103 protein-coding genes, 1 pseudogene and 1 riboswitch (1 of these 105 running past the window's edge) are annotated in these 115,343 nt (G+C 39.0%); of the genes and pseudogenes, 64 read left to right on the top strand and 40 right to left on the bottom strand.

The annotated features are described in order from the left end of the window. Positions 1–749, bottom strand: partial view of an AcfC family putative adhesin gene (locus RFW85_RS04940; RefSeq protein WP_309171216.1) — the 5' portion only. 10 nt of this gene lie to the left of the window's left edge; the window shows 749 of its 759 coding nt (coding positions 1–749); it begins with the start codon at positions 747–749; the stop codon falls past the left edge of the window. 242 nt (positions 750–991) lie between these two features. Between RFW85_RS04940 and RFW85_RS04935 the strand changes: the two genes are divergently transcribed. Then, positions 992–2,188, top strand: coding sequence for an alpha/beta fold hydrolase (locus tag RFW85_RS04935; protein WP_216076499.1), 1,197 nt, complete (start codon positions 992–994; stop codon positions 2,186–2,188). A 69-nt stretch (positions 2,189–2,257) separates the two neighbouring features. Here the strand turns inward: RFW85_RS04935 and phoR are convergent, their stop codons facing one another. The 3 genes from phoR to RFW85_RS04920 all read right to left on the bottom strand — a co-directional run bounded on the left by phoR (position 2,258) and on the right by RFW85_RS04920 (position 5,262). Continuing rightward, entirely contained in the window at positions 2,258–3,616 is a 1,359-nt protein-coding gene (gene phoR, locus RFW85_RS04930) for a phosphate regulon sensor histidine kinase PhoR (RefSeq protein WP_068564604.1), read from the bottom strand. Positions 3,617–3,625: 9 nt separating this feature from the next. Further along, a complete protein-coding gene (phoB, locus tag RFW85_RS04925) occupies positions 3,626–4,336 on the bottom strand; it encodes a phosphate regulon transcriptional regulator PhoB (protein ID WP_000650776.1) in 711 nt (236 codons plus the stop codon). Between the two features lie 254 nt (positions 4,337–4,590). Further along, entirely contained in the window at positions 4,591–5,262 is a 672-nt protein-coding gene (locus RFW85_RS04920; RefSeq protein WP_031949648.1) for a TetR/AcrR family transcriptional regulator, read from the bottom strand. Between the two features lie 212 nt (positions 5,263–5,474). Between RFW85_RS04920 and RFW85_RS04915 the strand changes: the two genes are divergently transcribed. Then, complete coding sequence (locus RFW85_RS04915) at positions 5,475–6,308, top strand: SDR family oxidoreductase (protein ID WP_039766441.1); 834 nt, start codon at positions 5,475–5,477, stop codon at positions 6,306–6,308. Positions 6,309–6,364: 56 nt separating this feature from the next. Here the strand turns inward: RFW85_RS04915 and RFW85_RS04910 are convergent, their stop codons facing one another. The 5 genes from RFW85_RS04910 to RFW85_RS04890 form a co-directional block, all read right to left on the bottom strand. Continuing rightward, positions 6,365–7,732 (bottom strand): MATE family efflux transporter, encoded by a 1,368-nt coding sequence (locus tag RFW85_RS04910; protein ID WP_216076500.1) that lies wholly within the window; start codon positions 7,730–7,732, stop codon positions 6,365–6,367. Between the two features lie 106 nt (positions 7,733–7,838). After that, entirely contained in the window at positions 7,839–8,993 is a 1,155-nt protein-coding gene (locus tag RFW85_RS04905) for a pyridoxal phosphate-dependent aminotransferase (protein WP_170247989.1), read from the bottom strand. Between the two features lie 28 nt (positions 8,994–9,021). Continuing rightward, the gene (locus RFW85_RS04900) at positions 9,022–10,332 is read right to left on the bottom strand and encodes a DUF445 domain-containing protein (protein WP_005078711.1); all 1,311 of its coding nucleotides are present in this window, start codon (positions 10,330–10,332) and stop codon (positions 9,022–9,024) included. A 13-nt stretch (positions 10,333–10,345) separates the two neighbouring features. Beyond that, complete coding sequence (locus RFW85_RS04895; protein ID WP_086265697.1) at positions 10,346–10,909, bottom strand: hypothetical protein; 564 nt, start codon at positions 10,907–10,909, stop codon at positions 10,346–10,348. A 59-nt stretch (positions 10,910–10,968) separates the two neighbouring features. Beyond that, positions 10,969–11,508, bottom strand: a complete 540-nt coding sequence (locus RFW85_RS04890) for a DUF924 family protein (protein ID WP_309171215.1) — start codon at positions 11,506–11,508, stop codon at positions 10,969–10,971. A 168-nt stretch (positions 11,509–11,676) separates the two neighbouring features. On the opposite strand from RFW85_RS04890, the gene gshA reads away from it, so the two are divergent. The 6 genes from gshA (at position 11,677) to RFW85_RS04860 (ending at position 19,351) form a co-directional block, all read left to right on the top strand. After that, positions 11,677–13,254 (top strand): glutamate--cysteine ligase, encoded by a 1,578-nt coding sequence (gene gshA, locus RFW85_RS04885; protein WP_309171214.1) that lies wholly within the window; start codon positions 11,677–11,679, stop codon positions 13,252–13,254. Between the two features lie 16 nt (positions 13,255–13,270). After that, positions 13,271–13,792 (top strand): disulfide bond formation protein B, encoded by a 522-nt coding sequence (locus RFW85_RS04880; protein ID WP_309171213.1) that lies wholly within the window; start codon positions 13,271–13,273, stop codon positions 13,790–13,792. Between the two features lie 156 nt (positions 13,793–13,948). Continuing rightward, complete coding sequence (locus RFW85_RS04875; protein WP_309171212.1) at positions 13,949–16,825, top strand: type VI secretion system Vgr family protein; 2,877 nt, start codon at positions 13,949–13,951, stop codon at positions 16,823–16,825. 3 nt (positions 16,826–16,828) lie between these two features. Beyond that, positions 16,829–18,424: a pesticin C-terminus-like muramidase gene (locus RFW85_RS04870; RefSeq protein WP_309171211.1), complete on the top strand. Its 1,596-nt coding sequence runs from the start codon at positions 16,829–16,831 to the stop codon at positions 18,422–18,424. Continuing rightward, the gene (locus RFW85_RS04865; protein ID WP_309171210.1) at positions 18,417–18,776 is read left to right on the top strand and encodes a lysozyme inhibitor LprI family protein; all 360 of its coding nucleotides are present in this window, start codon (positions 18,417–18,419) and stop codon (positions 18,774–18,776) included. Before RFW85_RS04870 ends, RFW85_RS04865 begins: the two co-directional genes overlap by 8 nt. Before the next feature lie 35 nt (positions 18,777–18,811). Further along, entirely contained in the window at positions 18,812–19,351 is a 540-nt protein-coding gene (locus RFW85_RS04860) for a hypothetical protein (protein ID WP_309171209.1), read from the top strand. A 62-nt stretch (positions 19,352–19,413) separates the two neighbouring features. Here RFW85_RS04860 and RFW85_RS04855 read toward each other — a convergent pair whose 3' ends face one another. Continuing rightward, a complete protein-coding gene (locus tag RFW85_RS04855) occupies positions 19,414–20,757 on the bottom strand; it encodes a hypothetical protein (RefSeq protein WP_309171208.1) in 1,344 nt (447 codons plus the stop codon). Between the two features lie 211 nt (positions 20,758–20,968). On the opposite strand from RFW85_RS04855, the gene RFW85_RS04850 reads away from it, so the two are divergent. Together RFW85_RS04850 and parE are read left to right on the top strand one after the other, a co-directional pair. Beyond that, positions 20,969–21,550, top strand: a complete 582-nt coding sequence (locus tag RFW85_RS04850; RefSeq protein WP_206235666.1) for a YqiA/YcfP family alpha/beta fold hydrolase — start codon at positions 20,969–20,971, stop codon at positions 21,548–21,550. A gap of 14 nt (positions 21,551–21,564) precedes the next feature. Next, positions 21,565–23,448 (top strand): DNA topoisomerase IV subunit B, encoded by a 1,884-nt coding sequence (parE, locus tag RFW85_RS04845; RefSeq protein ID WP_086266283.1) that lies wholly within the window; start codon positions 21,565–21,567, stop codon positions 23,446–23,448. A 129-nt stretch (positions 23,449–23,577) separates the two neighbouring features. Here the strand turns inward: parE and RFW85_RS04840 are convergent, their stop codons facing one another. Together RFW85_RS04840 and alc are read right to left on the bottom strand one after the other, a co-directional pair. Beyond that, complete coding sequence (locus RFW85_RS04840) at positions 23,578–24,081, bottom strand: ureidoglycolate lyase (protein WP_199964082.1); 504 nt, start codon at positions 24,079–24,081, stop codon at positions 23,578–23,580. Further along, positions 24,078–25,088: an allantoicase gene (gene alc, locus RFW85_RS04835; RefSeq protein ID WP_170248000.1), complete on the bottom strand. Its 1,011-nt coding sequence runs from the start codon at positions 25,086–25,088 to the stop codon at positions 24,078–24,080. Before alc ends, RFW85_RS04840 begins: the two co-directional genes overlap by 4 nt. A 199-nt stretch (positions 25,089–25,287) precedes the next feature. Between alc and hpxO the strand changes: the two genes are divergently transcribed. Next, positions 25,288–26,445 carry an FAD-dependent urate hydroxylase HpxO gene (gene hpxO / locus RFW85_RS04830; RefSeq protein WP_002121900.1) on the top strand — a complete coding sequence of 386 codons (1,158 nt, stop codon included), beginning with the start codon at positions 25,288–25,290 and terminating at the stop codon, positions 26,443–26,445. A gap of 53 nt (positions 26,446–26,498) precedes the next feature. Here hpxO and RFW85_RS04825 read toward each other — a convergent pair whose 3' ends face one another. The 5 genes from RFW85_RS04825 to puuE form a co-directional block, all read right to left on the bottom strand. Further along, a complete protein-coding gene (locus RFW85_RS04825; RefSeq protein ID WP_032005006.1) occupies positions 26,499–27,224 on the bottom strand; it encodes an outer membrane protein OmpK in 726 nt (241 codons plus the stop codon). Positions 27,225–27,345: 121 nt separating this feature from the next. After that, a complete protein-coding gene (locus RFW85_RS04820; RefSeq protein WP_309171207.1) occupies positions 27,346–28,713 on the bottom strand; it encodes a nucleobase:cation symporter-2 family protein in 1,368 nt (455 codons plus the stop codon). Between the two features lie 24 nt (positions 28,714–28,737). Next, positions 28,738–29,061 carry a hydroxyisourate hydrolase gene (gene uraH / locus RFW85_RS04815; protein WP_005066767.1) on the bottom strand — a complete coding sequence of 108 codons (324 nt, stop codon included), beginning with the start codon at positions 29,059–29,061 and terminating at the stop codon, positions 28,738–28,740. Continuing rightward, a complete protein-coding gene (gene uraD / locus RFW85_RS04810) occupies positions 29,058–29,561 on the bottom strand; it encodes a 2-oxo-4-hydroxy-4-carboxy-5-ureidoimidazoline decarboxylase (RefSeq protein ID WP_002121920.1) in 504 nt (167 codons plus the stop codon). The genes uraH and uraD overlap by 4 nt, the downstream gene beginning before the upstream one ends. Before the next feature lie 99 nt (positions 29,562–29,660). Further along, the gene (puuE, locus tag RFW85_RS04805) at positions 29,661–30,626 is read right to left on the bottom strand and encodes an allantoinase PuuE (protein WP_199964051.1); all 966 of its coding nucleotides are present in this window, start codon (positions 30,624–30,626) and stop codon (positions 29,661–29,663) included. A gap of 252 nt (positions 30,627–30,878) precedes the next feature. Here puuE and RFW85_RS04800 point away from each other — a divergent pair, with 252 nt between their 5' ends. The 4 genes from RFW85_RS04800 to dsbD all read left to right on the top strand — a co-directional run bounded on the left by RFW85_RS04800 (position 30,879) and on the right by dsbD (position 34,555). Next, positions 30,879–31,229 (top strand): HPF/RaiA family ribosome-associated protein, encoded by a 351-nt coding sequence (locus RFW85_RS04800; protein ID WP_002053923.1) that lies wholly within the window; start codon positions 30,879–30,881, stop codon positions 31,227–31,229. Between the two features lie 155 nt (positions 31,230–31,384). Next, positions 31,385–31,930, top strand: coding sequence for an ankyrin repeat domain-containing protein (locus tag RFW85_RS04795; RefSeq protein ID WP_032062527.1), 546 nt, complete (start codon positions 31,385–31,387; stop codon positions 31,928–31,930). A gap of 12 nt (positions 31,931–31,942) precedes the next feature. Beyond that, positions 31,943–32,710 carry a transporter gene (locus tag RFW85_RS04790; protein WP_086266276.1) on the top strand — a complete coding sequence of 256 codons (768 nt, stop codon included), beginning with the start codon at positions 31,943–31,945 and terminating at the stop codon, positions 32,708–32,710. Positions 32,711–32,728: 18 nt separating this feature from the next. Further along, positions 32,729–34,555, top strand: a complete 1,827-nt coding sequence (dsbD, locus tag RFW85_RS04785) for a protein-disulfide reductase DsbD (protein ID WP_309171206.1) — start codon at positions 32,729–32,731, stop codon at positions 34,553–34,555. Here dsbD and RFW85_RS04780 read toward each other — a convergent pair. Both RFW85_RS04780 and RFW85_RS04775 read right to left on the bottom strand, forming a co-directional pair. Further along, positions 34,550–35,743 carry a GGDEF domain-containing protein gene (locus tag RFW85_RS04780; protein ID WP_216076501.1) on the bottom strand — a complete coding sequence of 398 codons (1,194 nt, stop codon included), beginning with the start codon at positions 35,741–35,743 and terminating at the stop codon, positions 34,550–34,552. The genes dsbD and RFW85_RS04780 overlap by 6 nt on opposite strands. A 174-nt stretch (positions 35,744–35,917) precedes the next feature. Further along, positions 35,918–36,829 (bottom strand): alpha/beta hydrolase, encoded by a 912-nt coding sequence (locus RFW85_RS04775; protein WP_004790086.1) that lies wholly within the window; start codon positions 36,827–36,829, stop codon positions 35,918–35,920. Between the two features lie 152 nt (positions 36,830–36,981). On the opposite strand from RFW85_RS04775, the gene RFW85_RS04770 reads away from it, so the two are divergent. Beyond that, complete coding sequence (locus RFW85_RS04770; RefSeq protein WP_002121971.1) at positions 36,982–37,419, top strand: DUF2147 domain-containing protein; 438 nt, start codon at positions 36,982–36,984, stop codon at positions 37,417–37,419. A 38-nt stretch (positions 37,420–37,457) separates the two neighbouring features. Here RFW85_RS04770 and RFW85_RS04765 read toward each other — a convergent pair whose 3' ends face one another. Both RFW85_RS04765 and RFW85_RS04760 read right to left on the bottom strand, forming a co-directional pair. Next, the gene (locus tag RFW85_RS04765; protein ID WP_309171205.1) at positions 37,458–37,808 is read right to left on the bottom strand and encodes an arsenate reductase; all 351 of its coding nucleotides are present in this window, start codon (positions 37,806–37,808) and stop codon (positions 37,458–37,460) included. 453 nt (positions 37,809–38,261) lie between these two features. Continuing rightward, entirely contained in the window at positions 38,262–39,086 is an 825-nt protein-coding gene (locus tag RFW85_RS04760; RefSeq protein ID WP_309171204.1) for an exodeoxyribonuclease III, read from the bottom strand. Between the two features lie 38 nt (positions 39,087–39,124). Between RFW85_RS04760 and pyrE the strand changes: the two genes are divergently transcribed. The 5 genes from pyrE to RFW85_RS04735 all read left to right on the top strand — a co-directional run bounded on the left by pyrE (position 39,125) and on the right by RFW85_RS04735 (position 41,679). Continuing rightward, the gene (gene pyrE, locus RFW85_RS04755) at positions 39,125–39,775 is read left to right on the top strand and encodes an orotate phosphoribosyltransferase (RefSeq protein WP_057068997.1); all 651 of its coding nucleotides are present in this window, start codon (positions 39,125–39,127) and stop codon (positions 39,773–39,775) included. Positions 39,776–40,105: 330 nt separating this feature from the next. Further along, positions 40,106–40,363, top strand: a complete 258-nt coding sequence (locus RFW85_RS04750; RefSeq protein ID WP_309171203.1) for a hypothetical protein — start codon at positions 40,106–40,108, stop codon at positions 40,361–40,363. A gap of 50 nt (positions 40,364–40,413) precedes the next feature. Further along, positions 40,414–40,668: a hypothetical protein gene (locus tag RFW85_RS04745; protein WP_309171202.1), complete on the top strand. Its 255-nt coding sequence runs from the start codon at positions 40,414–40,416 to the stop codon at positions 40,666–40,668. 4 nt (positions 40,669–40,672) lie between these two features. Continuing rightward, on the top strand, positions 40,673–40,927 hold the full coding sequence (locus RFW85_RS04740) for a hypothetical protein (RefSeq protein WP_309165479.1): 255 nt from the start codon (positions 40,673–40,675) through the stop codon (positions 40,925–40,927). Positions 40,928–40,983: 56 nt separating this feature from the next. Next, the gene (locus RFW85_RS04735; RefSeq protein WP_309171201.1) at positions 40,984–41,679 is read left to right on the top strand and encodes a hypothetical protein; all 696 of its coding nucleotides are present in this window, start codon (positions 40,984–40,986) and stop codon (positions 41,677–41,679) included. Between the two features lie 34 nt (positions 41,680–41,713). On the opposite strand, the gene RFW85_RS04730 is transcribed toward RFW85_RS04735, so the two are convergent. The 4 genes from RFW85_RS04730 to RFW85_RS04715 all read right to left on the bottom strand — a co-directional run bounded on the left by RFW85_RS04730 (position 41,714) and on the right by RFW85_RS04715 (position 45,905). Then, positions 41,714–42,274, bottom strand: a complete 561-nt coding sequence (locus tag RFW85_RS04730; RefSeq protein ID WP_309171200.1) for a hypothetical protein — start codon at positions 42,272–42,274, stop codon at positions 41,714–41,716. A 2-nt stretch (positions 42,275–42,276) separates the two neighbouring features. After that, entirely contained in the window at positions 42,277–42,855 is a 579-nt protein-coding gene (locus RFW85_RS04725; protein WP_309171199.1) for a ComF family protein, read from the bottom strand. A gap of 420 nt (positions 42,856–43,275) precedes the next feature. Beyond that, positions 43,276–45,462, bottom strand: a complete 2,187-nt coding sequence (locus RFW85_RS04720) for a TonB-dependent siderophore receptor (RefSeq protein WP_309171198.1) — start codon at positions 45,460–45,462, stop codon at positions 43,276–43,278. 230 nt (positions 45,463–45,692) lie between these two features. Beyond that, positions 45,693–45,905, bottom strand: a complete 213-nt coding sequence (locus RFW85_RS04715; RefSeq protein ID WP_002122004.1) for a DUF1737 domain-containing protein — start codon at positions 45,903–45,905, stop codon at positions 45,693–45,695. 160 nt (positions 45,906–46,065) lie between these two features. Between RFW85_RS04715 and gshB the strand changes: the two genes are divergently transcribed. From gshB to lpxC, 8 genes are all read left to right on the top strand, one after another. After that, positions 46,066–47,010: a glutathione synthase gene (gene gshB / locus RFW85_RS04710; protein ID WP_063097684.1), complete on the top strand. Its 945-nt coding sequence runs from the start codon at positions 46,066–46,068 to the stop codon at positions 47,008–47,010. 237 nt (positions 47,011–47,247) lie between these two features. Beyond that, entirely contained in the window at positions 47,248–48,345 is a 1,098-nt protein-coding gene (murG, locus tag RFW85_RS04705; RefSeq protein WP_309171197.1) for an undecaprenyldiphospho-muramoylpentapeptide beta-N-acetylglucosaminyltransferase, read from the top strand. 11 nt (positions 48,346–48,356) lie between these two features. After that, complete coding sequence (murC, locus tag RFW85_RS04700; RefSeq protein WP_002122011.1) at positions 48,357–49,805, top strand: UDP-N-acetylmuramate--L-alanine ligase; 1,449 nt, start codon at positions 48,357–48,359, stop codon at positions 49,803–49,805. 37 nt (positions 49,806–49,842) lie between these two features. Then, positions 49,843–50,769, top strand: a complete 927-nt coding sequence (locus RFW85_RS04695; protein WP_002121862.1) for a D-alanine--D-alanine ligase — start codon at positions 49,843–49,845, stop codon at positions 50,767–50,769. 2 nt (positions 50,770–50,771) lie between these two features. Next, the gene (locus RFW85_RS04690; protein ID WP_002122049.1) at positions 50,772–51,626 is read left to right on the top strand and encodes a cell division protein FtsQ/DivIB; all 855 of its coding nucleotides are present in this window, start codon (positions 50,772–50,774) and stop codon (positions 51,624–51,626) included. Between the two features lie 60 nt (positions 51,627–51,686). After that, on the top strand, positions 51,687–52,949 hold the full coding sequence (gene ftsA, locus RFW85_RS04685) for a cell division protein FtsA (protein ID WP_002122057.1): 1,263 nt from the start codon (positions 51,687–51,689) through the stop codon (positions 52,947–52,949). A gap of 164 nt (positions 52,950–53,113) precedes the next feature. Beyond that, a complete protein-coding gene (gene ftsZ / locus RFW85_RS04680) occupies positions 53,114–54,289 on the top strand; it encodes a cell division protein FtsZ (RefSeq protein ID WP_002121912.1) in 1,176 nt (391 codons plus the stop codon). A gap of 110 nt (positions 54,290–54,399) precedes the next feature. Beyond that, on the top strand, positions 54,400–55,302 hold the full coding sequence (gene lpxC / locus RFW85_RS04675; protein ID WP_017399846.1) for a UDP-3-O-acyl-N-acetylglucosamine deacetylase: 903 nt from the start codon (positions 54,400–54,402) through the stop codon (positions 55,300–55,302). 97 nt (positions 55,303–55,399) lie between these two features. On the opposite strand, the gene RFW85_RS04670 is transcribed toward lpxC, so the two are convergent. Further along, entirely contained in the window at positions 55,400–55,846 is a 447-nt protein-coding gene (locus tag RFW85_RS04670) for a DUF721 domain-containing protein (RefSeq protein WP_309171196.1), read from the bottom strand. Between the two features lie 100 nt (positions 55,847–55,946). Here RFW85_RS04670 and RFW85_RS04665 point away from each other — a divergent pair, with 100 nt between their 5' ends. The 5 genes from RFW85_RS04665 (at position 55,947) to RFW85_RS04645 (ending at position 62,829) form a co-directional block, all read left to right on the top strand. After that, positions 55,947–56,639: a M23 family metallopeptidase gene (locus RFW85_RS04665; protein WP_046811806.1), complete on the top strand. Its 693-nt coding sequence runs from the start codon at positions 55,947–55,949 to the stop codon at positions 56,637–56,639. Between the two features lie 249 nt (positions 56,640–56,888). After that, a complete protein-coding gene (gene aceE / locus RFW85_RS04660; RefSeq protein WP_014207931.1) occupies positions 56,889–59,606 on the top strand; it encodes a pyruvate dehydrogenase (acetyl-transferring), homodimeric type in 2,718 nt (905 codons plus the stop codon). A gap of 2 nt (positions 59,607–59,608) precedes the next feature. Next, positions 59,609–61,591, top strand: a complete 1,983-nt coding sequence (locus RFW85_RS04655) for a 2-oxo acid dehydrogenase subunit E2 (protein WP_309171195.1) — start codon at positions 59,609–59,611, stop codon at positions 61,589–61,591. Positions 61,592–61,737: 146 nt separating this feature from the next. Next, positions 61,738–62,016, top strand: coding sequence for a hypothetical protein (locus tag RFW85_RS04650; protein ID WP_170248009.1), 279 nt, complete (start codon positions 61,738–61,740; stop codon positions 62,014–62,016). Positions 62,017–62,052: 36 nt separating this feature from the next. Further along, a riboswitch (yybP-ykoY riboswitch) is annotated at positions 62,053–62,238 on the top strand. Positions 62,239–62,253: 15 nt separating this feature from the next. After that, positions 62,254–62,829 carry a TMEM165/GDT1 family protein gene (locus RFW85_RS04645; protein ID WP_005804434.1) on the top strand — a complete coding sequence of 192 codons (576 nt, stop codon included), beginning with the start codon at positions 62,254–62,256 and terminating at the stop codon, positions 62,827–62,829. A 58-nt stretch (positions 62,830–62,887) separates the two neighbouring features. Here RFW85_RS04645 and RFW85_RS04640 read toward each other — a convergent pair whose 3' ends face one another. Next, positions 62,888–65,044, bottom strand: coding sequence for a TonB-dependent siderophore receptor (locus RFW85_RS04640; RefSeq protein WP_309171194.1), 2,157 nt, complete (start codon positions 65,042–65,044; stop codon positions 62,888–62,890). A 226-nt stretch (positions 65,045–65,270) separates the two neighbouring features. Here RFW85_RS04640 and RFW85_RS04635 point away from each other — a divergent pair, with 226 nt between their 5' ends. The 6 genes from RFW85_RS04635 to recJ all read left to right on the top strand — a co-directional run bounded on the left by RFW85_RS04635 (position 65,271) and on the right by recJ (position 71,981). Next, positions 65,271–66,068: an MBL fold metallo-hydrolase gene (locus tag RFW85_RS04635; protein ID WP_170248011.1), complete on the top strand. Its 798-nt coding sequence runs from the start codon at positions 65,271–65,273 to the stop codon at positions 66,066–66,068. Positions 66,069–66,158: 90 nt separating this feature from the next. After that, a complete protein-coding gene (locus RFW85_RS04630) occupies positions 66,159–66,524 on the top strand; it encodes a YkgJ family cysteine cluster protein (protein ID WP_170248012.1) in 366 nt (121 codons plus the stop codon). A gap of 135 nt (positions 66,525–66,659) precedes the next feature. Continuing rightward, positions 66,660–68,126, top strand: coding sequence for an IMP dehydrogenase (gene guaB, locus RFW85_RS04625; RefSeq protein ID WP_002121951.1), 1,467 nt, complete (start codon positions 66,660–66,662; stop codon positions 68,124–68,126). Positions 68,127–68,275: 149 nt separating this feature from the next. Beyond that, a complete protein-coding gene (gene glmM, locus RFW85_RS04620; protein WP_309171193.1) occupies positions 68,276–69,613 on the top strand; it encodes a phosphoglucosamine mutase in 1,338 nt (445 codons plus the stop codon). Between the two features lie 10 nt (positions 69,614–69,623). Continuing rightward, complete coding sequence (gene pdxH / locus RFW85_RS04615) at positions 69,624–70,280, top strand: pyridoxamine 5'-phosphate oxidase (protein WP_171545210.1); 657 nt, start codon at positions 69,624–69,626, stop codon at positions 70,278–70,280. Then, positions 70,281–71,981, top strand: coding sequence for a single-stranded-DNA-specific exonuclease RecJ (recJ, locus tag RFW85_RS04610; protein ID WP_309171192.1), 1,701 nt, complete (start codon positions 70,281–70,283; stop codon positions 71,979–71,981). It abuts the gene before it with no gap. A gap of 45 nt (positions 71,982–72,026) precedes the next feature. Here recJ and RFW85_RS04605 read toward each other — a convergent pair whose 3' ends face one another. Continuing rightward, positions 72,027–72,794, bottom strand: a complete 768-nt coding sequence (locus tag RFW85_RS04605; RefSeq protein WP_005078653.1) for a putative porin — start codon at positions 72,792–72,794, stop codon at positions 72,027–72,029. A 393-nt stretch (positions 72,795–73,187) separates the two neighbouring features. On the opposite strand from RFW85_RS04605, the gene prfB reads away from it, so the two are divergent. From prfB to RFW85_RS04580, 5 genes are all read left to right on the top strand, one after another. Further along, a protein-coding gene (gene prfB / locus RFW85_RS04600; protein ID WP_099475557.1) for a peptide chain release factor 2 occupies positions 73,188–74,283 on the top strand; the annotation gives its coding sequence in 2 pieces (ribosomal slippage) (positions 73,188–73,259 and positions 73,261–74,283; 1,095 coding nt in all). 221 nt (positions 74,284–74,504) lie between these two features. Then, positions 74,505–74,807, top strand: a complete 303-nt coding sequence (locus RFW85_RS04595; protein ID WP_170248016.1) for a helix-turn-helix transcriptional regulator — start codon at positions 74,505–74,507, stop codon at positions 74,805–74,807. Positions 74,808–74,835: 28 nt separating this feature from the next. Then, the gene (locus tag RFW85_RS04590) at positions 74,836–75,894 is read left to right on the top strand and encodes an alkene reductase (protein ID WP_057068976.1); all 1,059 of its coding nucleotides are present in this window, start codon (positions 74,836–74,838) and stop codon (positions 75,892–75,894) included. Between the two features lie 157 nt (positions 75,895–76,051). Continuing rightward, a complete protein-coding gene (locus tag RFW85_RS04585; RefSeq protein WP_309171191.1) occupies positions 76,052–77,344 on the top strand; it encodes a 3-deoxy-D-manno-octulosonic acid transferase in 1,293 nt (430 codons plus the stop codon). Beyond that, the gene (locus RFW85_RS04580; protein WP_309171190.1) at positions 77,341–78,048 is read left to right on the top strand and encodes a 16S rRNA (uracil(1498)-N(3))-methyltransferase; all 708 of its coding nucleotides are present in this window, start codon (positions 77,341–77,343) and stop codon (positions 78,046–78,048) included. The genes RFW85_RS04585 and RFW85_RS04580 overlap by 4 nt, the downstream gene beginning before the upstream one ends. On the opposite strand, the gene RFW85_RS04575 is transcribed toward RFW85_RS04580, so the two are convergent. Beyond that, the gene (locus RFW85_RS04575; protein WP_309171189.1) at positions 78,028–79,008 is read right to left on the bottom strand and encodes a mechanosensitive ion channel family protein; all 981 of its coding nucleotides are present in this window, start codon (positions 79,006–79,008) and stop codon (positions 78,028–78,030) included. The two genes, RFW85_RS04580 and RFW85_RS04575, sit on opposite strands and share 21 nt — an antisense overlap. Before the next feature lie 112 nt (positions 79,009–79,120). After that, on the bottom strand, positions 79,121–79,696 hold the full coding sequence (locus tag RFW85_RS04570; RefSeq protein WP_309171188.1) for a DUF805 domain-containing protein: 576 nt from the start codon (positions 79,694–79,696) through the stop codon (positions 79,121–79,123). Between the two features lie 294 nt (positions 79,697–79,990). Here RFW85_RS04570 and acs point away from each other — a divergent pair, with 294 nt between their 5' ends. Next, on the top strand, positions 79,991–81,940 hold the full coding sequence (gene acs, locus RFW85_RS04565) for an acetate--CoA ligase (protein ID WP_170248022.1): 1,950 nt from the start codon (positions 79,991–79,993) through the stop codon (positions 81,938–81,940). Between the two features lie 43 nt (positions 81,941–81,983). Here acs and RFW85_RS04560 read toward each other — a convergent pair whose 3' ends face one another. Next, positions 81,984–82,526 (bottom strand): cysteine hydrolase family protein, encoded by a 543-nt coding sequence (locus RFW85_RS04560; RefSeq protein WP_262442041.1) that lies wholly within the window; start codon positions 82,524–82,526, stop codon positions 81,984–81,986. 105 nt (positions 82,527–82,631) lie between these two features. Here RFW85_RS04560 and RFW85_RS04555 point away from each other — a divergent pair, with 105 nt between their 5' ends. Next, complete coding sequence (locus RFW85_RS04555) at positions 82,632–83,045, top strand: winged helix-turn-helix transcriptional regulator (protein ID WP_309171187.1); 414 nt, start codon at positions 82,632–82,634, stop codon at positions 83,043–83,045. A gap of 94 nt (positions 83,046–83,139) precedes the next feature. On the opposite strand, the gene sfnG is transcribed toward RFW85_RS04555, so the two are convergent. Next, complete coding sequence (gene sfnG, locus RFW85_RS04550) at positions 83,140–84,252, bottom strand: dimethylsulfone monooxygenase SfnG (RefSeq protein ID WP_046811789.1); 1,113 nt, start codon at positions 84,250–84,252, stop codon at positions 83,140–83,142. A 44-nt stretch (positions 84,253–84,296) separates the two neighbouring features. Continuing rightward, on the bottom strand, positions 84,297–85,034 hold the full coding sequence (gene msuE, locus RFW85_RS04545; protein ID WP_309171186.1) for an FMN reductase: 738 nt from the start codon (positions 85,032–85,034) through the stop codon (positions 84,297–84,299). A gap of 376 nt (positions 85,035–85,410) precedes the next feature. Here msuE and RFW85_RS04540 point away from each other — a divergent pair, with 376 nt between their 5' ends. Further along, the gene (locus RFW85_RS04540) at positions 85,411–86,061 is read left to right on the top strand and encodes a response regulator transcription factor (RefSeq protein WP_002122041.1); all 651 of its coding nucleotides are present in this window, start codon (positions 85,411–85,413) and stop codon (positions 86,059–86,061) included. Between the two features lie 43 nt (positions 86,062–86,104). Here the strand turns inward: RFW85_RS04540 and RFW85_RS04535 are convergent, their stop codons facing one another. Then, positions 86,105–86,872 (bottom strand): hypothetical protein, encoded by a 768-nt coding sequence (locus RFW85_RS04535; protein ID WP_309171185.1) that lies wholly within the window; start codon positions 86,870–86,872, stop codon positions 86,105–86,107. 389 nt (positions 86,873–87,261) lie between these two features. Next, the gene (locus RFW85_RS04530; RefSeq protein WP_309171184.1) at positions 87,262–90,759 is read right to left on the bottom strand and encodes a PAS domain-containing hybrid sensor histidine kinase/response regulator; all 3,498 of its coding nucleotides are present in this window, start codon (positions 90,757–90,759) and stop codon (positions 87,262–87,264) included. A gap of 181 nt (positions 90,760–90,940) precedes the next feature. On the opposite strand from RFW85_RS04530, the gene RFW85_RS04525 reads away from it, so the two are divergent. The 4 genes from RFW85_RS04525 to RFW85_RS04510 all read left to right on the top strand — a co-directional run bounded on the left by RFW85_RS04525 (position 90,941) and on the right by RFW85_RS04510 (position 95,989). Continuing rightward, positions 90,941–91,273, top strand: a complete 333-nt coding sequence (locus RFW85_RS04525; RefSeq protein ID WP_170248029.1) for a DUF485 domain-containing protein — start codon at positions 90,941–90,943, stop codon at positions 91,271–91,273. Between the two features lies 1 nt (position 91,274). Next, on the top strand, positions 91,275–92,990 hold the full coding sequence (locus tag RFW85_RS04520) for a cation acetate symporter (protein WP_086264737.1): 1,716 nt from the start codon (positions 91,275–91,277) through the stop codon (positions 92,988–92,990). Positions 92,991–93,161: 171 nt separating this feature from the next. Further along, positions 93,162–93,854 carry an ion channel gene (locus tag RFW85_RS04515; RefSeq protein ID WP_309171183.1) on the top strand — a complete coding sequence of 231 codons (693 nt, stop codon included), beginning with the start codon at positions 93,162–93,164 and terminating at the stop codon, positions 93,852–93,854. A gap of 167 nt (positions 93,855–94,021) precedes the next feature. Further along, positions 94,022–95,989 carry a choline BCCT transporter BetT gene (locus tag RFW85_RS04510; protein WP_309171182.1) on the top strand — a complete coding sequence of 656 codons (1,968 nt, stop codon included), beginning with the start codon at positions 94,022–94,024 and terminating at the stop codon, positions 95,987–95,989. A 61-nt stretch (positions 95,990–96,050) separates the two neighbouring features. Here the strand turns inward: RFW85_RS04510 and omp33-36 are convergent, their stop codons facing one another. Then, a complete protein-coding gene (gene omp33-36, locus RFW85_RS04505) occupies positions 96,051–96,953 on the bottom strand; it encodes a porin Omp33-36 (protein WP_170248031.1) in 903 nt (300 codons plus the stop codon). A 1,005-nt stretch (positions 96,954–97,958) separates the two neighbouring features. Between omp33-36 and RFW85_RS04500 the strand changes: the two genes are divergently transcribed. Beyond that, a complete protein-coding gene (locus tag RFW85_RS04500; protein ID WP_309171181.1) occupies positions 97,959–99,668 on the top strand; it encodes a GGDEF domain-containing protein in 1,710 nt (569 codons plus the stop codon). Between the two features lie 83 nt (positions 99,669–99,751). Then, a complete protein-coding gene (locus RFW85_RS04495; RefSeq protein ID WP_309171180.1) occupies positions 99,752–101,539 on the top strand; it encodes a P-loop NTPase fold protein in 1,788 nt (595 codons plus the stop codon). Positions 101,540–101,564: 25 nt separating this feature from the next. Here the strand turns inward: RFW85_RS04495 and uvrA are convergent, their stop codons facing one another. Further along, entirely contained in the window at positions 101,565–104,396 is a 2,832-nt protein-coding gene (uvrA, locus tag RFW85_RS04490) for an excinuclease ABC subunit UvrA (RefSeq protein WP_126646221.1), read from the bottom strand. 296 nt (positions 104,397–104,692) lie between these two features. Between uvrA and RFW85_RS04485 the strand changes: the two genes are divergently transcribed. The 4 genes from RFW85_RS04485 to RFW85_RS04470 all read left to right on the top strand — a co-directional run bounded on the left by RFW85_RS04485 (position 104,693) and on the right by RFW85_RS04470 (position 107,089). Further along, on the top strand, positions 104,693–105,295 hold the full coding sequence (locus RFW85_RS04485) for a TetR/AcrR family transcriptional regulator (RefSeq protein WP_309171179.1): 603 nt from the start codon (positions 104,693–104,695) through the stop codon (positions 105,293–105,295). Between the two features lie 3 nt (positions 105,296–105,298). Beyond that, positions 105,299–106,276, top strand: a complete 978-nt coding sequence (locus RFW85_RS04480; protein WP_309171178.1) for a zinc-binding dehydrogenase — start codon at positions 105,299–105,301, stop codon at positions 106,274–106,276. Between the two features lie 65 nt (positions 106,277–106,341). Then, complete coding sequence (locus tag RFW85_RS04475) at positions 106,342–106,695, top strand: DUF1304 domain-containing protein (RefSeq protein WP_000580165.1); 354 nt, start codon at positions 106,342–106,344, stop codon at positions 106,693–106,695. A gap of 52 nt (positions 106,696–106,747) precedes the next feature. Further along, the gene (locus RFW85_RS04470; RefSeq protein ID WP_032006618.1) at positions 106,748–107,089 is read left to right on the top strand and encodes a GlpM family protein; all 342 of its coding nucleotides are present in this window, start codon (positions 106,748–106,750) and stop codon (positions 107,087–107,089) included. Between the two features lie 42 nt (positions 107,090–107,131). On the opposite strand, the gene RFW85_RS04465 is transcribed toward RFW85_RS04470, so the two are convergent. From RFW85_RS04465 to tenA, 3 genes are all read right to left on the bottom strand, one after another. Next, the gene (locus RFW85_RS04465) at positions 107,132–107,938 is read right to left on the bottom strand and encodes an SDR family oxidoreductase (RefSeq protein ID WP_309171177.1); all 807 of its coding nucleotides are present in this window, start codon (positions 107,936–107,938) and stop codon (positions 107,132–107,134) included. A 103-nt stretch (positions 107,939–108,041) separates the two neighbouring features. Then, on the bottom strand, positions 108,042–108,413 hold the full coding sequence (locus RFW85_RS04460) for a MerR family transcriptional regulator (protein ID WP_309171222.1): 372 nt from the start codon (positions 108,411–108,413) through the stop codon (positions 108,042–108,044). Positions 108,414–108,479: 66 nt separating this feature from the next. Continuing rightward, on the bottom strand, positions 108,480–109,154 hold the full coding sequence (gene tenA / locus RFW85_RS04455; RefSeq protein WP_005066884.1) for a thiaminase II: 675 nt from the start codon (positions 109,152–109,154) through the stop codon (positions 108,480–108,482). Positions 109,155–109,416: 262 nt separating this feature from the next. Between tenA and RFW85_RS04450 the strand changes: the two genes are divergently transcribed. The 6 genes and pseudogenes from RFW85_RS04450 to RFW85_RS04430 all read left to right on the top strand — a co-directional run bounded on the left by RFW85_RS04450 (position 109,417) and on the right by RFW85_RS04430 (position 115,326). Further along, a complete protein-coding gene (locus RFW85_RS04450; RefSeq protein ID WP_017399821.1) occupies positions 109,417–110,499 on the top strand; it encodes a DUF475 domain-containing protein in 1,083 nt (360 codons plus the stop codon). Between the two features lie 146 nt (positions 110,500–110,645). Continuing rightward, positions 110,646–112,010 carry an MFS transporter gene (locus RFW85_RS04445; RefSeq protein ID WP_309171176.1) on the top strand — a complete coding sequence of 455 codons (1,365 nt, stop codon included), beginning with the start codon at positions 110,646–110,648 and terminating at the stop codon, positions 112,008–112,010. A 51-nt stretch (positions 112,011–112,061) separates the two neighbouring features. Further along, positions 112,062–112,649, top strand: coding sequence for a single-stranded DNA-binding protein (gene ssb / locus RFW85_RS04440; protein WP_005066890.1), 588 nt, complete (start codon positions 112,062–112,064; stop codon positions 112,647–112,649). A gap of 156 nt (positions 112,650–112,805) precedes the next feature. After that, a pseudogene (locus RFW85_RS20040) lies at positions 112,806–112,985 on the top strand (site-specific integrase); the annotation flags it as partial. 152 nt (positions 112,986–113,137) lie between these two features. Beyond that, positions 113,138–113,830, top strand: a complete 693-nt coding sequence (locus RFW85_RS04435) for a hypothetical protein (RefSeq protein WP_309171175.1) — start codon at positions 113,138–113,140, stop codon at positions 113,828–113,830. Between the two features lie 221 nt (positions 113,831–114,051). Next, positions 114,052–115,326, top strand: a complete 1,275-nt coding sequence (locus tag RFW85_RS04430; RefSeq protein ID WP_309171221.1) for a P-loop NTPase fold protein — start codon at positions 114,052–114,054, stop codon at positions 115,324–115,326. Positions 115,327–115,343: the final 17 nt, after the last annotated feature.

The following is a 115,343-nucleotide window of genomic DNA, read 5'->3' as shown; positions in this document are numbered from 1 at the left end:
CAGCCATATTTTTTGAAAATAGCATTAGCTTGCTGAGACGATAAGAACTCTACAAAACGTTTAGCCTCGGCATCTTTTAAACTATGTTTAGTTAATGCTACACCTGTGTCACGATAGACAACTAGCTCTGGTTCGATAGGGATAATTTGTCCAACATCTGGGTTACTAACTCCCCAAATATTAAAGACTAACCAAGCATCATAGCTGCTATTTTCTTCCCAGTTTTTCTTGGCAATCCCTGTGTTGGCTGCATAGGTGGCAATATTCTTTCGAAAAGCTTTTGTTAATTGAATATTTCCGGTTCTGCCAGCGATATCTTCCCACATACCGACTTGACCTGCACCATGTGTAACTAAAACTTTAATATTGGGTTTAGCTAGGTCTTTAAATCCTTTAATATTTTTAGGATTTCCTTTGCGTACTAAAATGGCTGCGGGGCGTAAATATAAAGGTTCCACCGAGTCTTTTATAATTTGCTCAGAAAAGGTATTTTCGAAATCAGACATCATGGCTTCGGAACCACTATAGATAACATCTGCATTTAGTTTCGCTTTTTCAGACCATTGAGCAGTAGGACCAGAAGTCACATGGACTGCTATGCCAGTTTTATTGGTGAATTGTTTGGCGGCTTCTTTCATGGCGGGTGCGGGCCCACCTGGACCATAGACTTGTACGTCTGCAAAACTATGGATAGATAGAGAACCGAGAATAAGAAAAATCAGGTAGGGTATAAATTTTTGTTTTGACATTTTAATCACTATAGTAATTAAGAAAATATCAGCATATATTTTTTATTATTGAAATTGGATTAATTTTTGCAACGATATTTATAATACATTTCTTTGAAATATATTTAATGAGATTTTAAGAGACTATATATAAATGTAAATTATTTTGAGTTGAATATAAATATAGAAGATTCTATGGTAATTTATATTTTATAAATTAATTATTTAAATAGATGTAATGTAAATAATAGAGGAGTAATCCCTTGATTAGAAAAAGTAATTCTTTTTTAAAAATTTTATTTAGCAGTATTTGTTTGGTGTCTGGCTCTGCTATGGCTGCTCAAATTACTGATTTGGGTAAGCAAATTGTGAGCGAAAAACCAGGCTCCATACTCTCGATAGCACAACAAGATGTGACAGATTTATTTCCTCATGCAGATCAGCGCTTGTTGGTTAATTATCGTAGTCGAGGTATTCAGGGCGAGCCTATTGTTGCATCGGCTTTTATTTTATTACCGAAAGGAACACCACCAAAAAATGGCTGGCCGATACTGGCTTGGGCACATGGGACGACAGGAGTTGCTGATACTTGTGCACCTTCGGGTGACTATGTGGGTGGACCAGTTCACTCATATCAAGAAGTTGCTTCCAAAGCTTTAGATGGTTGGCTTGCACGTGGCTATGCAGTTGTTGCACCTGATTATCAGGGCTTAGGTACATCAGGCGGGCATCCTTATATGAATGCAAAGAGCCAACTACATACGGTTGTCGATGCAGTGCGTGCATTGCATTTGCTTAAGCCCAAGAGCTTTAATAAACAGTGGTTGGTGATGGGGCACAGTCAAGGTGGGGCTGCGGCAATTGCAGTGTCTGCCTATGGTCAAAAAGATGCACCTGAACTAGATTTAAAAGGGGCAATTGCTCTTGCGCCAGGCGGCTATCAATATGAAGGCATTGCAGAATATGTGAAAACTAATCCGAACCCAGAACCTAGTGTGGCAGCATTTTTCCCGATTGTGTTATTGGGAGCACAAGCAGCAGAACCAAGTATTGTTCCTGAAAACTTAGTCAGTGCAGAAATGAATGCGGTGCTAACTCAAGCGCGCAGTCGCTGTTTATCTGAACTTCAATCTGATTTGAAGAAGTCTCCTTCTAGCATATTTCTGCCTAATGCAGACTTAAAACCTCTTCTGGCTTATCTAAAACAACAGTCCATTGAAAATATGGTGCCGACTGTGCCATTAATGATTGTTCAAGGTTCTAAAGATCATTTAGTCGACCCTAGAGGCACATCTGCTTATTATCAGCAGTTATGTAAATTAAAAAAACCAACTATATATCAAACGATTGATGGCGGAGATCATCGTGATGCATTACGCCAGAGCAATACTTTTGCCACTAGTTTTTTAAACGTAATAGAGAAAAATCAGACAAAATCGTATTGCTCCAATTTTAAGTAAATTGGTTTAAATAATACAAAAAAGCCGACTTTTCATGAGTCGGCTTTTTTGTATGTGCAGGGAATAGTTTTAGGTCATGTTATATAGTCTTTCTTTTGGAAAAACTGCGGTAAATGTTGATCCCTCGTTTTCTTTAGACTGCACATCTAAATACGCACCGTGTTGCATAAGCACATGTTTTACAATTGCTAAGCCTAAACCTGTACCACCTGTTTGACGGCTACGGTCGCTGTCCACACGATAGAAGCGTTCAGTCAGGCGTGGTAAATGTTTAGGATTAATTCCGATGCCCGTGTCTTGTACACTAAAGTAAGCATGTTCGCCATCATCATGCCAGCCAATGGTAATGGTTCCACCTTTTGGCGTGTACTTGATGGCATTGGTAATTAAATTACTAAATGCGCTGGCAATTTCCATGTCGGAACCAATCAGGTCGCAGTGGCTATCAATGTGTAAATTGAGCGTATGTCCATAATCGGCATTATAGGCCTGAGCATCATCAAATAATTGATTCATTAAACTCGGCATTTCAATAATCTGATTTTTCGCAATTTTCTTGTTATTTTCTAAATTTGATAACAACAGTAAATCATTGACCAAAGCATTCATACGCTTGGTTTGTGACTGCATTTGATCAAAGGCACGTTTCCAGCGTGGACTAATATCTTCCTGATCGGTAAATGTTTCGATATAACCACTCAGTACGGTTAATGGTGTACGAAGTTCATGTGAAATATTATCGACGAAGTCTTTACGCATTTGCTCAAGGTTATGCATACGAGTCACGTCGTAAGCTACTAATAAACGACTTTCTCCACCAAATCGAGTGAGCTTAACCTGTACATAACGGTCATCATCAAAATTGGAATGGAGTTTAATCCCATCGGGTGCCTGATCAATATTGTTAAAATATTCAATAAAGGTCGGCTGACGTAAAATCGTTAAGAGGTTTCGGCCACGGTCAAGTGGACTAATCCCTAATAAACGCTCTGCGGCTGGGTTCCACCATTCGATTTGATGTTGATCATCAATTAGAACTACGGCCTCAGCAAGGGCAACTAAGGAAGATTGTGCTCGGTCAATTAAACCGACCATTTCGGCCTGAACAATTCGTTCCTGACGCTGAGCACGGTAAACATTAAATAATAATGCACCCCAAATCCCGTTAAGATTTGGAGGCACATCATAAGGTTTATTGGCAATCCAGTCATTGACCAGATATAAAGAACGCAACTGGAGTGTAAAAAACACCACGAAGGCGATAAAAATACAACTCCAGAAATACCCGACACCTAAACCGACTAAACCGGCAATAATTAGAAAAAATAATAAAAGCCGTAAATCTTGTTTGGCAAACGTCCATAAACTACTGTAACGAGAAAGTTTTTGTTCACGTACCTGTTCAGGGACGGGGTAGGGTTCATACATAAATCTTGGTTAACCTGCGGCTAAATCTGCACGTGTTGAGAAACGGTAGCCAGTTCCACGTACAGTCTGAACAAATCGGTCAACACCAAAAGGTTCTAAGACTTTACGCAAACGACGGATATGCACATCGATAGTGCGGTCTTCAATATATACATTACCGCCCCATACCTGATCGAGCAACTGGGCACGCGTATATGCACGCTCTGGATGGGTCATAAAAAATGCAAGTAAGCGATATTCAGTTGGGCCCATATCTAAAATGCTGTTGCCAAAGCTAACACGCTGGCTTACAGGATCAAGAATTAAACCATTGGCATCAATTGTTTTTTCACCACTTAATGCATTTGCACGGCGCAGAACTGCCTTAATACGTGAAACCAGTTCACGTGTTGAGAAAGGCTTCGTCATGTAATCATCTGCACCCGCATCAAGACCTTGTACTTTATGGTCTTCTTCTCCACGAGCGGTGAGCATAATCACTGGAATTTCTGCTAGGTTCTCATCACGTTTTAAGCGGCGACATAAATCGACACCACTTACGCCTCCAGGTAACATCCAATCAAGCAAGATAAGCGCCGGACGTTGGTCGACGATAATTTGATGAGCCTGTTTGGCATCTTCAGCCTGTAAACACTGAAAGCCTGCCATGTCCAAAGAAGTATGGATCATTTCACGAATAGGGAGCTCATCATCGACAATTAAAATATAGTCATCTTTCACAGCGCAATATCCTATAGATTTAACGGTGAACCGTTTTGTAGTTATGACAGGCTTATTACAAAGATTAATTATGACAATTTCATTGCAGAAAAGTCTATAAAATTGAATTTAGCAATAATTTGTGACAAAACCAAGGCAAAGGCATGACCAAATGATGACATATAAACTTTAAACTTCTTAAATTCATTCAATGGGTTATTACCATAATTGCTTAACCGGTTTTTCAGATTATTAGCTGTCAAAAAACTTTAATATTATTTTGAAACTTGGGCTAATAGGGATAAGAAAACAATACGGCATGCGGTTAAAACCTGCTCAAGAGACTGCTCAAATCCTCCCATGACCCATCGAATCGCAATTTGAGTGACATATCCATTCAAGCCAGTTGCGATTAAAGAGAGCTCATTTTCATGGTGTTGAATTTGCGGCATGGTTAGCATAACAAAGGCCTGAATCATGCGATCAAATTGCGCAAGCGTTTCTTGAATGGTGGCTTGATTATGTAATTCTTGTACCAAAACGGCATCGACATAGATGATACGAGCTAATCTTGGATCATCTTTTAAGGTGGTCAGCAGTGCTCTTAAACCCGCATCGACCATTTTTTCTGGGTCGGGTGCAGCTTTAATCACGGCTTGCATCAGATTTTGCTGTAATTCTTCAATCATTTTTAAAAAGATGGTTTGGAATAAATCTTCACTTTTCTTAAATGATTCATAAAAATAACGTTCTGTGAGTTTTGCCTCTTGGCAAACATCTTTTACCGTCACTGAAAAAAAACCGAGCGTTCCGTAGGTCGCAATACCTGCTTCAATCAGTTTTTCACGGCGTGCCTCTTTACGTTCAGATAGAGATAACCCTTTGAACTGACGTTCTTTACTCACACTTTTTGTTTTCTTTTTACTGGTTGAGTCGTTAGTCGCCATAAATAAGTCGTTTCCTAAAGATTGGTTTCCTAATTTATAGGTTTTGGCCAAATATGCTCACTATGATAAAGCCCTCAGAAGAATTGTGCCATTCTATCTGAAATTACAGTGTACTATATTGACAATGGATATTGTCAAAATTATATTGAAGATGTCTGAACTGCACATGCAATGAACCGACTGTGCAAATATCGAAAAACAAAGGATGGACAATGAAAAATTTTAAAAACAAAGTCGCTGCAATTACGGGCGCGGGTTCTGGCATTGGGCAACAGTTAGCAATTCTTTTGGCAAAACAGGGCTGCCATCTTTCGTTGAGTGATATTAATGAAAAAGGATTACAACAAACTGTCGAGCTTTTAAAGCCTTACAGCAATATTACTGTTACCACCAAAAAGCTTGATGTGTCTGACCGTGAAGCGGTAAAACAGTGGGCGCAAGAAACTGTGCAAGATCACGGTTCTGTTAACCTGATTTTTAACAATGCTGGCGTTGCGTTAGGCTCGACTGTCGAAGGCGCAACCTACGAAGATTTAGAGTGGATTGTTGGGATTAACTTCTGGGGTGTCGTATACGGTACTAAAGAATTTTTACCGTTCATTAAGCAAACTCAAGATGGGCACATTATTAACATCTCGAGCTTATTTGGTCTAACTGCTCAACCAACCCAATCTGGCTATAATGCAACTAAATTTGCTGTGCGTGGCTTTACCGAATCGTTACGCCAAGAGTTGGATATTGAAAAAAGTGGCGTAAGTTCTTTGTGCGTACATCCGGGAGGCATTCGCACCAATATTGCTAAAGCTGCAAAAATGAGTGACAGTTTGACTAGTTTAGGTATGGACCCGACAAAATCGATTCAAAACTTTGACAAGCTACTTCGTACTCCTCCAGAAGAAGCTGCCCGTCAAATCTTGGATGCTGTTTTGAAAAATAAACGCCGTTTATTGATTGGTAGTGATGCAAAAATTCTTGATGCATTCCAGCGTTTATTCCCGACCGGATACCAACGTGCTTCAACCATTGTGACTAAGTTAATGAAATAATTTTCAATGCAAAAAAGCCATCAATTGATGGCTTTTTTTATAATATTTAAATAGTTCTAAATAAGAACTTTGATCGTCTTTTTCTTCCAGATAAATTGATAATACAAGCCTTGAATAATACATAGACTGACAAATGCCAAGGCATAGGCAACCCAAATGCCTTTAAGTCCCCACATTGAGCTAAACCAGTAAGCACATGGAATCTCAATAAATAAAATGGCAGAGATGTTAATCAGCATTGGAACAGTCACGGTACCGCTCGCACGCATGATAGATGCAAAAATGGCACCTGCGCCAAAGAATAAAATTGCCCAAAGTACAATAAATAAAAGCTGCTGTCCTAACACCACCACAGTTGGGTCTGTGATGAATAAAGCCATCAAATATTTTGAAAATAGATAACCAAGTGCAATTAAGGTACCTGTAAATAAAAAGTTCATTCCCAGAGCCGTGCGAGTTACTCGTGCTAAGAGATCTGATTTACCCGCACCAATCGCTTGCGCTGCAAAAATTGAGGCTGCGATGGAGATCGAAATCGCTGGAAACTGAATGTAGTTGAGCACCTGATTCACTGCACCATACGCTGCTGTAGCATGTGAACCATAATGGTTAACCAACCCAACAATAACTAAACCCGCCATTGAGGTCGTAATCATTTGAATACCAGTTGGGACGCCTAAACGTAAAATGATTTTACTCAGTTCTGGATTATGACGAATATGTTGCAGAAGTTGACGATTCGGCCGGAGTGGATGATTTTTCTTATTTAGATAAATCGCGAGAAAAATCAAAATAGCCACATAACCCATGATCGTTGCGATTGCTGGAGCAATAATCCCAAGAGCAGGTAAGCCAAAATAACCTTTAAGTAATATTGGGGTAATTACTAAACCAATTACACTTGTTAGAGCAAGGGCCAGTAAAGGGGTTGTACTATCTCCCACACCACGTAAAATTGAGGTATAGATAATATAAACGAACAGAAGTGGGCTACCTGCCAGCATCCATTGCACATACGGCAAAGAAAGATGCATGACCTTGGGATCTGTACCTAAAAGCTCCAAAATATCATGAGCGAAAAACACACCGATAATCGCGGTAATAATTCCGCCAATGATGGTCATAAACAGGGTAGAACCAACCACACTTTGGACCTTTTCTATATTTTGCGCGCCCCATGCTTGTCCTACTAAAACAGTAGTACCCGTTGAAATCCCGATGATAAAAGCGAGGAGCAAAAATAAGATAGGAAAAAAAACCGAGACGGCAGCAATCGCATCAACTCCCATCATTTGACCAACAAAGATGGTGTTAATAGTTCCCGACAAGTTCTGCAAAATATTGGTTGCAATCAAGGGTAGCAAGAAAACAAAAAATGTTTTCCATAGATTTTGCTGTTGAATTAAGGACTGTCTTGGTGGCATGTATTCTCCATCGCCCATCTCTTTGTTGAGCTGGGCGGATATTCAACTTAGCATAGTTGGAGCGAATGACTTGTAGTATTTTTACAGCGCTAAGTGGCTAAATTTATTAACATTGATTCAAAATTTCTCCTGCTTTTTTCAGAGTCTCATCATTTTTAGCAAAGCAGAATCGAATCAAGCGTAAAGACTCAGGCGCTTGCTGATAGAAAACCGAAACTGGAATAGCCACAATCTTATGTTGTTCGGCAAGAAACTGGCACATTTCTACATCGTTTAAGTCGGGACGAATTTGACTGTAATCGAGGTTTTGGAAATAAGTACCTTGAGAAGGTTTAAGTAAAAAACGACTATTATGAATTGCCTGATTAAATCGATCTCTTTTCGTTTGGTAAAACTGCGAAAGCTCTTGAATATGTTCTGGATGTTGCTCCATATATTGTGCTAGAGCAATCTGACAAGGAGTCGTACCACAGAAGTTCGCATATTGATAAATCTGGCGGAATAAACGCATCAGTTCAGGTGAAGCGACGCAGTAACCTGTTTTCCATCCCGTCACATGAAAGGTTTTTCCAAAAGAACCAATTACAAAACTACGCTCTCTGAGCTCTGGAAAATGCAATGCACTAAAGTGTTGTTGACTATCAAAAACTAAGTGTTCATAGACTTCATCGGATAAAACTAAAATATTTTTATCTTGAATCAGTTCAATGAGTTCTAACCAGTCTTGTTTATCCCAGATCGTACCTGTTGGATTATGGGGAGTATTCACCACAATCATGCGTGTTTTGTCATTGATCAAATCTTTAACCTGTTGCCAGTTCACCTTAAAGTCGGGTGCTTGCAGGGCAATATGAACCGCTTTGCCGCCTGCTAATTCGACAGAAGGGCCATAACTATCATAACTTGGGTCAAAAATAATGACTTCATCACCTGCATTGATGCAGGCTTGTATGGCACAAAAAATTGCAATGGTTGCACCGGGAGTAATCGTGATTTGAGTAACAGGATCAAGTTGAATTTGATCACGCTGCTGAAATTGTAAAGCGAGTTGCTCCCGTAAACCGAGAATACCATCGCCAGGCGGGTACTGATTATGTCCAGCTAAAGTCGCTTGAGATAAGGCTTCAAGTAGGGCTTGTGGCGCCGGAAAATCTGGAAAGCCCTGTGACAGGTTGAGTGCACCTAGACGATGTGCCAGTGCCGTCATGGTACTAAAAATAGTCACGCCTTGAGTGGCCAATTTTGACTGTAGCTGAAGCATATTGTTCTCTTATTAAAAATATTTAAAGTTATAAAATTGATTCAATCACTGCCCGAATTACACCGAGTGTCAAACCAATAAATGCACCCACTACCACACCATTTACACGGATCATGTGCAAGTCGCCACCGACTTCATTTTCAATTTTCCCGATCATTTCACGTGAGTCCCATTCATGAATGCGTTCACTCACATAGCGTATGATTTTATGGCTATACTGATCCGTAAAATTCATGGCAAGTCCTGTCATTTCTTTGTTGAGAACTTCACGTACTTTTACATTTTGAACAAGGTTTTCACCGAGCTGCTGAATCGCAGCCCGCAGGTTCATTGCAATGCCAGAGTCTTCTTTCATTAAATCTTCTTTAATGGCATCACACAAAATGGTGACAGCACCACTAATGAAATTTAGAACTTGAGGACTATCAAGGAGCGCATCTTTACCACTGTTAAGACGTTGACTGGCAACACTATCGGGTTTCGCTAGTTCCAGCATGAGTGAATGTGCAATTGTTTCAATTTCTTGCCGCCATGGGTGTTCATGGTCTGCCAGCATCGATTCTACTTTTTCAACCAATGAGTCGATGGTACGTTGTTGAACATCAATTCCAATCCAGCTTGCACCTCTTGCAAGTGACCAGACGCCTAGTGCTTTAAACATTTTTCGGGTTAATTCACGAGTTTTATCTGGATTTTGTACGACCCATTCATGAGCGATATCGAGACCACGCTGTAAAACGTCTTGGTGGAAATCATTTTCCAATACCGCGCGTAGCATCTCACTGGCGAGTTTGTTGACTTGGGTATTACGTACCCATTGCACACTGTTGTTTTGCACGAAATTAGCAATTTGCTCTTGGCTCACAAATTCAAAAATTTTCGGTACAGTTTGCTGAATGAGCTGCACTACTTGAGTATTGTTTTGTGGACTTGCCAACCATTGACCAATTGCGAGACTTAAGTCTGTTTTTTCTAAGCTTCTTTCGACTACTTGAGGCGAAAGAAAATTTTCCTGTACAAAACGGCCCATTGACTCTGCAATGCGTGCCTTATTGCGCGGAATAATCTCGGTATGGTCGCGTAAAAACTTAGGAATCGGTAACTTACCAAAAGGGTTCCGAAACAGAACTGTAATCGCGTACCAATCGGCTAGACCACCAACTACACCTGCTTCGGCCCCTAGCATTAAAATATGAATAAAACCTGTGTACTCTGGCAGAAAACGGTCGGCTACCATCAGTGCAATCCACAGCACAACGACGATGATTAGCGCTAGGGTAGCAAAATATTTACTACGTTTAAGACTGGGCACGTGGTGAACTTCTTCTGCCATGCTCATAAATTTATCCTATTCATTTTTGTTTTACTGGAGGCTCGGGCGGTGGCAACAGCGCTCCTGTCGGACTCAATCCATATTTTTGTCCGATTGATTTCAAGATCAAGGTTGCATCAAAAGCGTCTTGAGGAGCCTGCTTTTGATCCCGATAACATTCAATAGTATACGACACTTGAACAGGGTCGATATTGACCACTTGTGGGAAATCATAGAATGGATCATGCCAGAAACCCGGATAGCGACGACCATAGCCATAAGGATAAAAGCTCGGCGCAGATGGATAAACCACAGCCTGACGTGGTGGTTTCTGACTTTGGTTACTTGGGTCATTCAGTACTTTAAAAAAGCGGAAACCTTTTTGCACGGTCGTTTGTGCTGATTTTACCAAAGTGATTTCTTCAGCTGCACCGTAACTCATATTCGGATCGGCTTGGAAACTAATACGAAACGTTTGCGCATTTAAAGGGTATGCGGAAAACTGGCCAAGTTGATCAAAGGTTTTTGGTTTACTTGGAGTCGTCGCACAAGCAGTTAAAGTTAAGGCAACGCCTAATGCTAAACAAAGAGAGAGATATTTCATGGTGAACTCCCAGCTGAGCATTAAAACAAAGATGACTCAGCATTAAAAATTAATAAGCTTTAAAAACTACTGTTCGGTTCTAATAAAAATTCGGTTTCCTCTGGAGTAGAAACACGCCCAAGAATGGTATTGCGATGAGGATAGCGTCCAAATTGATCAATAATGACTTTATGCTTTTTCTCAAAGCTTAAGTTAATTTCATTGCCAAGACGTTGAAATAGTTTCAAGGCAAATTCATGGATCAATTTTGATTCACTATGCATAAACGGCATATATAAAAAAGAGCGTTGCTCTGGATTAAGCTGTGCGTCTAATTGCAAACTAATTGCTTCTTGTGCCAAAGCTAATGCCAAGCTGTCATAGGCAAAAGATTGGGGCTGATCACGATAGATGTTGCGAGAAAACTGGTCTAGTACAATAATCTCTGCCAAACGACCTTCTGCTGTTTTTCGCCAAGACCAGAGTTCTGCTTGAGTTGCCTGTCGATGAACATCAGAAAAATTTTCACGGATTTTTTTGTCAAAATCATCACTTTTTGCAAACCAAAGTGAACGGTGTTCAGGAGAAAACCAGAAGTTTAAAATGTCTTGTTCGTTCATGATATTGACAACTCTTTAGCAATTATTCTTCAATAAAATCACAATTCTTTCGTGTCTTAAATAACAAGATTGTGATAAAAATTGCCAAACTGGAATGATGTGATTATATAAGTAACCGTATCATCTCACGATTTTGTATATAGTGATCTTTAATAAGCGAGCAAATGCATGAGTCAACCCACTACACCATCTCAATCAGTTATTCCTGCTTGGGTGGATTCGTCGCTACTACAAGGCATGTTACGTGGAATAGAGCGTGAAAGCCTACGTATGCAAAGTAATGGGTTCTTATCACAAGAGTTACATCCGAAAGCATTAGGTTCAGCGTTAACACATCCAAAAATTACGACTGATTATTCAGAAGCGTTGATGGAGTTTATTACTTCACCTAAGGCAACCATTGAAGAAGCTCTGCATGAGCTTACCGATATTCATGCGGTTGTGCATCGTCATTTAGAAAATGGTGAAAAACTCTGGCCGCTGTCTATGCCATGTATGTTAGACGACAATGAAGAACGCATTCGTCTAGCGCAGTACGGCACCTCTAATATTGGTCGTTTTAAAACACTATACCGCCGTGGGTTAGGAATTCGATATGGTCGTCGTATGCAGACCATTTCAGGGGTGCATTACAACTTATCTTTCCCAGATACACTTTTTGCTGAGCTACAAGCTCATGAAACTGACGAACAATTAAAATCATTAAGTTTGCAGGGTTACCGTAGCCATCGTTATTTTGGTCTTATTCGTAATTTTATCCGTTTAACGCCACTGGTTATGTTTTTGGTGGGTGCAAGCCCAACGGTATGTCGCTGTTTCTTGACCGGACACAAACATCAGTTGTTGCCTTTAATCAAAGGTTCATACTATTTACCGTATGCTACAGCACTCCGTATGGGGCGATTGGGCTATCAAAACTCAGCCCAAAAAAGCTTAGGTATTCATTACAACAATTTATGTGGTTATTTGGATGGTTTACAAAAAGCCGTTCATTCTCCTTACCCACCATTTAGCCGTTTAGGGTTAAATGATGCATCTGGTGAGCCGTTGCAAATTAATGATCATGTTTTGCAGATTGAGAATGAATATTACAGTCTAGTACGTCCAAAACAGGTGCCTCAAGCAGGTGAAACACCGTCTCAAGCTTTAAAAAATCGAGGCGTGGGCTATGTTGAGTTACGTGCTGTAGATGTAAATCCATACTCGGCAATTGGCATTGATGAAACGACAGCAGGCTTTCTTGAAGTGTTAGCACTTTATTGTTTGTTAAGTGATAGCCCAGACTTGTTATGTTCTGAGCAAGACTTGGTTGAGAAAAACCAGACAGAGGTGGTCAACCGAGGTCGAGCGCCAAACGCCACCATTACAGATTTAACTGGGTCATATCACATCGAAGATTGGGCACGTTTACATATTGCAAAAATGCAAGATTGTGCACAGCTACTTGATCAGACCTATGCAACGGACTTGTATGGTTCAGCTTTGGCGGTCATGCAAGCACGAATTGATGAAGTTGATGAAACTTTATCTGCCCATGTCATTGACGATACGTTAAAGCATGGTGGAACTTGGAGTTTTGGTAGCCACATGGCTCAGTTACATGCTGAAAGTTATGAACAGCATGAGCTTAGTGTGGAAACTTTGAAACATTTTGAACAGTTGGCTGCGCAATCTTTACAGCAGCAAGAAAAACTTGAGCAAGATACCAAGATCAGTTTTGATCAATATCTTGAACAATATCGATAATAAAACGAGGTTTTACATGCGATTAAGTTACCGTTTGGTGAGTGGACTACTTGTTTTAGCAAGTATAGTCGGCATGTCTTTTGCGTTGTATCTGGAACATGTAAAAGGTTTAGAGCCATGTCCGCTCTGTATTTTTCAACGTGTTGGCTTAATGGCGATGGGCCTTGTAGCACTCATAGCCTTTTTGCATAACCCAGTTTCCAATGCGATTAAACGTTTTTATGCATTTTTAGCAGGCATTGGAATTTTATGGTCAGTGGGTGTGGCAGGACGTCATGTCTGGTTGCAACATTTACCACCAGATCAAGTACCAAGCTGTGGCCCAGGTTTAAATTATTTAATTGATGCCTTACCAATGAAAACGGTTTTACAAGAAGTATTGTCGGGTTCCGGTGAATGTGCAGCAATTGATTGGACCTTTTTAGGTCAATCTTTACCAGTTTGGTCATTGGTCTACTTCCTCTTACTATTACTGGTCTGTTTATGGCAGTTATTCCGTTTTTATCCAGTATTTAAGACAACCAAAAAAAGAGCTTAAAGCTCTTTAAAAAAGCCCAACACTATGTTGGGCTTTTTATTGCTTAGGAATAGGTCAAAATATAAGAAAACAAATTCAAAAAAAGAATAATGATATAGACAGATAGGTCTGTTTTTTATAAAGTGCAGCCGTTTTATATCCTTATGATTATAAAAAATGCTTTTTAATATCTTTAATGTTTTGGAAAAAATAGGGTTAAGTGCGCAGAAACGTGCCGTCCATGTGCAATTTTCTAATGAACGACTCAATAGCCAAGTTTTTTTACAACGTATAGAAGGCCAACATCAGCTAAATGGGGGATTGGAAGCTGAGTTGATCTGCCTTTCAACGAGTGCCCAAATTGCATTGAAGCAGTTTATAGGTGTGCAAGTTGCCGTTGATCAGGTCACTGATTCTGGACAATTATTTCGAACTACTGGAATTGTGACAGAAGCGAGTTATGGCCAGAGTGACGGTGCTTTAACGCTTTATAAACTCACCTTAAAAGACGCGACAAACTTATGGCACAAGCGCCGTAATAGTCGTGTTTTTATGAATAAAAGCATTATTGAAGTCACGGAAGTTTTATTTAAAGAATGGCAAGAAAGAAGTCCACTTTTTGCGAAAAGTTTAAGTCTCGATCTCAGTGGTTTAAGTCAGAGTTATGATATTCGCCCATTTATCATGCAGCACAATGAGTCTGATTATGACTTTCTTACACGCTTGTGGCGAAGTGAAGGTGTTAGTTGGGTAATTGATGAAGCAGAGCTTTTTGTCCCTCATTTTACTGCACCAATACAAGCGCAAAAACTAAGACTCATTGATGACAATAGCCAGTACCAAGCTTTAGAACGACGCAGTATTCGCTATCACAGAAGTAGTGCAACAGAATATCAAGATAGCATTACAGGTTTTGTTGCGGTGCGGACTTTGCAGCCGACTGCTGTACATGTGCAACGTTGGCAACCTGATGCTCTAGCACATGAAGAAGGTGTAGGTTCAGTTATCACTACACACCTCCATTCAGAGCAATTTGATTCAGCGAGTTTGAGTCTTGAACAAGCATGGCATGTTAGTCCTGCTTGGATGCAAGATTTGAAAGGGGAAGATCAGGCCACTGCTTCAAGTAGTAATCAGCTAGAGAAATTAAATCAGCACTTCACTGACATGTATGCGAGTCAGGCCAAATACTTTAAGGCCTATAGTAGTGTCCGTGATAGCCAAGTTGGTTATTGGTTTAACCTACAGGAGCATCCTGAAATTGATCAGCATGAAGGGGCTGATCAAGAATTCCTGATTATTGCTAAAAATTTCTATAACCAAAATAACTTACCAAAAGATTTACATCAGCAAGTTAGCCAGTTGTTAACCCAAAGTCGTTGGGATAAACATGGTTATGATGATATTGAGCGCCAAGGTAATGAGCTGACCCTAATACGCCGTCAGATCAAGACGGCACCTGAATATAATCCAGAACAGCATCGCCCAATTGCTTACCCGCAAAGAGCCAAAGTCGTGGGGCCAGAGGGAGAAACTATTCATGTTGATGAATGGGGGCGCATTAAGGTGCGTTTTCTATTTACCCGTAGTGATGATCATGGGCACGATGGTGGCGCAGGTAGCAATGAGAATGATACCGACTCAGCTTGGGTGGATGTACTGACTCCTTGGGCAGGCGAAGGCTATGGTGCACGTTTCTTGCCACGTATTGGAGAAGTGGTTGTCATTGACTTCTTTGATGGCAATATTGATCGTCCATTTGTGACTGGGCGCATCCATGAAGCGCAGCGCTCACCAACCAAGTTCGATGTGAAAGGGCAGCTTCCTGATACTAAAAAACTGAGCGGAATTCGCAGTCAGGAAATCAGTGGTAGTGGCTTTAACCAATTACGCTTTGATGACACAACGGGGCAAATTAGTACCCAATTACAAAGTAGCCATGCAGCGACGCAACTGAATTTAGGCAATTTAAGCCATCCGAAAGAACAAGCGACGAGTCAGAGTCGTGGTGAAGGCTTTGAGCTAAGAACAGATGCTTGGGGAGCTGTGCGTGCAGGTAAAGGCATGCTCATCAGTACCTATGCACAAGAGCAAGCTCAAGGACTTCACCTTGATGCGAATGAATCCAAACAGCAGCTTGAAGGCGGGTTAAACAACAGCAAAGCTCTAAGTGAAGTTGCTAAAAATCAGCAAACAGATCCATTGGAAGTTCTTGATCATTTAAAAACCTTTTTAGATCAGATTGAACAGCGAGACAGAGATAAAGCTACTGCATTTAAACAAGCGATTATGGTGTTAAGTGCACCAAATAGTATGGCCCTTACTAGTAATGAAAATATCCATCTGAGTGCAGATGGACATATTAGCCAAACTGCTGGTGATAGTATTAACCTGAGTACTCAAAAGAATTTTATTGCTCATGCCCAGAATAAGATAAGTTTTTTTGCAGCTCAAAATGGAGCAAGAATGTATGCAGGTAAGGGCAGAATTGAGTTACAAGCACAAAGTGATGGTACAGATATCATTGCACGAAAAGGGATACAGATTATTTCAACAGAAGATAGAATCGAAATAACTAGCCCAAAAGAAATTATACTCACTGCGGACGGTTCACAACTCAAGATTAATAGTTCGGGTATTTTCCCTGTAACTGGGGGCAAGCTTGAGGTTAAAGCAGGTCAGCATTTATTTATGAGCGGTGCAAATATTGTTGTTCCCAAGATAAGCTTACCTACTATAAAAACACCTTATAGTAATAAAATTAACTATAACTGGAATATAAATTCGGAAGATAAAAAAGAACTATTTATTATAAATAAAAAGAACAATAGCCTTATAAAAACCCATAAAAATAAGCTTGATAAGAATAATAATTTAAGTTCATTACGGTTTTATACACCAGAAGAAGCAGACTTTACTGCAATGATTTTTAATTCAGATTATATTCAGTTAAAGCAAAATATGCCTGATAGTGAAAATATTGATGAGCTTTTAGAGGAAACACTTTTGTATGACGAAGAAAATGATGACGTCTATACAGAAGAGGAGTTTTGATTAATGAGTAAATTAGTCACTATTACTTCTAAGTTTTATGATAAGTCTGGAAAGCAGATTATTAATTTAAATGTACAATCTAGATATAAAGATTCATTAAATGCTAATAGCCAAAAAACTGATAAACTCGGTCTTTTTGTATTTCAGGCTTCACCAAATAGAACTGTTGAGATATTAGCAAAGCCTCCTAATCAAAAAGATTATACAGTATTTAAAACGATAAACTCTTCTATTCATTCCTCAGAAAAAAATCCTATTAAAGTTCAGTTGCCAAAAACAATTGATGAATATAAACAAGTAAAGCAATCCAGCTCAACCAAAGGAATCGTAAGTACTTTTTTTAAAATTGTTGATATGAATGGAAAAGTTATGAAAAACTTTCCTATTCAATCACGACCAAAAGGTAAAGGAAATTCACCCGATAAATATACAAATGATGAAGGCATAGTAGAAGTACGTTCATCACCTAATAGAGACATAGAGGTCTTAGTATTAACATCAAATGATACATTTGTTTTAAAAAGTTCAATAAATTCTGCTAATGGCAGTTCTCAACCAATTTTTATTAAATTAGATGAGCCTTATGAAAAATTTAAAAGTGCATCTACGATTAAAATTTTAGATCGAGATGGAAGTGACTACATTGTAGAAAAAACTAATGTGGAAATGTTAGTTGTTGAAAATGGTAAAAAACAGCTGTTTAGTATTTCGAATGGAAAATTACCATTACAAAGCATGGTAGGGCAGAAACTAGAATTTACGGTGTATAAGCCTGATGGTAAGCCTTTAAAGACACAAACCTATATGGCAACGCGAGTCAAAAACAACCCTGTTGAGTTTCATCTGGATGTAGATATAACAAAAGGCAGTACGGCACAGAATGATCCAGAGATTAATAAGAAAGTTAAGGCTAAAGATTGCCCATCCGAATGCGTAGTTGAGACTATTTCATTTGATACTACGCCTGGCCCCTATATTATTTCGATGGAAATGTGGAAAAAAATATTAGAATTTGAAAGATATGAACCAAGACCTTATCATCCAGGTGATGATTCAAGTGGCGTTACAATCGCTATAGGATATGATTTAGGTCAGCAATCGAAATCACAAATTCAACAAGATTTAGCAAAATTTTATACTAAAGATCAAATAGAGCGTTTAATGATCGCACAAGGTAAAAAGGGTAATAATGCTCATAACCTTATACAGAAATTATCAGATATTACGATTACTAAAGATGATGCATTGAAATTAGCAACTGTATTAAAAACACGTTATGCAAATCAGGTATTATCTATTTATCCTGAAACTCTAACCTTACACCCACATTGCCAAGGCGTGTTACTTTCTTTAGTTTTTAATAGAGGACCAGGTTTAGTAGATCCAAAACCCCCTAAAAGAGGTTTAACACGTAAGCATATGAGACAAGTTCAAGATGCATTAAAAAATAAAAAGCCTGAAGAAATTCCTAATATTTTAAGAGATATGTCTAAACTTTGGAATAAAACGGGACCAAAAGGAAATAGTGGTGTGGGTAAACGTCGAAGAGAAGAAGCAAATATTTTTGAAAAAGGATTAAAGTGTGATTGTTATGAATAAAAGAATTCAAATTTATATTTTAACTATCTTTATTTCTTCATGTACATTTGCAGAGAAAGTTAGTTCAGTATGTATTCCAGATAGTACAGTTTTTAATGATATATTGAACTGTTATTTAGCTGATTATAAAAAAAATGATAAAATTTTAAATTCATTATATCAAAAAAAAATATCAACACTATCTAAAGAAAATAAAAGAAAGTTAAGGGATTCTCAAAGAGAGTGGGTTAAAAAGAAGGATATTATATGCGTTGCAGATGAAAGTGAATATGGGAGAGAGAGTCATTTTGAAGCTATAGAATGTCAAACTGAAATGACAAAAGAAAGAATTTCTTTTTTAAAGAAATATTAGTTTCCTAGAGATGAATGTTTTTGTAGTGAGAAAATATGGATATTCTAAATAGTAGAGAGGTTTTTATTTTCTCTTTATTCTTATTGTTAGTAATGTACAGTCGAGATTTATTTGCAGAAAATAAATGTAGTATAAATGGAATAGTAAAATTAAGTGTGTTTAAGAAAAATGATTATAAATTCTATAACTATGTTTGTGAGTCTGCAGAAGGTTCATATCTTAAAGGTTATTTTGGAGATCAAGAGAAGAAAATATTTGTTGGTGATTACTCTGATTTTGCAGCTAAAGAGAGGCCTAAACTTTTAGCTGTCAGTATTTATAAATCAAATAAAAGAAAACCTCCTATATTAATCACCCTTAACTCATCATATTACTGTTGTACTCCACAAATTGAAGGTGAAATTTACCAAGTTAACCTATATCAAATTAGTAAAAATAAGGTTTTAAATCTGAAAAATATAACAAATATATTAGGTAGTAATGCAGAGGGTTTTGAAGGGGTTGCAGAAGGGAAAGTCTATTATAAATATAAAACTATTTCTGAAATTAAAAAATGGTTAGAGAAAAATTATTGATGAATTCATGTTTTTTAAAATAATTTAAATTAAACAAAGCCCAACATTAAGTTGGGCTTTGTTTATGTCTCTACAATTCCTTCTAAATCTTCAAGCGTATAGTTCGGCATATCAATAATATGGGTTTGAATACCTTCTTGCACATAATCATTCGCATGAGGATATAGCCAGCGAGTAATCTGTTCGGCAACGCTTGAATGATACTGAATTTCAAAGTGATTTAAGCCATAAAACACAGCTTTATGTGAATCAGGAACTTTGAGCTGAAAACGTGGATTAGGATGTTCACCCAGCGCGCTTTTTACACTCACTAAGTAGTCGCCAATTACGGTTAACGCTTTATTGCGCACTTTTTCAAATTCTAAGGTCCCTGCAACTAAAAAGGTGTTGATATGTGAAGGCAGTGGAGCAGGCGCGCGGTTATCATCCATCATACCAATACGGGCATCCATATGTTCCCAATCGTCATCACGAACACTACCGTGGCGTAAGTCTAAAATACCGTTACTGCGAATATTAACCAGTTGACCAAGTAAACCTACAAAAGGGAAAGCCCCGAGCTTATCTTGTATGGTAAAACCAAAGCGCTCCAAGACCGCACCATGATGTGGGGAACCAATACACACCAGATTCTCGACCATATGAATCCATTGGTACATATTTTGTTTACCGTAGAACAATGCACTACGTGAAACCAATCCCCCCATACTATGACCAATCACATCAATGCTGGTAATTCTTGGATTATTTTTTACGAGATCTTCTAATAAATTTGAGAAGCTGCGACCATTGGCCGAAATACGTCGCCCTGTATTGTAATTTAAATACAACATGGTGTTATGGTCACGCTGCGCTAACAGGCGCTCACCAATGCCGCCATAGTGTGCATTTGACCAAGTCAGATGATTCATACACAAACCATGAACCATAATTACAATACGGCCTGCAAGTTCCCCTTGTTGTATTGCACCGTAGTGATCGTATAACACTATTGGTAGAGCGAGAGGACTATGTTGCTTGAGTAGGTAATCCCCAAAAACACCATTCAAAATTCCGACTAAAAAATGTAAGCTCGGGGTGAGTGGTTTTTCGTGAAGTGTGGGATATTTTTCAATAATATGACGTAAGCTTGGCGCTAAAAAACAGCTACCGTATTTTTGTAAAGCACCATAAGAAAATTGATATGCCTTTTGCACAAATGGTCGTTTTTGAAAGTTTTTAGCATTTTGTGTGCTCACACCAAAAGCATTTTTTAAGACTTCAATATTAATAACTTGTATTAATTCATGTACACCATTTAAGCTGGTGCTGAACAGTTGAGCTAAACCTTCTAGTACGTCTGCCTGACTAGGTGGCGTACGATCCCATTTACAATAAGTTTCATGTAGTGGTGTTAAGCTCGGCATATCTTTTCCCCATATACGTTATAACCGACGTTTTAAGCTGTACTTTTTATCAACGGCAGTAAACGTTTCCATCTTAGTAGTTTAAATAACACATTTTTTTAAAATACTGATGAATGGTTAGTTGAGTGGTTTTTCTTGTCTGACAATAGTGTTGTTATATACAAACTGAGAACAAAAATGTGAATTTATTCTCAATTTAGAGGGAAAATATATGAATATTATCTACCTCCATGGCTTTAATAGTAGCTCTCTTTCAATTAAAGGGCTGAGTCTTAGACAGTATTGTAGCGAATTGGGCATAAATGTGCATTTGCCAGACTTAAATAGATCTCCTGATCTAGTGGTTGAGCAAGTTTCAGAGCTGATAGAGTCTTTACAAGATGTAGCCTTAGTCGGTAGTAGCCTTGGCGGGTTTTTTGCGACATATTTTGTCGCGAAATACAATGTTCCAGCTGTACTGATTAATCCTGCTATGCAACCATGGAAACTGTTTGATGAGTTATTTCAAGTTGAAAGTATGCCCTATGTGGTGAATGATCAATGGTCAATTGATCATGTTCAGTTAAGGCAGTTAGAACAACTGGAACTGAATCAACCTGAAAATGCCGACAAAATACTCGTCTTATTGCAACAAGGCGACGAAATTTTGGATTATCGTCAAGCACAACGCTATTATAGTGCTGCAACGCCATCCTCATTGATTTTGACGGATGCTCATGGCAATCATGCTATGGAAGATTTTGAAGAAAAATTACCGTTAGTGATCGAATTCTTTGCGCACACCATCAAATAAGGAAAACGTACAACGTGACACAATATACGGCTCAATCGCTTGAAGTTCTTTCCGGTTTAGACCCTGTTCGTCGTCGTCCAGGGATGTATACCGATACGACTCGACCTAACCATTTAGCCCAAGAAGTTATTGATAATGCTGTTGATGAAGCATTAGCTGGTCATGCCGACAAAATATGTGTCACGGTTTATAAAGATGGTTCGTTGTCGGTTGAAGATAACGGCCGTGGTATGCCAGTTGATATTCACCCTGAATATGGACAAAGTGGTATCGAAATTATTCTAACCAAGCTCCATGCTGGTGGTAAATTCAGCACCGATAACTATCAGTTTTCGGGTGGTTTACATGGTGTGGGCATTTCCGTTGTAAACGCTTTATCAACACGGGTTGAGGTCGAAGTTCAACGTCAGGGTAACCTATACCAAATGGCCTTTGAGCAGGGTGAACCAGTAGCACCTTTAGCTGTTCTTGAGGGTAAAGCACCAAAACGTGCGACAGGTACAACTGTACATTTTTGGCCAGAAGCTAAATATTTTGATAGTCCAAAATTTGCGTTAAAAGCACTGAAACACAATTTAAAAGCCAAAGCTGTTTTAGCGGCTGGCTTAAAAATTATTTATATCGATCAAATTAATGATGAAAAAATCGAGTGGCAATTTGAAAATGGCCTCGTCGATTATTTGATGGATGAATTACAAGACCGCGAAATCTTGCCAAATCCTGCATTTGTGAGCAGTGGTCAGGCAGACCGTGCGGCTTGTGAATTTGCGATTTGTTGGAATGTGGAAGGCGGTGAACAGGTTCAAGAAAGTTATGTCAACTTAATTCCGACCGCACAAGGCGGTACTCATGTGAACGGTTTACGCTCTGGGGTTACTGAGGCGTTACGTGAATTCTGTGAGTTACGTAACTTGTTACCGCGTAATCTTAAACTCTCGGCAGAAGATGTTTGGGATGGCGTGAACTATATCTTGTCGCTCAAGTTCCAAGAGCCGCAGTTTTCAGGTCAAACCAAAGAGCGTCTTTCGAGTCGTGAAGCATCAAATATTGTTTTAAATATTGCTAAAGATGCTTTTTCACTCTGGCTAAACCAACATGCTGAAATCGCGATGCAACTGGCTGAAATGGCGATTTCGAAAGCGGGTCGTCGTTTAAAAGCAGCTAAAAAAGTTGAGCGTAAAAAGATTGTCTCTGGTCCTGCTTTACCGGGTAAATTGGCTGACTGTGTGGGGCAAACTCGTGAAGACAGTGAGCTATTTATTGTCGAGGGTGACTCGGCAGGTGGTAGTGCCAAGCAAGCACGCGATAAAAACTTTCAGGCCATCATGCCAATTCGTGGAAAGATCTTAAATACGTGGGAAGTTTCTTCAGATGAGGTTTTGGCTTCTCAAGAGGTTCACGACATTGCGATTGCCATCGGGGTAGACCCGGGCAGTGATGATTTATCTGAACTACGTTACGGCAAAATTTGTATTTTAGCTGATGCTGACTCTGACGGTTTACACATTGCGACCTTATTATGCGCCTTATTCGTTAAACACTTTCCAGCATTGGTTGAAGAAGGGCATTTGTATGTAGCAATGCCACCATTATTCCGTATCGATATTGGTAAAGATGTTTATTACGCGCTTGATGATGATGAGCTTGAAGCTATTTTGAAAAATGTTAAAGGCAATCGAAATCCGCAAATTACCCGATTCAAAGGGTTGGGTGAGATGAATGCGATTCAATTACGTGAAACGACTATGGATCCGAACACGCGTCGTTTAGTTCAGCTTGACCTAGATGATGTTCACTTAACGGCAGGTTTACTCGACAAATTACTTGCCAAAAAACGTTCAGCGGACCGCAAGCAGTGGCTTGAACAGAAGGGTAACTTAGCTGATATTACTGTTTAGAAAAATGAAAAAATCCCCGTTCAATTGACGGGGATTTTTTATATAAACCTAAGATTGTTAGAAATCACCACAACGATTGCTGCTATTAAGGTTTAGATCATTAAATTAGATAGATCTGTATATTTTAATTTAGGTCGTAATTTTTATAGCCTGTGGGAATTGAAAAATATCACAATTCGCTCCCCCTCCAATTCGATCTACTACTGCAAAATCACTTGGTGCCTCAAACGTAAGCAAAGGATGATGCCATGTGCCTGCCCGATAATTAATACTTTGCTTTCCATTCGAGACGAAAGCACATAGTTTTGAAATATCAGGGGTGTTTTCGTCCAAAGCGGGTGCCACGATAATTAAAAACTTTTGTTGCTGTAGTGGAATAAATGCCTGAGAGCCTTTGGGATGGCGTTCTAGCATTGAAATTTCTAGAGGCAACACACTGGCTTTAATATTACGGAAAATACTAATTCCTGCCTTTGCTTCCCCTTCAATTTCAGTTTCAACGAGCGCATGGTAGCGCTCGGTGTGGGCATCATTAATATGAAAAAAGTCATGCCCGTCACAACAGATGACTTCTCCGAAGGGCTGGAAGTTTTCAATGGTTAAGGGCTGAATTTGAACAGTATTCATCATCATGACTTGGCAATTTTTCCCCATAAACGAACACGGCTAATACCACCATCTGGAATCATGTTAATACGAATATGCGAGATTTTTTCATGTTGTAAAATCTCATTCACATATTCATGAATATGGTCCATTTGCATCGGTTGAGCTTCAAGTAAATAAGACCAGAACATACTTTGAGGAATTAACTGTGCATCGGTTGCGTTTTCAAGGTAAACCGCTTGAATGGATACTTGGGCAGGGAAGTTCCCTTTAAAATGAGCTGTATCAATTTCAAGCTTTTCAATTTTTCCGCTTTTACCCAACGCAAGAATACACCAGTCATAACCCGGTGCACGGCGGCGTTTGGTTTCCCACCCATCGCCCATGTTGACGCCACGGCCTGGGTTAATCAAATTACGCGGGTGGCCAAAATGAGCATCACTATAGGCAACTACGCGGCCACCATTTTCGAGAGCCAATAAATCGAGAGTTTGTTCGCTGTCAGTTACCTGAATATGAACATCACCATAGACACGTAAACGGGCAATACCGCCATCTGGGAAAATATTAAGGCGTATATGAGTGAAAAGTGCATCATTATTGACCATAAAAATATGATGCTGGCTTGGGCCTAGTTCAGTATTTCCTAAAACATTCTCCCATTTTGCCCCTGACAGGTCCCCATTTGGTGCATAACATGCTTCTAATGATGCAGATGCAGGATAATTTCCTGTAAAAAAGCTGGTATCAATATCAAGTGCAGTGATTTTTCCACTTACACCTAACTTCACGATACACCAATCATAGCCTGCGTGACGTTTACGGCGCGTCTCCCATCCATCCATCCATTTGCCGTTGTCATCAAATTTATCTTCAACAAAAATAGGTGCATCAAATTGCAGCATACGTTTTGCTTCAGCAAAGAAATCATCTGAACACTCAATGACTTGTGCACCAATTCGGGCATCTGCCAAATTGGTTTTAGTATTCAAAATCTCAGGAAGTTCAAAAGCGGGAGCGTGCAATGTTGCCATAGTGGAGTATCCGTATTTCTTGTTAAAAACATGATTTTTCATTTAAAACTGCGTCAACACGGAGTGTGCTGAGACGAGTTTTACACGTAAATATATAAGCATGGTGCATGCCAGTTTTGTGGAAAAGCTAAATAAATTTTGAACGATGGCATGTTTTTAGCATAGGCACCCTATAGGTGAATATCTATAGGAGAGTATTATGAATGTGGTGATTATTGGTGCAGGAATGGGAGGTCTAACCACAGGCATTGCATTAAAGAAATTTGGTCACCAAGTTCGCATTTTTGAGCAAACTGAAAAAATTCTTCCTGTCGGCGCTGCAATTTCGCTGTGGTCGAATGGTGTGAAATGTCTGAACTATCTGGGATTAACTGACAAAATCGCCAAACTTGGTGGACAAATGGATGATTTGGCCTATGTGGACGGTTTAACTGGAGATGTGATGACACAATTCAGTTTACTGCCATTAATTGAAGAAGTGGGCCAAAGACCTTATCCGGTTGCACGTGCTGATTTACAAAATATGTTGATGGATGAATTTGGTCGTGATCAGATTTATTTAGGCAAAAAAATGGTCAGCCTTGAAGACAAAGCTGATTATGTCGAGGTTCATTTTGCAGATGGTAGCTCAACGGAGGCCGATCTATTAATTGGGGCCGATGGTACGCATTCACTGACTCGTGCCTATGTGTTGGGCCAGCAAGTACAGCGCCGTTACGCGGGTTATGTAAACTGGAATGGTTTGGTTGAGATCTCTGAAGATTTAGCTCCGGCCCAGCAATGGACGACTTATGTGGGCGAAGGCAAGCGAGCTTCTTTAATGCCAGTTGCAGATGGAAAGTTCTATTTCTTTTTAGATGTGCCTTTACCAGCAGGGCTAGATAATAATCGAGATGAATATAAAAAACTTTTAAAACAATATTTTGTTGATTGGTGTCAACCCGTACAGCAGCTTATTGAACGCTTAGACCCGCAAAAGACTAATCGGGTGGAAATCCATGATATTGAACCGTTCACTCAATTTTATAAAGGTCGCGTGGTGATTTTGGGTGATGCTGCACATAGCACGACACCTGATATTGGGCAAGGCGGTTGCCAAGCGATGGAAGACGCGATTTATTTAGCGCGCTCTCTGCAAATTAATACTTTGGGGCTAGAGGACGCTTTACGTCGCTATCAAAACAAGCGGAATGAACGTGCCAATGAATTGGTGCTTCGCGCACGCAAACGTTGTGATGTGACACATATGAAAGATGAAGCGGTTACACAAGCATGGTATGAAGAATTACGTCGTGAACAAGGTGGGCATATTATGCAGGGGATTATTAGTAATATTGTGGGTAATCCACTTGATTAAAAACAAAAACAGCAAGGAACTTTCCTTGCTGTTTTATCTTCTAAATTTGGATTTTAGAAGTGGTATTTAACCAAGGCACTAACGTTATTTTCGTCGGCACCTTTAATACCAAATTTGTTATTCCACACTGAGTGCTCGATACCTAGGTATAGACGTGTATCGGGAGAAATGTGTTTACCTACATTCCATTTCCACTGAGTTGTCCAGTTCAACTCGCTCGCATGGTCGCCTTCAGCAGTTGACCAGTCAAGGAAACCATCTACCAAGAAATCTTCAGATCCTAATTTTAATGGAATACCATAAACGAATGTCATTTGATAATCGTCGTCAGTGTTCTCATTGTTTGCACGGTAGAAGTTTAAATTTGCATATTGGAAATATGGGATATCTAAATCAACTGCAAAACCATAAAGGAAGTTGTCGAAGTTGTTGCCGTCTTCACTGTTACCTTCCCAAGTAGTACTAATGAGTACATCTTTGATTGGGCCATACGACAATTTTTTACCAGACACTTCGCCTAAACTTAGTCGTGGTGATAACTCAAAGTAAGTACTTTTGTGGTCATTTTCACCACGCATGCGGTCCATAAAGAAAAACACATCAGCGTATTTAACTTTTGCTGCATATTCCAAAGTAATCGTGGTTTCTTTGTCATCTACAACTTCATAGTTTTCACCATAAAGTCCAGTCACACTAAAATCTTGCCAGATTGGTTTCGCCTGAACCATGGCAGTTGCAGATAACAAGGCACAAGTCGCCGCAAGTTGCTTTAATTGCATTTAAATGATCTCCCCCCAAATAAAGCACGCTAAGGATACAGGGTCTTAAGCAAAAATGAAGCCAAATTTGATCAACGGTTAAAAAAAAGCCCACCGAGGTGGGGCGCTAAAAACTAAATCTTTAATGAGTATTTCTTGTGTTTATTGTTTGGCTCAAATGCGGGGTACGCGAGCTACGAAATGAAGGTAAATGATTAAATAATAAATTCAATAAGATAGCAAAGATACAAGTTGAACTAATGCCCGAATGGAACAAAGTTTGTACCCAAACCGGGAAATGAGCATAAAACTCATGGTTAATAATCGGGATCATCCCTGCCGATAAAGCAGTTGCCACAATAATCAAATTTTTCTGATCGTTATAATCTATCTTTGCCAAAGTACGAATTCCACTCGCTGCAACCGACCCAAACAAGACCAAACCTGCACCACCAAGTACGGGCATTGGAATCGCTGCAATTAAACGACCCATAATAGGTAGTAGACCCAAAATAATCAGAATGACACCGCCTGCTGCTACGACAAATCGACTCTTGATACCTGTAATCGCAACCAGCCCAACATTTTGGGCAAAAGCGCTTTGCATGAATGAACCAAAGAGAGGGGCAAAAGCACTGGAAAACATATCCGCACGAACACCATTGGCGATACGTTTAGCATCTACCTCAGTTCCTACAATGTCTCCAACAGCAATAATATCGGCTGTGGTTTCAGTCATAATCACCAAAGTGACGATCAACATCGACAAGATAGCGCTGAGCTCGAAAGTCGGTAAACCAAATGCAAATAAGTGTGGAAATTGGAGCCATGCGCCTGAGCTCACCTGACTAAAATCACCAAAACCCATAAAGTAGGCGAGGATAGTACCGGTAACAATAGCCAACAAAATTGATATGCGTCGGATGCCTGCTTGCGGCAGCATATTTAGAACAATCACAATGCCTAAGGTCAGCAGTGCCAAAGAGATATTTTCTACGCTACCCCAGTCAGGCGCTTTATTGTTCCCACCCATCATCCAGCGAATCGCAACGGGTAACAAAGATAGACCAATAATCGTGATGACGCATCCTGTCACAACAGGTGGGAAAAAACGAATAATTTTAGAAAAATAAGGTGCAAGACACAGTCCAATTAGAGATGCAGCAATGACCGCGCCGTAGACAGCAGGTAAACCACCGCCGGTAGTGATAATGGCGACCATCGTTGCAACACCCGCGAAAGATACACCCTGTACCAGAGGTAATTTTGCGCCTAGATATTTGGTACCGATTGTTTGAATCAGTGTTGCCAATCCACCTACAAATAGCGCAGCCGCAATTAACATTCCGATTTGTGCTGAGCTTAAGCCAGCTGCCGTTCCAATAATCAAAGGCGGGGCTACAATGCCACCATACATGGTCAGCACATGCTGTAAGCCGTAAGCAAAACTTTTGGAAATTCCTAAATATTCATGCTCTGGAGAAATCGCATTTTTTTGCTGATGATTCATATTTTTCTCCTATTTCTATCTGAGTTAGCTACCGCGATAAGTGGAGTAAGCAAATGGGCTGATCAATAAAGGAATGTGATAATGCTGATTGATGTCTTCTATGAAAAATTGGATACAAACACGCGGGAAAAAAGTTTTGACTTGCTGCGATGAAAAATAAGGAGCAATTTCAAATTCAAGTTGATAAGCACCTTCTGCAAAGTCTGTTATGCCAAAATCACTCACTCGACCATCTTGATTGGTGGTTGCGGTCGCTATCAGTTCATGGGTTGCTGCATGAAACAACTTTACTTCTACGTCTGCAGCTGGTTTGCCTAAATTCGTATCTAAAATATGAGTACTGATCATGCTTGTATTTCCTGAGATAGACGTAATAGAGCAATCGCTGCGAGTTGCTCATGTACAATTGTTTTTTCGATAGCTAAGTCGTTTTTTAGTCTTTCATGTAGCTTTTTTAAGATTTCATCACTACTGAGGCCTGCCGCTTTAATTAAAAAAATAAAGCCAAACTTTTGCTCATAATCAAGATTACCTTGCAGCAGAGCTTGTTGTGTTTGTTCATCTAAAGAAATGCCAGCTTGTTCTTTAGATGAAAAATCTTGCTCTTTTGCATTGAGTTGTTTTTTAGCTTCGCGTTCACCAATTTTTGGATGAGTTGCTAAAGCTGCTTGAATCTCTTGCCATGACCACATTTGACTTAATTGTTCTGCATATTCCAAAAGAGATGCTTTTGTTGAATAGGGGCGTTTTGAGATGATTTTTTCGGCCCATGCTTGAATGTGGACACAGTTTTTTAACAAAGTCTTGAGTTGTTCTGGTGGGGCTTGATTAAACTCGGCTAAAAACACTGTTATTCCTAAACTCGTTGTCTTGATATGGAGTTTTAGCAATAACAGTGCCAATAGCGAGTTTTAATTCGCTTATGAATTTTGAAAATTAAAAATCAATTATTTAGTTATGTGATTTTTATACCAATGTTCGGCAATCTCCTGTCGACGACATACCCATACTCGATCATGCATTTGAATATAGTCGAGAAATTTTTGTAATGCTTTAAAACGGCCTGGACGCCCCAAAATGCGGCAATGCATTCCAATCGACATCATTTTTGGTGCAGTTTCTCCCTCTGCATACAGCACATCGAAACTATCTTTCAAATATTGAAAAAACTGTTCTGAACTATTAAATCCGCCTGGTGAGCAGAACTTCATGTCATTACATTCCAAAGTATAAGGAATAATCAGATGAGAGCGTGATGCACCTGTAGTATCGGTAAGCGTTGTCCAAAAAGGTAGGTCATCGCCATAATAATCAGAGTCATATTGTATTTGTGGAAACTCTGCGAGTAACTGACGTGTATTAGGGCTGTCACGTCCGGTGTACCAACCTATAGTTTTATTTTCAAACAAGTTTTCTAAAACAGTTAAAGCTTGTTCCATATGCTTCTTTTCGACTTCAATATCAGTATCTTGATAGTGAAGCCAGCGGTAGCCATGTGAAACAACATCATAGTCAGCTTGCTTAATTGCTTCTACAATATAAGGATTGCGGGCAAGCGCCATTGCAACTCCGAAAATGGTCATTGGAAGTTTGCGCTTTTGGAATTCATTATGAATGCGCCAAAATCCAGCACGTGAACCATATTCGTACATAGAGTCCATTGACATATGTTTAGCTGGGTAACTTGCGGCACCAATAATCTCTGATAAAAATTGTTCTGAGCCCTCATCGCCGTGCTCAATATGTTTTTCGCCACCTTCTTCATAATTAAGCACAAATTGCACAGCAACCTTGGCATTGTTAGGCCATTTAACCTGTGGCGGTTGCCCGTGATAACCGATTAAATCACGTGAATAAGGAGACTTTTGAATCTGCTCAATAAGTTCTGCTCCAGATAGATAAGATTCGGACACAATTGCTCTCCTTTTGTTCAATTTTTCATAAAAATTTAAAAAATCAGCTTGCATATTTTTATAGATGGACTGATATTGAAGATATGAAGATCTTCAAAATAAATTAAAAGCAGTACGTTTAAGTCAGGAGATAACAAACCATTACACCATCAAAATGTACAATTGAAGTCAGTTCATGCATGCTTAAAACATGCCAACATAAAAAAGTTTTGCATAGAAAAGATCCACAGTAAGAAAGAGAGGATGGTATTTATGAATATTGAAATCCGCACAGATAAAAACATCCATAACAGTGAACGTTTAATTACTTATGTACGTGCAGAACTTACTCAAGAATTCCAACGTCATAGCGAACGTATTACGCATTTCTCGGTTCATTTTAGTGATGAAAATGGGGACAAAGGTGGTGACAAAGATATCCACTGTATGATTGAAGCCCGTCCTGCTGGTTTGAAACCAGTTGCAGTACACCATAAAGCAGGAAATATTGATGCTTCAATTCATGGAGCGATTGAAAAATTAAAACGTAGCCTTGAACATACTTTTGAGAAAAAGGAACACCCAAGAGGTGGCCAACCAGAATTCATTGATGATGAAGTTTAATTTAAAATCCTAAAAAGCCCTTCGGGGCTTTTTTTTTATATTTAATGAAAATAAAACTATTCACAACATTAGGTTTGCAATGCGATGCAATCAACCTCTAAAATCTTCAGAAGAGATTAGGCATAATAGCCCTAATATATTTTTGAGAGATGGTCATGTTAACCACCCAGCAGCAAGCTTTAATTAAAGCCATAGAAGAATTAGAACTCGCGCAAGTGCAAAAATTACTTGCTGAAGGACTTGATCCGAACTTTATTGATCCGGAACAAGGGCCACCTGTATCAATCATTTGTGATGGAATTTTTAAATGGTGGGAAGATGTATCAGAAGCTTATGAAGCTGGTACACCACTATCACAAGAAGAAAAGCAACAATCATTACAGGTTTACCTCGATATACTCGAAGCGTTGATTCAAGCCAAAGCGAATGTACACCTTTGGGATGCAGAAGAGTTTTATGGTCCTTTATGGGATGCAGCAAGCTCGGCATGTGCGCCAGCTGTTCAACGTTTATTAAATGAAAAAGTTGATCCAAATACACGTGATGAAGAAGGACTCACTATTTTATCTTCAATCAGTCAGTTGTTCTTTGATTGTGACTTTGATGAAATAGATTGGTCAGAAGCGCTTCAAGAAGAGCGTGAAACATTAGAGTTATTGCGCCAACATGGGGCAAAAATGTCAAAAGAACTAACTACTTGATTGGATAATAGAATGAGAACATTTCAAATTTTAACTTTTGCTCTGACCACTGTTGCCGCAGGAAGTACTTTTGCTGCAGAGTTTTCTTTTGACCGCCCAGGTGCAGGCTTTGGAACAGGGATTACTCCAGTTGGTAAATTGGCTTGGGAACAAGGCTTACCAAGTGCAACTTATACAGAGTCAACGGTTGATGGTGTTAAAGAAAAGACCGTAACTGTAAATGAGGATATGTTATTCCGTACCGGTTTAGCCGAGGGCTTGGAATTACAATTAGGTTGGCAAGGTCCAGCATGGACTCAAACCAAACGTGCTGGTAAAAAACATGACACTTCAGGCTTTGGTGATGTCAGCATTGGTTTGAAAAAAGCAATTGATCTAAAAGATGAAAACTTATCAATGGCTGTGTTAGCTGAAGCGATCATTGCCACTGGAAATGATGAATTTACTGCACATGACGATATTTATAGCCTAAGTTCAGCAGTCGCTTATAAATATAATGACTTAGTCGGCACATCAATTACCATGCGCTACGAAGTACAAAATAGTAACTGGGCAGTAACTGCAATCCCGACGATTGATTATAAAATCGCAGGTAAGCTGTCAGGTTATTCTGAGTTTATTTACCGTAAAGCTGAAAGCCAAGACTACGAATATGGTTTAGGGACAGGTTTAGTCTACGCTGTAAATGATCGTACTCAGCTCGATGCAAGTATCGGGGTTGATTTAGAGGGTCAAGATAAGAGCTACAACGGTGGCTTAGGCGTGGCATTCTTGTTCTAATCGAAGCAATTTAAATTTATGTTAATGAAAAAGCTTATTCATCAGGGAATTTTTTATTTTCTAGCAGTTGCTGTTTGTGTGTTTAGCCAGTTGGTTTCTGCGCAAGATAAGCTACTCTCACCCGAACAAGCTTTTTCATTTTCGGTTGAATCTTCTGAGCCGCATACTGCGAGTTTGTCTTGGCAGATTCAGCCAAATTATTATCTCTATCAGCATAAATTTTCCGTACAACAAGGTACTCAACCTTTAACTTTAAAGTTACCTAAAGCGGTTGCCCAATATGATGAAAATTATGGGCAAAGTCAGGTTTACTACCATCAAGTTAATTTCCAAATTAAGACTAAGCCGTCAGAGCACTATAGTGTGACTTGGCAGGGCTGTGCCAAAGACCGTATTTGTTATCCACCCCAGACCATTGAGTTTCAAACCGATGCAGATGGCTTGGTGGGTGTGCAAAACCAAGCAGGAACAGCGCCAAAAAGATTACTAGATTTAGCGAATACACAATCCGAAACTTCCTTGGGTTCAGAATCTTTAGAAAAAGAGCAGAGTACAGAGACAGCAGCTGCTACAGCTACACCTCAAATTGCGCAAGATCAGATCTGGTCTGCTAAGTTAATTGAACACTCGCTTTGGTATGGAGTTTTATTATTTTTAGGTTTAGGCATGTTGCTCGCATTTACGCCATGTTCTTTACCAATGCTTCCTATTTTAACTTCGCTGATTATTCGAGAACATAAAGGTTTAAAAGCGTGGACCATTGCGCTTACTTTTGTGTGTAGCATGGCATTAGTTTATGCAGGCTTGGGTTTAATTGCTTCTTCGGCAGGTTTAAATTTCCAACGCTGGTTACAACAGCCAGCAACTTTAATTGCTTTTAGTTTGCTGTTTATTGTTTTTGCTCTGAACTTATTTGGTTTGTTTGAGCTTCGTTTACCTCAGACATGGTTAAATCGACTTGACCGTATTCAGTCAATGCAACAAGGCGGCACTTTGGTCGGTGCTGGGGTTATGGGTGTCGTTTCTGCGCTCTTGGTGGGACCCTGTATGACTGCACCACTCGCCGGAACTTTGTTATTTATTTCTCAAACACAAAATCAATGGCAAGGTGCTTTGCTTTTATTCTGCCTAGGTTTTGGAATGGGAATTCCATTGTTACTGGCAAGTATTTTAGGGGCAAAATTCTTGCCTAAAGCGGGCGACTGGATGCATCAGATTAAAGTAATTTTTGCTTTTCTGATGTTGGGTTTAAGTCTTTATTTTATTCGCCCTTTATTACCAGATTGGGGCATGCAAGTACTTAGTTTAGTATTAGGCCTCGCTTTTATAGCCTATGCTGTTTATCAGTTTTTCTGGAAAAAAGGGCAACTACAATGGCTCTACGCGATTTTATTATTAATCGTTACACCTTTTGTAGCCTATAACCAATATCAACATATTCAAAATCGAACCTTGCAAAGTTCTAATCATATGGCCGAGTGGCATATTGCGACTAGTGCAGCAGACTTTGAGAAAATTTTAGCGGCAGCACCTGCTGATCGAGCTATTGTGGTTGATGTCTATGCAGACTGGTGTGTTGCCTGCCAACCGATTGAACACCGTATTTTAAAAGCACCCGAGGTTCAATCTGCTCTTGCGCCATATTATTTAATTAAGCTTGATTTGAGCCATTATGACCAGTCGCATGAAGCACTACTCAAACAATGGAATATTTTAGGACCACCGACCTATTTATTCTTAAGCCCAGAGCAAAAAGAGATTCGTGCTTTACGATTAACGGGTGCTTTTAGTCAGCAAGAACTTTTGCAACAACTCGCGAGTTTGGCAAAGCTCAAAGAATCATAAGGTATTGATAGTTTCGGTCTGATGAAATGTGCGTACCTGATTACGGCCTGAAGCTTTTACCGCATAGAGAGCTTGGTCAGCCTGTCGAATAACAAGATAAGGGTCCTCTGCAAAAGCTGAACTGCTTATTCCAAAACTTGCACTAATATGAATAGGATTATTTTGGGCGCTACAGACAGGTAATTCTTGTAAAGCACAGCGACAACGCTCAGCAATTTTTTCAGCTTGAATAATATCGGTGTGGGGGAGTAATAAAATAAATTCTTCTCCACCAAATCGACCAATAATGTCCTCACTGCGCAAATTATCAGAAAGGCACTGCGCAATTTCGATTAAGACCTGATCCCCTTGGTGATGTCCGTATATATCATTAATTTTTTTAAAATGATCGATATCAAGAAGTACTACTGCATAATCAAATTGTTGTTGGTGTAGCGACTCTAAATGTGTGTTTAAACTACGTCTATTTAATACATTGGTTAAAGGGTCGATTTGGCTTAGACGTTGAATATAAGTTTCTCGCTGACGCCATTGGGTGAGTAATATTTCAAATAAAATAAAACAGGCCAATAAAATAGGCATAATAAAAAAAGCCATACTTCCTAACCAAAACGGATTAGTTTGGGCTCGTTGCATAGCAATAAGATTAAATAATGGCGCATAAGGCAAAACACCTTTCATGCTTAGATACGTACATATTGTTAAAATAATCGTCGCAGGTATAAGGGCGCTATAAACAATTTTCCGCTCGAATAACACCAAACCCACACCGATGGTACCTACATAACCGACCATAGTGGCTGGACTGATACTGCCAATTAAATATCCATCGTGGCATAGCATGAGTGCAAAGAACTGTACACTAATCAAAGGAATAACTTTTTGAGCCCATTCATCATTTTTGTAGCGATAACAGGGGATTATCAAAGCGCCTAATAAAAATAAAGTAAATAAATTGAGCAAGATTTGTGATTCAACTAAAGGCAGATTTGCCCATTGCCAAACGCTTGGCGTAATTAAAATATAGCCTTTCCATAAAATCCAACTGAAGTTCATTGCACAAGCAAGTGTGAGCATCAGTGCACTTTTTTGTAGTGGCGTCCAGTTGATGATGTGATTATTGTAGATGAAATCGATTATCACCTGTTTTATTCTATTTACGGGATGAGTGATTAAACGATTTTTCATAGTAAGTAAGGGCTCCTAAATATAGATGCCTCTTTGTTGGACCATCCTAAAATTGGATTGTTTAAATAATTTATATTTTAAACATAACATGATTTTCATTTTATATATGATGACTTTTTATAAAGAAAATGATGTGAAAAGTTTTATTCACTGTTCACACCATTTATAGATAAATTAAGTTTTATCAAGTTCGTGAGCAAATTCAGCAATATCTGCCAATGCTTGTTTAGCCTCATCAAACCATGCATTAAACATCTGGAAGTTATGCCACATGCCTGTATAAAGTTTGAATTGAACTTTAACACCTGCATCTTCGGCTTTCTCTCTAAAACGTTTTGCATCGTCTAATAAGATTTCTTTAGACCCCACTTGAACCAAAGTTGGTGGAAGACCATGTAAATCGTCGAAAATAGGCGAAACACGCGGGTCATCGGCTGCGATGTGATTCCCTATATAGTACTGAGTGCCTGTTTGTAGGGCTTCAATAGAGAGTAAGGCATCATGTTTTTTATTAAATCTGAGTGACTCACTCGTGAGTGTTAAATCCAAAAATGGAGATAACAAAATCAGGCCACTTGGCATGAGCTCAGGTTGTTCTTTTAAACGTAAGCAAAGTGCTAGCGCTAAATTTGCTCCGCATGAATCACCTGACAAAATAATATCTTTAGGTTGGATGCCTTGGACCACTAAAGACTGATAGATGTCGTATAGAGCTTCGGTTGCCTCAGGGTAGGGATGCTCTGGTGCAAGAGGATAATCCACATGGATAATCTGCATTTGAGTACGGGCAGCTAAATCCGTCATAAAAGCATGATGTGTTTTGACACTACCAAGGAAAAAAGCACCGCCGTGAATGTGAAAAATTAGTTGAGTCGCAGAATCTTGCGGCTTGATTTCTTCACCTTTAATACCTGCTAGTCGAATCGGGCGCACGGATACATTTTTTTGTCGTGGGAAAGCACGACACATCTGATCCAGCACAGGGCGTAAGGCAGTAGCCGGCAAATTTAGCTGGCTTGGCTTGCGAATTGTTGTTTTAAGAAAAGTTTCTGTAAAATAATATTTCCAAACATTTGATATATTCATATAGCATCCATTTTTATGCTAGTTTCTTGTAATCTTGTAAATTTTATTTTGCAAGATTACAAGGTTACACGAAACAGTCACATTCAAAAATTGCAATATCTTTGCGACTTCTGAATACTAAAAATCTTGAAAGACCCAAGGATATTACAAAAATGAAAAAGATTGCTTTAGCTTTAGGACTCATTGGTATGGCTGCATTTGCCAATGCGGCTGATTCACTCAATGGAACGGTATGGAAAACGATTGATGATCAGACCAACAAGCCAAAAGCCGTAGTGAAATTTACGGAACAGAAGGACGGAACCTTAACAGCAACCATCCAAAACATTTTGACACCAGGTGAAGAAAACGCTTGTACAAAATGTGAAGGTCCGTACAAAAACAAACCGCTTAAAGGTGTCACCATTGTACATAATTTAAAAAATGTAGGTGGTAACAGTTATGAAAACGGTACGATTTTAGACCCAAAATCAGGTAAAACTTACAAACTGAAAGGTGAGTTAACCGATGGCGGCAAAAAGCTTAAATTACGTGGTTATATTGGCGTTTCTGCACTTGGTCGTAACCAAACATGGATTCGCGCGAACTAAAAGTTTTAATAAAAAAACGAGCCATTTGGCTCGTTTTTTTATGCTTGAATATTTTGATAGGCGGTTTCATCGAAACCTACAATAAAACCCTGTGAAGTTTTTAAAACAGGTCTTTTAATTAAACTTGGCTGAGCAATGAGTGCTTCAATCAGATTATCTTCACTGCTTAGAGCACGATTTTGTTCTTCTTCTGAAAGCTTGCGCCAAGTCGTCCCTTTTTTGTTAAGAACGGTATCTTTTCCAATTTCTTTTAACCAGATTTTTAGAGTATCTGCATCAATGCCTTGTTTTTTATAATCATGAAAATCATAGTTAAGCCCTTTAGCCTGCAAGGCATCAAATGCTTTTTTCATTGAGTTACAGTTTTTAATTCCATAAATTTTTAACATTTTATCGGACCATGTCAAAAAGAGAGAGCACACAGCCTAACCCAAAATGCTTTTAAGCACTACTTTATACCGATACTTTTAAAACAAATGAAAATTAATGATTAATCGAAAGAGAAATGTCATGTTATTGTCATAAGACAAGGTAATAATGAGCTTAACAAGAAGAAGTTAAAACTAAAAGAACTTAGCGCAAAATAAGAGACTTAAAAAGAGAAAACCCGCATTTAATCATCCTGATCATGCGGGTCTCATTTCAACGTCCAATGTCACATCCTTGCAAATAAACTTATCATAAGTTTATTTTATCTTCCTACGGCGTCCTATCCTTTTGCGTCATCCTGACTGCTTCCCTGTGCCGTGGGGCTATAATGCCGTTAAAGCTGCGTAAGAAAAATACTCAAAAACGACATATGCTGTAAGCGAAAACGACAATGTAAGTGAACGAGTGTTCACTTATTCTTGAATTTTATAGTCGATAATAACGGGTGCATGGTCGCTAAACCATTGATCTTTATAAACCCATGCGTTAATTGTACGTGCTTTCCAGTCTGGCGAGCATGCATGGTAATCAATACGCCACCCTACATTTTTTGCACGGGCTTGACCGCGATTTGACCACCATGAATAAAGTTCTGCTTCTGTGCGAACTACACGGAAAGTATCGACATAGCCCAGTTCATCATAAATATGGTCAAGCCATGCACGTTCATGAGGTAAACAACCAGATGATTTCTGGTTACCTGACCAGTTTTTGATATCAATGCGTTTATGAACAATGTTGTAATCACCACAAATGATGACTGACTTGTTTTCATCACGCCATTGTTTCAAGATTTTTGCGTATTCACCTAAAAATAAATCTTTACGTGCTTGTGCTTCTTCACCACTTGAGCCCGAAGGTAAGTATAATGATGCAATATGTACCGGATGTGACAAACCTAAATCGAATTCCGCAGAAATAAAGCGGCCTTGACTGTCAGCTAACTCAAACCCTAAACCATCTTTAACAGAGACGAAGGGTAGACGGCTATATATCGCAGTCCCCGCATAACCTGCACGCTCTGCTGGAAAGAGATGGGTATGCCATCCTTCGGGTCTAAATTTTTCAGTCCATTGTTCATGGGTAATGCGGCTTTCCTGCATGCATACGACATCGGCATCTGATTGTTTTAACCATTCAAGTAAGCCTTTCGTTACTGAAGAACGTAAGCCATTTACGTTAATGGAAACGACTCGAAGAATTTTTACATCACTTGGATACTGATCCTTTGGTATCATGCGAAAATTTAACCTCAATTGTGAATTTGGAGCACCTCATGACAACGCCTGTGTCATTTCACCCGCAAGCATTTATCGAACTCGCATTATCACGCGGTGTGCTTAAATTTGGTGAGTTTACTTTAAAATCTGGACGCGTGAGTCCTTATTTTTTTAATGCAGGCCTACTCAACGATGGTGAAGCTTTATCTCTTTTGGCGCAAGGCTATGCTGATAAATTAACACAATGTGAAAATGTTGATGTGATTTTTGGACCAGCTTACAAGGGTATTCCATTTGTAGCAGCGACTGCTGTTGCTTTGTCGCAAGTCCATAACAAAAGTGTGCCATGGGGCTTTAACCGTAAAGAAGCGAAAGATCATGGTGAGGGCGGTGTTTTAGTTGGTGCTGCGGTTGAAGGTAAAAAAGTCTGGATTATTGATGACGTAATTACCGCAGGTACAGCGATTCGTGAAGTTGTAACGATTTTGAAAAATGCTGGTGCAACTATCGCGGGTGTGTTGGTTGCGCTAGATCGTCAAGAACGTGGTCAAGGTGAACTTTCTGCAATTCAAGAAGTTCAAAAAGAATTAGAAATTCCTGTGCACGCACTGATTACCATGAAAGATTTAATGGATTATTTGGAAGCGAAAGGTGAAGAAGAAGCGCTAGCAAATATGCAAGCTTATCGCGAGAAATATGGTATCTAAGAGCTAGATATAGAAAAAGGAAGCTAAGGCTTCCTTTTTTTGAGCATATCTAATTGATTAAAAATAAGTTTGAAATGTGAATAGTCTTCATAAAGCCGTTTTAGCATGCTGAATACTGAAGTGATTTAGCTTAAGATATTGATATTAAAATAAAAAATTAAATAATTTCGCATAAAAAGTAGTATATTAAATAGAAAATGTAAAAAAATTTTTTAATTTAGAAGAATCTTGATCTTTTAAAATATTATTTAATAAAATATTTGATCTTTATCATAAAGTTATTGATACTCATACTCTATCTATATATAGTATTTCAGTAAGGTAAAGAGAATGAGCTTAGAAAGCTTTAAAGTACAAGCAATTCGAGATTTAAATATTTATAAAGCAACGCCAACAATCACAGATGAAGAGTGGATTGCCTTTGCTCAGCAACTTGTTGCTTCAAATTCGAAAACAATAAGAGAAGCAAAGAGTATATTTCTAGAAATGTTTGAAGATAAAGAAATTCTTTTTATTGCATGCGAGAGTGTCGATAACACAGATTTAAATGCTCTATTAATGATGGCGATTCAAATAAGTAAGTCTTAAAAATATTATTCTTTATATACAACTTAAATTACTGTTTTATCGGAGATAAAATGTCTGATCAAGACTTAGCTTATCATTTACAGATGAAGTTTGGATTATCTTATAATGAACCGAATTCATCTCAGATATTAGCTATCAAATCGGACATTAACCAAATTGTTAGAAGTGGTAGAACGCCAACCCAAGCTGATTGGATAAAGATCATTGGATTTCACTGCAAAACTATTGGGACACATGCTCGATTTGGAGTTGATAATACAGATTTGAATTTTTTACTTTTATTAGCAATCCAAACCAGTAAGTAGCAATATGAACATTAACGATTTTAAGAAAGAAGTTTTTTCCACTTTTCATATATTTAAGGTATCTCCAGACATAACTGATCAAGAATGGCTAGAGTTCTCAAAAAAAATCGCTCAATTAAAACCTAGAAATAAAGCTGAAGCGTTTAAGCTTTTACATAATTTTTTTCCACGCCATAAATTTACAGTTATGGCATTTGATAGTGTTGATAACACAGATATTAATGCTCTTTTACTTATAGCTATTAATTTAAACAAATGAGTAATAATTCTTATAACTCTTTCGAAAGAGAGCACACACAAAATAAAGAAGTATATATGTCTCTTTTAAAAGACATAATTTCTAAGAAAAATAGTAAAACTATTAAGCCTGATGATATTCTGGACTACTTAGAAAAAGCGACAAAATACTTCTCAATTGCAGAAAATTATTCACATAAGATTCTTAATGAAAAATCTGTACTAAAAGGTTTTGCTGTTAATAGCTTTGCGGATGATTGCTTTGCAATCTTAGAAACTTATTTATTGCATATTACTTTGTTAAAACAATTGTTTGATTCTCATATTGCTGATATAGATCTCAACAAAGTAATTTCAGAGAAAGCTCTAACTAACACTCAGAGAATAGCAGTACAATATTCAAAAAAAGGGGTTGTTGAATTAAAGCAACGCTTTAAAGATTTAGAGTTAAGTACAAATGGCTTTGATACCAAAGCAACACGAAGTGAGTTTAACCTAGATATGTCCGATCGTTTATCACTTATTATTGGCGGTATTGGACTGGCACTAATACTAATACTTTCCTTATTCATTCCAAGCCCTACTAACTGGCAACAGGTGGTACTAAGAGCAATACTATCTTTATCCATAGGAATACTTATTTCAACTATTCCAGGTTTTTTACATATTAACTTAGCAGGAAAATTTCTTGATAATAGGTATAAAATTATAGCAACAGGGTCTATCGCTGTATTTGTTATTATTTATATGATCAACCCAGCATTTGTGAGTTAATTTTAATAAGTCTTTTACGGGGTTTAATCTAACCCTATAAAAGACTTGCTTGAATACTAGTTTGTCTAAGTAATTCAATACTTTTAGAAATATTAATTTTTTTATCAGCATTTTTCAGGGATAAGTCTGACATTTTCTGAGTAATTAATAAGAACTCGTCAACATTATAAACTCGTTGGAATTTCTTCTCTTGTTGGAGAAAAACTGTAACTTTTTTATGCTGTTTAATAAGCTCAATAATATTTTTTAAAGTCCCTGTACTTTTTTTATCCCAAAGCATAACACCTATATCAGCATCGTTTGCTAAAGCGATATCCTTAGCTGTAAAGAAATCTCTTGTACCGGACCTATATTTGGTTGCTATGGATTTTGTAGGCCAATTTCCTAGATTATTTCTTACTTTCATACCACTATGGTAAACAATAACATTTCTATATTCTTGAATACTAAGGTAATTTTGTACAGCTTTGTCAATTCCATCAGCATCACCAAGGATAATTTCATATCCTTGGTGCATCATCTTATCAATACGTTTAGTTACTGATTCATCTAGGTTCTTAATACTAATAGAACCGGCAATAAAGATTTTTTTCACTACTATTTCCAAGTTAATGCAGCTATATAGATATTTTTAACTTTAGGATATGAGCTTAACACTTTACAAGCAGCATCCATAGTAGCTCCAGTATCAAATAGATCATCTATAAGTAAAACATTCCAGCAACCATCATTACGAATACCATCATGAATAGAAAAACTATTAGCTAATATTGACTCTTTTTCCTCTCTTGTCTGTAAGTCCTTAAGAGAGGTGCCATTTTTTGTCTTATGCAAAATGTCCGTAAATACAGGTATATTCAAAGCTCGTCCAAGCCCCTCGGCTAAACCATACACTGGTTGACGATCACGATTATTAGATGCAGGCATGGGAACAATAAATTCTATCTCTTCATTAAAGTTTTGAGTTATTGCTGAAGATAGAGCATCAACTAAGGTTGGGATCTGGTCCCAATCATTTCTATATTTTAATAAAAATAATGATTGGCCTATGTCAGATCTTTTAGTGTCAAACATAGGACGACCATATTGATTGTCACCAATGTATTCACTTTTTAAAACATGCTTGTCTAAAACGATTCCTTTTTTCCAAGGGCCGAAAATTTCTTTAATATTCATTTAGTTATTAACCTTTATTAAAATTCTATCGATAAAATAATACTTTATTAAAAAATAATTTAACATAAAATCTCTTATTTGAAATTTCAAAGCTAGATTTTTTCACTAAATCATTTTGCATTTCACATGATAGAATATTGTTAAATACACTAATTCTAGTTTTTTAAAATTAATTATTTAAATATTCCTTCACTCTGAAAATATAAAAAGCCGACTTTGTAACATATCGACTTCTTCTTAAGCAGTTTCATCACTTCTTACATTCCAATGTAACGCCCAACTTATCTTATTGTCCTTGTTCAGTCATCACCAAAGGCGAAAAAGAAGCGCTAGCAAACATGCAAGCTTACCGTGAAAAATACGGTATCTAAAAACAAAAAGGCATACCTCTAAATAGGGGTATGCCTTTTTAATATTTACTTAAAACTGATAATTCAAACGCAATAACACATTACGTGGTGTGCCTGGCATGCTGTCTGAACGCCAGTACTCTTTATTGGTTAAATTGTTCACCGCAAGTGTGACATTCCAAGGGTCGGCACTGTAGCCAATTGCTGCATCGACACGATTGAAGCCTTCCATTTTTACTTGATTATTAATATTTGGATAATAAGAACCCACATAGGTCACGCCCACTTCGGTATACCACTGTTCAGTTGGTAAATAGCGAACAAATAAATTACCCGTGTTTTTAGATGTGTTGGCTAAATAGTTGCCTTCTCGCTCAGGGTTTTGATTGTCTTCTTTAACTTTGGCATCGGTATAGCCATACCCACCACGAACAAAGACATTATCAAGTACACGGCCAATAAAACTAAATTCGAGACCACGAGATTGATGTTGACCAGCAGTTGCCCATACCTCTGGTTCACTGTCAGGGTTCGGTTTATAGCGAATATTATTTTTACGAATATCAAAGACAGAAAATTGAGTATTTAAACGATTATCGAACCATTCACTTTTTACACCAACTTCATATTGCTTGTTATATTGAGGCTCTTTATCCATTTTCGCGACATCTGTACTTCCAGTAACTTGGTTGACACCCATTTGTCCACCAAACGGTGCGAAGCTTTTAGAGTAAGACGTATAAAAGCTATGTTCAGGAACTGGTTGCCATACCAAGCCAACATTTGGGCTAAAAGTACTGTCTTTTACATTACGATGTTCATTGTTAATTTTGTTAGTAGTTGAAAAGTCGAAGTAATCGTAGCGGAGTCCCATCATAAGTTTAAGTTGGTCATTTAGACCAATTAAATCTTGAATAAATACGCCGTAAGTTGTGCCTTCATTATAGTTATGCTGACTAATCTTTAATGGGCCATTGCCACGACTGTACTCTCGTTCACCAGTGATTGGATTAACGTAACCATAAATGGCCGACCCATTTTGAGTTTTATTGGCTAGACGTGGCTCTCGTTGTTCATAAGTCCAGTCTGTACCAACCATAATTTGGTGTTCAAGCTGGCCTGTCTTGAACTTTCCTTTAATATCAAATGTATTGGTTGTGGTCTTATTGCTGGTTTGTTGCCAGTAGTAAATTTGGTCGATGTAACCTTTTTTTGTACAAGCCTCATTCTTTGAGTTTTTTCCATCTAAACCACAATAATTTCCAAAATAAAAGTGGTCAAAGTTCTGTTCTGCTTGTCGGTAACTTGCCGCCCAGTGGAAGTTCCAATCAGGCGCATATTCATAATTCACATCGGTACGAACGACTTGCAAAATATCATCAACATAATCACCGTCTTGGGCAAATCCCATTTTAATTGAAGTTCCCGCAGGCAAGTTGTCACGTGTTGGTCCACGGTCAGGAACTCGACCTAATTTGTCATAGGTATATTGTGTGGTCCAAGTCAGCTTTCCATCGTCATTTTTATAAGTAAAGCTTGGGGAAAACATCTTAATCTTATTTTCAATACCAGAGCGGAAGCTGCCTGCCTCACCATATTCTCCAGTCAAACGCACTGCTAAATTGTCATTAAGTACTTGGTTGATGTCAGCGGTTGTTCCGTAGTTATCGTATGAACCCGCATATGCGCCAACTGAACTTTTAGAGTCAAAATTGGCGAATTTACTCACCATATTCACAACCCCGCCGCCAGCACTACGGCCATATAAAACCGAAGCGGGGCCTTTTAAAATTTCTATACGTTCGATATTGGCTGTACTGCGGCGTACTTGTCCGCTTTCACGTATGCCATCACGGTAAATATCGCCTGTGTCGGCACCAAAACCACGAATCGTGATCCCATCGCCGCGCATATCGTAACTGGTTGATACTCCTGGGGTGCCTTGTAGCATAACGCTTAAATCATTTGAGCCATAAATTTTATATTTCTGAACATCAATGGTATCAACGGTTTGAGGGATATCTTTTTTGTCTAAACCATTGCGTGTGACATTGGCTTTGTCATAGTCGATATAACTTTTAATCGGATCGAGTTCACTCATGGCCTCAATTTTTATGGTGGGCATGGTGGCCGCCACTTTTGATGAGTCAGTCACATCTTCTGCATAGGCACCTTGAATATTCAAGATCATTAAACTGAGTAAGCTCAGCGGGAAAAGACGCTTAATTTGGGGAGATGGTGTAGAAATGCTTAACATAAAAATAAAATCAATTAACAAAAATAAAAGTATAAATGATAATTATAATCATTTAATTGTTTAGAATAAAAGAACTATTCCCTTAAAAAATGACATATTTATTTTTTAATAACTGATTTTTAGTAAGTTAATTAGCAAATTAAACGAATTGGATGAGTTGACTCATTAGTTTTTCTTGTTAATTGAGCTTTAAAGGGGACTTTTCATCGATTAAAAGCACCCTTCTGGAATTACGCGTTATTTTTGAGAACATCTAAAATATCCATTTCTGGATCATAATTTTCATCAATTGTTTTGCAAATTGCTTGTCCCACAATGACATGCGTGCCGTTAAAGGTCATAGTGGGTGCTTCATATAACTCCCAACCATGATTCAGAGCTTTAGTCACTCGTGCACAAAAAGCAGAGTCATCAGGGCCAGTTAAATAGCGATAAAGTTTCATGCTTAGCCTTTAAAAATAGTATTTTATAACCTTAGTTTAACTGAATTTACCTTAATTCAAGATAAAGAAATAACCGATAAGGTTTTACTGAAATTAAGAAAAACCAGTGAAAAATCTCAGTTATACTCATGCTAATTTAAATTTTAAGAAGAGCTTGAGTATGCGTGTACTTGTCGTCATGGATCCGATTGAAACCGTAAACCTTAAAAAGGATTCAACCATGGCAATGTTGTGGGCGGCGAGCCGTCGTGGACATGAATTAGGTTATGCATTACAACAAGATTTATATATCGATCAGGGCAAAGCTTACGGCCTCATTTCACCGCTAAAGGTTTTCGAAGATTACAATCATTACTATGAGCTTGGCGAAAAGAAAAAAGAATCTATCGCGGCTTACGATGTTGTGCTGATGCGTAAAGACCCGCCGTTTGACATGAATTTTGTTTATACGACTTATGTGCTTGAGCAAGCTGAGCGTGAAGGTTCATGGATTATTAATAAACCTCAATCATTACGTGATTGCAACGAAAAACTTTTTGCAACACAATTTCCAGAGCTACAAGTACCTACACTTGTGACATCACAGCAAAGTTTAATTCGTGAATTTATTAAAGAACATGGTGATGTGATTGTTAAGCCACTTGATGGTATGGGGGGCATGGGAATTTTCCGTTTATATCAAGATGGTGTAAATATTGGTTCTACCTTAGAAATGCTTACAGAGCTAGGTACTCGTCCAATTATGGCTCAGCGTTATATTCCTGAAATTGTAGAAGGGGATAAGCGTATTTTAATGGTGAATGGTGAACCTGTTCCTTACTGTCTAGCTCGTATTCCACAAAATGGTGAAGTACGCGGTAACTTGGCGGCAGGTGGTTTAGGCCAAGCGCGTCCGCTTACTGAAAATGATAAATTGATAGCAGCTAAAATTGGTCCTTTCTTGCGCGAAAAAGGTTTAGTTTTTGTAGGTTTAGATGTGATTGGTAATTATGTCACTGAAATTAATGTCACTAGCCCGACCTGTATTCGTGAAATTGATGCTCAATTTGGTACATCAATTGCCGATGATTTATTTGATGTATTAGAAGCTGGCCGTACAGCTTAATTATTTATTTCAGGTGATTTTCAGCGGTATTTATTGGAAATCACCTGAAAATATATGAATTAATAAAATAACAATACTAAATACACCACAGCTTTGTAGGCATATTTTCAAAAAAGCACATCTTTCTGTTATAAACGAGTGAAATTAGCTTTTCGTTAATGAAGCTTTAGGATTAAAATAAAAGGCTACAAAAATAGATGACAATTTCCATTGTTTTTTGAGTTGAAGAATTAGACCGTGACCGATTCACAGCAAAGCAAACCTAAACATGTCATGATGATGGCTGCCGGTACAGGTGGACATGTTTTTCCAGCCCTCGCCGTAGCCAAAAAACTTCAACAACAAGGTTGTCAGGTTTCATGGTTAGCCACGCCAACAGGCATGGAAAACCGATTATTAAAAGATCAAAATATTCCAATATATCAAATTGATATTCAAGGTGTTCGTGGCAACGGATTAGTCCGTAAAATTGCTGCACCTTTTAAAATTTTAAAAGCCACTTTAAGCGCAATGCGTTATATGAAACAGCTTAAAGTTGATGCAGTTGCAGGCTTTGGCGGTTATGTTGCGGGGCCGGGTGGTTTGGCCGCACGTTTGTTAGGTATTCCTGTACTTATTCACGAACAAAATGCAGTTGCTGGTTTTACCAATGCGCAGTTATCTCGTGTTGCTAAAGTCGTATGTGAAGCATTTCCAAATACCTTTCCTGCTGGTGGAAAAGTCGTTACAACAGGAAATCCTGTACGTCATGAAATCACAGATATTTTAAGCCCAAAGTGGCGTTATGATGAGCGTGCGCAAGCAGGACGGCCTCTAAATATTCTAATTGTTGGTGGTTCTTTAGGTGCCAAAGCACTCAATGAACGCTTACCTCCAGCATTAAAACAATTACAAGTTCCACTCAATATTTTTCACCAGTGTGGTCAGCAACAAGTTGAGGCAACTCAAGCACTTTATGCAGATGCACCAGCTAATTTAACTGTACACGTTTTGCCGTTTATTGAAGATATGGCAAAAGCTTATAGTGAGGCAGATTTAATCATTTGCCGAGCTGGAGCACTCACAGTAACAGAAGTTGCAACAGCAGGTGTGGCCGCAGTTTTTGTACCACTCCCTATAGCAGTTGATGACCATCAAACTGCAAATGCCAAATTTCTGGCGGATGTCGGTGCTGCGAAAATTTGCCAGCAATCGACCATGACGCCAGATGTTTTAAATGAATTGTTCACTTCGCTGATGAACCGCCAATTACTTACTGAAATGGCAGTGAAAGCGCGTCAACATGCCCAACCAAATGCGACTCAGCATGTGGTTGATCTTATCCAAAAAATGTAATCGGATTTACTATGTCTCCATCAACAGCTGCGAACCAAGCAAAAAAACTGATTAAAGTGCCTGAAATGCGCCGTATCAAACACATTCATTTTGTGGGGATCGGCGGTGCTGGTATGTGTGGCATTGCAGAGGTATTGGGTAACCAAGGTTATAAAATTTCTGGTTCAGACATTAAGGCGTCTAAAACTACAGAACAATTAGAGAAAAATGGCATCAAAGTTTATATTGGCCATCAACCGGAAAATATTAAAAATGCCAATGTGCTTGTAGTTTCTACAGCAATTGATCCGGAAAATCCGGAAATTAAAGCTGCAATTGAACAGCGTGTTCCAATTGTACGTCGTGCAGAAATGCTAGGTGAGCTTATGCGTTACCGTCACGGTATTGCTGTGGCTGGTACACATGGTAAAACTACAACTACAAGTCTTTTGACGACGATGTTGGCGGAAGAAAACCTTGATCCAACTTATGTTATTGGTGGCTTACTTAACAGTACAGGCGTAAATGCGGCGTTAGGTGAAAGCCGTTTCATCGTGGCTGAAGCTGATGAATCAGATGCATCTTTCCTTTATTTGCAACCAATGGCAGCGATTGTAACCAATATCGATGCTGACCATATGGATACCTATGAAGGTAGCTTTGATAAATTAAAAGATACGTTTGTACAGTTCCTTCATAACTTACCATTTTATGGTTTGGCTGTAGTTTGTGGTGATGATGCGAACATTCGTGAAATTCTGCCGCGTGTAGGCCGTCCGGTCATTACTTATGGCTTTAATGAAGATAATGACATTCGTGCAGTTGATATTGAACAAGATGGTATGCAATCGCACTTCACTGTGTTACGTAAAGGTCGTGAACCATTGCGTTTAACAATTAATCAACCAGGCTTACATAATGTTTTAAATGCCTTGGCAGCAATTGGTGTTGCCACAGATGAAGGCGTTTCTGATGATGCAATTAGCCGTGCATTAGAAGGATTTAGTGGTGTTGGCCGCCGCTTCCAAGTGCAAGGTGAATTTGAACTTGCTGATGGCAATGTTAAGTTGGTTGATGACTACGGACATCATCCAAAAGAAGTAGAAGCAACAATTAAAGCTGCTCGCCAAAGTCATCCAGATCGTCGTTTGGTTATGTTGTTCCAACCACATCGTTATTCTCGTACCCGCGATTGTTTTGATGACTTCATTGAAGTGCTCTCTCAAGTCGATCAATTATTATTGTTGGAAGTTTACCCTGCTGGTGAAAAGCCTATTGTGGGTGCAGACAGCCGTACTTTAGCGCGTAGTATTCGTTTACGCGGACAAGTAGAACCAATTTTGGTTGATCCGGTGGAAGGTAATTTGCAAAACATCATGCAAAATGTGTTACAACCAAATGACTTGTTATTAACGCAAGGCGCGGGTAACGTGGGAGCAATTTCAGTAGAACTTGCGCAACACCATTTGTATGTGAAATAAACAAAAAGTATTGAATTATCGGGTTAAGGATTTAAACGTGTCAAATGCTACAAAATTCGGCAAAGTTGCCGTGTTATTTGGTGGGAAATCGGCTGAGCGTGCTGTGTCTTTGGATAGTGGTCAGGCAGTTTTGGACGCTTTGTTACGTTCAGGTGTTCAGGCTGAAGCATTTGATCCGCAAGACCGCAGTGTGACTGAACTTGTAAATTATGATCGTGCATTTATTGTATTGCATGGTCGCGGGGGTGAAGATGGCCAGATTCAAGGTGTACTTGAATGGTTGAATCTGCCTTATACAGGAACAGGTGTGCAAGGTTCTGCGATTGGCATGGATAAAGTTAAAACCAAGCAAATCTGGCAAGGTAGCGATTTACCTACAGCGCCATATCGCATTATTACTAAAGAAACAGATTTAGATGCGGTGATTGCTGAGTTAGGCTTACCTGTCATTATCAAACCTGTACATGAAGGCTCAAGTGTCGGCATGAGTAAGGTTGAGAAAGCAGAAGACTTTGCTGCAGCAATTGAAAAGGCGACTCAGCACGATGCTGTGGTTATGGCAGAAAAATGGATCACCGGTCGTGAGTTCACAATTTCATTCCTAAATGGACAACCGTTGCCTGTCATTCGTTTGCAACCACCAGCAGATGTTGCTTTCTATGACTATGAAGCGAAATACCAACGTAATGATGTAGAGTATGGTATTCCTTGTGGTCTTAGTGAGACTGAAGAGAAAAACCTACAAGCTTTATGTTTACGTGCTTTTCAGGCTGTGGGTGCAGAAGGCTGGGGTCGTATTGATGCGATGCAGGATGAGCAAGGCAATTTCTGGCTTTTAGAGGTAAATACTGTGCCAGGTATGACCAGTCACTCTTTAGTTCCAAAAGCTGCTAAAGCTGTTGGTTATAGCTTTGATGAATTGTGCGTTGCAATTCTTGAGCAAACATTGGAAGGTACGGCTTAAATATGGCACAACTTCCGGCTTCCATGCGCCGTAAACGTGCGGCCATCACCTCTATTCATGATAAACCGCCTACGCGTAAGCAGAAGCTTGCGAATGCTGGTGGATGGGTGCTGTTGGTTATTGCTTTTGTAGTGCTGGCAGTCGGAATTTATGGGCTATATAAAGTTATTACAGATGCAACAGTTGCAAAACTAGAAGTTGTAGGTTCGGCGTCTTCTGTTGAAACACAACAAGTGATGCAACATGTTGCTCCAATTATAAAAGCAAATTATTTCACATCTGATTTAGAACAGATTCGTGACAAAACATTAGAAATTTCATGGGTAGACCGAGTTGTCGTATCTCGTGCTTGGCCCAATGGTATTCGTGTCCGTGTCATGCCTCGCCATGCTATCGCTCGTTGGGGAACAGGTCGCTTATTAAGCGATGGTGGCGATGTATTTAGTGAGGCAGAGCCGACGAATCACCCTGAACTTCCGTTGCTTCATGGGCCGGTAAGTCAGTCAAAAATGATGATGCGACGCTATAATGAAATTAATCAATTATTCCATCCTGTTAATTTACGCTTAAAAGAGTTATATCTGACTGAGCGAATGACTTGGTTTATGCAATTTGATTCTGGTTTACGTATTATTGTTGACCAAGATCAAACAATGAATAAGTTGCAACGTTTAAGTCATCTGGCACAATCTGACTTAAAACCGGTGTGGTCGAAAATCTCAGCCATTGATTTGCGATATCGTAATGGATTATCTATTCAATGGAAGAACGCAACACCACCTAAAATTGTGAATGGTCAGTTTGTTGTAACGAGTGATGACACAAGCATTGCAGGTGGAACAAAAGCAAAGCCATAATACGTGGCTTTAAAATAGGCAATTTGCCTGGTATTAAACAACAAAGAAATGGTATGAGTGATGAGTGAAGCTGTTCCCTCAGTTGTTGCGATTGACATTGGGACGCATAAAGTTTCAGTTTTGATTGGAAAAATTCATGCGCCGGATAACATTCAAGTTATCGGTATGGCAACTGCTCGCAATCGAGGCATGAATAAAGGAAAAATTGTAAGCCTCGATAAAGTCATTGCTGCGATTAAAAATGCTGTTGCTGAAGCGGAAAATATGGCCGAATGTCGCATTCATAGCGCATGGGTATCTATTCCGAGTACCGAGTTGCAAAGTTTTTATGCCTCTGGTCGCACACCAGTATCTAATCCAGCACATGTGATTACAACAAATGAAGTCGTGCGCGCGTTAGAATTGGCAAAAGCAAGTCATGTGACTTCTGATTACTATTTAGCAAGTGCAGTGCCGTTAGGCTTTGAATTAGGTGATTCTGCTGAATGGGTGCAGAATCCAATTAATATGACTGCCCATAGTATGACTGGACATTATCAGTTAATGATGATGCCTATAGCGACTATGCAAAACCTTGATCGTGCCATGAAAGGTGCAAATATCGGGGTTGAAAAAATGGTGGTGTCTTGTCTGGCAACCGCTGAGGCAAGCTTACTGAAAGATGAAAAAGAGTATGGTGTTTGTCTAGTTGATATTGGTGCAGGCATTACCAATCTTGCTGTTTATCTAGATGGACGTTTGGCTCTAGCACGTACATTGCAACGCGGTGGTGAACACGTTACACGTGATATTGCTGCTGTATTGCAAACCACGACAGAAGAAGCTGAACGAATTAAAATTCTGCATGGTTGTGTCGATTTAAGTGCTGTTAAGCCAGATCACATGATTCAGGTAGAAGGAATTGATGGCCCTCAAACAATTAGCCGAATTGAGTTGTCAGAAATTATTATTGCCCGTTATGAAGAGATCTTTAGCCAGATCCGCGATGAACTCGAACAAAGCGGTGCAATTCATGGTTTATACCATGGTGTAGTATTGACAGGGGATGCTTGTCAAATAGAAGGTATGGTGAGTTTAGCTCGTCGTATGTTGGGTGTATCTGCACATTTGGGTAATCCGCCGTTACAGGTTTATGCTGATGATCAACATCAAGCAGCCTTACGTCGTTCTATGTATGCAACAGCAGCTGGTTTGCTCATGTTTAGCCAAAGTGAGTTGCAAGATGCTGTTGAAGAGCCTGAAGAGGCAAATGACCGTTCGGTATGGGAACGAATGGTAAATGGCTGGAATGCGTTTAATAGCAAATTAAAAGCCATTTTTTAGGATGTATGTATTTATTGGTAGAATTGTTAGGAAGTTGTAAGAGAAAACCGCTGTACTTGACAAGGTTGGTATTGCACAGCATTCTTAAAATTAGTTATTTTTGAAAATCAAGGCAGTATACGGGCTGAAGTGACTGCCATAATGTATTAGGAACCCTAAAGGTCATGGCCTCATTTGAATTTATAGAAGATGAACTAAACGATGGCAACGGTCAAGCCCGTTTCACTGTATTTGGTGTAGGTGGTGGTGGCGGTAATGCCGTTCAACATATGGTGCAGTCTGATATTCAAGGTGTTAAATTCGTTTGTGCCAATACAGACAAACAAGCACTGGACTGTATGAATGCACCTTTCAAAATTCAGTTAGGCGAGCAAAGTACACGTGGTCTAGGTGCTGGTGCTAACCCTGAAGTAGGGCAAGTTGCAGCAGAAGAAAGCCGTGAAATCATTCGTCACCACCTTGAAGGTACCGATATGGTTTTCGTTACCGCTGGTATGGGTGGTGGTACGGGTACTGGCGCAGCGCCTGTTGTGGCTGAAGTTGCCAAAGAAATGGGTATTTTGACTGTTGGTGTAGTTACAACACCATTTAACTTTGAAGGCCGCCGCCGTTTAAAGTCTGCTGAACGTGGTATTGAAGCACTTGAAGCACATGTTGATTCATTGATTATTATCCCTAACCAACGCTTACTAAGCGTATATGGCGATATTTCAATGAAAGATGCTTATAAAAAAGCTGATGATGTGTTGTTAAACGCTGTACGTAGTATTTTTGACTTGGTTGTTAATCGTGGTCACATTAATCTTGACTTCGCCGATTTGAAAACTGCAATGAGTACTCGCGGTTATGCAATGATGGGTGCTGGTTTAGGTCGTGGTGAAGATCGTGCGCGTCAAGCTGCTGAACAAGCGATCCGTAGTCCATTACTTGATAACGTAAATATTATTAATGCCAAAGGCGTGTTAATTAACATTACGGGTGGTGATGACATTACGTTACGTGAGACTGAAATCATTACTGATGTTGTGAACCAGATTGTTGACCTTGATGAAGGTGAAATCTTCTACGGTACAGTATTTGATCCAGATGCACGTGATGAATTACGCGTAACAGTGATTGCAACTGGTTTAACTCGTAATGCAGCAGATGCTGAACCGAGAAAACGTAATACGGTAAGCCATGCATCGTCTCAATCAGCTCAATCTGTTGATGAAGATGATGTTCCTGCAATCAATAAGCGTCAAAACGCTGATAATGAAGTCAGTAGCACAGCAAGTTCTACTCCGCGTTCTTCTCCAATGAGTATTCAAGATTACTTGAAAAATCAGCAACGTAAGTAAATAATCGTTAGGTTTAATGAAAGGCAGTGTTTAAACACTGCCTTTTTTTATTTTTGATCAATGACTAAATATGCTAACGTATAGCGGTTTTAAAAAAGAAGTTACAAAGCATGGTGAAACAACGTACTCTCAATCGTGTGGTAAAAGCGAGTGGAATAGGTCTTCATAGCGGTCAAAAAGTGATGATCAATTTCATTCCACATACCGTGGATGGAGGTATTGTATTTCGCCGTATCGATTTGGATCCACCTGTCGATATCCCGGCCAATGCTTTATTGATTCAAGAAGCTTTTATGTGTTCCAACTTGGTAACGGGAGATATAAAAGTAGGAACAATTGAGCATGTAATGAGTGCAATTGCAGGTTTAGGAATTGATAACCTGATTGTTGAGGTGTCAGCTTCTGAAGTTCCAATTATGGATGGAAGTGCTGGTCCATTTATTTACCTTTTAATGCAAGGTGGATTACGTGAACTGGATGCACCGAAAAAATTCATTAGAATATTAAAACCAGTTGAAGCACTCATCGATGATAAGAAAGCAATTTTCAGCCCTCACAATGGTTTTCAATTAAATTTCACGATTGATTTTGACCATCCGGCATTTGCTAAAGAATATCAATCTGCCACGATCGACTTTTCGACCGAAACTTTTGTTTATGAAGTCAGTGAAGCACGTACTTTTGGTTTCATGAAAGATCTGGATTACCTGAAGGCAAATAATTTAGCACTAGGTGCAAGTTTAGATAATGCAATTGGTGTAGATGATACAGGTGTGGTCAACGAAGAAGGTTTACGTTTCGCTGATGAATTCGTTAGACATAAAATTTTAGATGCAGTAGGTGATTTGTATTTGCTTGGTCATCAAATTATTGCCAAGTTCGATGGCTATAAATCAGGACATGCTTTAAATAACCAGTTGTTACGCAATGTTCAAAGTGATCCGAGTAATTATGAAATTGTAACATTTGATGACGAGAATCAATGTCCAATTCCATATGTGAGCGTGACATAAGTCATTGTCTTTACTTGGCTATGTTATAATGTAACATTAAAAAGTGTGATTATTATCACATAATAAGAACGATTCTAATTAAGAAATATAAAGCTCATCATTTTTTATTGCTTGCCAAACGTAGTAAAGCTTGGCTAAGCTTAGGGTCGCTCACAAAGTCGGCTGCACTACGTAACATTTCTTGTGTTTCCGGGGGGATGGGTTTAGATGGCTCAGATGAGGGTGCATTTGAAATAGTTTTATTTCTTAATCGAACCTGAATTCTTTGTAGGTCTTTTAGGCCTTCGAGCTGAGATAATTTAGATACATATTGGTTCTGTAAATAACTGAGTTGACTAATCATCGCTTGATTTTCACCAGTAATGATTAAAGAGCCATTTTGATAACACACAACCTGCCATTGTTCCGGTTGGGGCAATAAGGGTTGGATAATTTTCGTAAGTCTTTGCCATTGCGCGACTTGCGTTGTTAGAAACGTAAGGTTTCCTGTTTTTATGTGTTTTCCGGTTTGTTGAAAAACGTTATCGGGTTTGGACATGGTCATTCTCGGATAGATTCTTGTCTTAATCTTAAGCGTTCATTTCAATTGATATCAAGGAAGAGATCATAAGGAACTTGAGTAAGAACAGTTTCAAGAGGTTTTTATGCACACGCGTCGTATTTTATTAGCGTTTTCACTTGCCGCTTCGGCAGCATCAGTTGCTTTTGCAGATTATCAAACAATTAACCAATCTACTGACTCAGATCGATTGGAACAGCTATCAAAAACATTATCTCAAGGTTCATATACTCATCCTGATGATTTAGATCTTCCGGCGAGTGCGAAAGTTTCAGTGACCTTACGCCAAAAAACAGTTGAACTCAATAATGAGTCGCTCGCAAAGAAGTACGGTAACACAACCGCAAAAAATTCTTTTAATGCCTCTTCTTCAAATTCTTACTCTTGGTTAGTTTCTCATCCTCTTCCTGATACTGTACGAGTTTCTTCAAACTTTGGTGGTCGCACCATGGGTGGTCGTGCAGAACATCATGGCGGTTTAGATCTGGCTGCTCCGAGTGGTACACCAATCTACGCTACAGGCCCAGGTATTGTAACTAAATCTGGCTGGGGCACTGGCTATGGTCAATATGTTGAAATTAACCATGGTAATGGCTATTTAACGCGTTATGCTCATGCTTCACGTTTAATGGTGCGTGTAGGCGATCAAGTATCTGCAGGCGAGCATATTGCTAATGTAGGGTGTACAGGTCGCTGTACAGGTCCGCATTTGCATTATGAAGTTGTAAAAGATGGGCAACGTAAAAACCCAACTACTTACTTGGCGATGCTTCCATAAAAGCATAGTTAAAAAAGTAAGGTTATTAAATTTATGAATCTAAAACTAAGCTAAACCTTTTTTAACGCAAAGATTGTATAAAAAAACGCCATTATTGGCGTTTTTTTGTTATTTTGTTTACTGCTCGGTCAATGACTATTCATTCAGAAAATAATAGGGCCCCCTTACATTCACCCGAGGCAATAACTTGAAAGGGGTAAAACGTGGTAAAAATACAAAGTAGATTAGAGAACAAGGAACAGGTGAATTATGGCGTTTTACGGTGACTCCGACGCACAAGAAACCCAAGAATGGCAAGATGCATTCGATTCAGTTTTACAACATATGGGAACTGAACGAGCGGCATTCTTGTTGGAAAAACTTTACCAACAAGCAATTGCTAAGCATGTTCCAATTCAACGTCTCAATACACCTTACTTAAATACAATTTCTGTTGAAGAACAACCTGCAATGCCAGGCGACCAAGATATGGAACGCCGTATTCGTGCATTGATTCGTTGGAATGCCTTAGCAATGGTACTTCGTGCGAATAAAACAGGTGATGATTTAGGTGGACACTTGGCGAGTTTCGCATCAAGTGCAACATTATATGACGTAGGTTTTAACCATTTCTTCCGCGCAAACAGCAATAGCTTTGGCGGAGATATGATTTATTACCAAGGGCATTGTGCTCCTGGTATTTATGCACGTTCATTCCTTGAAGGACGTTTAACTGAAGAACAGTTAAGTAATTTCCGCCGTGAAGTTGGCGGTAACGGTTTACCAAGCTATCCGCATCCATATTTAATGCCTGACTATTGGCAATTCCCAACTGTATCAATGGGCCTTGGTCCAATCATGTCGATTTATCAAGCACATATTCAAAAATATTTGATGAACCGTGGCTTGATCAAAGAAGAAGATCGTAAAGTTTGGGCTTATCTTGGCGATGGTGAGATGGATGAGCCAGAAAGTACTGGTGCGATTTCACTTGCTGGTCGTGAAAAGCTTGATAACCTTATTTGGGTGGTTAACTGTAACTTACAGCGTTTAGATGGTCCGGTACGTGGTAACGGTAAAATCATTCAAGAGTTAGAATCTTTATTCCGTGGTGCGGGCTGGCGTGTCATTAAAGTGGTATGGGGTCGTCATTGGGACCCACTTCTTGCAAAAGACACCTCAGGCGCTTTGAAAGCGGTAATGGAAGAGACAGTTGATGGTGAGTACCAACGCTATCAAGTGAAAGGTGGTGCATACACGCGTGAGAAATTCTTTGGCAAGTACCCAGAAGCTGCGGAACTTGTAAAAGATTTAAGCGATGAAGACATCGATAATCTCAACCGTGGTGGTCACGACCCTTACAAAGTGTTTGCTGCATATGCAGAAGCAATGAAAGCTAAAGGTCAACCAACAGTTATTCTTGCGAAAACTGTTAAAGGTTACGGTTTGTCTGAAGAAATTGAAGCGGTGAACAAAACTCACCAAATCAAAAAAATGCAGATTGACTCTTTGAAATATGTACGTGACCGTTTCAATCTTCCATTTACAGACGATAAGTTAGAAGAGCTTCCATTCTACCGCCCAAGTGAAAACTCTCCAGAAATGAAGTATATGAAGGCGCGTCGTGAAGCGTTAGGTGGTTACCTACCTGCACGTCGTAAAGAGAGTGAAATCTTAGCGATTCCTGAATTATCTGTATTTGATGCTGTATTAAATGGTTCAGGTGGTAAAGAACAATCTACTACGATGGTGATGGTTCGTTTAATTGCTTCTTTACTCAAAGAAAAAGCAATTAAAGACCGCGTAGTACCAATTGTTCCAGATGAAGCACGTACTTTTGGTCTGGAAGGTATGTTCCGTCAGCTCGGTATCTATGCTGCTCACGGTCAAAAATATACCCCAGAAGACCAAGAACAATTAATGCATTACCGTGAAGCAAGTGACGGTCACATGCTACAAGAAGGGATTAACGAAGCTGGTGCGATGAGTGCATGGGCTGCGTTGGCAACAAGTTATTCAACGAATAACTTGCCAATGATTCCAATGTATATGTACTACTCAATGTTCGGTTTCCAACGTATTGGTGACATTGCGTGGGCAGCAGGTGATGCGCAAGCTCAAGGTTTCTTGTTGGGTGCAACTGCTGGTCGTACAACGTTGAACGGTGAAGGTCTACAGCACCAAGATGGTCATTCGCATATCTTGGCGAACACGATTCCAAACTGTGTATCTTATGATCCATGTTTTGGTTATGAGTTGGCTGTAATCGTGCATGACGGTTTAAAACGTATGTATGTGAACCAAGAGCGTGTGTTCTACTACTTAACTGTAATGAACGAAAACTACGAGCATCCTGCAATGCCTGAAGGCGCTGAGGAAGGCATTAAACGTGGTATGTACTTGTTCGAGAAAGATGAAAAAGCAACTGTCCAATTACTTGGTTCAGGTGTGATTCTTCGTGAAGTGATCAAGGCTGCGAAAATCTTACGTGATGAATACCAAATCCATTCAAATGTTTGGAGTGTAACAAGCTTCAATGAGTTGTCACGTGATGGTATGGCATGTGAAGAATACAACCGTTTACACCCACTTTCTGAAGAAGTGAAAGAATCTTGGGTATCTAAACAGTTACGTGGTACAGAAGGTATCGTTGTTTCAGCAACAGACCATATGCGTGCTTATAGCGAACAAATCCGTGCGTATCTTCCAGATGGTCGCCCATTTGTTGCATTAGGTACAGATGGATACGGTCGTTCAGATACACGTGCTAACTTACGTAGTTTCTTTGGTGTTGATGCTGCACATATCGTTGTTGCTACTTTGAAAAAATTAGCTGACGAAGGTGAAGTGGACGCACGTTTAGTTAAAGACGCAATTTCTAACTTTGAGTTAGATACTGACCGTCCAGTGGCATGGGCTCCTCAAGCGCATCCAGAAGTTCAGGCAGTTGCTGAATATAATGAAACGCAAACAGGTGAGGGGAACTAAGCATGCAAATTAAGACCCCTGATATTGGTGTAGACAAAGCAGTTGTTGCTGAAATTTTAGTAAAAGTTGGCGACAGCATTGCTGAAAATGACAGCCTTGTTTTGCTTGAGTCAGATAAAGCGTCTGTTGAAGTGCCTAGCACTTCAGCAGGTGTGGTAAAAAGTATCTTAATCAAAGAAGGCGATAGCGTAACTGAAGGTACGGTATTGCTTGAACTTGAAGCTGAAGGTACTGCACCTGTAGCTCAAACAGAAGAAGTTGCAAAACCTGCTCCAGCAGCTGAACAAACAGCAGCACCGGCAGCGGTACAACAGGCTTCAACTGCTGCACAACCAGCAGCGGCAACCACGAGCCAAGTGGTTGAAGTTCAAGTTCCTGATATTGGTGTTGAAAAAGCACTAGTTGGTGAGATTTTAGTAAAAGTTGGTGAGCAAATCGATGTTGAGCAAAGCATCGTTGTTGTTGAATCTGACAAAGCAACTGTAGAAGTACCAAGCAGTGTCGCTGGTACTGTAGAAAGCATTCAAGTTAAAGAAGGCGATACAGTTAAAGAAGGTGTTGTGCTCATTAAAGTGAAAACAACGTCTGCATCAAGTGCGCCAGTTGAAGCTCCTGCTTCTACAGCAGCTCCAGCGGCAGCGCCTGCACCAGTTCAACAAGAAACTGTAGCATCGACTGCTACTCAATCTGGACCAATTGATATTAACGTTCCTGATTTGGGTGTAGATAAAGCAGTTGTTGCTGAAATTTTGGTACAAGTTGGCGATAAAGTTGATGTAGACCAAAGCCTTGTTGTGGTTGAGTCAGATAAAGCGACTGTTGAAGTTCCAAGTACTGTTGCTGGCGTTGTGAAAGCGATTCACTTGCAAGCAGGCCAACAGGTTTCACAAGGTATATTACTTGCAACAATTGAAGCTGAAGGCCAAGCACCTGCTGCGGCACCAGCGGCAAAAGCAGAAGTAGCTCCAGCTCCACAGGCAGCAGCACCTAAAGCGGCAGCTCCTACTCCGACTCAGGCTGTATCTGCTCCAGCGTCTGGTAGTGATAAGTTAACCAAAGAACAAGAAGCTGAAAATGCTAAAGTTTATGCAGGACCAGCTGTTCGTAAGCTTGCTCGTGAACTTGGTGTAGTTTTATCTCAAGTTAAAACTTCTGGTGAACATGGCCGTGTTGTTAAAGAAGATATCTTTGCGTATGTGAAGACTCGTTTAACTGCGCCACAAGCTGCACCGGTTGCTGCGGCTGCACCAGCTGTTTCAGGTTTGCCAAAGCTTCCTGACTTCACTGCGTTTGGTGGTGTAGAAGAAAAAGTACTGACGCGTTTGCAGCAAGTATCAATTCCGCAATTGTCGTTGAACAACTTTATTCCGCAAGTCACTCAGTTTGATTTGGCTGATATTACTGAGTTGGAAGATTGGCGCAATGAGCTAAAAGGCAACTTCAAAAAAGAAGGTATCAGCCTGACGATTATGGCGTTCATTATCAAAGCGGTTGCGTATTTGTTGAAAGAAGAGCGTGAATTCGCAGGTCATCTATCTGATGACGGTAAATCAGTGCTCTTGCGCAATGAAATCCATATGGGAATTGCGGTAGCAACACCTGATGGTTTAACTGTGCCAGTACTTCGTAACCCAGACCAAAAATCAATTAAGCAAATTGCAGTTGAATTGGGTGTGTTAGGTCAAAAAGCACGTGATAAGAAATTAACACCGAAAGACTTGCAAGGTGCGAATTTCACTATTTCAAGTTTGGGCGCAATAGGTGGTACAGCATTTACACCACTTGTGAACTGGCCGCAAGTTGCGATTTTGGGTATTTCACCTGCAACGATGCAACCGGTTTGGAATGGTAAAGACTTTGATCCACGCTTAATGTTGCCGTTGTCGTTGTCTTATGACCACCGTGTAATTAATGGTGCAGATGCGGCTCGCTTTACTAATAAGCTTACGAAACTTCTTAAAGATATTCGTACTTTATTAATCTAATATTTTTAAATGAATCATTAAAACCTCGCTTCGGCGGGGTTTTATTTTGATATTTAATTTAATTGGTTTTAAGTTAATCTAAAGACGAAAAATGAAGTGTCGAGAGAGGAGAAATTTCTCGTTATTAGGTAAAGGAGAAAGAATAAATGGTAGGATTTTTAAAAATCATGGTGCCGATTCTATTAATTGTATTTTTATTAATGGGGCTGTGGGTGAGTGTTTTACACTTTCCTTGGGAATGGATGACCTACGTTGCAATGGGCTTGGAAGTATTTGTAGCAATGCTTATTTTGCCATTTGAGTTTCAATCTCAGCACGTAACTGGCATTAATAATTTTGGATTTGTCAACTTAAGTATTTGTTTAGCTTTACTATTGGGTCTAGGACGATTGTTGGTTTGGGTATGGATAAAATTTTTTGCATGAATGTTTGAAAAATAGAACTACTCGAATATAATAAGCACATACTTCATTGGGGAGTAGCCGCTATTCATTTCTAAATGAATAGGTGATGATCAACATAATTGTTCAACAGAACATGGTCATCATAGCTTAAACGTCTCATCGTTTCCGAGTTGGCAAGACCTTTGATTTACCACTCTGCAGATATTTGGCTAGCAGGAGGGGTAGGTCATGGGCATTTATGCTAGCCAGAGAAACGACATGCAAGAATTTCTGATTTCTACTTCGATTGTTGCCCTTGCTGAAATGGGCGATAAAACCCAATTATTGGCCCTTTTACTGTCTGCACGTTTCCGTAAGCCAATCCCTATTCTTATTGCGATTCTTTTAGCTACTCTAATTAATCATGGTATTTCTGCTGTACTTGGACAGTGGATTACGACCGTGTTGAGCCCCGAAATTTTAGTCTGGGTTCTTGCAGCTGGCTTCATTGGTATGGCTTTCTGGATGCTTATTCCAGATAAGTTAGACGATGAAACGGATAGTATTAACAGATGGCAAAAATTTGGTGTTTTTGGTGCTACCTTCATCTTATTTTTCTTAGCTGAAATTGGTGACAAAACCCAAATTGCAACAGTCGCTTTAGCTGCACGTTATGACAGCATTTTTTGGGTGATGTTAGGTACAACCTTAGGGATGATGATTGCCAATGCACCTGCTGTATTTATTGGTAATAAATTGGCTGAACGTTTATCTATCTCGCTCATTCATAAAATTGGCGCTGCTATTTTCTTAATTGTAGGTATCTCTACTTTAGTACAGCATTATTTCTTCTAACGCATTTTAAGCTGCCAAAAAAACGCACTCATAAAGAGTGCGTTTTTTGTAGCTAATTTTAATAGTTAAATTTCACAGTAAAGTTAATTTGACGTGGATTACCTAAAGTCACCAAATTTTCATTTAAGGCACCTGCATAGTAATCTTTATCGAATAGATTACGGATCGCAAGTTGAGCACCCCAATGTCCTGCATCATAGCCAGCTTCTGTATCAAATACGGTATAGCCTGGAATATGGACATCTAACTTATCCATAGTTTTATAAGTTTCACCACGGAATCCACCGCCGATATACCAACCAAGTTTTGAGGCAGGGTCAAATTTATAACGAGCCGACAGACTGTAAGCATGTTCAGGAATATTATCGAGTGCTTTTCCTACATTGCTCACATTTGCATCTTTACTAATTTCAGCATCAATTGTGTAGGTATAGGCAGCCGTTAATTTTAAACCTTCTAAAATTTCTGCGCTTAGCTCAGTCTCGATACCACGAGTTAATTGTTCGCCACGCTGAACTTTCTCACTCGTATTAATTGGATCATTAACTACAACATTCTGACGTTTTAGGTCATACCAAGCGATAGCACCTTGAACTCGTTGATCTGGGCTTTGTAATTTCATTCCGACTTCAACCTGTTTCCCTTCTTCAGGTTTGAACGGATTGTTATTTACATCAGTACCGCTATTTGGGGTAAACGAGGTGGCATAGCTGACATAAGGAGCCACAATGTCATTAATGGTATACATCATAGAGGCGCTGCCCGTAAATGCTTCATCAGACTGTTTACTCGTATTGCTGTTAACCAGACTTGTAGTTTGAGTTTGCGCCCAGTCTTGACGACCAGATAAGCTTAAAAGTAATTGGTCATTAAGCTGAATAAGGTCACGAATATATAATCCTGTGTATTTTAAGCGGTTAATATCGTGGTTGCTGATAGGATTGGAACAGGTAACAGTTTGCCCATATACAGGAGCATATATGTTTAAATCCCCGACATTACAACGGTTGTTGGTGTAATCACTTTTTTCCTGAAAGGCATCAACACCTACATTAAGATCGTGCTGCATACCATATAAATCAAACTGTTTATTTAAACGGTTATCGATGGCAAAGCTTAAATTATCAATAATTTGGTGGCGGCTGTTATTTTTACGACTAATGGTGGTGTAGTTTTTATCTGCCCAAAAGTTGTTGCCCGTGCGAGCAAAGACAGCAGTACCATCCATTTCAGTTTTTTGTACGGCAAAGTTCTGATTAAAGTTCCAACCATTATCAAAAGCGTGTTTAAAGGTATAACCTGTGCGGTAAACATCTGCTTCATATTTACCAAAGTTAGGATCGCCAATATATAAACTTCGGTCTATAGCCCCGTTGGGATTGTCTTTTAATGTACCAATGACAGGTAAACCTTGTTGACGGATGTATTCGCGATGCTGATAGCTTGCGATGACAGAGAGATCAGTGTTATCCCCTAAGTCAAAGTTATAAGAGGGAGAGATGTAGTAATTTTTAAAATATACATAATCTGTTGGGTCATCTTGGTCTGAGATACGACCATTTAAACGGAAAGCACCTTTTTCACTATTATTAGGACTATAGTTTAAATCGAACGTACCTTCTTTAAGGCTGTAGCTGCCATAAGTCATAGTGGCCCGAGCAAAGCTTTCAGCTTGAGGGCGTTTAGTTACTAAGTTGACCATACCTCCTGGAGCAACCAAACCAAAATTAATAGATGCAGGCCCTTTTAAAACTTGTACCTGATCCATGCCTGATATTTCAGCTGCTACAGATGGAGTTGGAGAGCTTTGACCAATTCTTAAACCATCTACATAAACTGAATCAGAAGAAGTTTGTCCTCGGATAATGAAATCATCCCAACCACGACGACCAAGTTTCCCAGCTCCAACACCTGCAACGCCTTCAAGTGCATCTGTAAGTGTCTTTGCTTGTTTTTGGTCAAGTTGCTCACGGGTCACCACTGAAACCGACTGAGCAGTTTTAAATAAAGGTGCGTCTGATTTTAAGGCAGAGTTTGCTTTCGTTGCGACGTAAGGTGAAGAGCTTTCTTTTTGCGCTTGAACAGAAATAGTGGGGAGAACACTGGTTGAATTTTGTTGTTCTGTTATTTCTTCAGCGTGACTTGCTGTCATCGAAGTAAAAATAGCAACTGCTAACAATGTTTTTGATGTTGAAAAACTGAAGGGTTGATTCATGGGAGGCCTAAGCAGCACAAAAAGTAAATTTGATAATGAGAATTATTTTAATTTATTGTGGTTTAATTTTAAATAACATTATGATTCATTTATAAAATAAGAAAACCAAAATCAATTTTAAAATATTATGAGAAAGATAAAGTAATTCATTGCATGAGTTGTTGAATCCCATTATTTTATTATGGATATAAAAATATCTAATATTTAAAGTTTTTTGGGGAATTGTATGGGGTTTGAAAAAACAACATCGCAGATATTATTTGATAATGGCGTACATAAATGTATTAGTTTTACCAGCTTGGTTAAAGGGGAAGGCATTCAAGCCAATCAATTTTTAATTATTGATCATGAACGCGCTGCTGTAATCGACCCAGGTGGCGATTTGACCTACGTTCCATTAACGATGGAGTTGAATAAATATACACGTTTGAAAAATCTGGACTATGTGATGGCCTCGCATCAAGATCCGGACATTATTACTTCAATGCCACGCTGGCTGGTTTATACCGATGCTAAAGTCGTTGCATCAAAATTATGGGCACGTTTTTTACCGCACCTAAATTCCTCATTTATGAGTGAGCGTATGAAAGGGAATTGGGAAGACCGCCTTATTGAATTACCCGACCGCGGCCAAGTGATTACTTTAGGAGAATCCAAGCTTGTGGTAGTTCCCGCTCACTTCTTACATTCGGTGGGTAATTTTCAGTTTTATGATCCAGTTGCCAAAATTTTATTTTCTGGCGATATGGGTGCCTCGATTGTTGAGGATGCTAATCAGCCTTTAAAAGATTTCGATACCCACGTTATGAAAATGAAGGCTTTTCACCAACGCTATATGTGTTCCAATAAGGTTATCCGTTTGTGGGTTAACATGGTGCGGCAAATGGATATTGAAATGATCGTTCCTCAGCATGGAAGTCCATTTATTGGTAAAGAAATGGTCAATCAGTTTTTAGACTGGATTGAGACCTTGCCATGCGGCGTAGATTTAATGAATGAGCAAATTTTTAGCTGTCCAACTTAAAAAATGAGGTCCATTATCTTGAGTCGGAATTGAAATTTTTTTAGTATTTTTCGTCGCAGAAAAACCTTTGATGACGAGAATTTGAATAAAATGTTATCTCAAGTTGCGACTCCAGATGAGTGCCTACGCTGTGGGGCATGTTGTGCACATTTTCGGGTTTCATTTTACTGGGCTGAGGCCGAGTTAATGGATGAACACCTCGTTGAACCTTTAACACCTGTTTATTCTTGTATGCGTGGAACTAATCGGGCTCAGCCACGTTGTCAGGCTTTGACAGGTGAAATTGGCAAAGAGGTGGGGTGTTCTATTTATGCTGTACGTAGTTCTACCTGTAGAGAAGTGCAGGTGGGAGATGAGCAGTGTAATAAAGCTCGTTTGGCGCACCAGCTTATTCCTCTTATTCGTATTAACCCAGCCGATTCTGAAAATGATCATGACTATGATCAGGTGAGTTAAATATGAGCTAACACAATAATAAGTGAGAAATATTTAGAGTAGGCGAATATCTATTGCTGAAAAAGGCAAAGATAATATGAAAATTGCATTGAAATTTGTTTATAATAGCTCACGGAATTTACCAGTGAGATTGTTATGCTGACCATCGTTCAAGAAGCGCTAACCTTCGATGATGTCTTATTACTTCCTGCCTACTCTACTGTTCTCCCAAAAGATGTCTCTTTAAAGACACGTTTAACTCGCGGCATTCATTTAAATATCCCATTAGTTTCAGCTGCAATGGATACAGTGACTGAGTCACGTATGGCGATTGCGATGTCACAAAATGGTGGTATCGGGATTTTGCACAAAAACATGGATATTGCTGCTCAAGCTGCAGAAGTACGCCGTGTGAAAAAATTCGAAGCGGGTATGGTGAAAGATCCTATCACTGTAACGCCTGAAACTACAGTACGTGAACTGATTGCAATTACCTCTGCTAATAACATTAGCGGTGTACCTGTTGTTAAAGATGGCAAGGTTGTTGGTATTGTGACAGGCCGGGATACGCGTTTTGAAACCAATTTAGAACAACCTGTTAGCAACATTATGACAGGCCAAGATCGTTTAGTAACTGTACGTGAAGGCGAGTCTAAAGAAAATATTCAAGCATTATTGCAAAAACACCGTATTGAAAAAGTCTTGGTCGTTGGTGAGAGCAATGAACTTAAAGGCTTAATTACAGTAACTGACTTCCGCAAAGCCGAGAGCTATCCAAACAGTTGTAAAGATGATCTTGGTCGTTTACGTGTTGGTGCTGCGGTAGGTACAGGTGCTGATACACCAAGTCGTGTGGAAGCATTGGTTGAAGCTGGTGTTGACGTAATTGTTGTTGATACAGCACATGGTCACTCTGCTGGTGTAATTGAACGTGTACGTTGGGTGAAACAAAACTTCCCTCAAGTACAAGTGATTGGTGGCAACATTGCAACTGGTGATGCTGCATTAGCATTATTAGATGCAGGTGCAGATGCTGTAAAAGTAGGTATTGGCCCTGGTTCTATCTGTACAACACGTATTGTGGCAGGTATTGGTATGCCACAAATTTCTGCGATTGACAGCGTTGCTAGCGCACTAAAAGATCAAATTCCTTTAATTGCAGATGGTGGTATCCGCTTCTCTGGCGATATGGCTAAAGCGATCGGTGCGGGTGCAAGCACAATCATGGTTGGTTCACTTCTAGCTGGTACTGAAGAAGCGCCGGGCGAAGTTGAGTTTTTCCAAGGTCGTTACTACAAAGCATATCGTGGTATGGGTTCATTAGGTGCAATGGCGGGAGCAACTGGTTCTGCTGACCGTTATTTCCAAGATTCAAAAGCGGGTGCTGAGAAGTTAGTACCAGAAGGCATTGAAGGTCGTGTCCCATATAAAGGCCCAATGGGTAACATCGTTCATCAAATGATGGGTGGTTTACGTTCATCGATGGGTTATACAGGTTCAGCTGTGATTGAAGATCTTCGCCAAAATGCAAAATTTGTGAAAATTACTTCAGCTGGTATGTCTGAGTCACATGTCCATGATGTAACGATTACTAAAGAAGCTCCAAACTATCGTGTTGGTTAGATTTTCGTAACCAAAACAATCAAGAAAGCCGTCATTACACTGACGGCTTTTTGTTTTTGGTGTAAAGTAAATCTGACGAAAAGAAATATGGCGGAATTGCCATATATGAAGTAAGCCACGGCTGAAGTGGCGTAAAAATGAGATAAGCTATGAGTTATTTTGGAACGGATGGTATTCGTGGAAAATTTGGGCAAATGCCTATTACTCCAGAGTTTGCTTTAAAACTCGGTTTTGCTGCAGGGAAGGTATTAAAACGAACGAGTCCAAAAAATAAGCCACTTGTTGTATTAGGAAAAGACACTCGTTTATCTGGTTATATTTTAGAGTCTGCTTTGCAGGCGGGGTTAAACGCTGCTGGCGTATATGTTCATTTACTTGGCCCATTACCAACCCCAGCAATTGCGCACCTTACTCGTGCTTTACATGCGCATGCAGGTATCGTGATTTCTGCATCGCACAACCCATATTTTGATAATGGGATTAAATTTTTCTCAAGCGAAGGTAAAAAATTACCAGATGCTCTACAAGAAGAAATTAACCTCGAATTAGAAAAAGATTTGTTTATTGAGGACACCGCAAACTTAGGTAAAAGTGTTCGTGTAAATGATGCGAATGGTCGCTATATCGAATTTTGTAAATCTACTTTCCCTTACCACTTTGACTTAAATAATTTAAAGATCGTATTAGACTGTGCTCATGGTGCAGCATATAGTGTTGGTCCTTCGGTTTTCCGTGAGTTAGGGGCAAAAGTTGTTGCTTTATATAATGAGCCAGATGGTTTAAATATTAATGAAGGTTGTGGTTCAACACATCCTGAAAACCTACAAAAAGCTGTCGTTGAGCACCAAGCAGATTTAGGGATTGCCTTTGATGGTGATGCTGACCGTGTCGTAATGGTTGATAAGTTTGGTAACTTAATTGATGGCGACCATATTTTATATATTTTAGCGACTCAGGCTCAAAATAAGCCAGCAGGCGTAGTCGGTACTGTCATGAGTAACATGGCACTCGAAGTTGCACTTGAAAAAGCGAATGTTGGTTTTGTTCGTGCTAAGGTTGGCGACCGATATGTATTACAAGCTTTAGAAGAAAATGGTTGGGTTACTGGTGGGGAACCATCTGGCCATATTCTAACTTTAGATAAGAGTACGACAGGTGATGCGATTATTGCAGCCCTTCAAGTTTTAACCGTGATGGTCGAGCAAAATAAAGCTCTTCATGAATTGGTTCAAGATTTTAAATTATTCCCACAAATTCTTGTGAATGTACGTTTAGAACAAATGCTTGATCCGTATTCTATTCCTGCATTGGTTGCCGAGTTTGATAAAGCAGAAGCACAGCTCAAAGGCCGTGGACGAATCTTGATTCGTAAGTCAGGAACAGAACCTGTGATTCGAGTTATGGTCGAAGGTGATGATGAGCAAGAAGTGAATGCTTTAGCTCAGCATTTAGCAGATTCAGTTCGTTCACAAGCACAAGTCGCATAAGGTGCATGACATGAGTGATGTCATTAAAGATTTAAGTGAATTACGCTTAAGCTACGAGCAAGGAGAATTGCATGAGGGGCAAGTTGAATCTAATCCTCATCAGCAGTTTCTTGGTTGGTTTAACCATGCTCTAGCAGCCAATTTGCATGAACCCTATGCAATGTCATTAGCGACAGCAAGCGCGAATGGCAGACCTCATGTTCGAACAGTTTTGTTACGTGGGGCTACAGAAGCTGGGTATGATTTTTATACTAACTACGACAGTCAGAAAGGTATTGATTTGGCAGAAAATCCATATGCCGAATTATTATTTTACTGGCCAAGTCTAGAGCGTCAGGTACGAGTTGGTGGTCATGTAGTCAAAATTGCTGAGCAAGAATCTACAGATTACTATCGTAAACGACCACGTGATAGCCAGATTGCAGCGCATATCAGTACTCCGCAAAGTGGTAAGATTGAAAGTCGCGAGCTGTTACAGAAACGTTTTCAAGAGTTACAACAGCAAGTTACAAATTGTGAAGTACTTGATAAGCCAGAGTTCTGGGGAGGCTATCGTTTGCAGCCAGATTATTATGAATTCTGGCAAGGGCGACCAAATCGTTTACATGACCGCTTGAGTTATGAAAAAATCGACGGTCAATGGATGCTGCACCGACTGATGCCTTAAATGACAAAAATACAAATCAAACAAAGACCTTTATTGACACGCCCTGAACAATTTCAGGGCGTGCCTTCGTTTATTGCCGAAATTTTGGCAAGGCGTGGGGTACAATCTGAACAGGAATTAGAGTTAAAGCTTAAGAATTTGTTAGCTCCACAGCTCAAGGGATTAGAGATAGCTGTGGCCTTAATAGATCAAGCCATTGATGAGCAAAAAAAAATTGTTATTGTTGGCGACTACGATGCCGATGGCGCAACCAGCACAGCTTTAATGGTATTGGTGCTTCGCGATATGGGAGCACAAGTCGACTATTTGGTTCCAGACCGATTTAAATACGGTTATGGACTTACCCCTGCAATTGCAGAGCTTGCACATCAAACTTATCAACCCGATTTATTAATTACTGTCGATAATGGGATTTCCAGCCATGCTGGTGTTGATGCGGCACATGCACTGGGCATGCAAGTGGTTATTACAGATCACCATTTAACCACTAAAGAAACACCACTTGCAGAAGCAGTTGTAAACCCAAATCAGTTAGGTTGTGAGTTCCCAAGTAAGGCGCTTGCAGGTGTTGGCGTTGCATTTTATGTACTGGCCAATTTAGCAAGTTTACGTAACAAGCAAGGCAAAAGTACAAGTAAAGTCACTCAATATCTAGACTTGGTTGCTTTAGGAACATATGCGGATGTTGCTGTTCTAGATTATAACAACCGTATTTTGGTCGACGCAGGTGTAAAACGTATTCAACAACATCAATGCCGAGTCGGAATATTGGCGTTGCTAGATATTGCTGGCCGTGAGGCTTCATCTTTGCGTGCACAAGATTTAGGTTTTGTTTTAGGTCCGCGTATTAACGCTGCTGGACGCATGGAGAGCATGCGTATAGGCATTGAATGTTTATTAGCTGACACAATGGAATCTGCCTATCCAATCGCGAGACAGTTAAATCAATTAAATATAGAGCGTCGTCAAATCGAAGGGGAAATGAAGCAACAAGCCTTATCTGCTTTAGATGGCTTGCAGCTCTCAAAAGAAGACGTTCCTCCGGCTCTTGTACTTTTTGAAGAAAACTGGCATCAAGGCGTGATCGGGATTGTGGCAGGGCGTTTAAAAGAACAGTTTCATCGCCCCACTATTGTGTTTGCACCTGATGAAGATGGTATTCATATAAAAGGATCAGCACGTTCAATTGATGGCGTGCATATTCGAGATACGATTGAACAGGTTGCTGAACAACATCCAGAATTGGTGAGCCATTTTGGTGGGCATGCAGCAGCAGCAGGTTTAACCATACGTAAAGAAAACTTCGAAGCTTTTAAAACTGTTTTTGTTGGCTGTATTGCAACCATGGACGAATCTTTGTTTCAAGCAACGCTATGGACGGATGGGGAATTACCAGCTTCGGCTTTGCAACTAAATACATTAGATTGGATAGAACAGCTTGGTCCATGGGGACAAAAATTCCCTTTTCCTCAGTTTGAGGGGCATTTTAAAGTTATTGATTATCGCTGGCTTAAAGAAACGCATTTGAAGCTTAAATTAGCACTGGACCAATACAGTTTTGATGCCATTGCTTTTAATGCAGTGGGCCGTTTTGAATTTGACCCAATGCGCGATTATGTACATTTGGTCTATGAAATAGATCGTAATGCATTTAATGGTAATGTGAATTTACAATTACGCATCGTACATTTAAACCAATAAAAAAATCCGCTCAATTGAGCGGATTTTTTATGACTTTAGGTTTGATTAGAAGCGGTATGCTGCACGAACACCATAAGTGTTGTCGTTATCACCAAATCCAACACGGCCTTCAACACTTACTTGCTGATTTAAGAATTTTTTAGCATTGATACCAAATTCATCTTTATCAGTTAAGTCGTTGTTGTAGTAATCAGCACCAACACTTAAAGTTTTGTCGATGTAGTAGTCACCACGAACTTTATATTCGTCTAGATCACCAAATGCACCGAATGCTTCAAGGTTTACATCATGTTGACCTACTTGAGTTACGTATTTAGCACGAACTGTTGGATCAGCGCCGTCTTTACCGTCTTTTTCGTCGTAGCCTTTAACACCTAGAGCAAGTAATAAACCTGGAGCTGGTAAATAACCTACTTCAGCTGCATAAGTAGTTACTTTGCTGTCAATATTGGTGTTGTCGACTTCACGCTCGTTTCGACCTACATCACCGCTAAGGTAGAAATCTGAGTTAGGAACGTAATATTCAACACCTACGCCATATTGAGTATCTTTTGTACCGCTGTTATCGCCATAGTTGATAAGGGCGTTAACGTTACTTGCACGGCTTAAGAAAGCTGCTTCAGCAAGTGGAGCGTTACGAGTTTGAACAGGATTAAAGTAATAAGTCCCGTCAACACCGAATTTACTTACGCTGCTACCGTTGTCTGGATCAAGATAATTGTAAGAACCACCAACTTCAGCTTGGTAAGCGTTTGCTGCGCCACTCACTGCGAGAGCAGATAAAAGAGCTGATGCAATTGCTAGTTTTTTCATGGAATCTCTCCCCTCTAAAAAACGATTTTATAAATGTTTTGTTACAACTTTTAGTCTAGACGAAAAAGCTTGGTCGTCAATCTTGCACAAGTAACCGTACTGTAACCGTGTGATACTTATGTAAACTAATTTAATTTAAGATATTGATTTTTAAATATAAAAACATAATGTTTTATTTTATTAAAATTGAGGATATTTTGTGTAGATCATAAGAAATGCTGTAAAAGTACCCAATTTTGTATGAGGATGTTACCAATTAATCTTAAAAATGAACTAAAGGAAGTTTGGTAATTAAATGTGTGAAATATGAGGAGAAATACAAAGCAGGTTCGTAGATAACTGCAGCTATGCTAAAATAATTGACTGTTTATCTGCTCTTATGGGAACACTCGCGTGGAAATTAATCCTTATCTAAACCAATTGAAAGACTTAACTGATCGTAGCCAAACACTACGGGGGTATCTTTGACTACGATCTGAAAAAAGAACGTTTAGAAGAAGTTTTACGTGAGTTAGAAGATCCTGCGATCTGGAATGATCAAAGCCGTGCTCAGGCGATGGCGAAAGAAAAGGGTGAGCTAGAAAACGTTATTAATGTATTGGACGGTTTGTCTACACAGCTTGAAGATGCAAAAGCGATGTTAGATTTGGCTGTAGAAGCCGACGATGAAAGCCTACTTGAAGATGTTCAGTCTGAGCTTGGGGCTGCCGAAGATGAACTGGCTAAACTTGAATTCCGTCGTATGTTTAGTAACCCAATGGACCCGAATCCTTGCTATGTAGAGATTCAATCAGGTTCAGGTGGTACGGAAGCACAAGATTGGGCGTCTATGCTTTTACGTATGTATATGCGCTGGATTGAACGTCATGGCTTTAAAGCAGAACTTATGGAAGTGTCTGACGGTGACGTAGCAGGTATTAAATCAGCAACGATTCGTGTTGAAGGTGAATATGCCTACGGTTGGTTACGCACAGAGTCAGGTGTACACCGTTTAGTTCGTAAATCACCATTTGACAGTGGCAACCGCCGTCACACTTCATTCTCTGCGGTATTTATTTCACCAGAGGTTGATGACAATATTGAAATTGATATTAACCCTTCTGATGTTCGTACTGATACTTACCGTGCATCTGGTGCTGGTGGTCAGCATATTAACAAGACCGACTCGGCTGTGCGTTTGACTCACATCCCAACAGGTATTGTAGTAGCGTGTCAGAACCAGCGTTCGCAACATGCTAACCGTGACCACGCATGGAAACAGTTACGTGCACGTTTGTACGAATTGGAAATGCAAAAACGTAATGAAGCAGCGCAAGCTCTAGAAGACTCTAAGTCTGATATTGGTTGGGGAAGCCAAATTCGTTCATATGTATTAGATGATTCGCGTATTAAAGACTTACGTACGGGTGTTGAAAACTCTAATACAGGTGCTGTTCTTGATGGTGACCTTGATCGTTTTATCGAAGCGAGTTTAAAACAAGGTTTATAAGAGTCTGCTGAACTTTTAGTTTAAATACAGTTCATCTATGAATATGTAGAACTCTTGGATTTTTAGCGATTAAAACGGCAAAGCAGTTCAGCCTTCGAATGTTAATCGAAAAAATGCGATATGAATATCGAAAAAAATAGATATGAATATCGAAAAAATGCGATATTATGTTTTCGAAATGCTGAACAAAGCTTTGTTCGTTTAAAAGACGTGTTGAGCCTATGGATATTGATGCAATTAGCAAAGCCCTTTCCAACCCTCTACGTCGGCAAATTTTGCAATGGTTAAAAGAACCTGCACGTTATTTACCGGTGGAAGAGTGTGGTGGTAGTTTTGAGAAGGGTGTTTGTGCAGGTCATATTGAACGTTTGGGTAAAGTAGCTCAGTCTACGATGTCTAATCATTTGTCTGTGTTACAACAGGCGGGGCTTATTCAGGTCCAAAAATATGGTCAATGGTCTTATTTTTCACGTAACGAAGCTTTGATTCAGCAATATATCGAACATTTAAAACAAACACTTTAAATTATTAAAAGTGTAAGTCGAGGCGATTATGGCTGAACTCAATACTCCTTTAACGGTTGGTGATTTTGAAATCAAAAATCGATTGGTAATGGCTCCATTAACGCGTGCGCGTAGTGGTGAAAGCCGAGTGCCTAATGATTTAATGGTTGAATACTATCAACAACGTGCAAATGCCGGTCTAATTTTGACTGAAGCAACAGTAATTGGTTCAAAAACTGTGGGTTATGCAGACACCCCAGGGTTATGGTCACAAGAGCAGGCACAAGCTTGGAATAAAATTATTGAGGCAGTTCATGCTCAAGGTTCAAAAATTGTAGCTCAACTTTGGCATGTAGGCCGTATTTCGCATCCTGAACTTTTAGACGGTGATATTCCTGTTGCACCAAGTGCAATTCAACCTGCGGGTGAAGTGAGTTTATTACGTCCTAAACGTCCTTATGTAACACCGCGTGCACTTTCAATTGAAGAGATTCAAGAAGTTATTGCTCAATACAAACATTCAGCAGAACTGGCTAAAGCAGCAGGTTTTGATGGTGTTGAATTACACGCAGCGAATGGTTACTTGATTGACCAGTTCCTTCAAAGTAATACCAACCAACGTGATGACGAATACGGTGGTCCGGTTGAAAACCGTGCACGTTTATTATTAGAAGTCGTTGATGCATTTATTGAAGTGTGGGGCGCTGGCCGAGTAGGTGTTCATATTGCACCGCGTGGTGATTCACACGATATGGGAGATGAAAACCCATTAGCAACTTTTGGTTATGTAGTTGAACAACTTAACCAACGTAATGTTGCTTTCATTTTCTCTCGTGAATATGAAGCTGCTGACAGCATTAGTCCTAAACTTCGCGAAAAATTTAATGGTGTATGGATTGCCAATGAGAACCTAACACCAGAATCAGCAAAACGTATCTTGCGTGAAGGTCAGGCAGATGCCGTATCTTTTGGTAAAGCATATATTGCTAACCCAGATCTTTTACAGCGCTTAGAACAAGACTTGCCATTAAATGAACTTCAACCAACGACTTTATACGCTAAAGGTGCTGAAGGTTATACTGACTATCCAACGCTGGAAGCGTCATAATATCTTTGAGATTTCGATTTACTGACCTATTTCATTTCTTAAGTCAGTAAATCGCTTTTCTTGTAATGGTAGAGTTTAGGTATCGAAACTCTGCCATTTTTTCTATCTATGTTATATTTTCCCCAGTTTTAAATTTTGACTATTTGAGGCAAACCGCTTGGCGACCCCTTTTTGGTATAACACCGCACTCCATTTATTAAAACCTTTTTACCAATGGCGGATAAAAAAACGTGCAGAAAGCCAGGAATTATATAATCAGGAATGTCTGGAAAGATTTGGGCCGTTTGAATCTCCGAAAAATTTGAGAGCAATTTGGTTTCATGCTGTTTCGGTCGGAGAAACCAATGCAGCGCAGCCCTTAATTGAACATTATCTTAAACTTGGTCAACCCGTATTAGTTACCAATACAACGAAGACTGGGCAGGCGCGTGCTAAATCGTTATTTTTAAAATCACCTTATTTAGATTTATTTCAAGCAGTTTATTTGCCGGTTGATCAAAAGCACCTCTTAAAGCAATTCTTTGAGTTGTACCAGCCAAAGCTTTTAGCATTGGTTGAAACTGAGCTTTGGCCAAATCTAATTGATCAAGCCAAGCTACAGCATGTACCTTGTTTATTATTAAATGCGCGGTTATCAGAAAAATCAGCGAAAGGTTATCGCCGCGTTTCAGGTCTAACAGCAGGAATGCTGAAACAAATTGACTGGGTGCTGGCACAAGATAATGCTACTCGGCAACGTTATATCGAACTTGGCTTAGATCAACAAAAAAGTCAGGTGGTTGGAAATATTAAATTTGATATTCACGCACCAGAAGTATTTATAAATCAAGCTGAAAAGTTACACCAGCTATGGTATTTGGGGCAACGCAAAATCTTAACAATTGCCAGTACACATGCACCTGAAGAACAACAAATTTTGCAAGCGCTCGGACCTTATCTAAAGTCAGATCCAAATCTAGTTTGTATTGTTGTACCTCGGCATCCTGAACGTTTCGATGAAGTATTTGAAATTTGCCAAGACCTAGATTTAATTACTCATCGTAGAAGTTTGAATCAAAGTATTCATACGAGTACACAAGTTTATCTGGCTGATAGCATGGGTGAGCTTTGGCTATGGTATGTCTTAAGTCAGGTCTGTTTTGTTGGTGGATCACTTAACGAACCAGGCGGGGGACATAATATTTTAGAACCTATGGTTCTGAATGTACCGACCGTAATTGGACCGCGTTATTTTAATTTCCAAACCATTGTTGATGAATTTATTGATGAAAATGGTGTACTGATTGCCCAAGACGCCGAGCAAGTTGTAGCAATCTGGATGGCTTGTTTAGCCGAGCCGGAAGAAGCGAAGCAGGTGGTTGAGCAGGCGCATAAAGTTTTGCAGCGTAACCAAGGTTCATTACAGAAACATATTGGAGTAATTAACCGGTATTTGGCTGAAAAACCATGAATATCGTTTTACTAGAATCTGAAGATGTTCAGTCAGAGTTGTGGTCAATCCGTTCAAAGCGCCAATTACAGCATTTGCGTGAACACCTTGATATTACGGTTGGCCAAAATCTAAAAGTTGGTATTCGTAATGGTGCACGTTATACCACTGAAATCGTTTCGATGAATGAGCAAGAAGTTTGTATACGGCCTATTCGTGATGAAGCAGTACCTGCAAAGCTTCCAGTACATTTAATCGTAGCTTTGCCAAGGCCCAAAGTTTTACGCCGTTTAATTATGGACAGTGTGACTTTAGGTGTTGAAAGAATTAGTTTGATTCATAGCTATCGCGTAGATAAAAGCTATTGGCAAACTCCATTTTTGCAACAACTTGATAACTATGTGACTTTAGGTCTCGAGCAAGCAGGTGACACCATTGTCCCCAAAATTCAATTATATAAACGCTTTAAACCTTTTGTTGAGGATATCCTACCAAGCTTAATCTCAGAGGAAAGCCCTGCTTATGTGGCTCATCCTTATGCCGGGCAGAGCATGCCAGTTAATATTCCACATGCTTGTAGTGTAGTCGTTGGACCCGAAGGCGGCTTTATTCCGTATGAAGTTGATTTGCTCACAAAAAACGGCTGCCAAGCTGTGAGCTTAGGCAACCGTATTTTAAGAACTGAAACGTCTATTTCTTATATTTTAGGTCGTCTCTTTACTTGATAGTTCAGGGTTTAACGGTGGCTGATTTGCAGCCATTTTTAATTCCTGAATAGGGTAAGGAATATTAATGCCATTTGCATTGAATGCTTGTTTGACTTGAGCTTGAATAGTGCTCGTAGATGACGAAATGTCAGTTTCAGTGGTATCCACCCACCAACGGACAGTCAGGTTAACCGAGAAATCTGCTAAAGCTGTAACGTTAACCGAGAAGGCTGGCTGACTCAGTACATTTCGGTCATTATTAAGAATATCTAAAATAATCTGTTTGGCTTTTTGTTCGTCGTCATCATAACCAATTCCGACTACAAACTCACAACGTCGTTGTTGATAGGCAGTATTTACGGTTAATGCACTTGTATAAACAGTTGCATTTGGAATAACGATACGGCGACCATCTGGTGAGCGTAAGAATGTTGCACGAATCTGAATATCTTCAACAGTTCCTTCAAGTGAATTGACCACGATTGAATCGCCAATACGGAATGGTTCGCTCAATAAAATCAAAATACCTGAAAGCAAGTTTTGGAAAATATCTTTAAATGCGAAACCAATTGCAACCGAACCGATTCCTAACGCACTCATGAGTTGTCCTGGTGTAAAACCTGGGATCATGATGACGAGTGCAATTAAGAATCCAAAAAATAAAATGGTCGTACTTCCTACACGGTTTAGAACCAACACTAGGTTTTGGCGCGTATAAGAGCGATTTTCTAAGGTTTTACGAACAAAGAACTTAAATAATTTGGTGAGTAGCCAAAAAATAATAAAAACGATAATCGCAATACAAATATAAGGCACACGTTCCCAGAAGCTATCCACGATTTTATCAATAGTGGTATAGGCATCATGATACTTTTCGGTATGAGCTAAAACCGTTTGAGTGGTTTTAGTACCTGCTTCTTGCAAAAGTTCGCCTGTATTTTTTGCAACATCCGTTAAGGATTTTTGTTCATCAGCCACGACAAGTCTCTATTTAAAAAATGATGAAAGCGATGATCGGCTTTCATTATAGTAGGAGATAAAATGTGCGCCTACTATAATGAGTTCATCTAAATAATAAAGTGTTTTTTAATTAAAAGTATTCCGTTCCTTTTTGTAAGATTTGTGTCGGCGTTTCTATAGTATCGGTACCAGAGAAATAGTAAAAAAAGCCTGCGGTAGAAATAAGGCTAATTAAAATAGCGAATAAGATAAACCAAGCCATTAACTTTTCGATGAACGTTGATGATCGAGCTGGACCATATTGATTTGGACCTGCTGTACCTGAGGCAAGCAGTAAATAAATCATAAAAAAGAATTGAACAATAGGAATGAATAACAGCAACCCCATCCAGCCACTTTTATTTAGATCGTGCAAACGTCGTACTACGAGAACAACATTTAAATAAATCAGGAACAGCCAAAAAGCCCATACCACCAATGCACTGAGGCCAGAAAGAGAGCTATAAAACTCAAAATTAAATAAATTACTTGAAAGCTGAAAACTTCCAAGAAGTGAGGCCAAAATAAAATAGCCCACGATTGTGACTAAATAAATCAGTCCATACCCACCTAAATAACTCATGCGGTTAAAACGGCCATGAATTGAAAAAGGGTTATCTTTTAAAGGCAGCTGTGGTGGACGTGAGGAAGTCGTTTGGGCAAACATATTATTTTATTCCTAGGTTGCATATGAGAGACAAAATAATCTTTGTTGATGATCAAAACCATCAAATATTGAAAAAATTATAAAAGTAAAAGCTATAGACAAATGTTTTAAATCAACTTAATTTTATAAAAATGTTCATAATTTCGTATGCTTGAGTAAGTGATTAATATATGACCAAAGTCGCATTGTCTAGGCTTTGAAAGAGTCATCATACTGCAAAGGCATGCAAATAAGATCCAGTAAAATAATAGCCACAGTCTCGAGATGGGATGCACAAGATCAAGGAAGTTGCGTATGAATGAGATCTATCCAGTACCAGAGGAATTTAAAAAAACAGCTCGTACTGTTGAAGCAGACTACTTTAAACGTTATCAACACTCTATCGAGAACCCAGATGAATTCTGGGCAGAGCAAGCTAAAATTGTCGATTGGATAAAGCCATTTACCCAAGTTAAAAATACCAGTTTTGACAAAGACAATTTCAAAATTGAATGGTTTGCTGATGGTGAGTTGAACGTGTCAGCAAACTGCCTAGACAGGCATCTTAAAGAACATCCCCATAAACCTGCAATTATTTGGGAGGGTGACCACCCTTCTCGTCATAAAATTGTCTCTTATAAAGAGTTACACGATGAAGTCTGCCGTTTTGCTAACGTTTTAAAGAAATATGGCATTGGTAAGGGTGACCGCGTTGTGCTGTATATGCCGATGGTGACTGAGGCTGCAATTGCCATGTTGGCCTGTGCACGTATTGGTGCTGTTCACTGTGTAGTGTTTGGTGGGTTCTCGCCAGATTCTTTGGCAAGTCGTATTGAAGACAGCCAAGCGAAACTGGTGATTACCGCAGACTCAAGTCTACGTGCTGGAAAACTATTACCACTCAAAGAAAACGTTGATTTGGCTTTAGCATTGCCAGGTACTGAGTGTGTTGAGAATGTGATTGTGGTTTACCGTAATGCAAACCCAATTGAAATGAAGCCGGGCCGTGATTTGTGGTATCACCTCATTATTATGGAAGTGGATGCAGACTGTCCTCCAGAACCAATGAAGGCAGAAGATCCATTATTTATTCTCTATACCTCAGGCTCAACAGGTAAACCGAAAGGTGTGTTGCATACTACAGGTGGTTATTTAGTCTATGTTACAAGTACCTTTAAAGAGGTCTTTGATTTAAAACAAGATGATGTGTATTGGTGTACAGCCGATATCGGTTGGATTACAGGGCATAGTTATCTAATTTATGGGCCGCTGGCAAATGGTACGACGACCTTAATGTTTGAAGGGGTACCTCAATATCCAACATGGGCTCGTCTTGGTCATGTGGTCGATAAGCATAAAGTTTCTATTTTATATACAGCGCCAACTGCAATTCGCGCCATGATGCGAGAAGGCGATTCGTATGTACGCGAAAGTAACCGTAGCAGTTTGCGTTTACTTGGTTCGGTTGGTGAACCAATTAACCCTGAGGCTTGGAACTGGTACTACAATGTCGTGGGTGAAGGCCGCTGTCCAATTGTCGATACATGGTGGCAAACCGAAACAGGTGGTATTTTGATTGCGCCATTGCCAGGGGCAACAGCTTTAAAACCGGGTTCGGCAACGCGCCCATTATTTGGTGTTCAGCCAGCCATTGTGGATGGTGAAGGTAATGAGCTAGAAGGAGCTGTTGAAGGTAACCTTGTGATTAAAGATTCATGGCCGGGCCAGATGCGTACTATTTGGGGTGATCCAGACCGCTTTATTGAGGCGTATTTCTCGACCTTTAAAAATACTTATTTTACGGGTGATGGTGCTCGTCGTGATGAAGATGGTTATTACTGGATCACAGGGCGTGTTGATGATGTCTTAAACGTTTCAGGCCACCGTTTAGGTACTGCTGAAATTGAAAGTGCTCTTGTTTCACATGAATCAGTAGCAGAAGCAGCAGTGGTGGGCATGCCGCATGACATTAAAGGGCAGGGTATTTGTACTTTTGTGACCTTGCAAGCGGGCGTTCCAGAGTCGGAAGAACTGCGTAAAGAATTAATTAATTGGGTACGTAAAGTGCTTGGGCCGGTGGCCTCACCAGATGCATTACACTGGGCACCAGCGTTACCTAAAACGCGTTCCGGTAAAATCATGCGCCGTATTTTAAGAAAAATTGCAGCGAATGAGCTAGATAGTTTAGGTGATACCTCAACCTTGGCTGAGCCTGCAGTGGTAGATCAGTTAATTACAACGGTTTATCCTGATAAGCAAAACTAATTTAAAAAAAAGCCCCATCTGGGGCTTTTTTATTGTGCCTTATTTAAGATTTCGCTAGAAAATCGGCAGTATTTTCTACATTTGCAAATGTACTCAGCGCAGTTAAAAAAGCAGTTTGTACGTCTTCAGCTTTTACAGTTTTTCCAGCATGGCTTAAATCGCGAGTTGCGGTTGCATCTGCAATTAAGATAGGTTGATAGCCAAGTTCTTTGGCTGCACGTGTACCTGAATCAATACACATATGCGTCATCATGCCTGTAATAATAAGTTGCTCAATTTGATGTGCTTTTAAAAGTTCATCTAAATTGGTTTCTAAAAAACTATTTGGATAATGCTTTGTCACGATTAATGAATTACTGCCAGCACTAAGTTCAGGATGAAGTAAAACCCCATCTGTATTTTCTTGAAAGAAACTCGCTTGTGGCGGGTTAATATGTTGTACATAAATGATTGGTAAATTTTTCTCGTTAAAATATTGTTCAAGCTGCTTTATTTTATCGAGCGCTTGATCTGGTCCGACTAATTCCATTTTGCCATTTTTAAAATAATCATTTTGTACATCGATAACTAACAGTGCTTGTTTCATGAGAACACTCTTGTTGATATGAGATAAAACAAGATTATTCTCTGCTTGAAAAATCGGCTATAGTCAGATGAAAGCATTAACGCCAGTTTTCTTTCGCTATGAAAAATGAATATTGAATTAGACCCGATTGATCTAAAAATTATTGCATTGCTTAAACAAGATTCCCGTCTGACAAATAAAGAAATTGGGCAACGCGTACACCGGACAGGGCAAGCGGTGGGCGCTCGAATTGCTCAGTTAATGGATGCTGGTGTTATCAAAAACTACACCATTGCTGTGCAATATTCGCATAAACAATTTATTCATTTGCATTTAAATGAACAACGCGCATTTGAAGAAATTGAAAATTTAGTGAAGCAATACGAACAAATCGATGAATGCTTTAAAGTCATGGGTAATGCTTGCTATATGATTGTCAGCCATTTTGAACCCGCTGCCTTAAATGAATTTATCGAAAAACTTTCAAAATGGTGCCGTTACTCGGTTGGAACTGTGATTAGAGAAGTCGAGAAATCTTAAAAATAAAGGCTCCAAGCCGAGTCTTGGAGCCAATAAATTCTTTATTTTTAATTTATTGTTTTTATTATCTTGCGCTGTTTTAACTGTGGGGTGTTTAGGCTGATTTAGCTTGAATTTCTACCTCCTTTTCCTGTTGAAGTTCTAACTGGCGAACGAGTGGTAGAACCTTTTCTCCAAAATATTCCACTTCTTCAATAAAATGTAAGAATCCGGACAGAATCAAATCAACGCCTACATTTTTGAGTGCCACAATACGCTCTGCAATTTGCTGCGGCGTACCAATTAAATTGGTTTTAAAGCCATCGTTGTATTGCACTAGATCTTCAAAAGTTGATTTTGCCCAGTTACCTTGTTGCTCTGGTGAGGCTGCTCCAGCTTCACGAGTTGCATCGCCAAACGCATTTACGGCTTCAGTGTTGGCTTTATCAATAATTTCTTGAAGTACCGCTTTTGCTTCTTCTTCGGTATCTCTGGCAATGATGAACGCATTTACCCCAATTTTGACATGGTGATTATTGGCTTTTGCTTTAGTACGAATGTCTTCGACTTGTTTTTGAATTTCTTCTACCGTATTACCGTTAGTGAAATACCAGTCAGATACGCGAGACGCCATGTCACGTGCAGCACGTGAACTGCCGCCCTGAAACACTTCAATATAAGGCTTTTGCAGAGGTTTTGGTTTAAGTGTGTAGTTTTGAAACTGATAGTATTTACCATCGAAACTATAGTTATCGGTGGTCCAGATTCCTTTTAGTGTGCGAATAAATTCTTCGGAGCGAACATAACGTTCATCATGCTCAGGCCACTCTTCACCAATGGCATCAAACTCGCCTCTGAACCAGCCACTAACAACATTAATAGCAATACGACCTTGTGTTAGATAATCAATCGTTGCAAGTTGTTTAGCTGCAAGTGCTGGTTTCCAAGGGCCGGGCAGAATAGCCGCAATGACCTTTAATTTTTCAGTTTTTGCTAGTAATGCATGACTGAAACTTACCGATTCATGTTGGTTCTCTGCCCCGTACCCCGCCGTAAAACGAATTTGGGTGAGCGCATATTCAAAACCATTGTTTTCGGCAGCCTGTGCAAGACGAACATTGTAGTCATAACTCCAGTCTGTACGCTGTTCGATGTTACTTACTACAAGGCCACCGCTTACGTTTGGTACCCAATAAGCAAATTTAATCGGTTGTTGTAATTGCGTCATGGTTCAATCTCCCCATTCGTTATTTTTATTTAGTGATATTGAACTTAGGCAACATGTGTTAATGATTTGCCAGACTTGTGGTGCAAGCGAGATTCTGCCGCATCAAGGTCTGGTACAGCCGCTGAAGGTAATACTTCTTCTTGCTCAATTTGCTTGTTAATACCAAGCTCTTGATTTGCTTGATGAGATTTAGGTTTAACTACTTCAGCACGTTTACCCTTCGCTGGCGCCCATTCTAAAATCGGTAATGCGCGTGCTACTGCTAACGTAATACGATCTGATAATTGCTCGCTTTTCACCGTATATTCAGGGGTAAAGTCACGATCTGTCGCATATACGCCAATTGGTAAAGTTTGTGCTTGGAAGAAACTGAACAGTGGACGAAGTTGATGCTCAAGTACGAGTGCATGACGATCACTACCGCCCGATGCTGCTAAAAGTACTGGTACATCGACCAACGCAGTTTGTTCAACAAAATCGAAGAAATGTTTGAAAAGACCTGTAAAAGAAGCACGGTAAACGGGTGTACCTACAATTAAAGCATCTGCTGCTTCAACTGCTGCAAGGTCATCTTGCACGCGCTGTGGAAGTTGGTTGCGATAAAATGCGCCGCCTAATAGAGGCCCGATTTCGCTTAATTTAATAAAGTGAACTTTAATATCGATTGCTTCTGATAATTCATCAAGAATGGCTTGAACCAGACTTTCCGTTTTAGATGGGGTATTTAATCCACCAGAAACAGCAACGATATTTAAAGGTTTTGGTGATGTGATACCAGTCATAATTTGGTTCCTAAGCCTAAAACAAGAGATTGGACTTATTAATCAACAATGACGGTGAACTGTAAAATAACGAAATTGGTCAACCTTATCAGTTTTAAATATAAAAGATAAATAGTGGATTTTTATACTTTGCTTTTTTATTAAGTTGCTGTTTTTATTTTATATAATTATAGGTGATATATTTTTTATAATAAAAAAGAAGCTTATATAAAAAACAGATTAATTTTGATTAAAAGTTAAAAAACATCTGAAAATATGGGCTAAGTTCTGCATTTATCAACATTTTACATAAAAATGGATAAGATGAACGTATCTTTCATCTAAATAGTATGGTTACAATAGGCCATACTTATGCTCAAGATTACTTTAATCGCTTATGAATATTTTAATCGTTGATGATCATCCTTTGTTTCGTCATGCTTTAATTCAAGCAGTACGTTATAGCCTGCCACAGGCACAAATTCATGAAACAGCCTCGGTTGATGAGTTTTATGAGCGTTTGGAAAATGGGGCAGAACCTGATCTAGTATTACTCGATTTAAATTTACCGGGTGCTTCAGGCTTTTCGGCTCTGGTTTATGTAAGAGCACAGTATCCATCTATTCCGATTATTGTGGTTTCTGCACATGAAGAAACTTCAATTATTCAGCGTGCAATTGCACATGGTGCAATGGGTTATATTCCTAAGTCGGCTCATCCAAGCCATATTGGTGAAGCGATTCGTCAAGTCTTAGAAGGCGATATCTGGTTACCACCTAACTTGCCATCTAATCTTAACCTTGACCCAAGAGCAGCAGATGAAACTGCTTTAGCCGAACGTATTCAATCGTTAACACCTCAGCAATTCCGTGTTTTGATGATGGTTGCGGAAGGCTTGTTAAACAAACAGATCGCATACGAGCTCGATGTTTCAGAAGCAACGATTAAAGCTCACGTAACGGCTATCTTTAGAAAATTAGGTGTGCAAAACCGTACACAAGCCGTATTGGCAATTAGTGCACTCAATATTGAAGATAAGAAAATTTAAAAGAAAAAAAGACCTCGATTGAGGTCTTTTTTATGGGTGCCACTTAAGCAAGGCAATCTTGCTTTGGTGTTAAGCTGTCGCAGTACAATGGATTAAGCGCGCATTGCAAATCATCAATTTGTTCCTGAGTCACATAGCGTTTCATTTTTAAATATTCAGCCACGCGGTCATCACGCAAGCTTAAGAACGCCGCATCATAAACACCTAAATCAACAAATAGAGCAGCTGTTTCTAGGCTGTTGAAGCGATCAAGAAAAATATCGTTGCCATACATTAAGAAGATGTGGTCGAGTTTTGCTTTTTCATCAACATTTAGTCGTTCCGCAAGTTGATCTGGGTGCGTTTTAATAAAGAGTAAATCAGACAATTCATCAAACTGCGTCATATCTAACTGATTCTCGCCGAGTTTTACATGACCAAGCCAAGCTTTGAAAACGAGTACAGCACCGCCACGAAGTAGCATACTCCAGATTTGATGGCGTGTGTCATGGTCAAGATTTTCACTTTCAGCACTAAGAACTTTTAAGAAATTTTCTTCTTGTTGTGCCAATTTATCAAATAAACCTAAACCTTGAGGATGATAAGCTGCAGGTGCAAATACATCAAAATTTAGATCATGAAATACATTAAGTGCGAGGGGGACAGCACACTGATAAATTGTATTTAACGCTTTGATATGTGCTTCATTGAGTTTGCTGTGGGGAAAAATACTTTGCCAATCTAGTTCAGGAAGTAAAGCATTGGCACTGTATTGACGATAAAACTGTTGAGACGAAAGTTGGCCTTGCGGGCTGTTATCAGAAATATTCATGGCAATTGTCCTTTGCATTAATTCATGAGCATGGGTGCTTAATATGGAAATGGCTTATAAAAATAGGTGCACATTTGATAAATAGGTTTTGAATATTTATGTGTCATCAAGAATGCAAGTAGAATACGACTAAAGTCTTATATGGTTGTTTTTTGTTAATTATATTTTTAAAAAACAGTAATTTATGAAATTGTAACTAAGTATACAAGTGTTCACTTACAAAAAAGGTGAGCTTTGCCATAGAAAAAGAGTCATTGGAAATTTTGGTCAATGATTTAGTGGGTAAAAGTAGACTTTTTGAGCAGTTCTGCCTATTGGCTTAAATTAGACCAATAATTTTTGCCAAAAATCTCTCCCAAACTTATCAAAAGGTTTGGGAGAGAAAATATTTAATCTACCTCACTGGCAATTTTAAGCCCCGATAACCATGCTCTTAGAGATGCCGGTTTAAGCGGTTTTTTGAGTAAAACAATATTCAGTTCTTTCAATTGTTGAGGTAACTCAGGATGAGAGTCCGCCGTAATTAAAGCAACTGGAACATCATGCTGTCGATTTTGCATAATAAAATCGACACCGAGTTGGTTGTTATTTAAATGCTGATCGATAAGCCAGACCTGAATATTCTCTTTTTGAATAATCTCAAGTGCTTGTTCAGGTTCCGTGGCTTTAAAAACCTCATATCCCCATCGACCTAATAAGCTACTCATGCCCTCAAGAATAGTTTCATCATTGTCTAAACATAAAATCCGATAGGCTTTTGTTTTTAAAGGTACTGCTTGTACGGTTGGGGTTACCACTTTTGGAGCCTCTACCACCGGAACCTCAATCATAAAGCAGGAGCCTTTATCAAGCTTTGAGTACACATGGACTGGATAATTCAACAAACCTGTCATGCGTTGCACAATCGCGAGACCTAAACCAAGACCTTGCTCACCCCAAGGTGATAAATGCCCACAGCGTTCGAATTCTTGAAATAGTTTAATACGTTGTTCTTCGGCAATTCCGGGACCTGTATCCCAGACCCCAATTCGAATATGACCAGGTTTTTGAGCCGAACGTAATACCCCCACAATCACTCGGCCTTTGGCTGTATAACGCAGTGCATTACTGACAAAGTTTTGAATAATGCGTCGAATCCACTGTGGATCTGTGTCAATCCAGAACGATACATCATGAACTTTGAGTGAAATATTTCGCTGAGCAGCAATCGATTTAAATTGTAGTTCAAGATCGCTTAATAAATCGTGTAGAGGATAAGGCTGTCTTTTTGGCTGTATGGTACCGCCTTCCAAACGCGCAATATCGAGTAGGGCGGAGAGCATACTTTCTGCACCATATAGAGCGCGGTCAAGTTGTTGTAGAGTTTGACGGTCTTCTTCCGTGGCAATGCTTTGCTCAAGAACCGTACTAAACAGACGAGCAGCATGCATGGGTTGCAATAAGTCATGACTGGCTGCTGCAATAAATCGGCTTTTAGACATATTGGCCATATCGGCTTGTTCACGAGCAAGCTGTTGTTCGGTTAAGGCATCGGCAAGTTGTTGGGTGCGGTCTTTTACACGGGCTTCGAGTATTGCCTCATTCGCACGGAAAGCCGTAATGTCGGCGAAGGTAGTCACAAAGCCTCCACCTGCAATCGGATTACCGCGCATTTGAATAACGCGTCCATCTTTACGGATTCGTTCAAACTCATGTGCACTTCCGACTTTCATCCAGTGCAAACGTTTGCGGACGTGCTCTTCGACTGAACCGGGACCGCATTCGCCACGTTCAGCGTTATAACGAATCAGATCAGCAATTGGACAACCCACATAGACTAAATCTTTAGGGTAGCCAAACAGTTTTAAATATTGGTTATTCCAAGCCACTAAACACATATTTTTATCGACCACACTCACACCTTGGGTCATGTGGTCAATCATGGTCATTAGCAAGTTTTGATTAAAACGTTGCCACTGTGAGGCTTGGTCTAAAATATTGGCGACTTGCCCTAAGGCGAGGCCATTGTTAATCATTGCCGTAGTCAGCAACGTACGCGCAGAAGCGGCCCCGATAATACCTGCAAGATATTGCTCGGTGAACCGCCACCACATGCCATTGGCGATAGTATTTTGGTTGAGTGTGAGATGATTTTGCTCGCAAAAGTTTTCGAATGCTTGAGTTGTGGGTTGCTCACCTGTAATTCTTTTAGCAAGCGCAAATAAATCGCCTACTTTTAAACGTGCAGCATCGTGCGGTAAATAAGTTAAATCGGTAGAGGTATGTGGTGATGGCAAAGGCTTAGTTTCATAGTAGAAAAAGCTTTCTGCCTGAATTTGTTCTGCCACACTTGGGCGGTAAAGTTTAGAAATCCAAATATATAAAAGAATATTTAAACCAAGCGACCAAATAACGCCGTGGGTTAAAGGTGCAAATGACTCAAAACCAAAAAGTGACTCTGGCCGTAATGCATTAATTCCCAAAGGGCCAAAAAGCAAAATACTTTGGGCAGTTTCCTGATAGCCTTCCGGCAAACTACGTAAGATGGTTGGAAATAGTAATGTGTAACTCCACATTAAAAATCCAACGATGAGACCAGCATAGACACCTTGACGGCTTCCGCCTCGCCAATACAATCCTCCAATCAGTGCAGGAGCGAATTGAGCAACCGCACTAAACGCTAGTAAACCAAATACTGAAAGCTGGTTAATATCATTAAAGAAATGGAAGAATAAAAAGCCAAGTAGCATCACTGCGACAATACTAATTCGGCGGCTAAATTTAAGAACTTTAGGTAAGTGTTTATCGTGTCGTGAAAGCAACTTAAAACGCCACAGTGCGGGCATAATCAAGTCATTACTGAGCATGATAGATAAGGCAACAGATGAAACCAGTAACATGCCTGTTGATGCAGAGAACCCGCCTAAAAAGGCCAGTAGGGCTAACCACTCTTGATTATAACTTAGTGGTAATGAGAGCACCGCAACATCGGGCACGGTTAGGAATTTTGGCGCAGCATGCAAGGCCCAGCTTGCAATTGGGATAATAGCTAAAATCGTTAAAATCAGATAAGCCGCAAACCATTTACGTGCACCACGAATGTGCTTTTCATCGCGTAATTCGACAACAGCGACATGAAATTGGCGGGGTAAACAAATAATTGCTAGTCCGGCCAATAATGTCTGAATCCAGAAAGTTTCAGGCACCCCAAACAATTGTACCTCTTGAAAGGTTTGGTTTACGTCGGCTGAGACTTGTACCAAGTTTGCAGGTGCTTCAAAAATAAAAAATAAAGCGACGCAGATCAGTGCGAATAGTTTGACAAAAGATTCAAATGCCACCGCTAACATGAGGCCACCATGCTGCTCGGTGTTTGCAATCTGCCTTGTACCAAAAATCATGGCTAAGATTGCAAGTACACTGGTCAAAAGCAAAACACTATTGGTGGTCGTATGAATATGAGCATTTTGCTCCAATATGACTGAGGTACTTAAGGCAATTGCACGTAACTGTAGGGCGAGGTAGGGAATAATCGCAATAACTGCCAAGATCGTAACCAGCGAAGCCAATACACCGCTTTTGCCATAACGTGCGGCAACAAAGTCGGCAATTGAGGAAATCGCGTGGTGTTGACGTACTCGGCCTAAACGTCGCCAGATGTCATAACCAAACCAGACAAATAAGAGCGGACCTAAATAAATAGGTAGGAAAATAACGCCTTCTCGGACGGCAGCTCCGGTTGCGCCATAAAATGTCCAAGATGAACAGTAAACACCTAAGGTCAAACTAAACAGGAACATGCGGCCACGAGTACTCAGACGACTAGCATGCTTTTCGCCAAAAAAAGCACAAATAAATAAGAGTGCTATATAAAGAGTGAGTACCCCAATAATCAGCCAGCTGTTCATATGACCTACATGATTAAAACCTTGCGCCTATCATACCGCAAGCAGAAACAAAGCTATAAATTGATTAAATTTTAACGACCAAAGTCTAAGTTACGAATTACACGTTATTTTGCTAATTTGAATAATGAGAAACTACTATTAAAAAAGTGACCAAGGTTGGGCACAGGCAAGGAGTTTGGTTATGGATCAAAGCCAAGTAGAACAGATTCTACACAATCCAAAGTTTCAAAAGATGGTCAAGAAAAAAAGTGCATTAAGCTGGACGCTCACAATCATTATGTTAGTGCTTTATGTGGGCTTTATGCTACTTGTTGGCTACAACAAAGAATTTTTGATGAGTTCATTTAGTGGTGGTGTAACGACATGGGGTATTCCACTAGGCTTAGGAATTATTGTTTTATCTTTCCTACTGTGTGGCGTGTATTCCTATATCGCAAACAATACCCTTGACCAGTTGAGTGAAGAAGCGTTGAAGGAAGTTGAAGCCATCACGCATGAGAAAGGATTACACTAATATGAAATGGAATTCATTAAAAGCGAAAGCCTTATTGGCAGCAGCATCGCTATATTCAACTGTTGCTATGGCTGGTCCAGATTTGGGTGAAGCCGAACAGCAAGCCACCAACTGGCATGCCATTATTATGTTCTTGATCTTTGTTGGTTTCACTTTGTTTATTACTAAGTGGGCTGCAAAGCAAACTCAATCAGCACAAGATTTCTATACTGCAGGGGGCGGAATCAGCGGTTTCCAGAACGGATTGGCAATTGCCGGTGACTATATGTCAGCAGCATCTTTCCTTGGTATTTCCGCAATGGTGTTTAGTTCGGGTTTTGATGGCTTACTTTATTCTCTTGGGTTTATGGTAGGTTGGCCAATCGTTTTATTCTTGATTGCGGAGCGTTTACGTAACCTTGGTAAATACAACCTTTCAGATGTAGTGTCATTCCGTCTTGAAGAAAAACCGGTCCGTACCTTAGCTGCCTTGAGCTCGCTTGTTGTTGTCGCATTTTACTTGATCGCTCAAATGGTAGGAGCTGGCCAGCTCATCAAATTACTATTTGGTTTGAACTACAACATTGCGGTTGTCATCGTTGGTCTATTAATGATGGCATACGTAATTTTTGGTGGCATGTTAGCAACCACGTGGGTACAGATCATTAAAGCGGTCATGTTACTCAGTGGTGCGACTTTCATGGCATTCATGGTGATGAAAGCGGTTGGTTTCAGCTTCAGCAACATGTTTACTCAATCAATTGAAGTATTCAGTAAAGTTCACAGTATAAGCTTTGAAGAAGCTGCAAAAATTATGGGTCCGGGTAAACTTGCCGCAAACCCGATTGATGCATTGTCTCTTGGTTTAGCACTCATGTTTGGTACAGCGGGTCTTCCACATATTCTTATGCGTTTCTTCACAGTAAAAGATGCAAAAGAAGCGCGTAAATCGGTTGTAGTTGCAACAGGTTTCATTGGTTACTTCTATCTTTTAACTTTCATTATTGGTTTCGGTGCGATCCTTTTTGTATCAAACAACCCACAATTCCTTGATGTTGCGAAAATGGCTATGACAGGCAAGCTTGAGCTTGTTGGTGGTAACAACATGGCAGCCGTGCATTTAAGTGACGCTTTAGGCGGTGACTTATTCATGGGCTTCATTTCAGCAGTGGCATTCGCAACGATTCTTGCTGTTGTTGCAGGTTTAACACTTTCAGGTGCATCTGCAATCTCACATGACTTATACGCTAACGTATTTAAGAAAGGTCAAACGACTCCAGCTTCAGAACTTCGCATGTCAAAAATTGCGACACTTGGTTTAGCAATCTTTGCCATGATTTTGGGTATTTTGTTTGAAAAGCAAAACGTAGCATTCATGGTGGGCTTAGCGTTCTCTGTGGCATGTTGTGCAAACTTCCCGATTCTTGTTCTTTCAATGTTCTGGAAAGGTTTAACCACCCGTGGTGCAGTTATTGGCGGTGTAGTTGGTCTTGTAACAGCAGTAGTACTTATTGTTCTATCTAAAGCGGTTTGGGTAGATACTTTAAAAATCTCTGATACACCAATTAACCCATTCAATGGTCCTGCATTATTTGCGATGCCATTATCATTCCTGTGCTGCTGGTTCTTCTCGGTGACTGATAACTCTGCACGAGCTAAAAAAGAACGAGCTGCATTCGATGCCCAATACGTTCGCTCAATGACAGGTATCGGGGCTTCAGGTGCTTCAGATCACTAATATCAAAATGGATTAAATATCTATCTCATTAAAAGCCCTGCGGGGCTTTTTTTGTTTATCTCATACCTAAATTCAAAGAAGCTCTTTAATCAAGAACAACTTGTTTGTCCTATTTTCTGTACAGTATGATTTCCTATAATCCAAAATATAATGAAAAAGGAAAGTAATTAAATGCGTTCTATCATCGAGTTCTGGGCGAGCTTTCGATTGCTACCTTCTGCATGGTTGCTGCTTGTGCAATTCATCCTACTCATTTTGGCCATGCTGACTTTTCATGATGTATTTTACCGGACCATAACGTGGGCTTTGGGGGTGCTTGCCTTACTTATTATTGCTAAGGTGATTCGCCAAACCCCAATGTTTACTTTTTGGGGATTAACGTTTGTTAGTGGAGCGATAATATCTTCAGTCTTTATTTTATTAGGTTATAGCAATTTAGCGATCCAGATTTTTGCTCATAGCTGTGAAGCACTAGCTTATTTTTCGGCAGCTTATGGCTTATTTCGTTATATGTTCGCTGATCGATATTTAACAAGAGATGAATTGTTTGCAGCCGCCGCGGTTTTTACCTTGCTTGCATGGGGATTCGCATTCCTCTACAACATTTGTCAGCTATTGATTCCGACTAGCTTCCAAAATCCAAACAATGTTCATCATTTGCAGACTTGGTTAGATCTACTGTTCCTGAGCTTTAGCTTACAATCAGCAACAGGCTTATCTGATTTAATGCCGCTTAGTCCACCAGCACGCGTTTTAGCCATGCTACAAATGTTTTGTGGTGTGATGTATCTCGCTTTGATCGTCACGCGTTTAATTGCTTTACAGTATATTGCCCATCCCACAAAAGAGGAGTCTGACAAATAAAGAAGAGGGTGTTTCAATTTGTTTACACCTTTGTAACTGCAATATTATTTAAGTTTATTTAAAGTATTATCGGCTTTCTCTATTGAAAGATTTAACTTTGTTCATTCCATGAATGTCTTTATTGGCTTTATGCCTATCACTTTTCATTAAAATAACATGGAGGAGTTATGCCTTCCAAACAACCGGGTTGGTTCGCAAACGTTAATCCTAACGTATTTTTTGGTACGGTCATTATTATTGCTTTGTTTCTGGCAGTTGTTGTGATCGCCCCGAGTTCTTTTGAACTTCTAACGCAGCAATTAAAACAATGGATTACAGATTCATTTAGCTGGTTTTATGTTTTATCTGTTGCTTTCTTTCTCATTTTATTGATTTATATCGCCTGTTCTTCAATAGGCCGAATTAAATTAGGGCCTGACCATAGTCAGCCTGAATATAATAATGGGTCTTGGTTTGCCATGCTGTTTACAGCAGGGATGGGGATCGGTCTCATGTTCTTTGGAGTTGCCGAACCTGTCATGCATTATGTTAATCCACCGAGTGGAGATGCGCAGACTATTGAGGCAGCACAGCAAGCATTAAGGGTGACCTTCTTCCACTGGGGGGTGCATGCGTGGGCTATTTACGCAGTGGTCGGATTGGCATTGGCTTATTTTGCTTATCGACATAATTTACCGTTAAAGACTCGTTCAGCCCTCTATCCACTGATTGGTAAAAAGATTTATGGGCCTTGGGGCGACAGCATCGATATATTCGCGACCATTGGTACGGTATTTGGTGTAGCGACTTCTCTCGGCTTTGGCGTTACCCAGATTAACTCTGGTTTACATTATTTGTTCGGTGTCGAGCAAAGCACCCATATTCAAGTATTACTCATTATTTTTGTGAGCATTTTAGCTTCCTTGTCTGTGTTCTTAGGTCTAGATAAAGGGGTGAAACGCTTATCAGAGCTAAACTTAGTCTTAGCCTTAATATTATTAGTCTTTGTTTTTATTGCTGGTCCTAGTATTTATTTACTGCAGACTACTATTCAAAACACTGGGCAATATATCTCTAACCTTTTTACCATGACATTCAATTTATACGCTTATCAGCCGAATGGATGGATTGGTGGTTGGACAATTTTATATTGGGCTTGGTGGATTTCTTGGTCGCCATTTGTGGGTATGTTTATCGCAAGGGTTTCACGTGGTCGTACCATTCGAGAGTTTATTGTAGGGGTTCTCCTCATCCCGACAGGCTTTACCATTATCTGGATGGGCTTTTTAGGAAACGCTGCATTATTTAGCATTATCCATGAACATCAAACGACATTACTTCAAGCCGTACAACAAGATTCCTCTGTCGCATTATTTGAATTCTTAGGGCACTTGCCATGGTCTGGTGTCATGAATGTTATTGCCACAACGCTAATTATTCTTTTCTTTGTGACTTCAGCTGACTCGGGAGCACTGGTAACAGACTACTTAACAGCAAAAACTGAAAACTCGCCTACTTGGCAGCGTTTGTTTTGGACAGTACTGATGGCTTTACTCGCCATTATCTTATTGCTAGTTGGTGGTTTAGCTGCGTTACAGTCTTCAATTATTATGAGTGCATTGCCATTTACTGTGGTTATGCTTTTAATGAGTTGGGGATTAATAAAAGCGTTGCATCTTGATGTCACCAAAATGACAGCTATTCAAGAAGCACGCATTACTCCACGTGCCATTCATAATCCGCGAAGCTGGCAACAACGTCTCGGATTGATCATGCACTATCCTCATAGTGAAGAAGAAGTTAGAGAATATATCGAAAAGCAAGTGGCTCGTGCGTTTGAAAATATTAAACATGAATTTAGACGCCGCCATTTAGAAGTTTCAATTACTCAACTTGAGGATGGGATGCAGCTTCGGGTCGATCATCATAATGAAATTAATTTTATTTATAAAGTTGTTTCACGTGAAACAGTGCCACCAAGTTTTTTAATTGGGCGTACTGAAGCCGAAGATGGGCAATATTTCCAAGCCGAAGTGTTTTTAAGAGAGGGTGGGCAGAACTATGATGTAATGGATTGGACGCAAGAAGATTTAATTCAGGACATTATCGATCAGTATGAACGCCATTTATATTTCTTAAATATTGTACGAAGTTAATATTTAGCTGTAAAAAAAGGACTCAAATGAGTCCTTTTTTTAATTCGATTTCTAATTTAAATTAGAAGCGAACTTTAGCATTTAAACCGATAGTTTGTGTATCGTAGCTAGACTTTTTAACGTCAGCTTTCATGTACGATGCACCAACTGCTACAGCTGGAGTAATGAAGTAGTTTACGTTACCACCCCAAGCTTGACGGAATTCACCAAGGTCATTGCCTTTGATGTCAGCTGAACCATCGTTACCAACGAAAGATGCACCAACACTTAACTTAGGAGTTAAGTAAAGGTCAGTTTTCAAACCGTATTGGTTTTCTTGACCGAAAGCACCAGCAGCTTCAAAACCAATCGCCATGTTAGTTCCATCGATTGGACCTACATATTTAGCACGAGCTGTAACAGCATCTTGGTCGTCTTGAATCGCAGCAGTTTGGTTCGCAGCAGTGTAGATGCCGTTGCTGATGATACCGAAGTTATCTAAAGCGAATTGGTTAGCAACACTTGTATAACCAACAGTCATCAAGAAGTTAGGTAACAACATAGCACCAACTTCTAATGCATAACGGTCGCCGTTGTCATCATGAGAGAAGTTGTTTTTACCATCAACATCAGTGTGGTTATAAGTTGCGCTAGCATATACAGGAAGGTAAGGAGTAGGAACGTAAGCCTCACCTTTAACACCGTATGTACCAACGTGGTAGTTTAAACCGTTGTTTTGGTCATACTGTTGGTAGCTATAACCTAAAGATACGCTAGAAGCTTGGTTCAAGAAAGCTGCTTCAGCTAAAGGACCCTTAGCGGTATCAACATTTTTTAAATAGAATGTACCAGCAACGTCACCAGTGAAGTTTTTATCGTTTGCAGTTGTGTCAACATATTCAGATTGACCTTGAACTTCAAATTGATAAGCATGAGCACCGGTCATGGCTAATAATACAGCAGTGGCTAAACCAAGTTTTTTCATAATCATTTCCAGCATTAACAAGAGATAAAGCTGGAGTCATTGTATTGTAACAATTTATGAAGTCAATAATGTCAAAAAGCTAATGTTAAGCATATTTGGGACTTATGTTAAAAAAGGTGAAAAACTAATCAAATGAAAAGTAACTTGTCAACCTGATAAAAAAATGAACATTTACAATAAGCTAATAATTATATCTCATCAGTAATTAAGTATTAAATGTTAAAAAGATATTACAATAATAATTGAAAAAATCGATTATATTAATCGGTTTTAACATTAACAAAAATATAGCTGTGTCTACAATGTGAATAAAAAATCGCCATTTTGTTAGCAAATTCTTTCTATTTTGAGGAATAGTTAACAATATTTAGATTAGTTTAACTAAAAAATTTAACTATTCTTAATTATTATATAAGTGAATAAAGTAAAAGAAATCTCTATTTTAAGTCAAAAAAACGATTAAAAATTCAATTCTGATTAATTTAATCAACTTTACAAAAGTAGAGATAAATCACATAATTTAATTGCAAAGTTCACTACCTAACGTTTTTTAGGATTTAAAGTGCTTGCCCAGATACGATGTGTATAGCACATCAGATTTTACGAGCTCAGCTTTCCCCAAGGTTGAGCTTTTTTTTATCTGTAAGAAAATCTTAAAATTATAATAAAAGTTATGTGAAATTTATTAAAAAATCGTAGATCAAAAAAAATCCAGTATAGAGCTGGGCAGAAAGTGTTGGAAGAGGCATTCGGGAGTACAAGTAAATATGTTTTATTATCATGATGAAAAAACTTTGATCTTTAAAGTAAGGTTTTTATAAAATCATTCAATTTTTCGATTCATTTTATTATTTAAGCTTACTAAAATGTAGGGATCGTATAATTATTAAAAGATAAATGAAGGGTCTAATGATGAAATTCTAGTTATTAAAATGCTAGGATGGATTTAAGCCTAATTTATATCGTATTAAAAATGGCAGGACATTTACGGAGTACCAGCTAGAAATGTCAGGATTACGTTCAGAGCATATTAGTAATCGACTGTTCTTTTTTATGCTGGTTATTATTTTATCCTTATTATTCATGGCAGTACCTCTTATTTTGGGAAGCTATCAGGATTATATAAAAACTAGACAAGCCCTAGTGGAAATAAAAAGTTTAAGAGCAGTAGCCGATATTGCTTATAAAGTTTCTAAGGAACGCGCTCCTGCCAATAAAATGATGTCGAGTGGTCCTAGTGATTTATTAAAGAATCAACAAGAATTAAATAAATTTCGCATAATTGTCGACAAACAAATTGATGAAAGCATTTTTATTTTAAAACAAGCAGGTTATGTTTCATTAGCAAATGAGCTGCAAACCAGTTTCAAAGAAAATCTTAGACAAGCTCGACGAGTTGTTGATTATTATGGTGAAACTCCATATGGAGCGAGAACTTCCATTCAAATGGATAATGCCATTTTAGGGATGTTTGGAGTATGGGATAACTGCAGGGAAATACTGCAAAAGCTGATGTTGCAGTTAAAAAGTAAAGATAGCCGTATTTCTAATTACTTTACGCTCATTATAGTACTAACCGATATGCGCGATCAGGCGGGACGGATGGCGTCTAATATTATTGCCCCAGTAAGCTTTAAGGAAGAGATTCCAAGTAATAATCGGGCGCGTTCTCTACAAACTCAACACCAAGCTAGATATTTATGGATATTGGTCAATACTTTACAACCTGAACAGGCAAAAACTCCAGAATATCGTCGATTATATTCTCGTGTGAAAACGGAATTTATAGATAAGGGAATTCCGATTGTAGAAAACCTATTAGAAGAAAGCCAGAAGGGTGAGCCGTATTATTTAAACGGGACTCAATTGACAGAAGCAATTGTAGGTAAATTCACTACTGTGGTTGATTTACAAAGTTATATTCTTGATAAAAGTATCATAATTGCCACTCAAGAGAGTGTAATTGCTCGAAATAATTTCTTTTTAACTTTATTAATTTCTTTAATTTCTTTAGCTACAGCCTTACTTACCTTGATATATGCGCAAAGAAGGGTTTTTTCTCCATTAATAAAAGCGAGGACTTTAATTTTAGATTTATCGCATAGTTCTGATCATTGTAAAGATGAGATGAATATTACCACCAAAGGTGAATTTTTTTCCCTGTTTGAAGCAATTGACCGATTACAACGTATGTTGCAACAACGAGATGCTTTTGAATTTCAGTTAAAGAATATTGCCAATACTGATCCACTCACCGGAGTTTCCAATCGTTTAGCTTTATCTGAATATTTAAAAATTGTTGAAAGTTACCCTCAAAAATTTACGCAAACCTGTTTAATGATTATTGATATTGATCGTTTTAAACAGGTGAACGACCAATATGGGCATATTGTAGGTGATCGCGTCATTGTCAGTATTGCCGAGCAATTAAAGCAAAATATTCGAAGTTCGGATTTAATTGTTCGTTATGGGGGAGATGAATTTTTAATATTATTAGAGCAGGTGCAATTTGTAGATGCTCGCCTTTTGGCAGAAAAAATTCGTATTGCGATTTCTTTACAAGAAATTGATTTGTCAGGTTCAGATGAAAAATTGCATGTGTCTGTCAGTATTGGTTTTGCTATAGGCGCAGCGAGTTGGATCGAACTCTTGGAGAAAGCGGACCGTTCACTCTTAAGGGCTAAAGCCCGAGGCCGGAATGTAGTTGAGGGATAGTTCAAGCCTTCATGAACCTTTTTTTGAAAAATCAAATTACCTGTGGTTTATTAGATATCTATTGGTCTGAAATATACTGAATTATGAATATATTAGATAAAGAACAAAGATTAAAAGAATTATTAGAAACTAATATCAAAAATGAAAAAATTGGTACGGCCATTGCGATTACTGGTCCTTGGGGAGTTGGTAAAACTTTCTTCTGGAATAAGTTTTATAAAAATGTCACTTATAAAGAGATAAAAGATAAACAAAATTTTTATTATGAAGCTAGCAGAATTAATTATGAAAGTGTTTTTGACTGTCGAAAATATGCTTATATTTCTCTTTTTGGTATAGAAAATTTAAGTGACTTAAAAAATACTATTTGTACAAAGTTAGCTCTTAATCCACATGCTAAATCGGACATTGATAGATTTGAATTTATCCAACTTTTAAAGAATACATTAGCCCAATTTAGGGATGTAAAAGTATCAAGTTATGGTGTGAGTACTTCGGCAAGAGTTTTAGAGTCGTTACTTTTCTTACAAGTTAAAAACTCAATTATTTGTTTTGATGATTTTGAGCGGATGTCTAAGAATTTAGATATTAAAGACGTTATGGGGTTGGCAAACTATCTAAAATTAGAAAAAAACTGTCAAATTATTTTAATTTTGGATGAAGATAAATCAGAAGATGAAAATAAGGATAAATATAGTAGCTATAAAGAAAAGTTAGTTGATGAAACGGTAATCTTAACCTCTGTTGAACCATTGATACGGGAAAATACTAAAGGTATCGATGAGCAACTAGTGAATTTAATGATAGATTTCGCTGAAAAATTAGAAATTCATAATTTTCGTTTTTTTCAAAAAGTAATCAAACTCTATCAAAATTTTCGTAATAGATTACCTACAGAAGTGGCTTATTCAACAAAAGAAATAATTTTGATAAGAATTATTCAAGGTTTTTTTATTGTAGATTTTGGAAGTAAATATGGAGTTAAATGGAATGACTTTACTATTAGAAATTCGGTTAAAAATTTAATAAATAAAGAATATTCTTCTGATCAAGAAAGTAGTGGAAATATAATTCTTAGTAAGCTTGAAAAGGTTTCTTATTTATTTGTAATAGATGATTTGTGGATGATTGAGTTTAAAAAATGGTTTGAACAAAGAGATATAATCAATTTTTCTGAGCTGAGTAATTTAGCTAATTCTGAGTTAATCTCTGAAAATAATAATAATAACAAAAATAAATTGTATAATTTGATGGATAAATGGCGGAATTTAGAAGTTGATGAACCGTATTGCAATCAAATATTTAATTTATCGAAGGAACTTGTTGGTATAGAAACTTTAGGAAATTTATATTTTTATAGTAATCTACTAAAAAAATTTGGTAGGCATGATTTGTCAAGTGAATTAAATCATATAGTTAAGAAGAATATACTCCACTCTTTAGATCAAAACGCAGGAGAGACGATTAAGGATGCTTTTAGCTCAGGTTATGATAATAGAAACCTATTTCATCGTTATCTAAAATATTGGCAGCATTATAATAAAGATTTATTATTGCCAAATTTATTTGATGTTGTAAGTCGCTATTTACTAAATAAGGGGTGGAATCGTGAAGATAAGAATGTCTTACGAGATGCGACGAAAACAGATTGGGAAGTTTTAATATGGGTGCAACTTCCAGTTGATCCTAGGTTCTCGAATTTCAGTAAATTGTCATTGATAAAAGAGATTTTCTCACAGCAAATAGATACTGATTTAACACCCCAAATTAAAAGTATGATTTTTAGCATATTAGAAGAGAAAGCAGCTACAGAGAATAGTTATCTTAAGAAAAATATTGAATTTTTAATATCAATCTTGCAAGAAAATTAAAGGGCTCATTCGAGCCCTTTAATATTTACTTCAACATCGGTTTTAAGAAGCGTCCAGTGTGGGAAATTTCAACCTCAGCCACTTGTTCAGGTGTACCTTCGGCAATGATCATACCACCGCCCGAACCACCTTCAGGACCTAAGTCGACAACCCAGTCTGCTGTTTTAATCACATCAAGGTTATGTTCAATCACCACAATGGTATTACCCTTGTTGCGTAGCTCATGCAAAATGTCGAGTAACTTGGCAATATCGTGGAAATGCAAACCTGTTGTTGGTTCATCCAAGATATATAAAGTTTTACCCGTATCTCGTTTTGCTAACTCACGTGCAAGTTTTACACGTTGCGCTTCACCACCAGAGAGTGTAGTCGCAGCCTGACCTAAACGAATATAGCCTAAGCCCACCTGAGTTAAGGTTTCTAAACGGCGGTGGATGACCGGAATTGCGCTAAAGAACTCAGCAGCATCTTCAACAGTCATTTCTAAAACATCAGAAATGTTTTTGCCTTTATAGCCCACTTCAAGTGTTTCACGGTTATAACGTTTGCCATGACACGCATCGCAAGGCACATACATATCTGGTAAGAAGTGCATTGCGACTTTGATCATACCGTCGCCTTCACATGCTTCGCAGCGTCCGCCTTTTACGTTAAACGAGAAACGACCAGCGCTATAACCGCGGGCTTTTGCCTCTGGTGTTTGTGCAAATAACTCACGGATTGGTGTAAATAGACCTGTGTACGTTGCAGGGTTAGAACGTGGTGTACGTCCAATTGGGCTTTGGTCAATATCAACGACTTTATCAAGATGTTGTAGACCATCAATCGAGTCAAACTTTTCAGCTGTTAAGGTCGTTGCACCATTGAGCTGTGTTGCGGCCAATGGAAGCAAAGTACGGTTAATCAGCGTTGACTTACCTGAACCTGAAACGCCAGTGACGCAGGTCATAATACCAAGTGGAATAGTTAAATCGACATTTTTTAAGTTATGACCTGCTGCACCTGAAAGCTTGATGACCTCATCTGGACGTGGTGATTCAGTACGTTTTTTTGGCACTTCAATTTTGAGTTTGCCAGAAAGATACTGTCCTGTAAGAGAATCAGCATGTTTAGCCAATTCATCATATGTACCTTCAGCAATAATTACACCGCCGTGTACACCAGCACCAGGACCGATATCAATAATATGGTCAGCAGCACGGATTGCATCTTCATCGTGTTCAACGACTAATACTGTGTTACCTAAATCACGTAAGCGAATGAGTGTTTGTAATAAACGATCGTTATCACGTTGATGTAGACCAATTGAAGGTTCATCAAGGACATACATGACGCCCATTAAACCTGCACCAATTTGTGAGGCTAAACGGATCCGCTGTGCTTCACCACCAGATAAGGTTTCGGCAGAGCGAGCCAGACTTAAATAATTCAGTCCAACACTCACCAAGAAATGTAAACGCTCTCGAATCTCTTTAAAGATTTTATCTGCAATTTCACCTTTAGCACCTTCAAGGTTTAAGCCTTGATAATAGCTTTCGGCGTCACCAATCGACATACGAGTAATGTCAGCAATGGTTTTGTCTTTCACACGAACATGACGTGAAATTTCATTTAGACGTGAACCATCACATGCATCACACGCTGCATTGGAAAGATATTGAGCTAAATCATCTCGTACATAGTTACTTTCAGTTTCACGGTAACGACGTTCAAGGTGCGGCAAAATTCCTTCAAACGGTTGTACGCGAGTATGTTTACGGCCACGCTCATCGATATAGCTTAAATCGACTTTTTCTTTACCCGTACCTTGTAAGAATTTCTTCTGAGTATCTTTATCAAGCTGGTTCCAAGGCGTATCAAGTTGAAAACCAAAATGATCGGCAACTTTTTGCAGCATTGAATAATAATATGGACGCTGACGATCCCATCCACGAATAGCACCCTCACTAATTGCAAGATCAGGATTTGGAATCAGCTTTTCAGAGCTAAAATGACTGCGTGTACCTAAACCATCACAAACAGGGCAGGCACCAAATGGGTTGTTAAATGAAAACAAACGTGGCTCAAGCTCTGCGACTGCGCGATCACATTCAGGACAAGAGTGCTTTGCAGAAAAAACGCGATCAGGATGTTCACCATTCATCCATGATAAAACAGCAATATCGCCACCTAAACGCAGTGCAGTTTCAAATGATTCGGCAATACGGTTACCTAAGTCTTCGCGCACTTTGAAACGGTCGACTACAACTTCGATGGTATGTTTTTTCTTTTTGTCGAGTTCTGGTGGTGTATCAATATCAATGATTTCACCATCCACACGGGCACGAACAAAACCTTGACCTTGTAGCTGCTCGAACAAGTTACTGTATTCACCTTTACGTTCACGAACCACTGGGGCAAGCAACATAAGTGCTGTACCTTCCTCAAGGTTTTTTACCGCATCGACCATTTCAGAAACAGTTTGCGCGACCATCGGCAAATCATGTTCAGGGCAGTAGGGCGTGCCGACACGTGCATAAAGCAAACGCAAATAGTCATAAATTTCGGTAATCGTACCGACGGTTGAACGTGGGTTATGACTGGTAGATTTTTGCTCAATGGCAATCGCTGGTGATAAACCCTCAATCGAGTCGACTTCAGGCTTTTCCATTTGCGATAAAAACTGGCGGGCATAGGCCGAAAGTGATTCGACGTAACGGCGTTGTCCTTCGGCGTATAGGGTATCGAAGGCAAGAGAAGATTTTCCTGAACCTGATAACCCCGTAATTACCACAAATTTGTCGCGTGGAATATCGAGAGACACATTTTTTAAATTATGGGTACGTGCGCCTCGAATACGGATATGACTTTGGCTCATAAAACATCTCAATTATGTATTGATGAAAATTTAGGTGTTGATTGCTCAGTCGCAGAGAGGTGTGACTGGTTATAAACAACAGACCCTATATATGATAACGATTTAAAATTGTTCAAGTGGTACAAAATGATTTAAAGCGACAAATTGTGACGGTTAAACGACAATCGACAAAATTTGTTTAATTAAGCAGGTTGTATTTTTAACATTCCTCACTTCAGATTTCTACTCTAAGCAAATTTTAACCAGCAACATAACTTTACTAGACGACTGGTCTAATAGTTGTTTATGATGTTTGCATGAAACGATTAAATAAAAGTGAGACTACACGACAACACATTCTAGATACCAGTTTTAAACTGGTACTACGTAAAGGTTTTGTTGGTGTTGGTTTACAAGAAATCTTAAAGGCTTGTGACGTACCCAAAGGTTCGTTCTATCACTACTTTGCTTCGAAAGAGGCGTTCGGCTGTGCGTTGCTCGAGCAATATATGGCTGATTATAAAGTTCGTATGGAACAACTTTGGCAACGCAGTGAGCAAAGTGCCCATGCTCGTTTAATGGCCCTATGGCAGGCATGGATTGATGATCCCGTAAACGGTAGTTGGGCTGAAAACTGTCTGATTGTGAAGTTAGCGGCAGAGGTTTCTGACTTATCAGAAGACATGCGCCAAATTCTCAATGACGGTGTGCACAAACTAACGCAACGTTTGGCTTTGCTACTCAAAGAAGGGCAACAAGAAGGATCAATTCCAAAACATATTGAGCCTTTAAAAACTGCGCAAGTCATGTATCAGTTATGGTTAGGTGCTGCTTTACTCACAAAATTGTCGCAAGACAAAGCACATCTACATTTAGCCTTAGAAACGACCCAACAACTCATAAAACCGATAGAGGAATAAAGCATGCGAAGTATTATCCATGGTAATTTTGGCGAACCTGTAGACGTTTTAGAGCAGGCGGATATGCCAAAGCCAGAACCAAAAGCAGGCGAAGTGCGTATTAAAACCATCATGTCTCCAATTCATAATCATGATGTATGGACAGTACGTGGAAGCTATGGCTACAAGCCGACCTTACCTGCAATTGGTGGTAGTGAAGCCGTTGGTATTGTTGATGCGTTGGGCGATGGGGTCACTCATCTACAAGTAGGGCAGCGTATTGCAGTTGCGGCTGTGCATGGCAGTTGGGCTGAATACTTTATTGCGTCTGCTCATGGGATTATTCCACTCAATAATGAAATTGATGATGAAACTGCAGCACAGCTGATTGGTATGCCAATTAGTGCTCTCATGCTACTCGACTTTGTAAATGTTCAACCGGGTCAATGGCTCATTCAAAACACGGCAAATGGTGCAGTCGGTAAAACAGTTGCGATGATTGCACAGGCACGTGGCTTACCTGTAATTAATTTAGTTCGTCGTACTGATGCGATTGCAGAGATGCAAGCATTAGGTATTCAGCATGTTGTTGCGACTGATCAGCCTAACTGGAAAGAGCAAGTTAAACAGATTCACGGCGACCAACCTCTTATTGCTGGTGTGGACTCGATTGGAGGAACCGCAAGTGGCGAAATGCTGAATTTACTCAGTGAAAATAGCCTACTCGTTTCGTTTGGTAGTATGACTGGCGAAACCATGCAGATTTCATCGGGCGATTTGATTTTCAAACAAGCGACAGTAAAAGGTTTCTGGGCGAGTGTAGTTAACAAAGAAATGCCCGCCGAACGCAAAAAAGAACTCATTGTTGAACTATTAACGCTGGCGACTCAGAAAAAATTAACCCTTCCTGTAGAAGGTGTGTTTAGTTTTGATGAGATTAAAACAGCTGCTCAAAGAGCAACGCAAGGTGCTCGTCAAGGCAAAGTGTTGTTAAAACCGTAACACATTAAAAGATCAGTCGAGAGACTGATCTTTTTTCATATCTTTAAAATAAAAAGGAAAATCGTATGATTGGACAAATTTTAATTGCACTTATCGCAATATTACATGTCTATATTTTAGTGTTAGAAATGTTTTTGTGGGACAAACCCTATGGCATGAAAGCCTTTGGAAATAATGCCGAAAAAGCAAAACTCACCAAAGTCATGGCACAGAACCAAGGTCTTTATAATGGCTTTTTAGCGGCGGGTTTATTCTGGTCTTTATTGGCTGATGCACCATTTGCAACATCAATTGCTAATTTCTTTTTAGGTTGTGTACTGATTGCAGGTATTTATGGTGGTCTGACTGCCAGTAAAAAGATTATTTATATTCAGGCAGTTCCAGCATTGATTGCTTTAGTCGCTGTTAATTTTCTTTAAAAAGCGCAAAATACAGCATTTTGAAATGGAAATGACCAGGTAGGATCAGTGTATGTGGGCATTATTTTTAAAATGTATGTTGGGGGCTGGGGTTGTCCTCATTATTTCGATTTTATCGAAAAGTAAGGCATTTTATATTGCAGGTTTAGTCCCACTTTTTCCTACCTTTGCTTTAATTGCTCATGTGATTGTTTTTCAGCAAAAAGGAGCCGAAGCATTACAAAAAACGGCTCTGTTTGGTCTATGGTCACTTATTCCTTATGCCATTTATTTAGTTGTTGTTTATGTGCTGGCAACACGCATGTCGATGTGGTCGTGTCTAGGAGTGGCAACGTTATGTTGGGTTGTGGCTGCGGCAGGTTTGATTTATGGCTGGCAGCTATTTCAACATTAAAAGATTAAGAGAAATCCCTTAATCTTTTAAATTGAACTATTTTTATGAATGCTCAACAACACGGGTTTTGAGCATACCTTCAACTAAATTAATCATCTTTTGGCGAGAAAGAATTCGGGGCAATTGAGACGTCAAATAGTTGCTACATCCCACCACAACTGTTGCTTTATTCTTATCTAATGCTTTAACTGTTGCAGACACAACGTCTTCAACCGTAGAGCTTTTCATACCACTCGTATCGGCATTTGCTACCTGAGTAAAATTGGTTTGGGTATTGCCCGGACAAACCGTCAGAAATTTAACTCCTGAAGAGCCGTATTCTCCTGCAAGAGCCTCAGTAAATTGCAATACATAAGATTTAGTTGCCCCATACACAGCAATATAAGGCAGAGGTTGGAACGCACCTGTAGATGAAATATTAATCATGATGCCTTTTTTGTTCGCAAGCATGTGGGGCAAAAATAAATAACATAAAGACGTTACACTGCTGATGTTAAGCGTGATCATTTCTTGATAGGTAGATACAGATTGATCTAGAAACTTCGTCCATTTACCAAATCCTGCGTTATTAATTAAAATCTCTACCGATAATTTTCTAGCTTGCACTTCATCAAATAAGTTTTGAGCTGAATTGGGTTGAGCTAAATCTAAGACGATCACCTCAACATTCACGTTATATTTTTTTTTAAGTTCATCGGCTAAATCATTCAGCTTCTGTTCGGAGCGTGCCGTTAAAATGAGATGAATTCCTAAAGACGCAAGTTCTTGAGCATAGGCTTTGCCTATTCCTGAAGATGCGCCTGTAATTAATGCTGTTGAATTTTTAAATGTTGAAAGATGAGCACTCATTTTATTGGTCCGTAATAAAAGAAGTCATTACGATAAACCTTGTCCCTAAGGGCAGAGTCAAGCACTAATTTTGAAAGCTATTTGCAGATTTTAACAAGCTGTTTTAGGCAGAAATCTTATTGGTAATATAAGTCTGAATAATCTCGTTCTCCAGTTCTTTTAAATCTTCTTGTAAACGATTTAACACTTTTTTTTGCTCAATAATCTGTTGATTCTTTTTTTGAATAAGCTGCTGTGCAATTTCTACAGGAAAGCGTTTATTTTTATATTTTAAAGCTGACAAGTCATAAAGTTCAGCAAGGCTAAAACCAACAGCTTGTGCAAGGCGGATCATCTTAACTGATTTAACATCAATCTCTTCATAAATACGATAATTTCCCTTTCTTTTTGCCACAGGTAGCAAGCCTAATTTCTCATAATGCCGAATGGCTTTAGGAGTGGCTCCAGTTAAAGATGCTAATTCGCCGATATACATATCTGTCTCGCATTTTATTGAAAATCGATCAGAGTATTGAACCATCTGACCGATTCTTTTGAAGTTTTAAATATGATCTAAACCTAACCATTGTCTTTGGTGGTAGGCGCTATCCCAAAACAACCATTCAAGTTTTGCACCCATGGTGTAAGCAGCATGCATTTTTTCTAAAGTGTCTGCATCACAACGTGCAGCAACTTTATCTACTGTCGCAATCACATTACGAACGGCGGTATGGAACTCTTCACCAGCGTAAGTATCAATCCATGCTTGGTAAGGGTTATTAGGAATTGATTTGTTTACAATATCTTTACCGACTTCTGCGTAAATCCAGAAGCAAGGTAAAAGCGCAGCGAGTACAACAGGGTAGCTTTCAGACCAAGCAGTGGCTGTCAAAAATGAAGTGTAATGGTGGCCTGCTAATGTTAATGGGGTATTTTTAAATTCTTCTTTAGTTACACCAAAATTTTTCATGAAGTCATCATGCAAACTACGCTCCACCACAATTGCAATTTTAGCTGCATCTGAAAATTGCATAATATCGTCGGCCTCGAAAGCTTTCGCAGCTGCAACGGCAAGCACACGGCCATAGGCCACTAAATATTGAGCATCTTGAATAACATAATGACAAAATGCTTCTTTATCTAAAGTACCGTTAGCAAGTTCCTGATTAAAAGGCAGGTCGAGAATTTTTTGATATAAATTTAAATTACGTTGCCAGAGTTCTTGAGAAAAAAGCATAAAATCATTCCATTTAAAATTAGACAGCTAAACTGGATTTTAAATCAATTTTAAAATACAAAAATAAGAATGATAGATATATCGAAAGAAAATATTTAATCCGATTAATAAGTTAATTGAATATTGTAAATTTCTTTATTAAACAGAGAGATAAAGTAAAGGGAATAACGGCACAAAACAACATCGTTTTGTGGTTAATTATCGATATAATAGCGGCGGTTTTAAGAAAGATTAAATTTAGTTCTTGGTATAGGTCTGATCCATGAAGCATTTCCGATTTTCGATATTTTTTACGGTGGTGTGTTTAGCACTGTCCGCGTATTGGGGTTTTACCCACGGACCTGAAGCGGGCGTGTCTACCATGCTTAAAGCTTTAACAATTACAGCTATTTTAGCTGTAATGGAGGTCTCTTTATCTTTTGACAATGCTGTCGTAAATGCATCGGTTCTACGTAACTGGGACCCGTTCTGGAAAATGCTCTTTTTAACGGTTGGTATTTTAATCGCCGTTTTTGGTATGCGTTTAATTTTCCCAGTAGCAATTGTTGCCGTGACTGCGGATATGGGAATGATTGAAGTGGCTAAATTGGCACTCAATGATCCAAAAACTTACTCTGAACGTTTAATGGCACACCACGCAGAAATTTCAGCTTTTGGTGGAACATTCTTATTATTGGTATTCTTAAACTTCTTCTTTGATGAAGAGAAAGAAACCCATTGGTTTAGATGGCTTGAAGCTAAACTTTCTAGCTTGGCCAGCGTACCGGCAATGTCTGTTTTTATTGCTTTAATTGCGATGTTAATTATGGCAGCAAATGTTGATGAATCGCAGCGCCTTGCTGTGACTATGGCCGGTATTTGGGGCATTGTAGTTTATATTGGTGTTGAAGTTTTAAGTCATATGTTAGGTGGCGAACCTGAAATTGATGAAGATGGTAATGCCATTATGAAAGATGGATCAGGTGCTGCTTCTGGTGTAGTTAAAGCTGGCATAGGTGGTTTCTTATATCTTGAAGTATTAGATGCATCATTCAGTTTTGACGGTGTGATTGGTGCTTTTGCAATTACTAGCGACGTTGTTGTGATTATGCTGGGCCTTGCAATCGGCGCTATTTTTGTCCGTTCAATGACGGTTTATCTTGTAGAAAAAGGCACGCTAGATGCTTATGTGTTCTTAGAACATGGCGCACATTATGCAATTGGTGCTTTAGCATTCATTATGATTGCAAGTGGTACAGGCGTACATGTGCCTGAAGTGGTAACAGGTTTAATTGGTGTAGCGTTTATTGTTTGGGCTGTCATTGCTTCAATTCAATATTCGAAGCGCGAGCATCAGTCGCCTTAAGCTAATTTTCAGTAAAGTTCGATAGAATGAAGAGGCTAAATGCCTCTTTATTTTTTTAAGCCCAAATCGTTATTTTAAATAAGGTGTTTCGTATTTTTAGAAACGAATCGGCTTATAATTTACCTAGTTTGATAACGTGTATTGATATGATGAATGCTTTGGAACGTCGCTCAACCTTTGCCTTAAGTAGTATTTTCGCACTACGCATGTTGGGCTTGTTCATGATTATTCCTGTCTTTTCTGTAGTTGGACAGTCATATCAATATGCGACTCCAGCACTCATTGGTTTGGCTGTAGGTGTCTACGGCTTAAGCCAGGCGATTTTGCAAATTCCATTTAGCTTATTGGCAGACCGTTTTAGCCGTAAACCGCTTGTAGTATTTGGTCTATTACTGTTTGCGATTGGTGGCGCAATTGCAGGTTTATCCGACACCATTTATGGCGTAATTATTGGCCGTGCTATCGCTGGTGCTGGTGCAGTTTCAGCTGTAGTCATGGCGCTTTTAGCCGATGTGACGCGCGAAGAGCAGCGTACTAAAGCCATGGCTGCTATGGGCATGAGTATTGGCCTGTCTTTTGTGGTGGCTTTTAGCCTTGGGCCTTGGCTCACAAGCCTTGTCGGTATTTCGGGCTTATTCTTTGTCACGACCATTATGGGCTTGATTGCGATTGCGATGTTATTGCTTGTACCTAAAGTGACTCGCCACCATCGTAATTATCAGCAAGGCTATATGGCACAGCTTAAGCAAGTCATTCAAATGGGTGATTTAAACCGTTTGCACGTTTCGGTTTTTGCACTGCATTTATTGCTGACCGCCATGTTTATTTATGTACCTTCACAACTCATCGAGTTTGCGCATATTCCTTTGGCGAGCCATGGTTTGGTTTATTTGCCACTCTTGGTTATTAGCCTGTTCTTTGCATTTCCAAGCATCATCATTGCTGAAAAATATCGCAAAATGCGCGGGATTTTGTTAACAGCAATTACAGGCATTATTGCAGGTTTGCTGCTGCTCATATTTGGTTATCAATCCAAATATGTATTACTTGCAGGTCTAGGTATTTTCTTTATTGCATTTAATGTGATGGAGGCTTTATTGCCTTCTTGGCTGTCGAAGTCTGCTCCAATTCAGTCAAAAGCAACGGCTATGGGCGTAAATGCCAGTAGTCAGTTTTTAGGCGCTTTTTTTGGTGGTACACTAGGTGGTCAATTATTGATGTTACATAATACTGCGATTGGATGGAGTGTCTTAGCAGGGATTGCTATAATATGGTTGCTAATTAGTTTTGGTTTAGCTCAGCCGCGGTATTTGTCATCAATTGTGTTGCCATTGCCGCAAGTGCAACAGGTGAATGAGTGGACCACACAGCTATTGGCAATTCGTGGTATCGAAGAAGTTGTGGTGATGCCTGACCAGCAAGTTGCTTATATTAAAGTCGATAAACAGTCTCTAGATGATGCTGCGCGACGTGATTTAACGCAGTTGTTCGGTAAAGAGGTAGCCATTTAAGCATAACTCTTATAAAGTAAAACATAGAAATGTATAGGATGAAGACAGCTAATGCGTGGTGTAAATAAGGTTATTTTGGTTGGTACTTTGGGTCGTGATCCTGAAACAAAAACTTTTCCAAATGGGGGCTCGTTGACCCAATTTTCAATCGCGACAAGTGAAGCTTGGACTGATAAAAATACCGGTGAACGTAAAGAACAAACAGAATGGCACCGTATTGTTTTGCATAACCGTTTAGGGGAAATTGCTCAGCAGTTCTTGCGTAAAGGTTCTAAGGTTTATATTGAAGGTTCACTACGTACGCGTCAGTGGACAGACCAAAATGGCCAAGAGCGTTACACTACAGAAATTCGTGGCGACCAGATGCAAATGTTAGATGCTCGTCAACAAGGTGAACAAGGTTTCGCTGGCGGTAATGATTTTAATCAACCACGTTTTAACGCACCTCAACAAGGTGGCAATGGTTATCAAAATAATAACAACCAAGGTGGCGGCTATGGCCAAAACAGCGGTGGTTATGGTAACCAAGGTGGTTTCGGTAATGGTGGAAGCAACCCTCAAGCGGGTGGTTTTGCTCCTAAAGCGCCACAACAACCGGCTTCTGCACCAGCTGATTTAGACGACGATTTACCGTTCTGAGACACACCTGAGAGTAGGTTTTGTTAAATTTTTAAAATTAATTTAACAAACAATACCTTGAGAAAGAGGTTTACAGCAATTCCAAGTAATTCTGTAAACCTTTTTTTGTTGAAAGAGGTTTTGGTAAAACTAATAATTTCAATAAAATGATTTGTAATGAGCAATGGTGAGAGATTCGCTATTCTTCTTGATAAGAATGGTCTCCCAATGTCATTCCCTAATCTTTATTCTATTATTTATTTAAGGAAAAGAGAACAGTCAATTAATATTATTGTTGCTGTACTTGAAGACATTGAATTATTTTATCAACTATTAAATAAGTTAGTGATTGATCTAGCTTAAAGACTTTAAAAAATATTTAAGCAAATGAGATTTAAGAAATTTTAGATTTAACAAATTTCAGCCGAAACTATTGAGCTTATATTTAGAAAATTTTGAATTTTATTTAAGATAAATCATCTATTTTTAATTAAGTGGAATATTTTAATATGTATGAAATTATTAAATATTTTGTTGAGCATTATCCATTGCCAACTTTTATTGGGTATAGTGTAGTTGTTATAGGTTTAATATTAGCTCTTTGGCACTATGCTAGACATACGAAAATTGCGCAAGATATTTCAACTATATATTCTATTTTTCAAAATCGTGAGATAAAAATACTAGATAATAAAATAGATTCAAAAAAATATTTGAATTATGAATTGAAAATATTTGAATATAAAAGAAAAATATTAATGTATCAACAAGATTTAAAGACCAGAGAAACTCATCTCCCTACACTTATTTACTTGACTGGATATGAAAACTCAAAAATAGCAGTTAGTAACTATGAAAATGCATCTAAGTTGTTGAAATTTAATGATGAAAAAAATAAATTTGAATTAAAAGATCAAATTAGTGAAGAACTCTCAAAAAATAAAGAGCAATTAGGTGTTATCGTTTTTTTTGTGAATGGTATCGCGGCATATGGAATCATGATGATACCCATTATATTCTATGAAGAGTATATAAATAAAAATAATGTTATTCCTATAGTGTTTTTTTTGTTCTTTATTATGATACTGCAAGTATATTTAGGAGCTAAGTTTTTGAAATATATGTCTAGGTTTTCTAATGCATTAAATCTTTTAAAAATGGAGAGGGTAAATATTAAATATTATGAAAATATAGAAAAATAGAACTTTCTTTATTTGTTAAATTTACTTGATACTGAATTTAGAAAATTTGGTTTGTTTATCTATTAAATTTTATGTATATATTTATTAAATAAACAATTTAAAATTTTAAGTACTTATGAGCAATATTGATAAATTTAATTTCTCTGCGGATCGTCCAATTCATAATATTGATGAGGATTTGCTAGGAAGAGCAAAATTTTTCGGAAAATTTAGCGGAAGCGATTAGTAACTGGAATGGTAAGGATAGTCTGGTTGTTGCATTATATGGGGATTGGGGAACAGGAAAGTCTTCAGTAAAGAATATGGCTTTAACATATATGAAGGATAAAGCTTCAAAGCCAATGGTTATTGAGTTCTCTCCATGGGAATGGGCCGCACAAGAAAAAATAACAAAAGCATTTTTTAATGAAATCTCGAAATCGATTGGAAAAGAAAACTCTTCAGAGAAGAATAAAAAGTTAGCAGATTCATTCAAAAAATATGGTAATTATCTTGCTGCAAGTGAAGTTATTTTGACATCTACATCCAATTCACTCCCAGTTGTTGTATCTGCAATAGCAGGAATAGGATTTTTCAATGCCTTCATAAATGATACAAAAATAATTACTTTAATCACTACAGGAATTATAGCCGTAAGTCCTTTTCTGAAATGGAGTATAGAAAATTTAAAAAAATTAGCTGGTTATTATGATGAAAAGGCTAAAGACAATGAAAAAAGTTTGACAGAAATACGAAGTGAATTAAAGGTTGCCTTACAGGAGCTTGAAAATCCTATCCTGATCGTTATGGATGACTTAGATAGATTAAGTACTTCAGAATTAAGGATGATTTTTCAACTTATAAAAGCGAATACTGAGTTTCCCAATGTCACTTTTCTATTATTATTTCAAAGAAATATTGTAGAAGAGAGACTCACAGATGCTACTCAGTCTGGAAAAGATTACTTAGAAAAAATTATTCAAGTTCCTTTTAATATTCCTAAAGTTTCACAAGTACAAGTACATGAGGTTTTATTTAATCGTTTAAATAAAATTTTAGAATTAGATAAAAGTTCAAATTTACAATTTGATCAAGATCGATGGGCGCAGCTTTATCACGCTGGATTAAAAAAATATTTTAACAATTTAAGAAATGTATATAGATATACTTCTACGCTAGCATTCCATTTCTCTTTATTAAAAGGAAGAACTGTTTTTGAGGCAAATCCAGTAGATTTAATAGCTATAGAGTGTTTACGTGTGTTCGAGCCAGAAGTCTATAATGAACTATCAATGTCTAAGCATGCATTTACACAATTTCAATCATCAGGGAGTACTAGACAAAATAATAAAGAAAATTTGAAAATAACAATTGATTCGGTAATATCAAAAACGTCAGAAATTAATAGAGAGAATTTGAAAAAAATATTAAATGAATTATTTCCGACAATCCAATGGATTACAGGAAATTATTATTATGATTATTCATCATATAATGACTGGTTTTTAAAAGGTTGATATACGCTGAATTATCA

Origin of the sequence: Acinetobacter sp. 12966 (assembly GCF_031196995.1) — a bacterium.
GTDB classification, from domain to species: domain Bacteria; phylum Pseudomonadota; class Gammaproteobacteria; order Pseudomonadales; family Moraxellaceae; genus Acinetobacter; species Acinetobacter geminorum.
Note: the sequence above shows the minus strand (reverse complement) of the source record. Positions and strands in the feature narration are given on the sequence as shown.

What these genes read in the sequence shown, in the direction of transcription:
- phoR (WP_068564604.1), bottom strand. Translation starts at nt 3,616, where the DNA reads ATGTATGAACCCTACCCCGTCCCTGAACAGGTACGTGAACAAAAACTT.
- RFW85_RS04920 (WP_031949648.1), bottom strand. Translation starts at nt 5,262, where the DNA reads ATGGCGACTAACGACTCAACCAGTAAAAAGAAAACAAAAAGTGTGAGT.
- RFW85_RS04915 (WP_039766441.1), top strand. Translation starts at nt 5,475, where the DNA reads ATGAAAAATTTTAAAAACAAAGTCGCTGCAATTACGGGCGCGGGTTCT.
- RFW85_RS04910 (WP_216076500.1), bottom strand. Translation starts at nt 7,732, where the DNA reads ATGCCACCAAGACAGTCCTTAATTCAACAGCAAAATCTATGGAAAACA.
- RFW85_RS04905 (WP_170247989.1), bottom strand. Translation starts at nt 8,993, where the DNA reads ATGCTTCAGCTACAGTCAAAATTGGCCACTCAAGGCGTGACTATTTTT.
- RFW85_RS04900 (WP_005078711.1), bottom strand. Translation starts at nt 10,332, where the DNA reads ATGAGCATGGCAGAAGAAGTTCACCACGTGCCCAGTCTTAAACGTAGT.
- RFW85_RS04895 (WP_086265697.1), bottom strand. Translation starts at nt 10,909, where the DNA reads ATGAAATATCTCTCTCTTTGTTTAGCATTAGGCGTTGCCTTAACTTTA.
- RFW85_RS04890 (WP_309171215.1), bottom strand. Translation starts at nt 11,508, where the DNA reads ATGAACGAACAAGACATTTTAAACTTCTGGTTTTCTCCTGAACACCGT.
- gshA (WP_309171214.1), top strand. Translation starts at nt 11,677, where the DNA reads ATGAGTCAACCCACTACACCATCTCAATCAGTTATTCCTGCTTGGGTG.
- RFW85_RS04880 (WP_309171213.1), top strand. Translation starts at nt 13,271, where the DNA reads ATGCGATTAAGTTACCGTTTGGTGAGTGGACTACTTGTTTTAGCAAGT.
- RFW85_RS04875 (WP_309171212.1), top strand. Translation starts at nt 13,949, where the DNA reads ATGCTTTTTAATATCTTTAATGTTTTGGAAAAAATAGGGTTAAGTGCG.
- RFW85_RS04870 (WP_309171211.1), top strand. Translation starts at nt 16,829, where the DNA reads ATGAGTAAATTAGTCACTATTACTTCTAAGTTTTATGATAAGTCTGGA.
- RFW85_RS04865 (WP_309171210.1), top strand. Translation starts at nt 18,417, where the DNA reads ATGAATAAAAGAATTCAAATTTATATTTTAACTATCTTTATTTCTTCA.
- RFW85_RS04860 (WP_309171209.1), top strand. Translation starts at nt 18,812, where the DNA reads ATGGATATTCTAAATAGTAGAGAGGTTTTTATTTTCTCTTTATTCTTA.
- RFW85_RS04855 (WP_309171208.1), bottom strand. Translation starts at nt 20,757, where the DNA reads ATGCCGAGCTTAACACCACTACATGAAACTTATTGTAAATGGGATCGT.
- RFW85_RS04850 (WP_206235666.1), top strand. Translation starts at nt 20,969, where the DNA reads ATGAATATTATCTACCTCCATGGCTTTAATAGTAGCTCTCTTTCAATT.
- RFW85_RS04840 (WP_199964082.1), bottom strand. Translation starts at nt 24,081, where the DNA reads ATGATGATGAATACTGTTCAAATTCAGCCCTTAACCATTGAAAACTTC.
- alc (WP_170248000.1), bottom strand. Translation starts at nt 25,088, where the DNA reads ATGGCAACATTGCACGCTCCCGCTTTTGAACTTCCTGAGATTTTGAAT.
- hpxO (WP_002121900.1), top strand. Translation starts at nt 25,288, where the DNA reads ATGAATGTGGTGATTATTGGTGCAGGAATGGGAGGTCTAACCACAGGC.
- RFW85_RS04825 (WP_032005006.1), bottom strand. Translation starts at nt 27,224, where the DNA reads ATGCAATTAAAGCAACTTGCGGCGACTTGTGCCTTGTTATCTGCAACT.
- RFW85_RS04820 (WP_309171207.1), bottom strand. Translation starts at nt 28,713, where the DNA reads ATGAATCATCAGCAAAAAAATGCGATTTCTCCAGAGCATGAATATTTA.
- uraH (WP_005066767.1), bottom strand. Translation starts at nt 29,061, where the DNA reads ATGATCAGTACTCATATTTTAGATACGAATTTAGGCAAACCAGCTGCA.
- RFW85_RS04800 (WP_002053923.1), top strand. Translation starts at nt 30,879, where the DNA reads ATGAATATTGAAATCCGCACAGATAAAAACATCCATAACAGTGAACGT.
- RFW85_RS04795 (WP_032062527.1), top strand. Translation starts at nt 31,385, where the DNA reads ATGTTAACCACCCAGCAGCAAGCTTTAATTAAAGCCATAGAAGAATTA.
- RFW85_RS04790 (WP_086266276.1), top strand. Translation starts at nt 31,943, where the DNA reads ATGAGAACATTTCAAATTTTAACTTTTGCTCTGACCACTGTTGCCGCA.
- dsbD (WP_309171206.1), top strand. Translation starts at nt 32,729, where the DNA reads ATGTTAATGAAAAAGCTTATTCATCAGGGAATTTTTTATTTTCTAGCA.
- RFW85_RS04780 (WP_216076501.1), bottom strand. Translation starts at nt 35,743, where the DNA reads ATGAAAAATCGTTTAATCACTCATCCCGTAAATAGAATAAAACAGGTG.
- RFW85_RS04775 (WP_004790086.1), bottom strand. Translation starts at nt 36,829, where the DNA reads ATGAATATATCAAATGTTTGGAAATATTATTTTACAGAAACTTTTCTT.
- RFW85_RS04770 (WP_002121971.1), top strand. Translation starts at nt 36,982, where the DNA reads ATGAAAAAGATTGCTTTAGCTTTAGGACTCATTGGTATGGCTGCATTT.
- RFW85_RS04765 (WP_309171205.1), bottom strand. Translation starts at nt 37,808, where the DNA reads ATGTTAAAAATTTATGGAATTAAAAACTGTAACTCAATGAAAAAAGCA.
- RFW85_RS04760 (WP_309171204.1), bottom strand. Translation starts at nt 39,086, where the DNA reads ATGATACCAAAGGATCAGTATCCAAGTGATGTAAAAATTCTTCGAGTC.
- pyrE (WP_057068997.1), top strand. Translation starts at nt 39,125, where the DNA reads ATGACAACGCCTGTGTCATTTCACCCGCAAGCATTTATCGAACTCGCA.
- RFW85_RS04750 (WP_309171203.1), top strand. Translation starts at nt 40,106, where the DNA reads ATGAGCTTAGAAAGCTTTAAAGTACAAGCAATTCGAGATTTAAATATT.
- RFW85_RS04745 (WP_309171202.1), top strand. Translation starts at nt 40,414, where the DNA reads ATGTCTGATCAAGACTTAGCTTATCATTTACAGATGAAGTTTGGATTA.
- RFW85_RS04740 (WP_309165479.1), top strand. Translation starts at nt 40,673, where the DNA reads ATGAACATTAACGATTTTAAGAAAGAAGTTTTTTCCACTTTTCATATA.
- RFW85_RS04735 (WP_309171201.1), top strand. Translation starts at nt 40,984, where the DNA reads ATGTCTCTTTTAAAAGACATAATTTCTAAGAAAAATAGTAAAACTATT.
- RFW85_RS04725 (WP_309171199.1), bottom strand. Translation starts at nt 42,855, where the DNA reads ATGAATATTAAAGAAATTTTCGGCCCTTGGAAAAAAGGAATCGTTTTA.
- RFW85_RS04720 (WP_309171198.1), bottom strand. Translation starts at nt 45,462, where the DNA reads ATGTTAAGCATTTCTACACCATCTCCCCAAATTAAGCGTCTTTTCCCG.
- RFW85_RS04715 (WP_002122004.1), bottom strand. Translation starts at nt 45,905, where the DNA reads ATGAAACTTTATCGCTATTTAACTGGCCCTGATGACTCTGCTTTTTGT.
- gshB (WP_063097684.1), top strand. Translation starts at nt 46,066, where the DNA reads ATGCGTGTACTTGTCGTCATGGATCCGATTGAAACCGTAAACCTTAAA.
- murC (WP_002122011.1), top strand. Translation starts at nt 48,357, where the DNA reads ATGTCTCCATCAACAGCTGCGAACCAAGCAAAAAAACTGATTAAAGTG.
- RFW85_RS04690 (WP_002122049.1), top strand. Translation starts at nt 50,772, where the DNA reads ATGGCACAACTTCCGGCTTCCATGCGCCGTAAACGTGCGGCCATCACC.
- ftsA (WP_002122057.1), top strand. Translation starts at nt 51,687, where the DNA reads ATGAGTGAAGCTGTTCCCTCAGTTGTTGCGATTGACATTGGGACGCAT.
- ftsZ (WP_002121912.1), top strand. Translation starts at nt 53,114, where the DNA reads ATGGCCTCATTTGAATTTATAGAAGATGAACTAAACGATGGCAACGGT.
- lpxC (WP_017399846.1), top strand. Translation starts at nt 54,400, where the DNA reads ATGGTGAAACAACGTACTCTCAATCGTGTGGTAAAAGCGAGTGGAATA.
- RFW85_RS04670 (WP_309171196.1), bottom strand. Translation starts at nt 55,846, where the DNA reads ATGACCATGTCCAAACCCGATAACGTTTTTCAACAAACCGGAAAACAC.
- RFW85_RS04665 (WP_046811806.1), top strand. Translation starts at nt 55,947, where the DNA reads ATGCACACGCGTCGTATTTTATTAGCGTTTTCACTTGCCGCTTCGGCA.
- aceE (WP_014207931.1), top strand. Translation starts at nt 56,889, where the DNA reads ATGGCGTTTTACGGTGACTCCGACGCACAAGAAACCCAAGAATGGCAA.
- RFW85_RS04655 (WP_309171195.1), top strand. Translation starts at nt 59,609, where the DNA reads ATGCAAATTAAGACCCCTGATATTGGTGTAGACAAAGCAGTTGTTGCT.
- RFW85_RS04650 (WP_170248009.1), top strand. Translation starts at nt 61,738, where the DNA reads ATGGTAGGATTTTTAAAAATCATGGTGCCGATTCTATTAATTGTATTT.
- RFW85_RS04645 (WP_005804434.1), top strand. Translation starts at nt 62,254, where the DNA reads ATGCAAGAATTTCTGATTTCTACTTCGATTGTTGCCCTTGCTGAAATG.
- RFW85_RS04640 (WP_309171194.1), bottom strand. Translation starts at nt 65,044, where the DNA reads ATGAATCAACCCTTCAGTTTTTCAACATCAAAAACATTGTTAGCAGTT.
- RFW85_RS04635 (WP_170248011.1), top strand. Translation starts at nt 65,271, where the DNA reads ATGGGGTTTGAAAAAACAACATCGCAGATATTATTTGATAATGGCGTA.
- RFW85_RS04630 (WP_170248012.1), top strand. Translation starts at nt 66,159, where the DNA reads ATGTTATCTCAAGTTGCGACTCCAGATGAGTGCCTACGCTGTGGGGCA.
- guaB (WP_002121951.1), top strand. Translation starts at nt 66,660, where the DNA reads ATGCTGACCATCGTTCAAGAAGCGCTAACCTTCGATGATGTCTTATTA.
- glmM (WP_309171193.1), top strand. Translation starts at nt 68,276, where the DNA reads ATGAGTTATTTTGGAACGGATGGTATTCGTGGAAAATTTGGGCAAATG.
- pdxH (WP_171545210.1), top strand. Translation starts at nt 69,624, where the DNA reads ATGAGTGATGTCATTAAAGATTTAAGTGAATTACGCTTAAGCTACGAG.
- recJ (WP_309171192.1), top strand. Translation starts at nt 70,281, where the DNA reads ATGACAAAAATACAAATCAAACAAAGACCTTTATTGACACGCCCTGAA.
- RFW85_RS04605 (WP_005078653.1), bottom strand. Translation starts at nt 72,794, where the DNA reads ATGAAAAAACTAGCAATTGCATCAGCTCTTTTATCTGCTCTCGCAGTG.
- RFW85_RS04595 (WP_170248016.1), top strand. Translation starts at nt 74,505, where the DNA reads ATGGATATTGATGCAATTAGCAAAGCCCTTTCCAACCCTCTACGTCGG.
- RFW85_RS04590 (WP_057068976.1), top strand. Translation starts at nt 74,836, where the DNA reads ATGGCTGAACTCAATACTCCTTTAACGGTTGGTGATTTTGAAATCAAA.
- RFW85_RS04580 (WP_309171190.1), top strand. Translation starts at nt 77,341, where the DNA reads ATGAATATCGTTTTACTAGAATCTGAAGATGTTCAGTCAGAGTTGTGG.
- RFW85_RS04570 (WP_309171188.1), bottom strand. Translation starts at nt 79,696, where the DNA reads ATGTTTGCCCAAACGACTTCCTCACGTCCACCACAGCTGCCTTTAAAA.
- acs (WP_170248022.1), top strand. Translation starts at nt 79,991, where the DNA reads ATGAATGAGATCTATCCAGTACCAGAGGAATTTAAAAAAACAGCTCGT.
- RFW85_RS04560 (WP_262442041.1), bottom strand. Translation starts at nt 82,526, where the DNA reads ATGAAACAAGCACTGTTAGTTATCGATGTACAAAATGATTATTTTAAA.
- RFW85_RS04555 (WP_309171187.1), top strand. Translation starts at nt 82,632, where the DNA reads ATGAATATTGAATTAGACCCGATTGATCTAAAAATTATTGCATTGCTT.
- sfnG (WP_046811789.1), bottom strand. Translation starts at nt 84,252, where the DNA reads ATGACGCAATTACAACAACCGATTAAATTTGCTTATTGGGTACCAAAC.
- msuE (WP_309171186.1), bottom strand. Translation starts at nt 85,034, where the DNA reads ATGACTGGTATCACATCACCAAAACCTTTAAATATCGTTGCTGTTTCT.
- RFW85_RS04540 (WP_002122041.1), top strand. Translation starts at nt 85,411, where the DNA reads ATGAATATTTTAATCGTTGATGATCATCCTTTGTTTCGTCATGCTTTA.
- RFW85_RS04535 (WP_309171185.1), bottom strand. Translation starts at nt 86,872, where the DNA reads ATGAATATTTCTGATAACAGCCCGCAAGGCCAACTTTCGTCTCAACAG.
- RFW85_RS04530 (WP_309171184.1), bottom strand. Translation starts at nt 90,759, where the DNA reads ATGAACAGCTGGCTGATTATTGGGGTACTCACTCTTTATATAGCACTC.
- RFW85_RS04525 (WP_170248029.1), top strand. Translation starts at nt 90,941, where the DNA reads ATGGATCAAAGCCAAGTAGAACAGATTCTACACAATCCAAAGTTTCAA.
- RFW85_RS04520 (WP_086264737.1), top strand. Translation starts at nt 91,275, where the DNA reads ATGAAATGGAATTCATTAAAAGCGAAAGCCTTATTGGCAGCAGCATCG.
- RFW85_RS04515 (WP_309171183.1), top strand. Translation starts at nt 93,162, where the DNA reads ATGCGTTCTATCATCGAGTTCTGGGCGAGCTTTCGATTGCTACCTTCT.
- RFW85_RS04510 (WP_309171182.1), top strand. Translation starts at nt 94,022, where the DNA reads ATGCCTTCCAAACAACCGGGTTGGTTCGCAAACGTTAATCCTAACGTA.
- omp33-36 (WP_170248031.1), bottom strand. Translation starts at nt 96,953, where the DNA reads ATGAAAAAACTTGGTTTAGCCACTGCTGTATTATTAGCCATGACCGGT.
- RFW85_RS04500 (WP_309171181.1), top strand. Translation starts at nt 97,959, where the DNA reads ATGTCAGGATTACGTTCAGAGCATATTAGTAATCGACTGTTCTTTTTT.
- RFW85_RS04495 (WP_309171180.1), top strand. Translation starts at nt 99,752, where the DNA reads ATGAATATATTAGATAAAGAACAAAGATTAAAAGAATTATTAGAAACT.
- uvrA (WP_126646221.1), bottom strand. Translation starts at nt 104,396, where the DNA reads ATGAGCCAAAGTCATATCCGTATTCGAGGCGCACGTACCCATAATTTA.
- RFW85_RS04485 (WP_309171179.1), top strand. Translation starts at nt 104,693, where the DNA reads ATGAAACGATTAAATAAAAGTGAGACTACACGACAACACATTCTAGAT.
- RFW85_RS04480 (WP_309171178.1), top strand. Translation starts at nt 105,299, where the DNA reads ATGCGAAGTATTATCCATGGTAATTTTGGCGAACCTGTAGACGTTTTA.
- RFW85_RS04475 (WP_000580165.1), top strand. Translation starts at nt 106,342, where the DNA reads ATGATTGGACAAATTTTAATTGCACTTATCGCAATATTACATGTCTAT.
- RFW85_RS04470 (WP_032006618.1), top strand. Translation starts at nt 106,748, where the DNA reads ATGTGGGCATTATTTTTAAAATGTATGTTGGGGGCTGGGGTTGTCCTC.
- RFW85_RS04465 (WP_309171177.1), bottom strand. Translation starts at nt 107,938, where the DNA reads ATGAGTGCTCATCTTTCAACATTTAAAAATTCAACAGCATTAATTACA.
- RFW85_RS04460 (WP_309171222.1), bottom strand. Translation starts at nt 108,413, where the DNA reads ATGTATATCGGCGAATTAGCATCTTTAACTGGAGCCACTCCTAAAGCC.
- tenA (WP_005066884.1), bottom strand. Translation starts at nt 109,154, where the DNA reads ATGCTTTTTTCTCAAGAACTCTGGCAACGTAATTTAAATTTATATCAA.
- RFW85_RS04450 (WP_017399821.1), top strand. Translation starts at nt 109,417, where the DNA reads ATGAAGCATTTCCGATTTTCGATATTTTTTACGGTGGTGTGTTTAGCA.
- RFW85_RS04445 (WP_309171176.1), top strand. Translation starts at nt 110,646, where the DNA reads ATGATGAATGCTTTGGAACGTCGCTCAACCTTTGCCTTAAGTAGTATT.
- ssb (WP_005066890.1), top strand. Translation starts at nt 112,062, where the DNA reads ATGCGTGGTGTAAATAAGGTTATTTTGGTTGGTACTTTGGGTCGTGAT.
- RFW85_RS04435 (WP_309171175.1), top strand. Translation starts at nt 113,138, where the DNA reads ATGTATGAAATTATTAAATATTTTGTTGAGCATTATCCATTGCCAACT.